Annotated in this window: 100 protein-coding genes (1 of these 100 running past the window's edge); 57 read left to right on the top strand and 43 right to left on the bottom strand. The window is 39.5% G+C overall.

Annotation, left to right across the window (positions count from 1 at the left end):
• The 3 genes from BLS33_RS20945 to BLS33_RS20935 all read left to right on the top strand — a co-directional run.
• A protein-coding gene (locus BLS33_RS20945; protein WP_089894568.1) for an ABC1 kinase family protein crosses the window boundary here: on the top strand, positions 1 to 531 show its end. It extends 780 nt beyond the left edge of the window; the window shows 531 of its 1,311 coding nt (coding positions 781–1,311); the start codon falls outside the window, past its left edge; its stop codon occupies positions 529 to 531.
• A gap of 152 nt (positions 532 to 683) precedes the next feature.
• Positions 684 to 1,691, top strand: a complete 1,008-nt coding sequence (locus BLS33_RS20940) for a 3-oxoacyl-ACP synthase III family protein (protein WP_089894566.1) — start codon at positions 684 to 686, stop codon at positions 1,689 to 1,691.
• A 213-nt stretch (positions 1,692 to 1,904) separates the two neighbouring features.
• Positions 1,905 to 2,264, top strand: coding sequence for a CoA-binding protein (locus tag BLS33_RS20935; RefSeq protein ID WP_089894563.1), 360 nt, complete (start codon positions 1,905 to 1,907; stop codon positions 2,262 to 2,264).
• A gap of 90 nt (positions 2,265 to 2,354) precedes the next feature.
• Here the strand turns inward: BLS33_RS20935 and BLS33_RS20930 are convergent, their stop codons facing one another.
• On the bottom strand, positions 2,355 to 3,821 hold the full coding sequence (locus BLS33_RS20930) for a sodium:solute symporter (protein WP_089894560.1): 1,467 nt from the start codon (positions 3,819 to 3,821) through the stop codon (positions 2,355 to 2,357).
• A 163-nt stretch (positions 3,822 to 3,984) separates the two neighbouring features.
• On the opposite strand from BLS33_RS20930, the gene BLS33_RS20925 reads away from it, so the two are divergent.
• From BLS33_RS20925 to BLS33_RS20850, 16 genes are all read left to right on the top strand, one after another.
• Entirely contained in the window at positions 3,985 to 7,128 is a 3,144-nt protein-coding gene (locus BLS33_RS20925) for a SusC/RagA family TonB-linked outer membrane protein (RefSeq protein ID WP_089894557.1), read from the top strand.
• A gap of 25 nt (positions 7,129 to 7,153) precedes the next feature.
• Complete coding sequence (locus BLS33_RS20920; RefSeq protein ID WP_089894554.1) at positions 7,154 to 8,692, top strand: RagB/SusD family nutrient uptake outer membrane protein; 1,539 nt, start codon at positions 7,154 to 7,156, stop codon at positions 8,690 to 8,692.
• A 251-nt stretch (positions 8,693 to 8,943) separates the two neighbouring features.
• Positions 8,944 to 9,564, top strand: a complete 621-nt coding sequence (gene recR, locus BLS33_RS20915; protein WP_089894552.1) for a recombination mediator RecR — start codon at positions 8,944 to 8,946, stop codon at positions 9,562 to 9,564.
• A gap of 89 nt (positions 9,565 to 9,653) precedes the next feature.
• Complete coding sequence (locus BLS33_RS20910) at positions 9,654 to 11,018, top strand: dihydrolipoamide acetyltransferase family protein (protein WP_089894550.1); 1,365 nt, start codon at positions 9,654 to 9,656, stop codon at positions 11,016 to 11,018.
• 214 nt (positions 11,019 to 11,232) lie between these two features.
• Positions 11,233 to 12,486 carry a DUF481 domain-containing protein gene (locus tag BLS33_RS20905; RefSeq protein ID WP_089894547.1) on the top strand — a complete coding sequence of 418 codons (1,254 nt, stop codon included), beginning with the start codon at positions 11,233 to 11,235 and terminating at the stop codon, positions 12,484 to 12,486.
• Between the two features lie 60 nt (positions 12,487 to 12,546).
• The gene (locus BLS33_RS20900) at positions 12,547 to 13,323 is read left to right on the top strand and encodes a 3'-5' exonuclease (protein WP_089894543.1); all 777 of its coding nucleotides are present in this window, start codon (positions 12,547 to 12,549) and stop codon (positions 13,321 to 13,323) included.
• Positions 13,324 to 13,557: 234 nt separating this feature from the next.
• On the top strand, positions 13,558 to 14,958 hold the full coding sequence (locus tag BLS33_RS20895) for a BNR repeat-containing protein (RefSeq protein ID WP_245731581.1): 1,401 nt from the start codon (positions 13,558 to 13,560) through the stop codon (positions 14,956 to 14,958).
• Between the two features lie 104 nt (positions 14,959 to 15,062).
• Positions 15,063 to 15,674: a fumarylacetoacetate hydrolase family protein gene (locus BLS33_RS20890; protein ID WP_089894619.1), complete on the top strand. Its 612-nt coding sequence runs from the start codon at positions 15,063 to 15,065 to the stop codon at positions 15,672 to 15,674.
• The gene (locus BLS33_RS20885) at positions 15,674 to 16,012 is read left to right on the top strand and encodes an Hpt domain-containing protein (RefSeq protein ID WP_089894540.1); all 339 of its coding nucleotides are present in this window, start codon (positions 15,674 to 15,676) and stop codon (positions 16,010 to 16,012) included. The genes BLS33_RS20890 and BLS33_RS20885 overlap by 1 nt, the downstream gene beginning before the upstream one ends.
• A complete protein-coding gene (locus tag BLS33_RS20880) occupies positions 16,012 to 17,259 on the top strand; it encodes a competence/damage-inducible protein A (protein WP_089894538.1) in 1,248 nt (415 codons plus the stop codon). Before BLS33_RS20885 ends, BLS33_RS20880 begins: the two co-directional genes overlap by 1 nt.
• 68 nt (positions 17,260 to 17,327) lie before the next feature.
• A complete protein-coding gene (gene rpmB / locus BLS33_RS20875; RefSeq protein ID WP_089894535.1) occupies positions 17,328 to 17,564 on the top strand; it encodes a 50S ribosomal protein L28 in 237 nt (78 codons plus the stop codon).
• A 20-nt stretch (positions 17,565 to 17,584) separates the two neighbouring features.
• Positions 17,585 to 17,767 carry a 50S ribosomal protein L33 gene (gene rpmG / locus BLS33_RS20870; RefSeq protein WP_089894532.1) on the top strand — a complete coding sequence of 61 codons (183 nt, stop codon included), beginning with the start codon at positions 17,585 to 17,587 and terminating at the stop codon, positions 17,765 to 17,767.
• 40 nt (positions 17,768 to 17,807) lie between these two features.
• Positions 17,808 to 17,960, top strand: a complete 153-nt coding sequence (locus tag BLS33_RS20865; protein ID WP_089894530.1) for a DUF4295 domain-containing protein — start codon at positions 17,808 to 17,810, stop codon at positions 17,958 to 17,960.
• 91 nt (positions 17,961 to 18,051) lie between these two features.
• Positions 18,052 to 19,014, top strand: coding sequence for a signal recognition particle-docking protein FtsY (ftsY, locus tag BLS33_RS20860; RefSeq protein ID WP_089894526.1), 963 nt, complete (start codon positions 18,052 to 18,054; stop codon positions 19,012 to 19,014).
• A 75-nt stretch (positions 19,015 to 19,089) separates the two neighbouring features.
• Positions 19,090 to 19,491 (top strand): hypothetical protein, encoded by a 402-nt coding sequence (locus tag BLS33_RS20855; protein ID WP_143017663.1) that lies wholly within the window; start codon positions 19,090 to 19,092, stop codon positions 19,489 to 19,491.
• On the top strand, positions 19,481 to 20,350 hold the full coding sequence (locus BLS33_RS20850; RefSeq protein ID WP_089894520.1) for a hypothetical protein: 870 nt from the start codon (positions 19,481 to 19,483) through the stop codon (positions 20,348 to 20,350). The genes BLS33_RS20855 and BLS33_RS20850 overlap by 11 nt, the downstream gene beginning before the upstream one ends.
• Positions 20,351 to 20,356: 6 nt before the next feature.
• Here BLS33_RS20850 and BLS33_RS20845 read toward each other — a convergent pair whose 3' ends face one another.
• A complete protein-coding gene (locus BLS33_RS20845; protein WP_245731580.1) occupies positions 20,357 to 21,466 on the bottom strand; it encodes a serine hydrolase domain-containing protein in 1,110 nt (369 codons plus the stop codon).
• Positions 21,467 to 21,584: 118 nt separating this feature from the next.
• On the opposite strand from BLS33_RS20845, the gene rimO reads away from it, so the two are divergent.
• Entirely contained in the window at positions 21,585 to 22,889 is a 1,305-nt protein-coding gene (gene rimO / locus BLS33_RS20840) for a 30S ribosomal protein S12 methylthiotransferase RimO (protein WP_089894515.1), read from the top strand.
• 140 nt (positions 22,890 to 23,029) lie between these two features.
• On the opposite strand, the gene BLS33_RS20835 is transcribed toward rimO, so the two are convergent.
• Complete coding sequence (locus BLS33_RS20835) at positions 23,030 to 23,827, bottom strand: collagen-like protein (protein WP_089894511.1); 798 nt, start codon at positions 23,825 to 23,827, stop codon at positions 23,030 to 23,032.
• Positions 23,828 to 24,272: 445 nt separating this feature from the next.
• On the opposite strand from BLS33_RS20835, the gene BLS33_RS20830 reads away from it, so the two are divergent.
• Positions 24,273 to 25,595 (top strand): GntP family permease, encoded by a 1,323-nt coding sequence (locus BLS33_RS20830; protein ID WP_089894509.1) that lies wholly within the window; start codon positions 24,273 to 24,275, stop codon positions 25,593 to 25,595.
• Between the two features lie 53 nt (positions 25,596 to 25,648).
• Entirely contained in the window at positions 25,649 to 26,644 is a 996-nt protein-coding gene (locus tag BLS33_RS20825; RefSeq protein ID WP_176801475.1) for an SMP-30/gluconolactonase/LRE family protein, read from the top strand.
• A 106-nt stretch (positions 26,645 to 26,750) separates the two neighbouring features.
• On the opposite strand, the gene BLS33_RS20820 is transcribed toward BLS33_RS20825, so the two are convergent.
• Positions 26,751 to 29,216, bottom strand: coding sequence for a M14 family metallopeptidase (locus tag BLS33_RS20820; RefSeq protein ID WP_089894504.1), 2,466 nt, complete (start codon positions 29,214 to 29,216; stop codon positions 26,751 to 26,753).
• 170 nt (positions 29,217 to 29,386) lie between these two features.
• Here BLS33_RS20820 and bshC point away from each other — a divergent pair, with 170 nt between their 5' ends.
• Together bshC and BLS33_RS20810 are read left to right on the top strand one after the other, a co-directional pair.
• A complete protein-coding gene (gene bshC, locus BLS33_RS20815; protein ID WP_089894501.1) occupies positions 29,387 to 30,997 on the top strand; it encodes a bacillithiol biosynthesis cysteine-adding enzyme BshC in 1,611 nt (536 codons plus the stop codon).
• Between the two features lie 75 nt (positions 30,998 to 31,072).
• Entirely contained in the window at positions 31,073 to 32,443 is a 1,371-nt protein-coding gene (locus BLS33_RS20810) for a pyridoxal phosphate-dependent decarboxylase family protein (RefSeq protein ID WP_089894499.1), read from the top strand.
• 25 nt (positions 32,444 to 32,468) lie between these two features.
• Here the strand turns inward: BLS33_RS20810 and BLS33_RS20805 are convergent, their stop codons facing one another.
• On the bottom strand, positions 32,469 to 33,014 hold the full coding sequence (locus tag BLS33_RS20805) for a pyridoxamine 5'-phosphate oxidase family protein (protein WP_089894495.1): 546 nt from the start codon (positions 33,012 to 33,014) through the stop codon (positions 32,469 to 32,471).
• A gap of 812 nt (positions 33,015 to 33,826) precedes the next feature.
• Between BLS33_RS20805 and guaA the strand changes: the two genes are divergently transcribed.
• Genes guaA through BLS33_RS20785 form a run of 4 tightly spaced genes read left to right on the top strand, consistent with a single transcriptional unit; the run spans position 33,827 to position 38,490 of the window.
• Complete coding sequence (guaA, locus tag BLS33_RS20800) at positions 33,827 to 35,359, top strand: glutamine-hydrolyzing GMP synthase (RefSeq protein WP_089894492.1); 1,533 nt, start codon at positions 33,827 to 33,829, stop codon at positions 35,357 to 35,359.
• 1 nt (position 35,360) lies between these two features.
• Positions 35,361 to 37,559 (top strand): LysM peptidoglycan-binding domain-containing protein, encoded by a 2,199-nt coding sequence (locus tag BLS33_RS20795; protein ID WP_089894489.1) that lies wholly within the window; start codon positions 35,361 to 35,363, stop codon positions 37,557 to 37,559.
• A gap of 2 nt (positions 37,560 to 37,561) precedes the next feature.
• Positions 37,562 to 37,966, top strand: a complete 405-nt coding sequence (locus BLS33_RS20790) for an OsmC family protein (protein ID WP_089894487.1) — start codon at positions 37,562 to 37,564, stop codon at positions 37,964 to 37,966.
• On the top strand, positions 37,954 to 38,490 hold the full coding sequence (locus BLS33_RS20785; RefSeq protein ID WP_089894484.1) for a DUF922 domain-containing protein: 537 nt from the start codon (positions 37,954 to 37,956) through the stop codon (positions 38,488 to 38,490). The genes BLS33_RS20790 and BLS33_RS20785 overlap by 13 nt, the downstream gene beginning before the upstream one ends.
• 20 nt (positions 38,491 to 38,510) lie before the next feature.
• Here the strand turns inward: BLS33_RS20785 and BLS33_RS20780 are convergent, their stop codons facing one another.
• From BLS33_RS20780 to BLS33_RS20760, 5 genes are read right to left on the bottom strand one after another with little or no spacing between them, the layout of a single operon-like run.
• Positions 38,511 to 39,056 carry a hypothetical protein gene (locus tag BLS33_RS20780; RefSeq protein ID WP_089894481.1) on the bottom strand — a complete coding sequence of 182 codons (546 nt, stop codon included), beginning with the start codon at positions 39,054 to 39,056 and terminating at the stop codon, positions 38,511 to 38,513.
• A gap of 21 nt (positions 39,057 to 39,077) precedes the next feature.
• Positions 39,078 to 39,614, bottom strand: a complete 537-nt coding sequence (locus BLS33_RS20775; RefSeq protein WP_089894478.1) for a hypothetical protein — start codon at positions 39,612 to 39,614, stop codon at positions 39,078 to 39,080.
• Between the two features lie 57 nt (positions 39,615 to 39,671).
• Positions 39,672 to 39,923: a hypothetical protein gene (locus BLS33_RS20770; RefSeq protein WP_089894475.1), complete on the bottom strand. Its 252-nt coding sequence runs from the start codon at positions 39,921 to 39,923 to the stop codon at positions 39,672 to 39,674.
• Between the two features lie 41 nt (positions 39,924 to 39,964).
• Positions 39,965 to 40,621, bottom strand: a complete 657-nt coding sequence (locus BLS33_RS20765) for a hypothetical protein (protein ID WP_089894472.1) — start codon at positions 40,619 to 40,621, stop codon at positions 39,965 to 39,967.
• A 36-nt stretch (positions 40,622 to 40,657) separates the two neighbouring features.
• Complete coding sequence (locus tag BLS33_RS20760) at positions 40,658 to 41,206, bottom strand: hypothetical protein (RefSeq protein ID WP_089894468.1); 549 nt, start codon at positions 41,204 to 41,206, stop codon at positions 40,658 to 40,660.
• A 143-nt stretch (positions 41,207 to 41,349) separates the two neighbouring features.
• Here BLS33_RS20760 and BLS33_RS20755 point away from each other — a divergent pair, with 143 nt between their 5' ends.
• A complete protein-coding gene (locus BLS33_RS20755) occupies positions 41,350 to 43,353 on the top strand; it encodes a tetratricopeptide repeat-containing sensor histidine kinase (RefSeq protein WP_089894464.1) in 2,004 nt (667 codons plus the stop codon).
• Positions 43,354 to 43,362: 9 nt separating this feature from the next.
• Positions 43,363 to 44,007 carry a LuxR C-terminal-related transcriptional regulator gene (locus BLS33_RS20750; RefSeq protein ID WP_089894460.1) on the top strand — a complete coding sequence of 215 codons (645 nt, stop codon included), beginning with the start codon at positions 43,363 to 43,365 and terminating at the stop codon, positions 44,005 to 44,007.
• Between the two features lie 110 nt (positions 44,008 to 44,117).
• Here BLS33_RS20750 and BLS33_RS24960 read toward each other — a convergent pair whose 3' ends face one another.
• Positions 44,118 to 44,282 carry a hypothetical protein gene (locus BLS33_RS24960; RefSeq protein ID WP_176801474.1) on the bottom strand — a complete coding sequence of 55 codons (165 nt, stop codon included), beginning with the start codon at positions 44,280 to 44,282 and terminating at the stop codon, positions 44,118 to 44,120.
• A 197-nt stretch (positions 44,283 to 44,479) separates the two neighbouring features.
• Between BLS33_RS24960 and BLS33_RS20745 the strand changes: the two genes are divergently transcribed.
• Positions 44,480 to 45,268: a hypothetical protein gene (locus tag BLS33_RS20745; RefSeq protein WP_089894458.1), complete on the top strand. Its 789-nt coding sequence runs from the start codon at positions 44,480 to 44,482 to the stop codon at positions 45,266 to 45,268.
• 69 nt (positions 45,269 to 45,337) lie between these two features.
• Here BLS33_RS20745 and BLS33_RS20740 read toward each other — a convergent pair whose 3' ends face one another.
• A complete protein-coding gene (locus BLS33_RS20740) occupies positions 45,338 to 48,667 on the bottom strand; it encodes a CHAT domain-containing protein (protein WP_089894455.1) in 3,330 nt (1,109 codons plus the stop codon).
• A 170-nt stretch (positions 48,668 to 48,837) separates the two neighbouring features.
• Between BLS33_RS20740 and BLS33_RS20735 the strand changes: the two genes are divergently transcribed.
• Positions 48,838 to 49,590: a hypothetical protein gene (locus BLS33_RS20735; RefSeq protein WP_143017662.1), complete on the top strand. Its 753-nt coding sequence runs from the start codon at positions 48,838 to 48,840 to the stop codon at positions 49,588 to 49,590.
• A gap of 5 nt (positions 49,591 to 49,595) precedes the next feature.
• A complete protein-coding gene (locus BLS33_RS20730) occupies positions 49,596 to 50,807 on the top strand; it encodes a CHASE2 domain-containing protein (RefSeq protein ID WP_089894449.1) in 1,212 nt (403 codons plus the stop codon).
• A 136-nt stretch (positions 50,808 to 50,943) separates the two neighbouring features.
• On the opposite strand, the gene BLS33_RS20725 is transcribed toward BLS33_RS20730, so the two are convergent.
• Complete coding sequence (locus BLS33_RS20725) at positions 50,944 to 51,813, bottom strand: hydroxypyruvate isomerase family protein (RefSeq protein ID WP_089894446.1); 870 nt, start codon at positions 51,811 to 51,813, stop codon at positions 50,944 to 50,946.
• 46 nt (positions 51,814 to 51,859) lie between these two features.
• On the opposite strand from BLS33_RS20725, the gene BLS33_RS20720 reads away from it, so the two are divergent.
• From BLS33_RS20720 to yidC, 3 genes are all read left to right on the top strand, one after another.
• On the top strand, positions 51,860 to 52,102 hold the full coding sequence (locus tag BLS33_RS20720) for a DUF3820 family protein (RefSeq protein ID WP_089894443.1): 243 nt from the start codon (positions 51,860 to 51,862) through the stop codon (positions 52,100 to 52,102).
• Between the two features lie 48 nt (positions 52,103 to 52,150).
• Entirely contained in the window at positions 52,151 to 53,788 is a 1,638-nt protein-coding gene (locus BLS33_RS20715; RefSeq protein ID WP_089894440.1) for a CTP synthase, read from the top strand.
• A 139-nt stretch (positions 53,789 to 53,927) separates the two neighbouring features.
• Positions 53,928 to 55,778, top strand: a complete 1,851-nt coding sequence (yidC, locus tag BLS33_RS20710; protein WP_089894438.1) for a membrane protein insertase YidC — start codon at positions 53,928 to 53,930, stop codon at positions 55,776 to 55,778.
• A 1,066-nt stretch (positions 55,779 to 56,844) separates the two neighbouring features.
• Here the strand turns inward: yidC and BLS33_RS20705 are convergent.
• Entirely contained in the window at positions 56,845 to 58,362 is a 1,518-nt protein-coding gene (locus BLS33_RS20705) for a fasciclin domain-containing protein (protein WP_089894435.1), read from the bottom strand.
• 296 nt (positions 58,363 to 58,658) lie between these two features.
• On the opposite strand from BLS33_RS20705, the gene mnmA reads away from it, so the two are divergent.
• The 3 genes from mnmA (at position 58,659) to BLS33_RS20690 (ending at position 61,957) form a co-directional block, all read left to right on the top strand.
• Positions 58,659 to 59,849 (top strand): tRNA 2-thiouridine(34) synthase MnmA, encoded by a 1,191-nt coding sequence (gene mnmA, locus BLS33_RS20700; protein ID WP_089894432.1) that lies wholly within the window; start codon positions 58,659 to 58,661, stop codon positions 59,847 to 59,849.
• A gap of 56 nt (positions 59,850 to 59,905) precedes the next feature.
• Positions 59,906 to 60,847 carry an NAD(P)H-dependent flavin oxidoreductase gene (locus tag BLS33_RS20695; RefSeq protein WP_089894429.1) on the top strand — a complete coding sequence of 314 codons (942 nt, stop codon included), beginning with the start codon at positions 59,906 to 59,908 and terminating at the stop codon, positions 60,845 to 60,847.
• Between the two features lie 165 nt (positions 60,848 to 61,012).
• Positions 61,013 to 61,957 (top strand): 3-keto-disaccharide hydrolase, encoded by a 945-nt coding sequence (locus BLS33_RS20690; RefSeq protein ID WP_089894425.1) that lies wholly within the window; start codon positions 61,013 to 61,015, stop codon positions 61,955 to 61,957.
• A gap of 100 nt (positions 61,958 to 62,057) precedes the next feature.
• Here the strand turns inward: BLS33_RS20690 and BLS33_RS20685 are convergent, their stop codons facing one another.
• The 14 genes from BLS33_RS20685 to BLS33_RS20620 form a co-directional block, all read right to left on the bottom strand.
• Positions 62,058 to 63,269, bottom strand: a complete 1,212-nt coding sequence (locus tag BLS33_RS20685; protein WP_089894422.1) for a sensor histidine kinase — start codon at positions 63,267 to 63,269, stop codon at positions 62,058 to 62,060.
• Between the two features lie 379 nt (positions 63,270 to 63,648).
• Complete coding sequence (locus tag BLS33_RS20680) at positions 63,649 to 64,401, bottom strand: DUF5995 family protein (RefSeq protein ID WP_089894419.1); 753 nt, start codon at positions 64,399 to 64,401, stop codon at positions 63,649 to 63,651.
• A gap of 107 nt (positions 64,402 to 64,508) precedes the next feature.
• Entirely contained in the window at positions 64,509 to 65,720 is a 1,212-nt protein-coding gene (locus BLS33_RS20675; protein ID WP_089894416.1) for a sensor histidine kinase, read from the bottom strand.
• Positions 65,721 to 66,007: 287 nt separating this feature from the next.
• Positions 66,008 to 66,538, bottom strand: coding sequence for a DinB family protein (locus BLS33_RS20670; RefSeq protein WP_089894413.1), 531 nt, complete (start codon positions 66,536 to 66,538; stop codon positions 66,008 to 66,010).
• 77 nt (positions 66,539 to 66,615) lie between these two features.
• Positions 66,616 to 67,404 (bottom strand): hypothetical protein, encoded by a 789-nt coding sequence (locus BLS33_RS20665; RefSeq protein ID WP_089894410.1) that lies wholly within the window; start codon positions 67,402 to 67,404, stop codon positions 66,616 to 66,618.
• A 387-nt stretch (positions 67,405 to 67,791) separates the two neighbouring features.
• Positions 67,792 to 68,088: a putative quinol monooxygenase gene (locus BLS33_RS20660; protein WP_089894407.1), complete on the bottom strand. Its 297-nt coding sequence runs from the start codon at positions 68,086 to 68,088 to the stop codon at positions 67,792 to 67,794.
• A 392-nt stretch (positions 68,089 to 68,480) separates the two neighbouring features.
• Positions 68,481 to 70,208: a tetratricopeptide repeat protein gene (locus tag BLS33_RS20655; RefSeq protein WP_089894617.1), complete on the bottom strand. Its 1,728-nt coding sequence runs from the start codon at positions 70,206 to 70,208 to the stop codon at positions 68,481 to 68,483.
• A 387-nt stretch (positions 70,209 to 70,595) separates the two neighbouring features.
• Positions 70,596 to 71,603: a 3-keto-disaccharide hydrolase gene (locus BLS33_RS20650; RefSeq protein ID WP_089894403.1), complete on the bottom strand. Its 1,008-nt coding sequence runs from the start codon at positions 71,601 to 71,603 to the stop codon at positions 70,596 to 70,598.
• A 204-nt stretch (positions 71,604 to 71,807) separates the two neighbouring features.
• Complete coding sequence (locus tag BLS33_RS20645; RefSeq protein WP_089894400.1) at positions 71,808 to 73,139, bottom strand: DUF58 domain-containing protein; 1,332 nt, start codon at positions 73,137 to 73,139, stop codon at positions 71,808 to 71,810.
• A gap of 3 nt (positions 73,140 to 73,142) precedes the next feature.
• On the bottom strand, positions 73,143 to 74,141 hold the full coding sequence (locus BLS33_RS20640) for an AAA family ATPase (protein ID WP_089894397.1): 999 nt from the start codon (positions 74,139 to 74,141) through the stop codon (positions 73,143 to 73,145).
• Positions 74,131 to 75,348, bottom strand: a complete 1,218-nt coding sequence (locus BLS33_RS20635; RefSeq protein ID WP_089894393.1) for a DUF4350 domain-containing protein — start codon at positions 75,346 to 75,348, stop codon at positions 74,131 to 74,133. The genes BLS33_RS20640 and BLS33_RS20635 overlap by 11 nt, the downstream gene beginning before the upstream one ends.
• On the bottom strand, positions 75,341 to 76,081 hold the full coding sequence (locus BLS33_RS20630) for a DUF4129 domain-containing protein (RefSeq protein WP_089894388.1): 741 nt from the start codon (positions 76,079 to 76,081) through the stop codon (positions 75,341 to 75,343). Before BLS33_RS20630 ends, BLS33_RS20635 begins: the two co-directional genes overlap by 8 nt.
• Positions 76,082 to 76,086: 5 nt before the next feature.
• Positions 76,087 to 76,965 (bottom strand): hypothetical protein, encoded by an 879-nt coding sequence (locus BLS33_RS20625; RefSeq protein ID WP_089894385.1) that lies wholly within the window; start codon positions 76,963 to 76,965, stop codon positions 76,087 to 76,089.
• Positions 76,955 to 77,920: a stage II sporulation protein M gene (locus BLS33_RS20620; RefSeq protein WP_089894379.1), complete on the bottom strand. Its 966-nt coding sequence runs from the start codon at positions 77,918 to 77,920 to the stop codon at positions 76,955 to 76,957. Before BLS33_RS20620 ends, BLS33_RS20625 begins: the two co-directional genes overlap by 11 nt.
• 36 nt (positions 77,921 to 77,956) lie before the next feature.
• Between BLS33_RS20620 and BLS33_RS20615 the strand changes: the two genes are divergently transcribed.
• Positions 77,957 to 78,673 (top strand): RDD family protein, encoded by a 717-nt coding sequence (locus BLS33_RS20615; protein ID WP_089894376.1) that lies wholly within the window; start codon positions 77,957 to 77,959, stop codon positions 78,671 to 78,673.
• Between the two features lie 132 nt (positions 78,674 to 78,805).
• Positions 78,806 to 79,420 (top strand): trimeric intracellular cation channel family protein, encoded by a 615-nt coding sequence (locus BLS33_RS20610; protein WP_089894372.1) that lies wholly within the window; start codon positions 78,806 to 78,808, stop codon positions 79,418 to 79,420.
• Positions 79,421 to 79,500: 80 nt separating this feature from the next.
• On the opposite strand, the gene BLS33_RS20605 is transcribed toward BLS33_RS20610, so the two are convergent.
• The gene (locus tag BLS33_RS20605; protein WP_089894368.1) at positions 79,501 to 80,217 is read right to left on the bottom strand and encodes a peptidylprolyl isomerase; all 717 of its coding nucleotides are present in this window, start codon (positions 80,215 to 80,217) and stop codon (positions 79,501 to 79,503) included.
• Here BLS33_RS20605 and BLS33_RS20600 point away from each other — a divergent pair.
• Positions 80,216 to 80,857 (top strand): NUDIX hydrolase, encoded by a 642-nt coding sequence (locus tag BLS33_RS20600; RefSeq protein ID WP_089894365.1) that lies wholly within the window; start codon positions 80,216 to 80,218, stop codon positions 80,855 to 80,857. The genes BLS33_RS20605 and BLS33_RS20600 overlap by 2 nt on opposite strands.
• 26 nt (positions 80,858 to 80,883) lie before the next feature.
• On the top strand, positions 80,884 to 81,699 hold the full coding sequence (locus BLS33_RS20595; RefSeq protein WP_089894362.1) for a lysophospholipid acyltransferase family protein: 816 nt from the start codon (positions 80,884 to 80,886) through the stop codon (positions 81,697 to 81,699).
• Between the two features lie 58 nt (positions 81,700 to 81,757).
• Here the strand turns inward: BLS33_RS20595 and BLS33_RS20590 are convergent, their stop codons facing one another.
• Both BLS33_RS20590 and BLS33_RS20585 read right to left on the bottom strand, forming a co-directional pair.
• The gene (locus tag BLS33_RS20590) at positions 81,758 to 82,402 is read right to left on the bottom strand and encodes a hypothetical protein (protein WP_089894359.1); all 645 of its coding nucleotides are present in this window, start codon (positions 82,400 to 82,402) and stop codon (positions 81,758 to 81,760) included.
• A 4-nt stretch (positions 82,403 to 82,406) separates the two neighbouring features.
• On the bottom strand, positions 82,407 to 82,901 hold the full coding sequence (locus BLS33_RS20585) for an RNA polymerase sigma factor (RefSeq protein ID WP_089894356.1): 495 nt from the start codon (positions 82,899 to 82,901) through the stop codon (positions 82,407 to 82,409).
• Between the two features lie 194 nt (positions 82,902 to 83,095).
• On the opposite strand from BLS33_RS20585, the gene BLS33_RS20580 reads away from it, so the two are divergent.
• A complete protein-coding gene (locus BLS33_RS20580; protein WP_089894353.1) occupies positions 83,096 to 84,397 on the top strand; it encodes an NAD(P)/FAD-dependent oxidoreductase in 1,302 nt (433 codons plus the stop codon).
• A 103-nt stretch (positions 84,398 to 84,500) separates the two neighbouring features.
• Entirely contained in the window at positions 84,501 to 85,001 is a 501-nt protein-coding gene (locus tag BLS33_RS20575; RefSeq protein ID WP_089894349.1) for a hypothetical protein, read from the top strand.
• Positions 85,002 to 85,004: 3 nt separating this feature from the next.
• Here the strand turns inward: BLS33_RS20575 and xerD are convergent, their stop codons facing one another.
• The gene (xerD, locus tag BLS33_RS20570; protein WP_089894345.1) at positions 85,005 to 85,901 is read right to left on the bottom strand and encodes a site-specific tyrosine recombinase XerD; all 897 of its coding nucleotides are present in this window, start codon (positions 85,899 to 85,901) and stop codon (positions 85,005 to 85,007) included.
• Positions 85,902 to 86,270: 369 nt separating this feature from the next.
• On the opposite strand from xerD, the gene BLS33_RS20565 reads away from it, so the two are divergent.
• From BLS33_RS20565 to BLS33_RS20550, 4 genes are all read left to right on the top strand, one after another.
• Positions 86,271 to 86,873, top strand: a complete 603-nt coding sequence (locus BLS33_RS20565; protein ID WP_143017661.1) for a porin family protein — start codon at positions 86,271 to 86,273, stop codon at positions 86,871 to 86,873.
• Positions 86,874 to 87,077: 204 nt separating this feature from the next.
• Entirely contained in the window at positions 87,078 to 87,593 is a 516-nt protein-coding gene (locus BLS33_RS20560; RefSeq protein WP_089894339.1) for an outer membrane beta-barrel protein, read from the top strand.
• 231 nt (positions 87,594 to 87,824) lie between these two features.
• Positions 87,825 to 88,250 carry a type II 3-dehydroquinate dehydratase gene (gene aroQ, locus BLS33_RS20555; RefSeq protein ID WP_089894335.1) on the top strand — a complete coding sequence of 142 codons (426 nt, stop codon included), beginning with the start codon at positions 87,825 to 87,827 and terminating at the stop codon, positions 88,248 to 88,250.
• A gap of 210 nt (positions 88,251 to 88,460) precedes the next feature.
• Positions 88,461 to 89,267, top strand: a complete 807-nt coding sequence (locus tag BLS33_RS20550; RefSeq protein ID WP_245731579.1) for a hypothetical protein — start codon at positions 88,461 to 88,463, stop codon at positions 89,265 to 89,267.
• A 90-nt stretch (positions 89,268 to 89,357) separates the two neighbouring features.
• Here BLS33_RS20550 and BLS33_RS20545 read toward each other — a convergent pair whose 3' ends face one another.
• From BLS33_RS20545 to lpdA, 5 genes are all read right to left on the bottom strand, one after another.
• Entirely contained in the window at positions 89,358 to 90,488 is a 1,131-nt protein-coding gene (locus BLS33_RS20545) for a sialidase family protein (RefSeq protein ID WP_089894329.1), read from the bottom strand.
• A gap of 708 nt (positions 90,489 to 91,196) precedes the next feature.
• On the bottom strand, positions 91,197 to 92,015 hold the full coding sequence (locus BLS33_RS20540) for a glycoside hydrolase family 16 protein (RefSeq protein ID WP_089894326.1): 819 nt from the start codon (positions 92,013 to 92,015) through the stop codon (positions 91,197 to 91,199).
• A gap of 20 nt (positions 92,016 to 92,035) precedes the next feature.
• Positions 92,036 to 93,010, bottom strand: a complete 975-nt coding sequence (locus BLS33_RS20535) for a glycoside hydrolase family protein (RefSeq protein ID WP_089894323.1) — start codon at positions 93,008 to 93,010, stop codon at positions 92,036 to 92,038.
• 152 nt (positions 93,011 to 93,162) lie between these two features.
• Complete coding sequence (locus tag BLS33_RS20530; protein WP_089894320.1) at positions 93,163 to 93,444, bottom strand: DUF3817 domain-containing protein; 282 nt, start codon at positions 93,442 to 93,444, stop codon at positions 93,163 to 93,165.
• Between the two features lie 79 nt (positions 93,445 to 93,523).
• On the bottom strand, positions 93,524 to 94,915 hold the full coding sequence (gene lpdA / locus BLS33_RS20525) for a dihydrolipoyl dehydrogenase (protein WP_089894317.1): 1,392 nt from the start codon (positions 94,913 to 94,915) through the stop codon (positions 93,524 to 93,526).
• Positions 94,916 to 95,090: 175 nt separating this feature from the next.
• On the opposite strand from lpdA, the gene BLS33_RS20520 reads away from it, so the two are divergent.
• Entirely contained in the window at positions 95,091 to 95,312 is a 222-nt protein-coding gene (locus tag BLS33_RS20520; protein WP_089894314.1) for a putative signal transducing protein, read from the top strand.
• Positions 95,313 to 95,393: 81 nt separating this feature from the next.
• Here the strand turns inward: BLS33_RS20520 and msrB are convergent, their stop codons facing one another.
• Together msrB and BLS33_RS20510 are read right to left on the bottom strand one after the other, a co-directional pair.
• Positions 95,394 to 95,882, bottom strand: coding sequence for a peptide-methionine (R)-S-oxide reductase MsrB (gene msrB, locus BLS33_RS20515; protein WP_089894311.1), 489 nt, complete (start codon positions 95,880 to 95,882; stop codon positions 95,394 to 95,396).
• 157 nt (positions 95,883 to 96,039) lie between these two features.
• Entirely contained in the window at positions 96,040 to 96,603 is a 564-nt protein-coding gene (locus BLS33_RS20510; protein ID WP_089894308.1) for a collagen-like triple helix repeat-containing protein, read from the bottom strand.
• Between the two features lie 188 nt (positions 96,604 to 96,791).
• On the opposite strand from BLS33_RS20510, the gene BLS33_RS20505 reads away from it, so the two are divergent.
• From BLS33_RS20505 to BLS33_RS20480, 6 genes are all read left to right on the top strand, one after another.
• Positions 96,792 to 98,726: an alpha-1,4-glucan--maltose-1-phosphate maltosyltransferase gene (locus tag BLS33_RS20505; RefSeq protein ID WP_245731578.1), complete on the top strand. Its 1,935-nt coding sequence runs from the start codon at positions 96,792 to 96,794 to the stop codon at positions 98,724 to 98,726.
• Between the two features lie 3 nt (positions 98,727 to 98,729).
• Positions 98,730 to 100,364 (top strand): maltokinase N-terminal cap-like domain-containing protein, encoded by a 1,635-nt coding sequence (locus BLS33_RS20500; protein ID WP_089894302.1) that lies wholly within the window; start codon positions 98,730 to 98,732, stop codon positions 100,362 to 100,364.
• A 166-nt stretch (positions 100,365 to 100,530) separates the two neighbouring features.
• Positions 100,531 to 102,426, top strand: a complete 1,896-nt coding sequence (glgB, locus tag BLS33_RS20495; protein WP_089894299.1) for a 1,4-alpha-glucan branching protein GlgB — start codon at positions 100,531 to 100,533, stop codon at positions 102,424 to 102,426.
• Between the two features lie 382 nt (positions 102,427 to 102,808).
• Positions 102,809 to 105,208 carry a glycoside hydrolase family 31 protein gene (locus BLS33_RS20490; protein ID WP_089894296.1) on the top strand — a complete coding sequence of 800 codons (2,400 nt, stop codon included), beginning with the start codon at positions 102,809 to 102,811 and terminating at the stop codon, positions 105,206 to 105,208.
• 37 nt (positions 105,209 to 105,245) lie between these two features.
• The gene (locus BLS33_RS20485; protein WP_089894293.1) at positions 105,246 to 106,058 is read left to right on the top strand and encodes a M48 family metallopeptidase; all 813 of its coding nucleotides are present in this window, start codon (positions 105,246 to 105,248) and stop codon (positions 106,056 to 106,058) included.
• 65 nt (positions 106,059 to 106,123) lie between these two features.
• Positions 106,124 to 107,482, top strand: a complete 1,359-nt coding sequence (locus BLS33_RS20480) for an MFS transporter (protein ID WP_089894291.1) — start codon at positions 106,124 to 106,126, stop codon at positions 107,480 to 107,482.
• 22 nt (positions 107,483 to 107,504) lie between these two features.
• On the opposite strand, the gene BLS33_RS20475 is transcribed toward BLS33_RS20480, so the two are convergent.
• From BLS33_RS20475 to BLS33_RS20460, 4 genes are read right to left on the bottom strand one after another with little or no spacing between them, the layout of a single operon-like run.
• Positions 107,505 to 108,230, bottom strand: coding sequence for a head GIN domain-containing protein (locus BLS33_RS20475; protein ID WP_089894288.1), 726 nt, complete (start codon positions 108,228 to 108,230; stop codon positions 107,505 to 107,507).
• Positions 108,231 to 108,279: 49 nt separating this feature from the next.
• Positions 108,280 to 109,368 (bottom strand): DUF4097 family beta strand repeat-containing protein, encoded by a 1,089-nt coding sequence (locus BLS33_RS20470; RefSeq protein WP_089894285.1) that lies wholly within the window; start codon positions 109,366 to 109,368, stop codon positions 108,280 to 108,282.
• Positions 109,352 to 109,915 (bottom strand): hypothetical protein, encoded by a 564-nt coding sequence (locus BLS33_RS20465; protein WP_089894282.1) that lies wholly within the window; start codon positions 109,913 to 109,915, stop codon positions 109,352 to 109,354. Before BLS33_RS20465 ends, BLS33_RS20470 begins: the two co-directional genes overlap by 17 nt.
• Positions 109,912 to 110,466 (bottom strand): RNA polymerase sigma factor, encoded by a 555-nt coding sequence (locus BLS33_RS20460; protein WP_089894279.1) that lies wholly within the window; start codon positions 110,464 to 110,466, stop codon positions 109,912 to 109,914. The genes BLS33_RS20465 and BLS33_RS20460 overlap by 4 nt, the downstream gene beginning before the upstream one ends.
• A 222-nt stretch (positions 110,467 to 110,688) precedes the next feature.
• Here BLS33_RS20460 and BLS33_RS20455 point away from each other — a divergent pair.
• Positions 110,689 to 115,343, top strand: a 4,655-nt coding sequence (locus BLS33_RS20455; protein WP_089894276.1) for a galactose oxidase-like domain-containing protein, incomplete at its 3' end; no start/stop codon positions are given.

Below are 115,343 nucleotides of genomic sequence, written 5' to 3'. Positions count from 1 at the left end.
ACGCTTTGGGATTTCTACATGTTTCAAATTCATGTTTTAAGAAAGGTTCATGCCGATCCACACCCCGGTAATTTTTTGGTCAGCAAGGAACAAAGTCTTATTGCTATCGATTTTGGTTGTATAAAAGAAATTCCCGATGAATTTTACATACCCTATTTCGAGTTGGCCAAAAAGGTAGTTATTCAGAGCAAAGAACTTTTTACGGCTAAAATGTATGACCTGGAAATTTTAACACCAACGGATTCTCCTAAGGAATTAGAATTTTTCACGGCCATGTTCAAAGAAATGTTGACGCTTTTCACCGAGCCGCTAAACGCAGAAGTTTTTGATTTTGGCGCCGATGATTTTTGGAATAAAATAGCCAATCTAAGCGATCGGTTTGCGAAAGATACCGAGATTAGAAAAATGAACGGTAATCGGGGTTCAAAACATTTCTTATATATGAATCGAACTTTCTTCGGTCTATTTAACCTGCTCCATGATTTGAAAGCACAAGTGCACATCAATAATTTTAAGAAATACCGAGAATAATTTCCGTCCTTCTTCCTATTTTTAATCAATTATCGAAAAAAGGTAGCACTAATTTTCAAGAGGCTTTTGTTTTGGCTATATTGATTAAAAATTAGCATTTACTACCTTGTATTGGAAACAATCAGACGGCTTCATAAACTAAATAGCTAGACATGTATAATTCAAAAATAATAGGATTAGGGTACTATGTGCCTGAAAAAGTGGTCACTAATGATGATCTGTCTAAAATAATGGACACCAACGATGCTTGGATTCAGGAGCGTACCGGAATCAAAGAGCGCCGTTACGTTGTGAAAGGCGAAGATACCACTACGACTATGGGAGTCAAGGCGGCAAAAATTGCTATTGAGCGTTCCGGTATCGATAAAGATGACATTGATTTCATCGTTTTTGCGACCTTGAGCCCTGATTACTATTTCCCTGGTCCGGGAGTTTTGGTACAACGAGATTTGGGAATAAAGACTGTAGGAGCGCTAGATGTTAGAAACCAATGTTCGGGTTTCGTTTATGCTCTATCCGTTGCTGATCAATATATTAAGACCGGCATGTATAAGAATATCTTGGTCATTGGCTCTGAAGTGCATTCCCATGGTTTGGATATGACCACTAGGGGTAGAGGAGTTTCCGTAATCTTCGGTGATGGTGCTGGAGCTGCAGTTTTGAGTAGGGAAGAAGATACTAGTAAAGGAATTTTATCAACGCATCTGCATTCTGAGGGACAACATGCCGAAGAACTTGCACTAATCGCCCCAGGTATGGGTAAGCGGTGGGTGAATGATATTATTGCTGATAATAATCCGAATGATGAATCGTATTTGCCCCATATGAACGGACAGTTTGTCTTTAAAAATGCGGTCGTGCGTTTCAGTGAAGTGATTATGGAAGGTTTAACGAAAAATAATTTGACTCCTTCCGATATCGATATGTTGATACCGCATCAGGCTAACCTCAGAATATCCCAGTTTATTCAAAAGAAGTTCAGGTTGGGGGATAATCAGGTTTTCAACAATATTATGAAATACGGTAATACTACGGCGGCTTCTATACCCATTGCACTTACGGAGGCGTGGGAAGCTGGCATGGTCAACGACGGTGACTTAGTAGTTTTAGCAGCCTTTGGAAGTGGCTTTACCTGGGCAAGCGCTATTATTAGATGGTAATTTTGAATATTGGAAAAGTTATAAAAACACAAAACCCTGACGTTTCCGCCAGGGTTTCTGTCATTGATGCCGCTATACTAAACACTAACCATTAACTATAAACATACAACTTTATCAATGACCATATTATTAAATGAGTGCCCATATATAATAGACGTAATTTGTTTGAAATAATAACAGTCTTCACTAAACTTTAACACAATTTCTCCCCTTATGCGAAAAACTCTGGTCTTCGGAGCTTCACTAAAATCGAACCGCTATAGTAACTTGGCTGTAAAACGCCTATTGAACCATAACATTGAGACAAAAGCATTTGGTTTAAAAACTGGTGAAATTGACGGAGTTCAAATAAAGACAAATTTAAGCGGTTTTCAAAATATACATACCATTACTTTATATATTAATTCGGCTCGGCAACCCGATTATTACGATGATATTGTAAAATTGAGACCAAAACGCGTTATTTTCAACCCTGGAACTGAAAATGAAGAATTTTATAAAATACTTAAAAACAATGGAATAGCCGTGGAGGTGGCTTGTACACTGGTTTTATTGGCTACAAACCAGTACTGATTTTTAGTGTATTTCCTGAGGAAAATTCCCATAGCCATTTAACCCTGATTGAAAAACTTTTGGGCCTCAAGCTGAGGCTTTTGTACCTCATTAAATCGTTTTTCTCTGTCTGATTAACCATAATCCGAAAAAAGTGAGTAGTCCGTTAATAGGTAAAAGCTCGTATCCTACCTGATACCCTCCAAAAGTTTCAACAGGAATGTTGGCCATTAGCACAATGCTTGCGACCGATATTAGAGCGACAATCCAAACATATTTATCGCGAACTTGGTATTTTGTCAATATTCCAAAGGCAAAAAGTCCGAGTAATGGTCCATACGTATATGTGGCAACGGTAAGTAGACCATCAATAACGTTTCTGTCGAGAATATACTTAAAAGCGATGACTACAATAATCAAAAGCAAACTCATGCCAATATGTGTGCGTTTGCGTATTTTCTTCTGAATGTTCTGGGGTTTCTTTTCAATTCCTAAAAAATCAACACAGAAAGAAGTGGTCAATGAAGTAAGTGCGCTGTCGGCACTGCTGTAAGCGGCGGCAATAAGCCCCAACATAAATGTTATGGCTACAATCATATCAAGTCCGCTGTTCAAAGCTATTTCAGGGAAAAGTAAATCAGATTTAGGTGTGCCGTCCATTAGGGGCATTGCCACATCGAATTTATTTGAATAGATAAAGAGCAAAGCTCCCAGAAGTAGAAAGGCAAAATTGACGACTACAAGCACCAGACTGAATGATACCATATTCTTTTGTGCATCTTTTAGCGATCTGCAAGTGAGGTTCTTTTGCATCATATCTTGATCAAGGCCCGTCATACATATGGTGATGAACATACCACCCAAAAAAGATTTGATAAAATAGTTCTTATCGAAGAAATCATCGGTGAATAAGATTTTATTGTATTCTGCCAATTCATCGGATGCCAAGAACTCAGAGAGACTCCAATCTAGTTTTTGATTGATGAAATAAATAGAAAATCCAACCGATAAAAGCATAAAAAGGGTTTGTAGCGTGTCAGTCCAGACAATGGTTTTTATCCCCCCTCTAAAGGTATAGACCCAAATGAGTAGTATAGAAAGTGTGACCGTGACTTCAAAACGAATGCCCAGATCATCGAATACGAATTGTTGAAGTACGATAGCTACGAGAAATAATCTAAATGATGCGCCCAAGACCCGTGATATAAAAAAGGAGATTGCGCCTACCTTATAACTGACAACCCCGAAGCGTTGTGCCAAGTATTCATAGATCGAGGTTACGTTGAAACGGTAGTAGATGGGCATCAAGATATAAGCGATAACAAAATACCCGACCAGATACCCGAAGACGACCTGCATGTAACTGAACTGCGAATCGGCAACCCACCCGGGAACAGAAATGAAGGTTACCCCGGAAAGTGAAGCCCCGATCATTCCAAAGGCGACCAAATACCACGGTGATTGATTTCCGGCTTTGAAGAAATCTTCATTTGAATCGTTTTTGCCCGTGAAATAGGAAATTAAAATCAGCAGTAGAAAGTAGCCTCCAATGAGCAAAAGTATATTGGTCGATGTCATAAAAAGTCGGTTTGAAACCGCAAAGTACAAAAACTTTTCACACAAATATGAGTAGGCGGCAACACTGTTATTTCTTACAATATTAACAATTCTTTAACGGAAATTTCATGAGGTGCTAAAGGTAAAATACTACATTTATCGGTCAACTAACAACACATATATTATGAAGAACACTCTATTGAAAAGCTGTTTGCTTATGGGCGCATTTCTATGCTTCTCACAGGTAAAAGCACAAACAGTATCCGGAAACGTTTCTGACGGAATGGGACCACTATCAGGTGCAAACGTATTGGTTAAGGGAACTACAAACGGTACGCAAACTGATTTTGACGGTAATTACACATTGGATAATGTGAACAACAGTGCTACCTTGGTCTTTAGTTATTTGGGCTACAAAACCTTGCAAGTAGCGGTAAATGGTAATTCGACCGTGAACGTAACCATGGAAGAAGATGCAAGCCAACTTGAAGAAGTGGTTTTGATCGGTTATGGTAGCCAGAAAAAATCGGATCTTACAGGGGCCGTCGGCCAAGTAGATGCGGATCAACTCCAAGAACGACCTGCTACTTCGTTGAACCAAGCCCTATCGGGTAAAATTGCCGGGGTTCAGGTAAATACCAACTCGGGACGCCCGGGTGGTAAATCGAATATCAGGGTTAGGGGTTTTAGTTCAATAAACTCTTCGAACAACCCGCTATATGTCATAGATGGGGTGCAGTTGCCTCAAGGTAATCAAGCTAACTTTAGTTCAGCGATAGATTACTTAAACCCGAACGATGTAGTTTCGATCGAGGTACTTAAAGATGCATCTTCCACCGCAATTTATGGTGCAAGAGGTGCGAACGGGGTTATTTTGGTTACCACCAAAAGAGGCCGGGCCGGACAAGGTAGAATTACCTATGATGTAGAATATAGTGTCAATCAATTTGGCCCCAACAAGGCGAAAGTTCTGAATTCAGAGCAATATGCCATGATTGAGCAACTTTCTTGGGAAAATACTGAGAAATTCGACCCTGAAGGTTGGGCGGCCGGTGAATATGCCCAGTACGAGCCTAGGCTTAAAAGAGCTAACCCTAATGTGGCATATCTTTTTGATAGCGATGGTAGGGCCATCTACGATACCGATTGGTCAAAGGAAGTTACACAACACAGATTGTCTCAAAACCATCAGTTAGGTTTTTCAGGGGGTAATGAAAGAACCACCTATGCGATTTCACTTGGAATTAGAGACGATCAGGGTCTTTTGAAAAATACCTACTTGAAGCGCTATTCCGGACGATTTTCAATCGATGATCAAATCAAACCGTGGTTAAAAATTGGTGGATCTTTAAGTTATAACAATCAAACTGAGAATTTGGCCGATACTAATGACCAAGTACCGCGTAGAATGGTGGAAGATTATCCGTTCTATCCTGTTAAACACACAGGGGGTCCGTTGGAAGGTCTGTATGCCAATAACCGGGATTACCCTTTTGCGGAAGGTACCCGAAACTCGGTCAACTGGCTGGAGAATAACGAGTACATTCTGAATACACAGACTACTGCAGGTAGTTTTTATTCGAATATCACTTTTATGGAAGGATTGGAAATGCGAACGGTAATAGGTGCCAATGTGCTGACCCAAGAGAATAATGAATTTCGTAATAGCGTACTTGATAACAATGCGGTAGCCAGAGCACAATCAAGTAATGAGAAGCAGACATTTTGGTCGATTGAGAACTACTTGACCTATAATAAGGAAATCAATGAAAACAATTCGTTCACTGCCTTATTGGGTTTATCTTGGCAACAGTCTAATCAGTTCTTTGTCAACGCAGATTCGCGAAACTTTCCTACCGATTTCTTTAAATTCAACAACCTCGGTGCTGGATCTGATAATATTGCGGTACAATCATTCGCCGACAGGGAAGCGTTGAATTCTTATTTCGGAAGGTTGAATTATAACCTTTATGGTAAATATTTGTTCACGGTTACGGGTAGGGCCGATGGTTCTTCCAAATTTGGTGACAACAATAAGTTTTCCTTTTTTCCTTCCGCAGCGGTTGCATGGAGAATTTCCGATGAGGACTTTCTTGTAGATAACAGTTTAATTTCCAACTTAAAACTACGAACCAGTTATGGGGTTACGGGGAACTCTGAAATTCCTCCCTATTCCTCTCTATCGCTTTTAAGTTCAAATTATGCTACTATTTGGGGTGATAACCGTGTAGGAGGTACAGGCTTGAATCGTCTGGCAAATCCGAATTTGAAATGGGAGAAGACAGCACAGTATGACGTTGGATTGGAATTGGGACTTTTCGATAATAGAATAAGCTTGGAAGCTGATTATTATTACAGAAAGACTACAGATATGTTATTGGATGCACCCGTACCACAGTCGAGTGGTTATGCGACCATACGAAGAAACGTGGGGTCAATGGAAAATAAGGGTTTTGAATTTGGACTTTCTACGAAGAATATAGCCACGGCCAACGTCACTTGGAATTCAACATTCAATATTTCAATGAACCGAAACAAAGTGCTTTCTTTGGCCACGCCCTCTGATATATTCGGTGTAGGTGGGCCAGGTATCACCAATGAAACCAGTATTATTAGAATCGGTGAGCCCGTAGGTGCCTTTTGGGGGCTTACTCGTTTAGGAACTTGGGGTACTGATGAAGCGGCGGAAGCTGCTAGTTTTGTAAGTTATCGAAACGGTCTTACTATTCTTCCGGGCGATATCAAGTACAAGGATTTTAACGGAGACAAAATTATAAATGATGAAGATCGATCTATCATCGGTAACGGCTATCCAACGGCTTGGGGAACTTTTACCAACTATGTGTCCTATAAAAACGTGGATCTTACATTGGAGCTACAATACTCTTGGGGCAATGATGTGATGGATATGAACCTTCATTCGAGTGAAGACCGTCAGGCACTTGCCAATAGCTATGCCACTGTTTTGAATGCATGGACACCTGACAACCAAAATACAATGATTGCCCAAGTACGTGATACAAGGGCGGGTTACGTTACCAATGTTGATTCACATTGGGTTAAGGATGGTTCTTTTGTTCGTGGTAGAAACCTTATGCTTGGGTATACCTTTGAGCAAAGTTTGTTGGATAATTTGCACTTGAACAAATTGCGATTGTACGCTTCTGCCCAGAACTTCTTTTTATTGGTCGACGATGAATTGATCGGAGACCCAGAAGTTACGCCTATTCGTGGTGGTGAGGGTAATAATGTTTTCTCACAGGGAATGAAGTGGCACGAATATCCAAAATCAACAACGTTTGTAATTGGTCTACAAGTCGGCCTGTAATTAGTCAAATTTTAAATAAAACATTATGAAAATTCATATAATAAAACATATAGGCAAATTTTATCTCTGTTCGCTGGTATTGCTCGCGGCAGTGGGTTGCTCTGATTTCTTAGACGAATCTGACCCCTCGAATTTAACGCCCGACAGTTTCTATACGACGGCGAAACATGCTGAATCAGCAGTTGCGGCTGTTTATGCCGATGCACGGTTTGTAGGTGATGGTGCGGGTATTTTTTCATCAAACTGGCAGCTTTTAGAGGCGGTAACGGGAACATCAACTACCCAGACGGCACAAAATTCAGATTTGAACAACTTGTATTCCTTGTCTTATGATGCCAATACACTTCACATAAGAAATTGGTGGAGAGGTGTTTATAGGGTCGTAGCAAATGCAAATTTGGTACTTGATAACGTTCCGGATATCGAAATGGATGAAACGGAAAAAGCCAAGGTTTTGGGTGAAGCACGATTTTTTCGGGCTTGGGCCTATTTTTATGCCGTACGATTATGGGGTGATGTGCCTTTGATAACAATGTCTCAAAGTGCCACTTCAGAAGATTTTTCTCCTGTACGTACACCGCAAAAAGAAGTTTACGATTTAATCGTTGCCGATTTGTTGGAAGCTGAAAGTGCCGGTTTGGCATGGACGGATGATAGTGGAAGAGTTTCCCAATCAGCAGTAAAATCATTGTTGGCCAAAGTTTATTTGACTATGGCCGGTAACCCTCTTAATGAAACGGCACGGTATGCCGATGCAGCTAGCAAAGCCAAAGAAGTTATCGACAATGCCGGACCTATCGATTTATTCGATACTTATGGCGAAGTACATGATGAAAACTTGGGGAATACCGTTGAGCACATTTTTAGTTTGCAATACAATGATGAAGTGGCCGGAAATCCAATGGGGAATATGTTTCCCAATTTTCAGCCTGTAACCTACAGAGGGCCTTCAGGAACAGGGAGTACAGTACCTGAAATCGAATTTTACAATTCGTACGAAGATGGAGACCTAAGGGCAGTCGATCGTGAAGGTTGGTTCTATAGCAGTTATTACCTTAATGGTTCCGGAGAACTTTTCGATTTGGGTGCTCCGTACATTTTCAAACATTTTAATGTCACTGCAAACGGTACTTTGGGTGTGCCTGGTACGGCTAAAGATAATCTCAACATGCCTATCATACGTTTTGCGGAAGTTTTATTGATTTATGCCGAGGCTCAGAATGAGGCCGGTGGCCCTAATCAAGCAGCTGTCGATGCCTTGACTAGAATTCGTGACAGGGCTCAATTGACAACTCCTGCATTAGGCGCTTTTGACACTGCTTCTTTCCGTGATGCCGTTTTGCAAGAACGATGGCACGAATTGGCATACGAGCAGATTACATGGTTCGATATGGTTAGGCTTAAAAAAGTTTATAATAGTGAAACGGGAGGTTTTGATGATTTTGTTGGTCATGTAAATCTAAGTTCCGATCAGGCGCTACAAGAGAAACATTTATTGTTTCCTTTGCCTGAGCAAGAAATGATCAACAACCCTAACTTAACACCACAGAACCCCGGCTACTAGGGTTATAAATAGTGTTGTTAAAACTGACCTGAAAAATGAAGTTTGACAACATTTGAATTAAAAGAAATAGGAATAAGAACCTATTTGTTACTTGGTTAATTTTGAGAAGCTGCCATTGCTCTAATGGCAGCTTCTTAGTTTTTATAGGGACCCCATTTTATTTTGCCTTTTATGCGAATTTTAAAATGCACTCTCAGAAATGATATTTCGAATCATGTGCATTGCAGCTATAAAATTGTAATTTTGTACTCATGGATTTTTCTTCGAAACTACTGGAAAATGCGGTATATGAGATGTCTCAGTTGCCTGGGATAGGAAAACGCACGGCTTTACGCCTGGTGTTACATTTATTGAAACAACCGAAAGGTCGAACTGATAAATTGGCCTTGGCATTGCAAGACCTTCGAAACACGGTGAAGTTCTGCAACAATTGTCATAATATTTCAGATACAGAACTTTGTGAAATCTGCATTAATCCCAAAAGGGATGCAACACTTGTCTGTGTGGTTGAAGATATAAGAGACGTAATGGCCATTGAGAATACAGGACAATATAGAGGCTTGTATCATGTGCTTGGGGGGAAAATATCCCCTATGGAAGGTGTTGGGCCACAAGACTTGACCATAACATCATTAGTGCATAAAGCGAAAAACGGAGAAGTAAAAGAACTTATTTTTGCTTTGAGCTCAACCATGGAAGGTGATACCACCAATTTCTATATTTATAAACAATTGGAGGGCTTGGGTGTAAGTACTACTACCATTGCGCGGGGTATCGCTGTTGGCGATGAATTGGAGTATGCTGACGAGGTTACCTTGGGAAGAAGTATATTAAACCGTATTCCATTCGAAGCGTCGTTAAAAGCGAATTAAGACTGGGCTGATAATTATAATGTTGATACAAGGTCGTTTTTTCTTTATTTTTGTAAGATAGCCGTCCTAAAAATAGATAGACTAAAATTATGTCAAAGTTTGAACTAAAATTACCGAGAATGGGGGAAAGTGTAGCAGAAGCGACATTGACCACATGGCTTAAAGATGTTGGTGACACTATAGAGATGGATGAAGCGGTTTTTGAGATTGCTACCGACAAGGTCGATTCAGAGGTGCCTAGTGAGGTAGAAGGTGTTTTGGTAGAAAAGCTTTTTGACGTTGATGATATTGTAAAGGTGGGAGACATTGTGGCCATTATCGAACTTAACGGGTCGAACTCACCGAGTGAGAACGGAGTGGCCACTATTGCGAAGGGGCATGAAGAAATAGGAAACCATCAAGAAATCGTTTCAGAATTGGAAGATAGCGTTGCTATCGCTAAAGAAACTGTAAGTAAACCCCAAGGAAGCCCTAGTTCAGAAACTTCTGATCGGTTCTATTCTCCGTTGGTCAAGAATATTGCCAAAGAAGAAGGTATAACAATAAAAGAGTTGGATGCCATTTCGGGCACTGGTAATGAGGGACGCGTTACAAAGAATGATATTTTAGCTTATTTGGAAAATAGAAAGTCGGCCAAAATAGTTCAAACAGGTACTTCCGATACAAAGGAGAGTAAGGTGATACAAAAAGTAGCTTTGGCTACGGGTCAAGAAAAGGAACCGGTTTCAAGGGTTCAAGTTTCTGGTGGAGATGAGGTAATTGAAATGACCCGTATGGGCAAGTTGATTGCCAAGCACATGGTAGATAGTGTTTCTACCTCCGCTCACGTACAGAGCTTTATTGAGGTCGATGTCACCAATATCGTGAATTGGCGAAATAAAATGAAAAACTCCTTCGAACAACAAGAAGGGGAGAAGTTGACCTTCACACCCATTTTTATGGAAGCAGTGGCGAAGGCATTAAAGAAATACCCTCTGATGAATATTTCGGTCGACGGAGACCGGGTCATAAAGAAAAAGAACATTAATATAGGAATGGCGGCGGCCTTGTCCGACGGTAACCTTATTGTTCCTGTTATCAAAAATGCCGATCAGTTGAATCTTGTGGGTATGGCCAAAGTTGTTAATGACCTTGCCAATCGAGCACGCAACAATCAATTAAAACCTGACGAGGTGCAAGATGGTACCTATACAGTTACCAACGTAGGTACGTTTGGTAGTGTTTTCGGAACGCCAATTATCAATCAGCCTCAAGTTGGTATCTTGGCTTTGGGGGCCATTCGCAAAATGCCGTCCGTGATAGAGACCGAAGATGGTGATTTCATTGGGATCCGTAGTAAAATGTACCTGTCGCATAGCTATGATCATCGTGTGGTGAATGGTGCATTGGGCAGTATGTTTGTGAAAGCGGTTGCCGATTATTTAGAATCATGGGATCTCAATCGCGAAGTATAGCCGATTAAACTTTTTTAACTCCAAGTTTAACAATCTCATATTTTGTAGTAATGGGTTGATGATTTTTCTTTGAAGGGTTGGTGACTTTTCCGATAGCGCGCTAATAATCCGTATTTTATGATCTATATTTTCGCAAAAGAATAGTTTTTCCTTAGTTCAACCCCTATATTTGGATCTTCGTAATTCAAATGCCAATCACCAAACACTATTCTTAATGAAAAACATCCTTGAAACCACAAGGTCATTTCTTCTTTATATCTTTTTTTTATTCGTTAGTATTGGTTTCTCTCAAGAAGATGTTGAACAAAAAGAATCTATAAAGCTTTTTGTAGATTGTAATTGTGAACGGAGCTATATCCGTCAGGAAATAAATTTTGCCTCCCATGTTCGGGATCAGGCCCTAGCGAATGTAAAGCTGTTTATATACGATATTGCTAATGGTAGCGGAGGGCGAACCTATAAATTGGATTACATCGGTACAGATAGTTTTGCAGATATTGTTAATGAGCAGTCGTACGATACCAACTCGAACATGACCGCTGATGATATCCGTAAGGGATTGGTGAAGACCATAAAATCAGGATTGTTGAAATACGTGGCGGCATCGGATTTGGCCGACAAAGTTGTCTATAGAATTACAGATGAAGGTCTCGCAAAACGCCAAGATATTGATTTTGAAGATCCTTGGAACAACTGGTTGTTCGAGGTGCGGGGCGAGGCACGAATGAATAAAGAGTCGAGCAGAAACTCATTTCGATACGAAGCGGGTTTTGTAAGTGACCGAGTAACTGAAAAGTGGCGTATCAGGGCAGATATTGAAATCAGTCAGGCGAACAGTAAGTTTGTACAGGATGATGAAGAATTTATAAGCAAACGAAAACGATATTTTGGTAACGGAAGTATTGTTCGGAGCCTTACGGATCATTGGTCGGTAGGTATTTTTGGAAGTGCACGATATGATACGTATACCAATCTTGATTTGGCACTTCGAATGACGCCGGCCCTGGAATATAATATTTTCCCATATCGTGAGGTTTTGCGACGTGAGATTACATTGGCCTATAAAATCGGGCTTGTTCATAATGATTACATTGAGACCACTATATTCGGTGAAGACACCGAAACCTTGTTTAGCCATTCATTGGATGTTCAGGCACGGTTTCGGCAACCATGGGGCAATATGTATTCGCGATTGATAGCATCTACTTTTTTAAGTGATTTTTCAAAGAATAGGGTACAGTTCGACTGCTCAGTTTCACTTCGGGTGCTCAAAGGATTAGCCGTTCGGTTTTCCGGTAATATGAAATTGATCCAAGATCAAATAAACCTGCCGGCAGGTGATGCGTCTCTAGAAGATGTGTTGTTACAACAGAAGCAAATTGCTACAAGTTTTGTAACCGGTCTAAGTGTAGGTTTGAGCTATACATTCGGTTCTGCGTTCAATAATATTATCAATACCAGATTGTAGACAAAGGGTGTCAAGGGATATTTTATTTAGGCCTATATTTGTAAAAACAAGCCCAAAATCATGGAATTAAAACTCACAAGACCCATTTGTTTTTTTGATTTGGAAACGACAGGAACCAATGTCGCCAAAGACAGAATTGTCGAGATTTCGATTCTGAAAATTTTCCCAAATGGTAATAAGGAAAGTAAGACGTGGTTGGTGAACCCTGAAATGCCGATTCCTGATGATGTGGTGGCCGTGCACGGAATATCCAATGAGCAAGTAGCCAATGAACCTACTTTTTCAGAGCTTGCCAAAGAAGTTCATGCCATGATTAAAGATAGTGATTTGGGAGGTTTCAATTCCGATCGCTTCGATATTCCCCTTCTAGCTGAAGAAATGTTACGGGCGAATATTGATTTTGATATGAAGAATACGGTTGCGGTCGATGTTCAGACCATTTTTCACAAAATGGAGAAACGTACTTTGGGAGCAGCTTATAAGTTTTATTGCGATAAAGATTTGACCGATGCCCATAGTGCAGCGGCAGATACGAAAGCGACATACGAAGTCTTGCTTTCGCAGCTCGATCGCTATCCTGAACTTGAAAACAACGTGAAAAAATTAGCTGAATTTTCTACGCACCGACGCTTTGCCGATTTCGCTGGGTTTTTGGGTTATGATGAAGATGACGAAGAAATATTTGCCTTCGGAAAACATAAGGGTAAAAAAGTACTCGATGTATTGGATAACGAACCTGGGTATTTTGGGTGGATTCTCAATGCCGACTTTCCGCTGTACACCAAAAAAGTGTTAACGCAGATAAAACTTAGCAGACTAAATAATAAGTTGAATTAAAGAAAGGGTGCCTTGCCTTTGCTGCTTTTAAATGAGTAGGTCGGTGGAACGAACCTATAGGGTAAGATTCTTCCATTCAATTACTTCCTCATTCTTCATTAAAAAGGAGTGCTTTGTCAAGCATCATAAACTTTTGAATTGAGATGCTTGTGTTCTTGATATTTTTATATGACTTTTAAGGGTGTGTCCATGAGGCTATTGCCGTGAGCCATGATTAATCTTAAATACATCCTTTTGAAACCACAAACGTACCTTCTTTTAATTGTATTTGCCTCGCTCTTTGTATCTCCTTTAAAAATTTTGGGGCAAGAGATTGTTATCGATGAAACCAAGAATACGGAGTCCGTACACCAGATTATTGCTATCGATAGCGTGTGGGCGGGTCACCCTGTCGGTTTCTGTTTATATACTCATGATAATAGACAATATATTGCCTACTACAATGCCAATCGTAATATGGTGGTTGGCCAGCGCAATCTTGATGATGATAAATTCCAGTTGCACGTGTTACCCGCAACTTCTCGTAAAACTAAAGGTGGTACTAGCACCGTTTTAGGTTGGGATAGTCACAATTCGGTCACATTGGGAATCGACAAAGAAGGCTACATTCACCTTTCCGGCAACATGCATGTCAATCCGATTACGTATTTCAAAAGCACAAAACCGAATGATATCTCCACACTGGTTCAACAAATGACATTGGTGGGTAGTAACGAAAAGCGATGCACTTATCCCCATTTTATGAATACGAAAGAGGGCGAATTACTTTTTCACTATCGCGATGGTGGAAGTGGCAACGGAAATGAGATTTATAATATTTATTCCTGTGAAAACAAAGATTGGTCTAGAATGCTCGACGTTCCTTTGACCGATGGGCAGGGATTGATGAACGCCTATCAAACGCAACCTACGATTATGAAAGACGGGTGGTATCATGTTTATTGGGTGTGGCGCGACACTCCCGATTGTTCGACCAATCATGACCTTTCTTATATGAAGAGTCCCGATTTAAAAAATTGGTTCAATGCTTTTGGTGAAAAAATTGAATTGCCGGCTACTTTAGATCAAAAACAATTGATTGTCGATCCCATTCCGGTAAAGGGAGGTATAATTAATTTAGCGGCAAAACTTTGTTTAGATGATAAAAATAGGCCTGTATTTGCCTATCATAAGTATGATGCGGAGGGTAATCTTCAGTTTTATACGGCACGATTGAACGCTCACAAATGGATGTATACTCAGGTAACCGATTGGGATTATCGCTGGTATTTTTCAGGAAACGGCAGTATCAATACTGAGGTTCGTATAAAAGATTTTACCAAACGTGATGATGGAAACTACCAAATCGATTACTGGCATATAAAATATGGGAACGGTACGATTTTACTGAACGATGATTTTGAGCGTATCGGTAAAGTGCTAAAACCACAACCTTTTGGTTCAGATTTGAAAATTGAAGGCAGTTTTCCCGGCTTGCAGGTGCAGACCACCAGTGATATTGGCGATGATAACGAAAGGGAAGTGAGGTATATGTTAAAATGGGAAACCTTGAATCGTAACTTTGATCGACCTAGATCTAAACCATGGCCTGAACCAAGCCAGTTGTACTTGTATTCATTGAAAAAGACAGAATAGGTGATTTCACTTTGATTGGTCGAAAAATTCTAAACTAAAGACTAATTTTGCCGTTACGAATGGTTGTAGAATTTTTTCGGAATTCAAAACCAAAAAAATCTTTTATGAAAATAATTTGCATTGGGCGCAATTATACGGACCATATTAAAGAATTGGCCAATGAGCGGCCGAGCGATCCGGTAGTTTTTATTAAACCTGATTCGGCAGTGCTTCCAAAAGAGCAAGATTTTTACATTCCCGAATTTTCAAATGATGTGCATTACGAGGTAGAGGTATTGTTGAAAATAAAAAAAGTGGGAAAACATATAGAAGAACGTTTTGCCCATAAATACTATGATGAAGTTGGTTTGGGTATCGATTTCACCGCACGTGACCTACAGTCTAAATTGAAGGAAAAAGGACTACCCTGGGAAAAGGCTAAGGGTTTTGATGGCGCTGCGGTAATCGGAAAATGGTTGCCTAAATCTGATTTTAAAGATCTCAATGACCTTGATTTTTCGTTGTTCAAAAATGGAATAGAGGTTCAAAAGGGAAATACGGGCCTGATGCTTTGGAAGATGGATGAGCTGATTTCCTACGTGTCACGGTATTTTATGCTCAAGAAAGGTGATATTATTTTTACAGGAACTCCTGCGGGTGTTGGTAAAATTAGTGTAAATGACTATCTTTCGGGGGTATTAGAAGGAAAAGAACTTTTTTCCTTAAAAATAAAGTAATGATATATAATCTTGATAAGATAAATGAGATGGCGGAGGGGGATGAAGATTTCATTACTTCGGTCATTTCGGTGTTTTTAGAAGAGGTTCCCACAGACCTAGAAGCTTTAGAAGTTGCCCTAGAAAATAAAAACCTCGAACAGGTCTACCAGTTGGCCCATAAAATAAAGCCCAATGTTGATTTGTTGGGTATGGAACAGACGCGGGCCATTGCCCTTGAAATTGAAACTTTAGGGAAGAATTCTGCCAATGTCTCAGAGATTGAGTCTGTATTTCCAATTCTTAAAAAAGATATCAATCAAGTGGTATCTGAGCTAAAGAAAGACTTCGATTTATAATGCTTGCTGAGATTATTACTATTGGTGATGAGATTCTCATCGGCCAAATCATTGATACAAATTCATCTTATATTGCCAAGGAATTAAACAAGATTGGGGTTTCCGTGTATCAAATGACCTCAGTTCAAGATAACCGCGAACATATTCTTGAAGCGCTTCATGATGCCCAAAAACGGGTGAAGGTGGTCATTATTACTGGTGGGCTGGGGCCGACCAAAGATGACATTACCAAACATACCCTGTGTTCGTTCTTCGATGATATACTTGTAGAAGACTTAATTGTGTTGGCACATGTAGAGACCTTATTTGCCAAATATATCGGGACGCCTATTTCCGATATGAATCGGCAACAAGCGTTGGTGCTTTCCAAAGCATCGGTAATTCACAACCCCTTTGGTACTGCACCGGGTATGTGGATAGAGCGTGATGGTGTGGTTTACGTATCGCTTCCCGGTGTTCCCTTTGAGATGAAGAATTTAATAACTAATGAAGTTATTCCTCGAATAGTAGCGCGGTTCGAAAGACCGTTTATCATCCATAGAACCTTACTTACTTACGGAATTGGGGAGAGTTCCCTGGCCGAACGTATAGCGATTTGGGAAAATGAATTGCCGTTGTATATAAAACTGGCCTATTTGCCTAATTTGGGAAAAGTACGTCTTCGGTTAACCGCAAAAGGTGTGGATCGTGACAAAATTGTGGCTAGGGTCGAAGAGGAAATCAAAAAATTATATCCCTTGATCGGAGAGTTTATCTTTGGAATAGAGAATGAGGAAACACTCGAGGAGGTTGTTGCCAAGTTACTAACTTCGAAAAAAATGACTTTGGCGACGGCAGAAAGTTGTACCGGTGGAAAGATTGCTGAACAACTTACGGCAATTGCAGGAGCTTCAGCTTATTTTAAGGGGAGTGTGGTAAGCTACGCTACCCAAACAAAGATCGAAGTGCTTCGCGTTCCCGAAAGTCTGATAGAAAAGCACTCCGTGGTGAGTGCGGAAGTGGCAAAAGCCATGGCAGAAAATGTAAAGCGCCTTTTGAAATCAGATTTCGCCATTGCTACAACGGGAAACGCAGGGCCGACAAAAGGAGACTCAGATGCTGAAATAGGTACGGTTTTCATCGCGATTGCATCTCCGAACGGCGTATTTGCCGAAGAATTCAATATGGGCAACCATCGGGAGAAGATCATTCAGAAGGCTGTAAACAAGGCCTTGGAATTACTTCAAAAAGAAATTACAAAAATCTGAAGTAATTTTTGTCCGTCCCGTAAAAATGATATAAATTTGCAGCCTGTTTAAAAGAAAAAGACAACGCGATGTCAAAAGTGTGTGAAATTACTGGAAAGAGAGCTATGTTCGGAAACAATGTTTCTTTCTCAATCAATAAGACTAGAAGAAGATTTAATGTAAATCTTTCTAAAAAACGTTTTTACATTCCGGAAGAAGATCGATGGGTTACCCTTAAGATTTCTACTAGAGCGTTGAAAACAATCAACAAAAAGGGAATTTCAGCTGTGCTGAAAGAAGCAAAAGCGCAAGGGTTTTTAAAATAATCCTTAAAATTTAGTTAGCAATGGCAAAGAAAGGCAATAGAGTTCAGGTAATTTTAGAATGCACCGAACATAAAGAATCGGGGCAACCGGGAACTTCAAGGTATATTACCACAAAGAATAAGAAGAATACTCCAGAACGGATTGAGATTAAAAAATACAATCCCATCTTAAGGAGAATGACAGTTCATAAAGAAATCAAATAGATTTTCGCTTTCGCGAAAATGACATAAAATTTAATTAGTCATGGCAAAAAAGACCGTAGCGAGTTTACAGACAAGCTCAAAAAGATTGACAAAGGCCATTAAAATGGTAAAATCACCTAAAACAGGGGCTTACACTTTTCAAGAATCTGTTATGACGCCTGAAGTCGTGAACGAGTGGTTATCTAAGAAATAACAAACTTGTTAGAAAATTTTATTGAGCCGCTTTCCATTGGAAAGCGGCTTTTTTATTTTTATATCTTTGGGTAAATATTTCAGTAGAACTTATGAGCTTATTCAAGAATATTTTTTCTTCGAAGAAAAAAGAAACGTTGGACAAGGGTTTAGAAAAAACCAAGACCAGTTTTTTTTCAAAATTAGGAAAAGCCGTTGCAGGCAAATCAAAAGTTGACGATGATGTGCTCGATAATTTGGAAGAAGTATTGGTTTCTTCCGATGTGGGGGTCGACACGACGCTAAAGATTATTGAGCGTATTGAAGCAAGGGTATCCCGTGATAAATACATGGGTACCGATGAACTGAACAATATTCTCCGCGAAGAAATTTCAGGACTTCTTTCTGAAACCAATATTGGTGATGCAACTGAATTCAGTATTCCTAGGGACAAGAAACCCTATGTGATTATGGTAGTAGGTGTGAACGGTGTTGGCAAAACTACCACTATCGGCAAATTGGCATACCAATTCAAGGCTCAGGGGTTAAAAGTGGTTCTCGGTGCCGCCGATACTTTTCGTGCTGCGGCTATTGACCAACTGCAGGTTTGGGCCGATCGAGTAGGTGTACCCATTGTAAAACAAAAAATGGGTAGTGATCCCGCCTCGGTGGCTTTTGATACCTTAACCTCTGCAGTAACACAAAATGCCGATGTGGTGATAATCGATACCGCCGGCCGGTTGCACAACAAGGTCAATTTGATGAACGAGTTAAGTAAGGTGAAAAGAGTGATGCAAAAGGTGGTCGCTGATACACCACACGACGTGTTATTGGTGCTTGATGGTTCTACAGGTCAAAATGCTTTTGAGCAGGCTAAGCAGTTCACCAAAGCTACTGAAGTCACCTCACTGGCCGTTACCAAGCTTGACGGTACGGCGAAAGGTGGTGTGGTCATCGGAATTTCGGATCAGTTTCAGATTCCTGTGAGATACATTGGAGTAGGTGAGGATATAGAGGATCTTCAGGTTTTCAATAAACATGAGTTTGTTGATTCTTTCTTTAGTACCAAAAATTGAAGTTCATATAAAAACAAGATGTTTGAATATGATGTAAGGGTGCTTAAATAAAAATGAATCCAAATATTCTTCCACTTGAAGATCGCAGTATTTACAAAAAAATATGGGGTGCCTCTTATCGTATTGATTTGGGCTCTTTTTCAAATGGGTTTCACAAAGTTCGGTGATTTAAATCCATGGAAACTAGGTGGCTACGGTATGTATTCTGACTACCATCCTGATAGCTATTTCGTCTGGTTTCAAATAGATGATAACAAGGTTTTAGCACGAAAAACCAAACTTTTCAGTACGAACGCAAAATTTAGGCAATTAGTTCTGAAATGTCGAAGCTATCCTAGTACCAATAATCTTAAAAAGTTACACGCCTATTTCAAGCATACAAATAAAGGGCACTTCAAAGTTGAGGCTTGGCGGTTAAATTTTACGTCAGAGTCATTAAAATTGAACCAAGTTTTAGTAAATAGTTATGAAGAGTGAATTCAGAAAGACCTTGGTACTAGGGTATTTAATGCTCTTGATTGTAAACGTGGTCGAATTTCGCTCTGGAATAGCTTTAGCGCTTACCCAATTGGTATTAGGTCTATTCTTATCCTTACCAGAGGTTATAGACATATCTCTTTTAAATAAAATTTCTGTCTACCGAACACCACTTTTAAAGGTGATTTATTTATTGAGTATTTTCGGAGGAATTTACTTTAAATGGTATAATGCGCCCAATCATTTATTTTTGTTCTTTTTTCTTTCTCTTTTGGTGTTATATATGGAGGAAGAACGTCTTTTCAAAGACAACCTACGATGGATTTTTGTAATTGTTATGGGCATGGCGACAGTTCACAAGTTGTTAAACCCTAATTTTTTGAATGGAGATTTTGTTGCGCTTCGTTTACTCTCTGGAGACTTTTTTCAACCAATATTGATAAGTGGTGCTATGCCTGATATAAATGAAACCTTGACTCAGAATGGAGCAAAAATTTCAGATTTTTTACTGAAAGAGCCTTCAGCTGTCGATGGAATAATTTTAGATCCAGGTATATTGCCTTTTTTGGCACTGAAGCAGCTTTTCGTCTATTCTATAATTGGTATGGAATTTTTACTGACGTTTTTGTTCGCTTTTTTTTCAAAACAAAAGTTTACCCTAGTTTTTCTGCTTGTTTTTGTCGGTTCAATTGGTTTGGTCGTATCAGAATTCGAATTTGCCGCAACACTGTTGTTTATGGGGCTATTAATGTGTCCCGATAATTTTACGGTAATCAAGCGCTTTTTTAAAGTCACTTTTTTGCTTTACGCCATTTTGGCTATAGGGAATAATGTTCTTTGGGTTTTAGGGTTCCTATAGCTGCCCTTAATTAATTATAGCATTGATTTTCTCCCAAAGTGCGTTGTCGAACGATGTGGGGCCTAATGCTGCTGAATTCGCAGCACCTCCCATACGAACAATGACCAAATCAATACTTGGGACAACGTATAGTTTTTGATCCGCTGCCCCAAGACCGGCAATAAGGTCATCGGGCGCGGCAGGTATCAGTTTTCCTTGAAGCTGTGCTTCCGACTCGGGCAGTCTGAAATTGTCTTGCCCATTTAGCCACCATAGGTAGCCATACGACTTATTTAATTCTTGAGAGGTCGATGTCATTGCGGTAAAATAGTCCATATCTGATAATAGGGTTTCCTCTTCCCATTTTCCCTTGTTGAGATTAAGCAAGCCAAATCGGGCCATGCTTCTTGCCGTGCTGAAGTAAAGATTGTTATAACCGACCTTGATCCAAGATCCCTGCATACCGATTTTATCACGCATTTTACTGTTGAAATAAGCTTCGAAGTCTTGTGCTACGGCACCCGATATAATCTTGTCCAATAAGGTATACGTGGCATTGTGGTAGTACCAGAAGCTGTCCGGTTCATTTTTATAAATAAGGCACTCTTTGTCTGTACAAAAGTTGTTGGTAACGGTATAGTCTAAGCCCGTGGTCATCGTTAAGTGATTTCTAACTGTAATTTTAAGTTCATTCTCAGAAGTTAATGATGACCAACCGGATCCCATGTAATCGGATGATGGGTTATCGACAGATAGAAACCCCTCTTCTTGGGCGATACCTACTGTTAGTGAGGTCAAAGTTTTTGCGGCGGAATTCCAGGTGTGATTTTTATTTTTATCAAAATCGCCAAAATACTTTTCCTCCGCTATGCGTCCATTTTTAAGTATAAGAAACGCATCGGTACTGTTTTCTTCCAAAAAAGTGAAAAGTGATGGTGTCGCTGCCTCGTTCCATCCTAAGCTTTCATAGGAAATGGTTTCCCAATCATCGGAATTTAAAGGTGGAAAATATAATTCCTCGCCTTCAGTCATAAGGCCATCATCGACCGAATCTTTGTCCATTGAATCGGTGGAACATCCTATCAATATAAAAAACAATAATGAGGTTAAAGCTATAATTTGGGGTCTTGTCATCATATTTTTTCTGTGTTGGACATCAACGTGTTGCAAAGGTTTAACGGTATAATGGAAGAATTCGTCTTAAAAGAGGATAGTTCTTTCATCAAGTTGTATTTTTGCATCCCATTAAAAAGATATGCGTACAAAATCCATAAAAAAGAACAAGATTAATGTTGTCACTCTCGGCTGCTCGAAGAATGTTTATGATTCGGAAGTGTTGATGGGGCAGTTGCGTGCAAACAATAAAGAGGTGGTGCATCAAGAGGAAGGAAACATCGTTGTTATCAACACCTGCGGATTCATTGCCAATGCCAAGGAGGAGAGTGTGAACACGATTCTGGAATATGTACAACAAAAAGAAGTGGGGCAGGTCGACAAGGTTTTTGTAACCGGATGTTTGAGCGAACGCTATAAACCTGATTTACAAAAGGAAATTCCTAATGTAGACGAATATTTTGGCACTAGTGAACTTCCAAATCTGTTAAAAGCATTGGGAGCCGATTATAAGCATGAACTTATTGGTGAGCGCTTGACGACTACACCTAAAAATTATGCGTATCTAAAGATTGCAGAAGGTTGTGACCGACCCTGTTCTTTCTGTGCTATACCGATAATGCGCGGCAAGCATCGGAGCAAACCAATTGATGAATTGGTTGCCGAATCAGAGAAACTGGCCGCCAAAGGGGTCAAAGAATTGATATTGATTGCACAAGATCTAACGTATTATGGGTTAGATTTATACAAGAAGAGAAATCTGGCCGAACTGCTTAAAGCGTTGGTAAAGGTAGAGGGAATTGAATGGATTCGATTGCATTACGCATTCCCCACGGGTTTTCCAATGGATGTACTGGACGTTATGAAACAGGAATCTAAAATTTGTAATTATTTAGATATTCCCTTGCAACATATCGCAGACCCTATTCTCAAAAGTATGCGTCGCGGTACTACGGAAGCAAAAACGACCAAATTACTACACGATTTTAGGGCGGCGGTTCCTGAAATGGCCATTCGTACCACATTGATAGTTGGGTATCCTGGCGAAACGGAGGCAGATTTTCAAACCCTGAAAAATTGGGTCGAGAAGATGCGATTTGAACGTCTAGGATGTTTTACCTATAGTCACGAAGAGAATACGCACGCCTATTCTTTGGAAGATGATGTGCCCGAAGAAGTCAAACAGGAGCGTGCCAACGAAATTATGGAGATTCAATCTCAAATTTCTTGGGAACTGAATCAGCAAAAAATCGGGAAGACATTTCGATGCATTGTCGACCGAAAAGAGGGCAATTACTTTGTAGCTCGTACCGAGTTTGATTCGCCTGACGTTGATAATGAAGTATTGATTGATGCTGCCCAACATTACCTGAAACAGGGGGAATTTGTCGACATCAAAATAAATGAGGCCGCCGACTTCGACCTTTACGGTTCACCAGTGCTTTAGAATTTTAAACCTAGTCCATTTTGTGCAATGCCTGCCGTGCATAAAAAATCTGTGACACAAATTTAGTCAACAGGTTTTTAGTTGTTAGTTCTTTGCATTACCGTGAGATTGTTCTTTATGCCGGACCCCCATTGGTACGATTAACAGCCCCATGGGTCGGGAATGTCTAGTCCCTTTAAAACGATTACATCTACTTCACCAGAAACTGAAAGATTATTGGTGGTCACATTGTTTGCACCGTCTACATCAAAAGCGAATGAAAATGTAAGGTGGTTTGTTGTTTCATTAAAACTGTATTCCGAAATGACAAAATTTGTTATACCAATTCCATCTTCCGAGAAGTTCTGATTTACTGAAAAGAATTTGTTGTCATCTGAAATAACCGCATATTGATTTATACCCAAATCAAATTCAAAGGCTTGTGTTTCTTCCCCGGCATCGATTACCGTAAGCCCTAAATTTAAAAGGCTTGATTGAAAAACATCATCAGGGGCACTTATAAAGCGCAATAAAGTGAATTCTAGTTCAGAGAGATCTGTACTTACCAAAGAAGAGGTATGGTAGTTATTAACCGGTGTGAATTTAAATACTGCTGTATCGGTAAAAGCTACATCATCTAACCTTGTACCGTCCAAAGTCATAGTAATACTACCATATTTTGTCAATTCATCAAAACCTAGACCATTTTCGCCATCAATCCCATTAACGCCATCTTCGCCGTCAACACCATCAGCACCATTCTCTCCATCAATTCCGTTAGCCCCATTTTCGTTGTCAGCACCGTCGGATCCATTTTCTCCATCTGTTCCATCAACCCCTGCTATCACATCAGTACCATTTATTCCGTTGATTCCATCAATGCCATCTTCAGGGGTGCAGTTTGTTAAAAATAATGCTAAGGCAAAAAGTAAAATTGTTCTCAAGTATATATTTTTCATTGACTTGCTTTTAAGTATTAAAGAAGTTCTTACCTATAAAGGTCTACTGGGAATTCCAGTCCGTAATCTTGAGTGATTAAGGACCAGTTCAAAGAAATATTTTAGTTTTTGTTATGAATTAGAGTTTTATAAAAAAAATATAGAAAAGTAAGTTTTAAAAGAGAGCTACAGCTGATTGAATCGTAAAATTTAGACGTAGTTACTACCTCATAATTTGTATGAAATTATCAGTGGTACAGGTTCTCATTTTAAAATTTGTATGATGTATGATAAATTATATATTTGTGATTATGGATTTCATGTCTATTTTTATAAATAATTAAACATACATTGATCAAGCGTATATGAAAACTAGGTTTTACTAATGAACTTAGATAGAGCGACTAGATTTTATAATGGACTTTATTTCAAATAGCGATATCTTTAAACAAATAACAACCAAACTATGATTTACGTAATTGCATTAGTATTAGCCCTGGCATTCATTATTGTGGGTATTGTCAAATGGAAAATTCATCCATTTTTTGTTTTGCTTTTGGCCGCCATAGCATATGGTTTTATAACGGGAATGGAGGTTAACCAGATTATCGCTTCGGTCAACGACGGCTTCGGAAGTATCATGGGAAAAATAGGTCTGATAATTTTCTTTGGTGTAGCCATAGGCACTGTATTGGAAAAATCTGGGGGAGCAATGGTTATTGCTACACGTATGTTGCAACTCATCGGTGAGAAATCTATTCATTTGGCCATGATGCTTACCGGTTATTTATTGTCGATTCCGGTATTTGCCGATAGCGCTTTTATCATTATGAATTCATTGAACAAGGCTTTGTCTCAAAAGGCAAAAGTTTCTTACGCGGGTACCACCGCAGCACTGGCTTTAGGCCTTACGGCCACACACGTCATGGTTCCACCGACTCCGGGACCGATAGCCGCTGCCGGTATATTGGGAGCGGAGCTTGGGAGTGTTATCATGTGGGGGTTGATCGTAAGTATATTATCATTGGTGACTTGTTACTTTTTTGCAACAAAGATTGCGGCTCGCATAGATCTTCCTATTCACTTGGAGGTCGAACGAAATGAGCTTCATAAACCAAAATTATGGTTGTCGCTTTTAGCCATTGTGGTACCCATAATTCTTATCGTAACGAAATCTATTTTTGATTATCCCGAATTGAATATGCAATCATCGGCGTTGTATCCAGTAATCTCCTTTTTTGGAACTCCTGTTATTGCACTTCTCGTTGGTATTGCACTATCATTATTATTACCGAAAAAGTTAGATGAAAAAGTTTATTCGGCTACGGGATGGTTGGGTGATTCCGTTCGCATTGCGGCACCGATTATCTTGATTACGGGTGCAGGAGGTATTTTTGGGGCAATGCTTCAGAATTCTGGAATTGCCGACTTGATCACGGCAAGTTTTTCCGAGATGTCGATAGGTTTGTTTTTTCCTTTCTTGTTGGCGGCCTGTCTCAAGACCACTCAGGGGTCTTCAACCGTTGCCCTTATTACGACGGCATCAATTGTTGCTCCCATGATGCCTGCTTTAGGGCTTGATGCCGATTTCTCTAAAACTCTTACGGTCTTGGCAATAGGTGCTGGCTCTACGGTTGTATCCCACGCCAATGATAGTTTCTTTTGGGTGTTGACACAGTTGACCGGTATGGATGTAAAGCAAGGAAATCAAGTTCAGACGGTTGGTACCTTGATTTTTGGTGTTACGGCCATAACCGTTATATTTTGTATTTCCCAGATTTTAGGATAGCGATGATGTTTTGAGATTTCATCAACAATTGAAGCATGACTAAATATAAGATTATGAATAAAATATTTCTAAGCTTTTTAATCGCCGTTTTGCATTTGACGGCATCATGCCAAGAAGAGCATCAATTTTCCGTTGAAATTTTAGATAATGAGGCTTTGCAAATTATAGACGAAGATGCGGAAATAGTGACTGTCGGAAGTGGATTTGCATGGACGGAAGGCCCCTTGTGGGTAGCCGAAGGCAATTATTTGTTGTTTTCCGATATACCCAATAATAAAGTTTTTAAACTAGATGTTCAGGGAAAGATTACAGAATACCTGAGCCCTTCAGGTTATATGGGCGAGAATTTTACGGGGGAAGAGCCTGGTTCGAATGGGTTGCTTTTGAACAAGAAAGGTGAATTGATACTGCTGCAGCATGGAGAGCGAAGAATTGCTAAGATGGATGCGCCATTGAATGCACCCAAACCTAATTATGAAGTTTTGGTTTCGCATTATAAAAATAAAAGATTCAATAGTCCTAATGACGGAGTCTTTGACTTAAAGGGTAATTTGTACTTTACAGACCCTCCCTATGGGCTTCCAAAACGGATGGATGATCCTAAAAAAGAGCTCGATTTTCAAGGAGTTTATTGTTTGTTGACTTCCGGAGAACTTGTTTTGGTCGATACCTTGACCCGGCCGAACGGCATTTGTTTTTCGCCGGATAACACAGAATTATACGTCGCCGTTTCGGATCCCGAACATGCGGTGTGGTATCAGTATAATGTAGTATCACCCGGTAAAATAAGTGATAAAAAACTTTTTTATGACGTAACGGACCTAGTAGGTCAAGAAGGTCAACAAGGCCTTCCCGATGGAATGAAAATGCACAGTAAGGGCTATTTGTTTGCAACGGGGCCGGGTGGTCTCTGGATTTTTAATAAAACGGGCGAGCCGATTGCAAGAATACATACGGGCCAGGCCACGGCGAATTGTGCTTTTACGTCCGATGAGAAAACGTTGTATTTGACCGCAGACGATTATCTTCTTAAAGTCGCCTTGAAGTAGGTGGTTTTATTAGTGGCTTTTTACAAAGCCAAATGGGGCTATACTAATATTTCTTGTAACTCGGCCCCAAAAACCATTAAGGGGTGAAGAATGCGGCCGTACATTTCTAGTCGACCAAGAATAATGCATTTGCAAAGAAGAGCTTGCCATTTTCCCAAAACCCTCGAAATAAGGGATTATCCACCATATAAACTATCTGTCCATTACCATGGCGCTCAACGCCAAAGACAAGTGTTTCCCCTATTTTTTCCATTGCAGTACTACCGGCAAATCCGGCCACGGGATTTCTATCTTTTTTTTCTAAATAGACAACACTTCCATTTTCAAGATATTGATAAGCATCATTGCCCATTTTAAGGGTGAAGTACGTTTTATCATATCCAAAAGCTAGGGGATGGGTTTTATCTACAGCCGTTTTAAATATTGCACCCGTAATCAGATTCTTAATACCTTCCCTTTGACTAATATCGAACGATGTCATATTGATAATACTATCACTTTTAACTATTTTTTTTTTTAGGGAAAATGCTTTTTGATCTGATAACCCTTTTAGAGCACCCCCCATGGCTACAAGTTTACCCCCATTTTTAATCCAATTGGTAAGATTTTCGAGTTCATCCTTGTCTAAAAATTCTTTATAGCCGTCACCTCCTGGGAAAATCAAAACATCATATTTCGTAAGGTCTGTCTGTAGTAAGTTGTCACTATCGAGTACCGTTATCGGATAATTCAGTTGTTGTTCAAAAAAGTGCCAAATTTCTCCAAAATGCAGTGAACTTGTTGGTTTTTCTGAGAGTACCGCAATTTTTACAGGTTTTATGGCTTTTACATTCTTAGACCCAAAATCCTTTCCTTTATCAACAAAACCAGTACGTGTAGGGGTCAGAACAATTCTATGCTTATTGCTAATGTCGTTCAAACGCTTTACAAAGTCTGATTTATTCACGTTGTCGGCCCGAGTTATGATCAGGCTTCCACGGTCATAGGTTTGGTTGTCCAATACAAAAGGTTCTTTAGTGTAACGTACGCGAATATCTTCCTTTAACAATTCAGCAAGAAACTGTGCATCTTTAATACTTTTCCATTTTGCTAAAAAGGCATAAGTATCATTAGATAGATTTGATTTTTTTTCTTGGACAACCGTGCGATTATAAAAAGGCCTAGAGGCTATATTGGTTTCTGAAGCTATGGCATTTAATCCGTAAGCATAAGGTAAAGACCATGCTGTAATATCATAGGTAAGCGAGTCGCTTAATTTGGCGTTAGGTTCGAACAGGACTTTTACCAAAGTGCCTTTGGGTTGGTTCGTCGATATGACTACATGCGTTGTGTCAATCTTGAAATTTCCCGATTTTCCTGAGTCATAATCGAACCCTTTGATGTTTGTTTGAGTGGCTTTGCCATACTCAATTTGATGTTGCTCTAACAGACGGCGTAAGGCATCTGTATTGTCGTTATTTCCTTTTAGCACATAACTTTTGTACTTATAATTTTTGTCTTGGTGGAATTTAACGAACTCCTCGTTCAATGTCTTAGTGTTCTTGGCAACCACCTCTAATGTTGAAAGGCCTGTGATGCGATGGTGCTCTATCCTATCGTTTAAAGTCAAAGTATCGCCTAGTCCGTTAATAATACCTAAACCGGCACGACCCCCACCACCTTGTTCATAAGTCATGCCAATGCTGCCATTATAGGTGGGGTACGTATCACCGTAACTCGGGTAGAGCAAGTCGTAAACTTCTTTGGTGAAGTAGAACCAACCATTGGCATCAAAATATTTTGCATGGTTTTTACCTATGGTAACTTGAAAATTACGTTGAAAATCTGTAATCACTTCGTGAAAAGGTTCTGCGGCAGGGGCGAAGTAATACGGACTGTCTACTCCTTGCTCATGAAAATCAACATGTACATGGGGCAACCATTGGTTATAAATGTTTAGGCGTTGTTGGCTCTCCAATTGTGTTAACCAGGCCCAATCTCGATTAAGGTCGAACATATAGTGGTTGCTACGGCCATTCCACCAACCTTCCTGATGCTCTTTGCTCTCAGGGTCGATATTATTAGGTGTATTCTTATATTGGTTATACCAGTTCACATACCTATCCCGACCATCAGGGTTGCTGCAAGGATCCATGACGACAACGGTGTTTTTAAGATATTCCGATTTGTTGGTCAATAGTTCGAATATGGTTTGCATCGAAGCTTCAGTACTTGAAGCTTCATTACCATGTACATTATAACTTAACCAAACAATGGCTTTTTCAGAGTTGTTCTCACCTCTGATACTTTTAAGGTGTGTTTGCCTAATTTTTTCTATATTTTTAATATTGTCGGCACTAGAGAAATAAACGATAAACAGTGGTCTTCGTTCGTAGGTCTTCCCATATTCGATAAACACAACTTGGTCGGGTCGTGCTTCAGATAGCTGTTTAAAATAGTCTACTACTTCATGATGACGCGTAAATTGGGTTCCGAGTTCATATCCCAGAAATTCGGAAGGAGACTGTAGTGCTTGCTGGGCAGTGCTAGTCAGTGAAATAAGCAACATCATTGGGAGCAGTATCCACTTCATGAAAGAGAGTTTCGGTTGATAACGTTCAAATCTATGGATTATTGAACGAACTTTGAATCAAAAAGTAAGCTTTTGGTGGCCCTTCAATAGCTAAGGGCAAGGTAATTAACGTATTTTTAGGAATTGAGAAAATCAAGAGTTTTATATTTACTCCGATTTTTATAACTTATATGGATATTGACTGTCTCCCCATTGCGAAAACCGGCTACTTTTCAAAGCTGATCAGTGACTATATCGATGAAAAAGCATCGATTCTTTCTTTTTATAATAGGTTCTCTTCTTTAGAGAATTTTAGTGGACAGATTGAAGAAAAAGCATTGGACTTTCCTCAAGCACATCGTGAAGTTCTTTACGATGCCTTGCAAAAACAATACGAAGGCATAAAGGTAAGTGAGCCAACGGGGAGTAATATTAAGCGACTAAAGGAGCCGATTACTTTTACGGTAACCACCGGGCACCAATTGAACTTGTTTACTGGGCCGTTATACTTTTTATATAAGATTGTATCTACGATCAATCTTACCAAACAGTTAAAAAGGGAATATCCCAAATATGATTTTGTGCCAGTGTACTGGATGGCTACCGAAGATCATGATTTCGAAGAAATCAACTATTTTAATTTTAAGACAAAAAAATTACAATGGAATAGGGAGTCTTCAGGGGCCGTAGGTCGACTTGACACTCAAGGTCTTCAGGAAGTTTATACCGCTTTCGCCAATGAAATCGGAAGTAATGGGAATGCCGAAACCTTAAAGAAATGGTTTTCCGATGCCTATTTGAAACATGATAATTTGACCGATGCAACCCGATATTTAGTCAATGAACTTTTTAGCTCTTACGGCTTGGTAATATTAGATGGTGATGATAAGGGGCTTAAAGAATTGCTGAAACCATATGCTAAAAAAGATATATTCGAGCAGGTTTCGTTTGAAAAGGTCACTGAAACTATTTCAGATTTAGAAAGTCTTGATGCGAAATACGGTATTCAAGTTAATCCGAGGGAAATCAATTATTTCTATTTGGCAGCGGGTGTCAGAGAACGAATTGTTGAAAGTAATGGCAAGTTTCATGTAACTCCTGAAAAAGGGGAGGGCATTGTTTTTTCCAAAGAAGACTTGCTGAAAGAAGTTGATGCACATCCTGAAAGGTTTTCACCCAACGTAATCGCAAGACCTTTGTACCAAGAAGTTATACTGCCTAATCTCTGTTATATCGGTGGCGGTGGCGAAATCGCTTATTGGCTTGAGCTAAAGTCGACCTTTGAGGCAATGGGGGTTCCTTTTCCCATTCTTCTGCTTCGCAACTCTGTTTTGGTCATTACTACTAAGCAAGATAAAAAATTGAAAAAGATGAATCTTTCGTCCAAAGATCTCTTTCTTGATCAAAATAGCTTCATCAATAAAAAAATAAGGGAAATTTCTAACATCGATATCGATTTTTCTCCACAGAAAGCATTGTTAGACCAACAATTTAAGACGCTCTACGAATTAGCAGAGCTGACCGATAAATCGTTTTTAGGTGCCGTAAAGGCCCAAGAAATCAAGCAAAAAAAGGGATTGGACCACCTAGAAAAACGATTGTTAAAAGCCCAAAAGCGGAAGTTGGAAGATCAGGTGAGTCGAATGACCGAAATTCAGAACGAACTTTTTCCGAATAAAAATTTACAAGAACGTATTCTTAATTTTTCCGAATTGTTTCTGGAATATGGGGAGGATCTTATCCCTATGTTGATCCAAGCGCTGCAGCCACTACAACTGGAATTTGTTGTTTTAAAGGACTAAACACTTACTTTTGAAGTATTTTACTTGGGTGTCTTGGCGGGTAGGTAAAGCTGAGTCCATTATAAACCGTATTATATGCATAATATAGATATCGAGTTGGTTGAAATGACTTTGGATGTCATGAAATATGCCATTGGAAGAATTACGGCTACTTCTCCTGAATTAGGTAGACCAAAAAAGGAGGAAGAGCTACGAAAATTGGTCGGTGAGACAGTTACCGATAAAGGTATTGGAGGTGAACGCGCGTTTGAATTGTTCAAAGATGTACTCGTCAAGGCCACGGTGCCAATAGATCACCCTAGGCACTTGGCTTTTGTACCCGCAGCTCCGACCCGTGCCGCAATTATGTTCGATTTGGTCACTTCGGCATCTAGTATTCACGGTGCTTATTGGATGGAAGGTGCAGGAGGTATTTTCTGTGAAAACGAGGCCATGAAGTGGTTGGTTTCCCTTACACAACTGCCTGAAGGAGCTTTTGGAGTCTTCACCAGCGGCGGCACTGCGGCGAACTTATCAGCGTTGGTCACTGCCAGGGAACAATGGCGGAAGCATTCTGAAAATTTGAACGAGAAGGGACTTATTATTACTTCGATAGGTGCTCATTCCTCCATCAAGACCATGGCTAAAGTAATCGATGTGGACTTACTTTTGGTAGAAACGGAAGACCTTATGTCAAAATCGGCACTTCAGGAGAAAATAGATGGACTGAACCCCCACCAACGGAAACGACTTTTTGCGGTCGTAGCCACGGGAGGTACTACTAATGCGGGTATTATTGATGACCTTTCGGGTATTGCCCAAATATGTGAAAAGGAAAAATTGTGGTTTCATGTAGATGCAGCTTATGGAGGCGGTGCCTTGGCAGCTGATTCCGTAAGGCATCTTTTTAATGGTATCGAAAGGGCCGACAGTATTACCATTGACCCCCATAAATGGTTATTCTCACCTTATGACTGTGGTGCGGTAATCTATAAGAACCCTGAGCAGGCGAAAGATGCTCATGCCCAAGAAGGTTCTTATCTAGATATTTTTAAGGATGAAGGGGCTCAAGGCTTTAATCCGTCGGATTATCAAATACAGTTGACACGGCGCCTGCGCGGTATGCCTTTGTGGTTTTCCTTGGCAATGCATGGTACCGATAAATATAAATGGGCGGTCGAACAAGGTATTGATTTGGCAAATTTGGCAGGTCGAATCATCACGGAAAACTCTCTTGTAGAACTTGTGCGCAAGCCCAGTCTGTCATGTGTGCTGTTTAGGAGAATAGGCTGGTTTCCTGAAGATTATCGCAATTGGACGTACAAAAATCACCGTGAAGGTTTTGCCTTGGTGACCCCCACCAAATGGAAACAAGGCTCGAGTTATGAAACCGTGGCCCGATTTTGTTTCATTAATCCTGATACTACGGAGCAAGATATTCGCGCAATTCTGGAGTCTATGGAATAGATAACAGGTTCTCTGTAGACTGATGCTAAGGGACTAAAAACTCACTGTCCCAAGCGGCATTTTCTTTTGAAAATCGTACCCTCAAGTGGTGCGGTTGTTGCAATTTTAAGTATTCGATTTTAAAAGGTTCAACGGCTACCATGCAGAAATAATGGGAATCTTCAAGGTACTCTATCTGACTAGGGTCTGAAATGCCTGACCCTGGTGCCGTCTTCGTCTTATAATCCTTTCGGTTGGCACTACCGACATCCTTCCAATTTTTTTCTAGGATCATGCGGTCTTTTACAATGGTAGCCAAGCCCTCTATTCGTATTTGTATCAGTTTTTCGGGGTGATAAAAAAGTAAGCTTACTTTTTTGTTTTCTTTGATGTGTACTATTTTTTTCGAACGGGTATCGGTATAAAAAGTCAATTGCAGATTAGTGTCCACGTTACGAAGTACCACGGTACGCAGCCGTGCTATGTTCTCCAGACCAACGGTTCCTAAAGTGCAAAATCGAAAGGGATGTTTTTGCCCACTAATCGCCTCGTTTAACTCTTCTTTAATTTCCTTAAAAATTTCTTGGGTCATTTTCGAATGTATTGTCTAACTAAAGTTAAATGAAACTTGCGATAAAACATCAGACTAGTCTGGATTTAATTAATCTTGATTTCAGAAAGAAAACTTTTTTATAAACGTAAACATCATGAAATAAGTGGATTATGAATTAGTGATATAGAAATCAAAAAAAAGTTATTTTTCAGGGTAGGGTATTTTCCTCCAAGGTTGTTTTATAAACAAATTACTGTGAAATAAGAATTGTTACACTTCATCCTGATTCACCCCAATTCGTCAGGATGGAGTTTTTTAAACAAGATTTTAATTTGAGCTAGTTATAAAGATTCATGTGTTTAGGTTGGTTTTTTGATTTTGATTAAAAGCCCTGGTGTTCATACCAGGGCTTTTTTAATGGAATTTTTTCTCCATTCTTATTCCAAAAAATCATAACTTCAAACCATTTCCAATAGTTTTTTTGATAGCTCTGTGCAGCAGAAGTTATTTAATGACCGTTAAGGTGTTTTGAAATTCATGTAATGCGAAAATGATAGTAAAAGAGCGTTTTTAGGGCTTTACAATCCAATTTCTTTGATTTGTAGGAATAGATATATTCAAATGTTAACCAGTAGTTTAGGTTCTGTTATCTTACTTTTTTGTTTATATATATTGGTTTTTTCGAAATTAGCATGAAACCTCGTAAGATTTGAAAGAGAAACATGTATTTCACTGTTTTATTGAAGTGTTGATACTCTTTTATAAGTGCTTTTTTAACAACATGTTCATTTTATATTTTAATTATCCTCAAAAGAACCTTTTCCAAAATTTTCAAATTGCTATTTTTGCCCATGCAAAACAATGTCCTGATTTTAGATTTTGGTTCCCAGTATACCCAACTTATCGCAAGACGCGTTCGGGAACTCAATATTTTCTGTGAAATAAAACCTTATAACAAAGTGCCCAAAGACCTCTCGTCATTTGGCGCGGTAATCCTTTCAGGCTCACCTTTTTCGGTTAGAGCCGATGATGCACCACATCCAGATTTGTCGGGTATAAGGGGTAAAATGCCCTTATTGGCAGTTTGTTATGGGGCTCAATATCTTGCCCATTTCCACGGGGGTAACGTAGCGCCCTCCAATACTAGGGAATACGGAAGGGCGAACTTATCGTATATTAAGGGGGAGGAAGCTTTTTTTCATTCGATTTCCGAGGGTAGTCAAGTGTGGATGAGTCATAGTGATACGATACAGAAGCTTCCAGAAAATGCAGTAGTTCTTGCAAGTACGAATGATGTAGAAAATGCTGCTTATAAAATTAAAAATGAGAATACCTATGGTATTCAATTTCATCCAGAAGTTTATCATACTACTGATGGAAAGACATTGTTGGAGAATTTTCTGGTGAACATTGCCGGATTAAAACAAACGTGGACGCCTGATGCTTTTGTTGAAACGACAGTGGCAGAATTGAAGAAAAAGATTGGAACGGACAAGGTCATATTGGGCTTATCCGGTGGTGTTGATTCAACGGTGGCAGCGGTGCTGTTGCACAAAGCGATCGGTAAACATTTGCATTGTATTTTTGTGAACAACGGGTTGTTGCGAAAGAACGAGTTTGAAGATGTATTGAAGCAATACGAAGGTATGGGGCTTAATGTAAAAGGCGTTGATGCTTCGGCACGTTTTTTGGATGCATTGGCCGGAGAAAGCGATCCCGAGAAGAAACGTAAGATTATCGGCAGGGTATTTGTTGAGGTCTTCGATGACGAATCGCATTTGGTAGAAGATGCCAAATGGTTGGCACAGGGTACGATTTATCCTGATGTAATTGAATCGGTATCGGCTACAGGCGGGCCATCGGCAACTATAAAAAGTCATCACAATGTAGGCGGACTTCCGGATTTTATGAAATTAAAGGTGGTAGAACCATTGAAAATGTTGTTTAAAGATGAGGTACGTAGGGTTGGTGCTAGCATGGCTATTTCAGATGATAGGTTAGGCCGACACCCATTTCCGGGTCCTGGGCTGGCCATTCGTATCTTAGGTGATATAACAAGGGAAAAAGTGGCCATTTTGCAAGAAGTGGATGCCATTTTTATTGACGGACTGCGCGATTGGGGATTATATGATAGTGTTTGGCAGGCCGGAGCTATGCTTTTGCCCGTAAATAGTGTAGGAGTTATGGGGGATGAGCGTACCTATGAAAAATGTGTGGCCTTACGTGCGGTTGAGAGTACCGATGGAATGACTGCCGATTGGGTAAATTTGCCTTATGAATTTTTACAAAAAACGTCTAACGATATTATAAATAAAGTACCTGGGGTCAATAGAGTGGTGTACGACATTAGCTCTAAGCCTCCAGCAACCATAGAATGGGAATGATATGAAACAATTTTTAAAGATTACAGTTGTGGTATTGTTGTTGGTCTTCGCCGGCTGCAAGGCTACTGCACAGAAATTTTCTACCCATGCGGTAAAAAGTGGAGAAACATTAGAGGCTATCGCTAAACAATATAAGGTCACCCAAGCAGCTATTCTTACTTATAATAAAGAAATTAGGGAGGGACAAAGCCTAAAAGCGAATACGATTTTGGTCATTCCTAAGAGTTCAGGTGTTACAGAACAAAAAACCACGAACAGTACCGTCGTTAAGCAGAAGGAGACAGTTAGTGGGCAAACGGAGAATGGTGAAAAACCCTATGGTTTTACCTCTTATCGCGTAAAAAAGAGAGAAACGTTGTATGGAATTGCAAAGCGTTTTAATATTTCAGAAGACGATATTAAGAAATATAACCGGCAACTGTATTCCAGTCAATTGAAAAGGAAAATGCTTCTTAAAATACCGAAGTTTAAAAATGCTCATAATGCCGAAGGCTCTGTTAATGAGGATGATTTTACGATGTACAAAGTATTACCCAAAGAGACCCGTTGGAGTATAGCGAATAAACACGGGATTACCATTGACAGTCTGTTGTTATTGAATCCTGACCTTTCAAAATCATCCGATTATTTAAGGGAGGGCCAAGAACTAAAAATGCCCATAATTGCGGGGAGTACGGTTGAAAAGCAAGAAACGCAACTGTATATGTCGTATACGGTGCCACCGAAGATGAACTTTTATCAGTTAGAGAAGAAATTTGGCGTAAAATCTGATGAAATAGTTCGATTAAATCCTGAGATACAGCAGCGACAGGGGTTGAAAGAAGGTATGGTTATTCGTATTCCACAGCAAAAATTGGATGCGCAGGACATAAATACCGATAATTTTATCTTTTACGAGGTAAAACCAAAGCAAACCGAATTCTCGTTGACCCGTAAATTAGGGATTAGCTATAAGGATTTACTATTGTTGAATCCGGATCTCGAAGGCGGCTTAAAGGCAGGTATGGTATTAAAATTACCAAAAGACCAAACAGGTGACTTTGAGGTGAAAAATGCATTGGTACTCGATAAGATAAATCTGCTGGATAGCATTGATCGTACCAATACTCCAAAGCTTATGTTTCTGCTACCTTTTCGATTAGATAGAATCGATGTCGCCAACAAAGAGAATGCTCAAAAGTCTTTAGAGGCAAGGGTAGATGCAAAGCTCAGCTTAGGTCTCTACTCTGGTGCCCTGATAGCGCTTGATTCATTGGCATCGTTGGGTATTTCTGTAGAAGTGAAGACTTTCGACAACCAATTGAACTTGGCGAAGACCAAGGAAATATTGCGTCAACAAAATCTTTCGCAAATAAATGCCATTGTGGGGCCTCTAGACCTTCCTTCTTTGAAGGAAGTGGCTATTCAGGCTTCAAGATATCAGGTTCCGGTAATTGCCCCTATACCTGCTACGAGTGACTTAAGCCTCAACAACGTTTTCTTTTCTTATACATCAGATGACATTCTTCGTGAAGATATGTTGAATTATATGGATGGTGTAGTAGAAGATCAGAATATTATAATCATTGCAGATTCTGACCATGTTACTGAAAGAATGGCCATTTTGGAGAAATTTCCCCAAGCTAAAGTTGCTGTAGTTAAAGAAGAAGAGAAGAATATAGGCATTAACATCGAAAAATTGAAATCACTAGTATCCGAGGAAACCGATAATTGGGTCTTTGTAGAGACCGATAATTTCAAACTGGTGTCAAGTGTGACCTCTATTCTAAATTCATTTCAAAATGCTTTGTTAGACCCTACCGATACAAATGGGGTAAAGGTTAAAATGCGTATGTTCACGACCAACAAGAATAAGGCTTTTGACAATGATGTGATATCGAATTCGCACTTGTCAAATCTGCATTTCACTTACCCTTCAGTTTATAAAGAACCAGGCAATAACGGATTTGTCAAGCGGTATCGCCAACGGTTCGGAGATTATCCGGATCGGTACGCTGTACGTGGATTTGATATTACCTACGATTTATTATTGAAATTGGCCTACAAGAGTGACTTGATGCAGGTTTCACAAGAGATTGGCGAAACGGAATATGCGGGGAACAAGTTCTCTTATAAGAAAGATAATACCTCTGGTTATTTCAATCAGTCTACCTATATCATGTCTCTTGACGATATGCTCATCAAAGAGGTGAAAATGTAACAATGACTTCAAGAGTAACTTATACAGGGAATTTAAGAACTAGATGTGAACATTTGCGTTCAGGGAATACTTTTATTACCGATGCGCCAGTTGATAACAATGGTTTGGGCGAAGCCTTTTCGCCTACCGATACAGTGGCCACGGGCCTTGCTAGTTGTATGCTTACGGTTATGGGGATAAAGGCAAAGGGACTTAATATTGATTTGACCGATTCAACTGCGGAGGTAACCAAGTACATGGCGGAAGCACCTAGGCGAATTTCGAAGATTGAGGTAAAATTAAGTTTGCCCTCTGGTATTTCTGAAAAGAACCAGAAGATATTGGAGCACACGGCCAATACCTGCCCAGTGCATCAAAGTTTGCATCCCGATATTGAAAAAGTGATTTCCTTCAAATGGGAACTATAAGATACATTCTTTATTTTATTTGCACTTTTTCAGTTGGTCTTGTCTTTTCGCAGGAGGAAGAAATTATTCCTTGGAGTTCGGAAAGAAAATTGGCTTGGACCGATTTTAAGGGAAAGCCTTTTACCACAGCCTGGGCGGCGGCTACAACGGCTTCGGGAATATCTTATGAATTTTCGACCTCTGGAACTATAGCTGCTCCACAACTTACGATTAGCGTGGTGACCTATTTTTATCCTCAAAAATCATGGTACCGTCCAGAATTGTGTGATTCTATTATATTGGGCCACGAACAACTTCATTTTGATATCTCTGAACTTTATGCTCGAAAGCTGCAAGAAAGACTTGCCGAAACGAAGTTTACAGAAAATATAAAGTCAGAAATAAAAGCAATTGCTACGCAGATAAATAGGGAATTGGGACAGTTTCAAAACCGTTACGATCATGAGACCAATTTCTCTAGAGACTTGCAAAAACAACGTTTTTGGAACAAGATGATTGCCGAGGCCCTTGTCAATGGTTATTGATATTTAATTCAAAAGAGGTGTCACTCCCAAGTGACCGTTCCGTCTAAGGTTAACAAGGTGCCTGTTTCTGTATTTTTAACTGCGGTATCACTAAAAATCATCTTTTTTTCAGAAATATCGAAATCAAATGAATCGCAATTGGAAAATGTAGTTGTGCTCCCTTCTGAGATGCACCCATAACGATAAGGCGTTCCATCTACCAGAATTGCCATGGAAACGGCCCCAGCGCCCACAACAATGACGAAACCATTGTCTTTGTCATCAGTAATTATGGAACTGAGATTCTCAGGGTTGGCTGTTCCGCCGGTGGCACGTTCCTCCGAAATCTTGGCTCCTTTGTTCACAATAGCTATAGATTCCTTTATTCCCGTCAGGTCGTCCCTCCCGTAAACGACGTCTCCGACAATCAAGGTTTTACCCACAACCGTTGTATCGTCGCCGGATAATAGAATTGTACCTTCCCCTCTGGTTTTTGAAGGTGTTTCAACCTCGTTATCATGATGGTTACAGCTTACTGAAATTAAACAAAGCAATATAATAACTAGGTGATTTTGAAAATGTTTCATAGGTCTTTGTTCTGCAACGTATTAAAATCGAAATGAAACACCTAGCGAAAGAAAGGCGACTCCGTACCCGCCTTCAGCAAATACAGCAAAGTTTTCTCCGAAAAACCAGCGACCACCTACAAAAACGGTTCCACTAGGCCTGTTGTTTAAACCACCGCTATTTCCGTCATACGAAACGATATTAAAAGATAGCATGGCTCCCCCATAGACATCGAGGTTTTCTACTTCTAGACCATTGTAATGGTAAGCTCCCCGTACACCGATAATGGTGTAGGTCCACTTTTCATTCCCTCCGAAATAGTCATATTTATAGGTTTTGGTACCAAAATATCCGCCAAGACTGATAACACCTGGGCCTCCTATTTCCCATACACCACGTTCGTAGCTCACATTTAAGCCCAGACCTTGCGATGAGGTGCCAAAATTGCCGTAATTGAAATTACCACCGATGCCTATACCGGCATTGATAACATTGGTGCCTTTATTGAATTCTTGGGCCATCATGAATGAAGGGACCAGAAGAAGGATAAGCGTCGTGTAAAAAAATAATTTTTTCATAATAGTCGTTTCTAAATAATGTTTCTTTGGGTGTAATTGGTTTTAAAATGATGAATTTTAATCTTCACAGACTGATTTGGCCAGCGCAATGCTTTCTAGCGTTTCTTGGTCAAAAGCTCCGCAGTTTCGTTCCAGCTTTTCGAGTTCCGCAATGGTCTGGGAGCAGGTGAGGTCATCATTGTCATTAATTTCCTGAACTTTTCTTAAGCACTCTAAGCTGTTCAATGTATCCACGGCCTCTTTCGCTTTAGAGCAATCGGTAAAAACAAATAGGGACAAAACAGCCGCAATCAAAATAGATTTTCTCATAACTTATTGGTTAACAAATTTATATGGTTTATTTTTTTGGTTCAATTTTCGTATTTCATATCTTCAAACTTACCATCGGTGATGATATACTTTTTATTGGTGTCTTCGTCGATAGCCGTATAACTGAACTCACCTGAAATTAAATAGTTTACTTTGTCCAAAGCGGTTATTTTTATGCTGATCGATTCCACTATCTCTGTAGAAATTTCATCGTCTTCTACCTTAGTGTCGGGATCCTCGCTATAAATCGCAAAGGCACCACCATTTTCAGGAATTACAATATTGGTTACAGTGGTGAAAGAGGTGCCAGCTTTTAATGCATTGAAATCTTCACCATACATGAATAAATATATAGACCTTGGTTTGCGTATATCAAGTTTTACGTCTAGGGCGATTACCCCAATCCCGTAGAAATTTTCATTTACACTTACCGAGGCACCTGCAATGTATTGTTGAAGCACCGTTGTAGTCTTAAAATCGTTTCCGTTGACTTTGGCTGTTAGAGAGGAGTTGATTTCTTGCTCCCCCTTGTCGTCTTCATTTTCGCCATCATTTCCGTTATCCAATTGGTCATCCTTGACTTCATCTTTAACAAGGTTGTCGAATGGCGTATCGATACCGTTGGGGGTACAACCAATGTTTACCACCAGTATTAAAACAACCATAAATAGGTAGTGCTTCAATGTTTTATTTCTCATAGTGAGTTTTTAAATTGTTGTTTTTTGGATGAAACATTATTCTTCTTCAAAGGAAGTTCCGGCAAGTTGTACCGTTATGCTGCTTTCACCCATGGTTATCATCTTAAAAGCACTTCGTACCGGTTTAGGAACGCTTTGCCATAAGGCATCTGCGTTTTCTTTACTTGATAAATTTATTGTCGCGGTCTCTCCGCTGAAATTCTTTGATGCTTTTTTTACGTTTTTTGCTTTTGAGATTTTCTCATAGAGTGCATTGAGATTATCATCATCATAAGTGACGTTGTGAATGATGACTACCACATCTGGGGTATCTTTGTCTTTCTTTTCTTTGTTTCCACTACCGAAAAGCGAACCGATGGCCTTTGCTGTTTCCTTGGTGTTCTCTACAGTACTTTTGACTGCTTCTGATGTGTTTTCCGAGACTTCATTGATCTCTGCAGATGCTTTGTTTATTTGATCGACTTCCTTTATGGTCTTTTTCTCCTGTTCTTTATCTCCAGTTTCGCTCCTACCGGTATTTTGAGCAATAAGGAGACTGCAGCACAAGAATACGATAATGGGTAGTGTGTTTTTTAATGTTTTCATTTTGGCTCATTTAGGTTCAACATTCTATCGGTAAAATAAGGGCTTATCCTTTTTTGGGTCAATACGGGTATTCCCGTAATTTGGGGGGGCTTTATTTTTTGACACCAATATTTTTCTACCTTAGAAACCTCAAAAGCCTTTCAATGCGAAAATTGCAAATACATGTTTTTTTGATTTTTTTCCTATGTAACCTGAACATTAATGCACAAATAACCGATGGGTTATCGGAAATTGATGTACTAATGGAACAAGGAGACAGCTTGCTGAGGGACAATCATAAAGAGCAGGCCTTTGACAATTATCAACAAGCATTGGCTTTGGCAGCTGTTATTGACGATACAATGGCCCTAGCCGATTTACATAAGAAAATCGGAGTCTATCATTATCTTAAAAAGGAGTTTGAAAGAGCCGAAGAAAGTTACAGGAAAAGTCTGCAGCTTGATAGTACTACTAAAACAGCTGCCGATACCTACTATAATCTTTATCTATTAAAAAGAAAATTGCCGAAACAAGGCAATATATTGCCTTATTTGGAAAAGAGTATTGCCTTGTACCAAAACTTGGAATACGATGCCTCTACCTATAATGCTTACCTCAGTGCCGGTACGGTTTATAAGAACAACCAGCTTTATGATAAGGCCTTGGAATTATTGCTGTTGGCACATACAGGTTTTTCCGATTTGAACGACTCGCGACAGTTGGCCAAGGTTTCTAGTGCTATAGGAAACATCCATAACCACTTGAAAAACTATGATCAGGCCTTGGATTTCCACAAACAGGCTCTGGAATTGGGGAATTTAAACAATGGAGAAGATGAAAAATCAAGCTACTATAATAATCTGGCCATCGTTTATAAAAATTTGGGACAGCAAGACTCTGCCATCGTTTATTACACCCAGGCCCTCAATTTATTAGAGTCCGACAATGTAAACTATGGTAAAATTCTATATAATCTTGCCAACTTATACAAATCAAAGGGGCGGAACGATTTGGCTAGGGAAAATTTTGAATTATCAATTTATTACAAGAAAAAAAAGAATGACACGGCAGCCGTAATGTATAGTTACAATGGTATGGCCGATCTTAGGCTCATACAGGGTAATCTCAAATCGGCAAAGGTCTATTTAGATTCGGTTGCAAGTTTTCTTCCCCATATTTCCAATCAATTGGTTTTGTTGGATTATTATAAGAATCAAGTCACCTATCAGCGGAGAGTCGGAGCCTATAGATTGGCCTCCGATTATCAAAAAAGGTATTCTGAACTTTTTGAAAATGTTTACGATTTAGAACGCACGGAGATTATACAGACCATGCAATCTCGTTTTGCCTATGAAAAAAAGGTCAATGAAAACCTTCAACTTTCCCTTGCCAATCAAAATAATCTGTTGTTGTTGGAGCAACAAAGAGGGAATCTTCTTAATAAGAATTGGATGCTCGCCTTTTTAGGACTTGTGGTGCTGTTGCTGACTATAAGTTATTACGTTTATGCCCAGAAACAAAAAGCAAAGGAACAGGCGCTTAAAATAGAAAAATTGGAGGCTATATATCAAGGTCAGGAAACTATAAAAAAAAGAATAGCTAGGGACCTTCACGATATCGTAGCTGCAAATTTTAACGGGCTTCGATTAAAGGTGTTGGCCATGCCGCGGGCTTCAGATCAAAATGTTCTAGCCGAGAACATAGCTTCCGATATAGAAGTAGTCAATGACCAAGTAAGAAAGGTCTCCCATAGGTTGTTTCCTTTAGAAATGATGGCTAAGGGGCGTCCATTTACCGCCATTATAAAATCGCAGCTGGCAGAATTCCAATTGTATAGAAAGATTGAAGTGCAACTTGAGCAAGAGCTACCCCCAGTTTTGAACGATTTGGATTTTGAGGTTCAGAATCACATCTATAGCATATTGCTTGAAGTATTGCATAATGTAGCCAAACATGCCCAAGCTACACAACTAGATATCGATTGTGAGGTCATCGGCAATAAGATTTTGCAGTTTAGAATAAAAGATAACGGTATGGGGCTTGACGATAGCGCCAAAAATGGTATTGGATTATTGAACATAAAACAAAGAGCAGAGCTGTTGGGTGGGCATAGCAGTATTCAAAAAGTAAACGGAGGAACCGAGGTGAAATTTAGTTTCCCCATTTAGTATAAAACTATGGACAAACCTTTAAAAATTCTTATTGCCGAAGATTCGGTCATTTTCTCGCAAGGTCTACAGCAACTTCTGCTACAGTATCCAGAAAAGATATCGGCGGTTTTCGTAGCCCATGATTACCAAGAGACTTTAGTACGATTGTCTGAAACGGACATAGATATTTTGATATTGGACCTTAATTTTGAGTCTACCCATTTTGATGGATTTACCATCGCTAGAAAAGTTAAGGAAAATTACCCATTGGTAAAGATTATCGTACTTACACAGCAAGCTAAGATCGACAGTTACGAAATCTTGTTTTCAGAAATAGGGGTGCAAGGCTATCTTGATAAGAAGCTGGGCGTAGGTGAGACCTTGGAAGCTATCGAAACCGTGGCCGAAGGAAATACTTATGCTGACAAAAATATCAAGGCGATGCTCGAAATCGGGCGATGGATGGAAATTTCAAAAAGGGAAAAGGAAATTGTAGAGCTTTTGGCGCAGGGGCTTACCCAGAAAGAAATTGCGGACAAACTCTATATCAGTATCCGTACGGTAGAAACCCATATAAAAAATTGCACACAAAAATTGGATGCGAGAAATACGGTAAATTTAATCTCAATCTATGTGAGTTACAAAAATGCCAATAGGGAAGGTGCCTTATAGATTGAAATCTTAAAACAGATAGAAGAATTTCGATGTGATAGGCACAACATCTTAAAAAAAGAACTAAAAATAACCCTGAACGCTATTAGAACGTTCAGGGTTGTATGAAACTAGATGTTCGGTTCCATTTCTGTGTCCGCATCCTCGTCATGTGCCTTGGGTAAAAGTAGCTCCAACTCATCATAGATGACTGCTTCTTCAACCTTTTCACATGAAACGAAAATTACATTTAACAATACAACTGCGATTACTAATTTGATAAACTTGAGTCTCATCTTCTTAGGATTTAAGTGTTATTAATTCCGTTAAAAAATGAGAGGCCTCTCATGTATGATCCAATGTGATATTTGTTTCTGAATCATACCGCAAGTTGCATCGAAATGCACCGTTACATTTGACATGTCAAGTCATGTCAAGTCATGCCTTTTGTCTTTACAGGTTAAAAGCAGTATATTTTTACATATTTTTGGATATGTCAAAATGGAAATTTTCTAGAGCACATATTCCAGCATTTATTTACCTCATGGATCAGGTTCTAAAAGATGATGTCTATAAGGAGGATGATAATATCTATTTGAAAATTGCAACCGAAGGCACCCTCGATAGGGAAACCATCCATCAGCGCACTATTCAAAGAGCATTTGACTTAAGGGAACAATTAAAGCAACAAACACAATTGACCATTAAAGAAGTTCACAAGCCAACCCTTAAAACGCTCAACGTTATTACCAATTATTATTTTGAGGGGAAGCCCAGTACTTTCTTGAAATTTGAAAAGGAAAATAAGGTGGAAATAGTTGCTCACTATTCACTAGTTGAACAATCGGATAAGATACTTGATATTGTATTTGAACAAGTTCCATCAAAAATAGAATTGATTCAAGAACATATTTCGGCACTTGAGGGTTTGTTGGAAGAATTAAAGGAAGGTTCTTTGGAATCGTTCGTAAATACGGTCACGGAAAAACGGCTAGCTGGTATGGTCGAGAATCAGGGAGCGGAGGCAATGCGCACAGAACTTGAAGAATTTATCAGAGCGCGTATCAAGGCATCAGAAGAAAAAATGCGGCGTGCCTCACTGTTGTATCGTTTTTTAGGAGGGTTCGGATTGTTATTTGTGGCCGCTCCAAATTTTTTAGACTTCAAAGGGATGTTGATCGATGATTTTATGGATGATAATGACGATGTTCCGGACGATTTGGTGGAGGAAGATGACTTGGATGATATGGAAGATGATGACGATTTAGATCCCTTGTTTTAATTTTCGGGTTGTTGAATCGACTATATTCTAATTTTAAAGTAAGATAGTTCGACTATTCCCCTAATGTTGTTACTGAATCAAAACGAACGAGGCCCAAAAGTAGGGCTCAGGATGTGCTTTTTTAATATCTTCCCTTGTTTTTGCATATGCCTCCTGCATTGATAGTTTCTTTTGTAACAGATACGAGTAGAAGGCGGTCATATATTCCTTAGTGACCATATCGTCGACTTTCCAAAGGGAAAGCAGTAGATTTTCAGCACCTGCCATTTTAAGTCCGCGTTGTAGGCCAAAAACCCCTTCATTGGACGACGAACGTCCCAAAGCGGTTTCGCAAGCGGACAAGGTCACCAATTTTACATTTCTCAAGTTCAAGTTGGCCATTTCATTGGCGGTTACGATACCGTCTTCCAATTGATTAGAAACTTTGTTCCCAGATTTCCAAAACCGGTTTGCGCCTGCAAGGGCCAAACCGGAACGATTCATGGGGTCTTGGTTTTCTTTTATAATGCCATACCCAACATTTTCTGAAGCCGTAAACATATCCTCTTCAACGGATTTAACATAAAAAGCATGTGTGGCAACATGTAAAATATCGGGTCGTTCTTGTTCAATGATATGATAAAGTCGCTCTTCGGTAGCATTTTGCTCAGAATTGATGATGGCGGTGAGCCCTTGTGATTTAACCAAATCGTTCAACAGATTTATTTCTTCGGCTGTGCCGGCTAGTGCCGTAAATTCGCCCGAACGTTCTTTTCCACCACGTGTTGAGGTTTCTGAAGAAAGGTTGTAATCGTAGTCTATTCCACCTAATAGGGCCACCTTATTATAGGGTTGGTAAGAGGCCCTTGTTTTTGCAATATTTTTTGTGCTTCCGACTCTGATAAGCCGATACTGATCGGATAAGAAGCTACCATTACTGCTCGAAAGCGCATCGAAACACAACGAATGCAATATGCCGGTCGGTGCGTAGAACAGGGTCTTGATATTTTTTAGGTGTTGCTCAAGGGGCTTCCAAATAAGCTGGTATAATTGGGTGGCATTGGTTTTGTAGATGTATTCTGTTTGTGCCAACGTACTACCCATATTATCTGTGGGTTCCAAAAATGATTTTAGGTCGGTATCTTGAAATAAAGGTATGAATTCAGGATGGGTATCGTTTTGCATAAGTATAAAAACTCCATAGAATATAGCTTCTGAATTTTCAGAGAAGGCATAGGGGGAGTAGGAAACGAATTCCAAAGCAGCTTCCCTAACTTTAAGTTGGGACTTGACATGTGTAAAATTCAAGTCTGAAACGTCAAATAACTTAACTATTTGCTCTTTATTCTTTTGTTTCAAAATCTTTTCGTAAGCCCGATCGTAATCGGCCAATGAATCTTTTTGTCTGCTGCTACTATTCAAATCTTTCGATTTTTCTTTAACCTCGAGGTAGTCATAGAACAGCTTTTTTAATTCACGATCATTGGTGTCGAGGTAATTGTCTGCCATGGTCATGGCGCTGTTCAATTGAAATTCTTTGAACAGTAATGCAGTATTGTATCCAAGCCCTAAGACCTCTTCTGATTCTTTTTTCCGTTCACTTAAAAAATAGAAGATATTGTCTGAAATATATTTTTCCTCATTTTCCTCCGGGCGAACTAACGAATTCATGTTTCTTTCAAATACTTCATCTGTAACCGTATTGATGTATTGCGACATATATTTATCCGCTTTTTCACTTTGCCCCATTTTTTCACATGCAAGCGCCATCCCCGAAAGGGGAGAGAAATATAAGTCTAGCAATGAAGGTTCTCTCTTAGGGTTTATTTGCGTTTGTATTTCGAGTGATTCAAAACTGTTGAATGCCTCTTGGTACTTTTCAAGTGCCAAGAGTGACTGTGCTCTTACGGTTTTTGCTTGTTGTATATCGGTGCTATTGTTTTTTGTGCCTTGCGCCTTTAGGTTTGTAATGGCTATTTCACTCCATTTTTGGGCGTTCTGAAATTCTTTCATTTGAAAATAGGTAAGGGCCACAGTGTACTCACTATTGGTATGGGCAATACCTTTATTGTTTTCTGTCAAATTAACGGCATAGGGTAATGCCTGTCTATACTTTTTTTGAGCAAAATAGAGGCTCCAGTATGAGATGTTGATGATACTCTCGTCATAGTCTCCCCTTTCGATTTCAGGTAGATTTTGGTAAATGGAAGCAAAATCGTCCAGATTTTTTTTGGCAAGACCGTATTCTTTCAAACGTAGGTTTGCACCGAACAAATTATGGGTTTCCATTAATCTTGATGTACCTGTTGTATTTGAATCGTTCATTTCTGACAGGTTCTTCTGGGATGTACGCTTTAATTTATCGTATAGTAATGAGTCGTTTGTTTTGAGGTTGTTCCATGCATATTTTATGCTATCCATCGAAATGTCGAGGTCAGATTCGGCTGCCATTTGTTGAATAGCCTCAAAATTCAAGTTCATATCGCCAATTGATAGATTATCGAGGTCGTTTAGGTCTTCTATACCCAAAAGGGTTGTTATTTTTTGTGCGATTTGGTTCATTTCCCCATTAAATTCATCCGCGCCATCGGGGTCGACTTGTTGTAGCTTTTCTAAAAGGGCCGCGTTATTGGTGAAGTCGGTTTTAGTGTCCATTTCTTCTTTTAAATCTGCCAGGGCCAACAATTTGGCAATATCGGCGTCTGTATCTTCGTCTTGGGAGTATTCGGCCATACGAAGTATATCTTCTTTTGAAAAGGTATTGGAATCTACCGCTTCTTGTAATGACAGTGTAGCTGCAAGGGCTTTATTTTCGGTACTGTTTTCGGTTCTAGTTGGTGAAGTCTTTTCAGTAGTGGCCGTATTGGCCTTTCTGTTTTCTTTTTCCTGTCTTTTTTTAATACTTGAATTAAGAGCTGCTATTTGATATTGATATAGGTCTTTTATAGGGCCTGTTAAAGTACCCTTTTCTTCAAAAAACTGATATATGGCGAGTACATCTTCGTATCGTTTTGCTCTTTCATAGCCCTGTAGCATCCCCGTAGCTTGGCTAAAAATAAGAATTGGGAAATTTTCGTTTTCGTAAGATGATTGTAAAAGTGTATTGAACGAAGATTTTAAAAAAGATATGCCTTTGTCGTATTCCTTTTGCTCCAAATAGATAGAATTTTCCAAGCTAATTGCCTGTAATGTCAACATCGTAAAAGTTTCTTGTGGCTTGGAATCTTGAATCTTTTTTCTAATCTGACCAAGCAAAGTCATTGCCTCATCGTATTTTTTGGCTTGAATAAGGGTTTGTGCCGTTCGAATTTCGGTCGAAGCGGTTATAAGAAGGTTTTCTTGGAAATCTTTGGAAGAATGGTCGATTGAAAATAATCCGAAATGTATGGAAGTGGTCAATAGAAAAAGAAATACTTTCATTGTTCTGGCCTGATGTTAAAGAATACTCACTAAACTTACAATAATTATCTTATTTTAGTTTTCCATTTTAGTTGAATTTCGAGGAAGGCTTACGATATGTAAATCCTAATTTTAAAATGAAGAAATCCCTTTCCTCAAAACAATTGAAAATAACTTGAATTTTATATTTGATGAAGATTGTCATTTGTTTGCTCTTACTTGTTATGCAGCCGCTTTTTTCACAAGCAGATGAATTTCAGGTGTTTCAGGTTAGAGGGCAAATTACCTATGGTCCTGATTCCATACCTGTTTCGCGGGGGAATATCTTAAAGGTTGTTACAAAAGATAGCTTTCAATTTTCCACCAAGAACGATATGGCCAGGTTATGGAATATTGATCAAGAAGAGTATATGTTCTTGTGCCATCCTTCACGATCTGTAGGAAAAAAGAGCATCCTATCGCAAAAAGAATACACGTCTACCCGTGGGGCAGATAATAACTTTTCATACCTATTTGTTGATAATAAAAAATTGCTGCGGCCCAAGAAAGTGAAGGTCTTTTTTGTTCCAAAAGATGCCGATTCCTATTATTTTTTTAAATATAAAAAAGATGCAGATATAGTGCGGAAAAAGCTCATATTAAATGAAGAGCGCATGCTTTTGATCGGCGATGACATCTTGGAAGCAGGGTGCGATGGCAGTGCAGATATGCTGTCTTATGGTACTATCGGTTTTTATGACGCTACCTCGGGTACCGACAAAATTATGAAGGGTGTGGCCTATGTTTTTACAGATTTTGAAAGTGTCAGAGATGAATTAACGCTTCTCAAAGGTCTTTTGGAAGCAACAGGAAAAACCGAATCGGAGATTGATGCTGAATTGATGGGGTATCTAAAAGAGAGCTATGGGTCTGATATTGAGTTGTCAGATTTCAGGAGGAATTAATTACAATGAACAGAAAACAAATCAAATTTTGCGCAATCAATACCTTGGGCGCTCTGCTGTTGTTTTTTGTGCTTCAAAAGAGTCATATTCTTCCGGGCGAAAACAGCAAACTTTTCTTTCTTGGGCCTTTGGTTAAGAATATATCAATATCTGGGACACCTGAAGGCTATAAAAAGGAATTTTTGATTATCAATACCAGCTATGATAGAATGTTGGTGCCACATTATGAAAACGTTTGGGGAGGTGCTGATTTCGAAGGTATACAAAGAGGTAATGTTGCTATTTTGGACAGGGAAAAACTGGCCCGATTCTTTGAACGTATTGAGCGTTTTCGCAATTATCGCTATATCGTTTGTAACGTGTTGTTCGATCAGCCTTCTGACTATGACAGAGATTTGCTTTCGTCGATGCAGAATGCTAAGAACATGGTTGTGGCGCAAGGAGAGGATATTAATAAAGTATTGTTAGACTTTAAAGGGCTTAATTTGGGTTTGGATGCCATTTATACGCCTGGGGGGTCGTTCAGCAAATATCGACTTTTTGAGAAATCGGGCGATACGGTTTTAAAATCTATGCCGCTTATAATGTACGAAGCTTTATATGACCAGAAGATAGATCCTGGGTTTTTCTTTAGCCGATTGAACGGCTCCCTAATATTCAACGATTTTACGCCTGAATACGAAGTAAAAAATGATGATATAGTCCGACCAATTGATCTCGGCGATATTTTATTGTTTGATGATGCCCATCTCGCCGAGCTCACAAAGGATAAAATTATCATTATCGGTGATTATTATAATAACCTCAAGAAAACAGTCTATGATGCAAAGACACCTTCACATTTGATATTATTGAATGCTTTTTTAGCCTTGGAGAAAGGGTACCCTAAAATTTCATTCTGGTTGGTGGTTAGTCTCTTGCTTATTTTTCTGTTTTTCTCCTTTTTGGTAATTACGAAGCAGAGTAAAGTGGAAAGCAAGGTATTTAAATATCCCCTGCTTGGTGGTCTTGTGGGCGGGGCAAGCTATGTTTTGGCCATGTCTTTTTTTTCGATATTAATCAATTCCATTTTCGACAGTAACTTTAATTTGGCCTACATGGGAATCTTCTTCTATTTGGAAAATATAGTCGTTAACCGCCATTTTCATTACCTGAGAATAAAAAGAAGACTAAATATAGGGCAGAATACGAGTAGAAGAAGAAAATCGACCAATTGAAAAAAGGCAGATAACAGAAAGGATTCGAGTTTGCCACAGACCATTGTACCAGAAGCAATTCCTTTGAATTACTTAGAAGATCTAAGCTTCCAATTCTATAGATTTTTTCTATAAAGAATCAAGATTGCTTACTAGTTTACACGTCACAAATAGTGACCCCTTGTTTTAAAGCTGCAATCTGGTCATCCCATGAAGGTACAAACTCTTGAGCAACATAACCTTTATAACCTGTTTTCAAGATAGCCTGCATGATTGCAGGGTAAAATAGCTCTTGCGTTTCATCTATTTCATGCCGCCCTGGGTTGCCTCCGGTATGGTAATGTCCAAAATATTGATTAAAGTCTTGAATATTGCGAATAATATCCCCTTCCATAATCTGCATATGGTAAATATCGTATAGAAGTTTAAAATTCTCAGATCCGATCTGTTTGCAAAGTTCAACGCCCCAGTCGCTCTTGTCACACATATAGTCGGGGTGGTTTACTTTAGAGTTCAGTAGTTCCATTTGAACCACAACGCCATGTTTTTCAGCAACTGGCATTATTTTTTTCAGTCCTTCGGCACAGTTTTTTAATCCTATTGCATCATCCATTCCATTACGGTTTCCGCTAAAGCATATCAGGTTGGTAAAACCGGCTTCCGCTACTTTCGGTATCATTTGGGTGTAATCGGCAATAAGTTCTTCATGCAAGCTAAGGTCGTTCCATCCTTTCTCAATCCCAAAACCGGCACCCCAACACATAGAGGAGTGGATACCATATTTTTTCATTAATGGCCAATCTTCAGGTCCGGTAAGATCCATGGCTTTAATGCCTAATTCATTTAGGTTCTTCAGAAAATCTTCCATTGGAATGTCTTTATAGCACCACCTGCAAACACTATGATTGATATTGTTTTTTAGCTTGTAGGTGTCGCTTTCGGCATTCGGCATTGCATTTCCATTTTTATAGGCTAGCACGCCAACTGAAGCTGCTGCCGATGTTCCAATAAATGTTCTTCTTTTCATGATATGATGAATAATCGGGATTAAAGATATATTTTTAAACCCACAAATGGAAATATCCCCGGACAAACGAAAGCTTCTTGAGTTGGCTTATTATAGAATGCCTTTTGGTAAATTTAAAGGCCGCTATTTGGTAGACCTTCCCGAACCCTATTTGATTTGGTTTAAGCAGAAAGGCTTTCCACAAGGTAAGTTGGGAAATTTATTAGAGGCGATGCTGGAGATAAAGATTAATGGTCTTGAGCCTTTGATATATAGAATTCAAAAAGATTTTCCGAAAGATTCCCTATAATTTCCTATTGCAATTTGTATCTTTGAGCCCCGTAACAAGGAAACTAAGATGCCAGATACAAAATACATTTTCGTTACGGGAGGAGTTACCTCATCTCTTGGGAAAGGAATCATTGCTGCCTCATTGGCCAAACTACTACAGGCTAGGGGTTATAAGACCACTATTCAAAAATTGGATCCCTATATCAACGTCGATCCGGGCACACTGAATCCGTACGAACACGGGGAATGTTATGTGACCAATGACGGAGCTGAAACCGATCTTGATTTAGGCCATTACGAGCGTTTCTTAAATGTAAGAACATCGCAGGCCAATAATGTTACTACCGGTAGAATTTATCAAAGCGTTATCGAAAAAGAACGCCGAGGTGAATTTTTGGGTAAAACAGTACAGGTTGTACCTCATATCACGAACGAGATAAAAGAACGCGTTCAGGTATTGGGTAAAAGTGGTGAGTATGATATCATCATTACTGAAATTGGTGGTACGGTCGGTGATATCGAGTCGTTACCCTATATTGAAGCGGTACGGCAGTTGCTTTGGGAATTGGGTGATAATAATGGTATTGTCATTCATCTTACCTTGGTCCCTTATCTTTCCGCGGCCGGGGAATTAAAAACAAAGCCTACTCAACATTCGGTGAAGACTTTGATGGAAAGTGGAATAAAGGCCGATATTTTGGTGTGCCGAACAGAACATGAGATATCAGATGAAATAAAGGATAAATTGGCCTTATTCTGTAATGTTAAGCGTGAAGCGGTCATACAGTCTATTGATGCTTCCACAATTTACGACGTTCCTATTTTGATGCAGCATGAAGGTTTGGATACGGTCACGCTTAAGAAATTGGCCTTGTCGGATGAAACCGCACCTGACCTGGAACAGTGGAAAGAGTTTCTAGAGCGACATAAGAATCCGAAACACGAAGTGACCATAGGCTTAGTGGGGAAATATGTGGAACTCCAAGATTCGTACAAATCGATATTGGAATCGTTTATTCATGCAGGTGCCGTAAATGAAGTTCGAGTCAATGTGAGATCCATACATTCCGAACATATATCCGACACGAATCTCACAACTAAAATGAAAGGTCTAGATGGTATTCTTGTAGCGCCGGGCTTTGGTGAGCGAGGTATCGAAGGTAAAGTCAAGGCTGTGCAATATGCCCGTGAAAACCGAATTCCGTTTTTGGGTATCTGTCTAGGGATGCAAATGGCAGTAATAGAATATGCCCGTAATGTGTTGAAATTGACCGATGCCAATTCTACCGAAATGGATGGAGGTACTACTGACCCGGTCATTAACCTTATGGAAGAACAAAAGAGTATTGTGAATAAAGGGGGCACCATGCGCTTAGGGGCCTGGGATTGTGAATTGTTGGAGGGTAGTTTGGTACAGGAAGTATATAACGGTGCTTCTGAAATCTCTGAAAGACACCGTCACCGTTACGAATATAACAATGCCTATAAAGAACAATTGGAAAGTGCGGGCCTTATTTCTTCCGGAATAAACTCAAAAACCGGACTTGTAGAAGTAGTGGAGGTTCCTGAACATCCATGGTTTATCGGTGTGCAATATCACCCTGAATATCGAAGTACGGTAGCCAATCCGCATCCCCTTTTTGTAGGATTTGTAAAAGCAGCTTTACAACATAAAAAACAACAAATGAATGCCAGTTTGGCATAATATTTAGAATTGGACATATATTTGCTTGGCTGAAGGTACAGAAACTCTAAAATGCCGATTGCCCGATGGTTATAATATGGAATGGGGAGCTAAATGAGCGGGAACCTGTGTTCAAACAAATGTAAATTGATTTAGATAGATGGAAGAAAAGAAGGTTGATATAAATTCGATAATTGGATTTGTTCTGATTTTTGGGATACTTATTTTTATGTTTTACCAAAATAGACCTACTCCTGAGGAGTTGGAGGCTCAAAAGGCAAAACAAGAACAAGTAGATGCCCAGACGAGTAATAATGATGAGGTAGATGCGACCATTACTGCGCCTGCGCAGATAAATCTACAAGATTCTACCGCTGTAGAGCAATATAGAAGTTCTATTGGAGCTTTTGGGTATACCGCACCGTCAAATGCAAGTACTTCTTTAGAAAATGACCTTGTTCATTTAACCATTAGTAATAAAGGGGGCTATATTACCGAAGCCCGAATGAAACAATTTCATACCTATGACTCCATACCGGTATATTTGGTAAAAGATGGTAATGCTTCTTTCGGCCTTCGTTTCTCCACGTCAGATAACCGAGTATTGAACACTAAAGACTTGTTCTTTGAACCCTCACTCTCAATAAGTGGCGAAAATCAAGTGCTTTCCTTAAAGGCCAAGGTGTCGGCAAGTGAGTTCCTCGAGTTTCGATATGAAATCAAGCCCTCCGATTACCTGATCGATTTTACTATTCGTTCCCAAGGACTTAGTAGGGTCATCAACGGCAACCAGCCCATAAATTTGGAATGGAATTTAAAAGGAATCCGACACAGTAAAAGTGTGGAGTATGAAAACCGTTATACAGAAATGATGTATAACTTCGAGGACGGTAAAATCGATTACCTATCTGCCGCTAGTGATGATAATGAGACAGAGGAAGATGTGAAATGGCTTTCCTTTAAGCAGCATTTTTTTACGTCTATTTTGGCAACCAAGAAAAACTTCAAGACGGCGGATTTAGAATCTAAAAACCTAGTTGAAGAAGAGAGTGAAGCGGTACGATTTACCAAAGATTTTGGAGTGTCGATTCCCTTGACTTTAGAAGGTGGTGAAATTACTGAGAATTTAAATTGGTACTACGGTCCTACCGATGTTGCTGTTTTAAGCAAATATGAAGAGTATGGCTTAGACGATACAATTTATTTCGGATGGGGTATTTTTGGTTGGATTAACCGTTACGTGTTTACACCATTCTATTCCTTTTTGAGTTCGTTTTTACCTTTCGGTATTGCAATTGTAGTGATGACTATTTTGGTACGATTGGCTATGTCGCCGGTTACCTATAAATCGTATCTCTCACAAGCGAAAATGAAAGTGCTTAAACCCGAAATTACAGAATTGGGCGAAAAGTATAAAGATAACGCCATGAAAAAGCAACAAGAGACCATGAAACTCTATGGTAAGGCTGGCGTAAGCCCTATGAGTGGGTGTGTTCCCGCTTTGTTGCAAATGCCCATTTTTTACGCATTGTTTATGTTTTTTCCGACATCTTTCGCACTTCGGCAAAAACCATTTTTGTGGGCCGATGACCTTTCATCTTACGATGCGATAGCCCAATTGCCTTTTAGTATTCCATTTTACGGAGACCATGTAAGTTTATTTCCTATTTTGGCTTCAATTGCTATTTTCTTCTATATGACGATGACGACAGGGCAAAACATGCCAACCCAACCTGGTATGCCCAACATGAAATTCATAATGTATTTGATGCCTTTTATGATGTTGTTTTTCTTTAACAACTATGCGAGTGGTTTGAGTTTGTATTATTTTGTTTCTAACTTGATTACCATTGGTATCATGCTTGTCATAAAGAACTTTATTCTCGACAACGATAAAATTCATGCTCAAATTCAGGAAAACAAGAAAAAACCCAAAAAGGAAAATAAGTTTCAGAAGAAGATGCGTGAAATGATGGAACAAGCGGAACAACAGAAAAAAACAGGGAAGTAATTCTAGAATGTAGTAGTTTTCTTTTTGAGGGAGAACAAGTACCGAAGCTTTTTGACCTATTTTTTCAAATGATATTATTAAAAATTAAAGCCCCGACATTTATGTTGGGGCTTTTAGCATTATTAGGTTTAATTTGGTAAGATTTGGGACTGCAAATATGAGGGATAATCGATACTTTGAAAAAACTTAGTTGTCAATGGTCGATTTTTGTATGTTAATTCTTGATTAAGCGCTCGTTTTGATTTAATTCTGAAGGCACTATTTTTATTTCTTGGAATAGATAACAAAAAAGCCTCCATTTTATAGGAGGCTTCGAGCACTGTTAGGTTTAATTTGGTAAGATTTGGGACTGCAAATATGGGGGATAATCCATCCTTTGAAAAAACTTAGTTGTCAAGTGTCCATATTTGTATGGCAAACCCTAGTATTATGATAAAACTTAAAAAGTGCTGCTGTGTATGACGGGAAAGATGAGAATAAAAAAAAGCCCCAACATATTTGTTGGGACTTTCTGCCTTGTATGAATTAGTTTGGTAAGATTTGGGACTACAAATATGAGTGATAATCCATCCTTTAAAAAAACTTAGTTGTCAAGTGTCCATATTTGTATGGCAAACCATAGTATTATGATAAAACTTAAAAAGTGTTGCTGTGTATGACGGGAAAGGTGAGAATAAAAAAAGCCCCAACATATTTGTTGGGACTTTCAGCATTGTTAGTGTTAGTTTGGTAAGATTTGGGACTACGAAGATGGGGCAGATTTCATCCTTTAAAAAAACTTAGTTGTAAAGTATCTTTTTTTGTATGCTAAGCTGTGCTATTTTGATGTAAGGGTATTGATGACAGAATTCTAGTAGCTTTTTTAGTGTCTTTAGGAACCGCTCATTTCATTTGGCGCACAATCTAAAACTTTTATAATATAATTTTGGTCTGGGAAATTCCCTGTGTTTTCTGAAATCAATGGAAAACCCATAAAAAAACTCCACCTTGCGCTTCCAGTGCACGAAAGCTTGGCAAGATGGAGTATCAACAACCCATTTGTAAAGTCATGTGGTGTTACAAACTCTTAGTGTCCCAGTAGGTCTAAAACCTCTTGTGGAAGCAAGACCTTGTCTATTACTTGGGCCACACCGTTTTTAGCGATTTGGTCAGCAAGTATGACTTCGGCATTTACATCAGTGGCATCATCTATAAATACACCACCATGCAAGTTGATAACTACATTTTCTCCCTGAACGGTTGCGATTTCCTGCCCGTCGCTTAGGTCGGTAGATAGCGCGGAGGCTCCAACTACATGATACGTTAGAATTTTGGCCAATAATTCTTTTTCCGCGTCGGTATCAAAATCGGCCAAGCTCGTGTATTCATCACCTAAGTCATCTAAAAGAGAGGCAAAGGCGGCATTGGTAGGAGCAAACACCGTGAATGGGCCATCTCCACTAAGCGTTGAAACTAAGTCGGCATCTGCCTGTATGAGTGCATCTACTAAAAGGCTAAGATCATCAACCGATTGTGCCAACTCGACTATGTTTGGTTTTAAGGCGTCCAATACTTCTTGAGGAAGCAAAACCTTATCAATAACATGCACAACGCCATTGCTGGCCATTTGATCGGCAAGGATAACTTGAGCATTATCATCACTGGCATCATTTATAAATACACCATTATCAAGGCTAATGACTATATTTTCGCCCTGAACCGTTGCAATCTCCTGACCTTCACTTAAGTCGGTAGAAAGCGCTGCGGCTCCCACAACGTGGTAGGTAAGAATTTTTGCTAAAAGCTCTTTTTCGTCTTCCGTATCGAAATCGGCCAAGCTATTATAATCATCACCTAAATCATCTAAAAGAGAGGCAAAGGCGGCATTGGTAGGAGCAAAAACGGTGAATGGACCATCTCCACTTAGAGTTGCTACTAAATCGGCATCTGCTTGCACCAAGGCATCGACCAACAAACTCAAGTCATCAGTGGCCGTTGCAAGTTGGGGAATATTCTGGGTATTTAACTCGGTTACAAAATCAATAGCTGACTGCGGAAGCAACACTTTATCAATAAGGTGTACAACTCCATTGGAAGCTGTAATATCAGCACCGGTTATGTTGGCATTAGCATCGGACGCGTCTCCCAAGACAAATGTGTTTCCTGAGGCTATAACTTCAATGCTGTTGGCATTTAATGCCGTAGCAACATTTCCTTCGGCTAAATCAGCGGCCATCACTTGAGTGGTAATTACATGGTATAGAAGAATATCCCGCAGAAGATTTTTCTCAGCTTCCTCATCAAAATCAGAAAGACTGTTGTAGTTGTCACCAAGGGCATCCAATAAATCGCCAAATGCATCATTTGAGGGCGCAAATACCGTAAACGGGCCATTCCCGCCTAAGGTTTCTACCAAGCCCGCATCTGCCTGTTGTAGTGCAGCTACTAAATTACTCAGTCCGCTTTCGCCCTGAGCCAGTACAACAATGTTCAAATTGGTTTCCTGTTCCATAACTGCATCATCATCATCGTTACTACATGATATGGTTAGCGAGAGCACGAGCGCTACAAATAAAATTTTAGTTGTTAAGTAAATCCTTTTCATAATAGTAGTTGTTAAATTAATAATGTTTAATGTTTTTCAATAATGTTTAAACAAACCTAATAGATAAAAATGGAAACAAAGAATATTTAACTTTTGTTTATATTTTTTAATAAAATATTAAACAAAAATTGTTCGCAATGAACTGCCTGTATCATAAATAGAATTTTTTACAGCTGTAATGAGCCTATTTTCGAATGGGTAGTTGGGCTCGTAGTGACTCTTAAATGAATCCTAAAAGAATTCTATTGATCTCAAATGAATTACATTTTCGTATTTTTGCACTTTAATATCAAGTGATGAAAAAAGTAGTTGTCGGGCTTTCGGGAGGTGTAGATTCTAGTGTTGCAGCATATTTGTTGCAAGAACAGGGGTACGAGGTTATCGGACTTTTTATGAAAAATTGGCATGACGATTCGGTAACTATTTCAGAAGAATGTCCTTGGTTGGAAGATAGTAATGATGCTCTGATTGTTGCAGAAAGATTGGGAATTCCATTTCAGACAATAGATTTGAGCGTTGAATACAAAGAACGTATCGTCGATTATATGTTCGATGAATACGAAAAAGGTCGTACGCCAAACCCTGATGTACTTTGTAACCGTGAAATCAAATTCGACGTTTTCCTGAAAATAGCTTTGCAGTTGGGAGCAGACTATGTAGCTACCGGTCATTATTGTCGTAAGGGAACGCTTCAAAATGTCAACGGTTCGGAAACTCATCGCTTATTGGCGGGAGAAGATGGAAATAAAGACCAGTCTTATTTTCTTTGCCAATTATCGCAAGAACAGTTATCGCGAACTTTATTTCCTATAGGCGAATTGACCAAACCTGAGGTGCGTCAGATAGCCGCTGACAAAGGTCTGATTACTGCCGGAAAAAAAGATTCACAAGGACTGTGCTTTATTGGTAAGGTAAGATTGCCCGATTTTTTACAACAAAAATTAAAACCAAAAAAAGGAGTCATCGTTGAAGTACCTTCCGATGTTTCGCAATACAATAGGTCACATCCGGCGTTTGCCACGCTACAGGAAGAATTAGCCTATAGATCGGAAAAACCGAAATACCATATCGAAGATGGCAAGGTGGTCGGTGAGCATCAAGGCGCACACTATTTTACCAAAGGCCAGCGCAAAGGTTTAGATGTAGGGGGTACCAAAGAACCGTTATTCGTTATCGAAACCGATGTAATCGAAAATGTAATTTATACCGGTCAAGGCAAGGGCCACCCGGGACTCTATAGGAATACCTTGTTCGTAAGCAATGAGGAATTACATTGGGTACGACCTGACTTGGCATTGCAGTTGGATGGAAAAATGGAGGTGATGGCCCGAATTCGCTATCGCCAACCGCTACAAAAAGCTACCTTATATAAGGTTGATGCTGGACTATATGTGGATTTTGAAGAAAAACAGTCGGCAATTACCGAGGGGCAGTTCGTCGCTTGGTACTTAGCGGATGAACTGATTGGATCTGGGGTTATTTCTTAAATGTACCTCTAAACTTTGTTGATAGGCTTTTACGATATATTTTCTAATATATTTTTGTGCAAAATAGAATTATAAAACTTTTTGGTATTGAATATCCCATTATTCAAGCGGGTATGGTCTGGGCCAGCGGTTGGCGTTTGGCTTCAGCTGTTTCCAATGCGGGTGGTCTTGGCTTGATAGGTGCTGGAAGTATGCACCCCGATATACTTCAAGAGCATATCATTAAATGTCAAAAATCCACAGATAAGCCTTTTGGGGTAAACGTACCTATGTTGTACCCTGAAATCGAAAAGATTATGTCGATTATTGTGGACTCCGGAGTAAAAATTGTATTTACTTCTGCGGGAAACCCGAAAACTTGGACATCTTATCTGAAAGAAAAGGGAATTACCGTTGTGCATGTGGTCAGTAGCGTGAAGTTTGCTTTAAAAGCGCAAGAAGCTGGGGTAGATGCCGTTGTAGCCGAAGGTTTTGAGGCTGGAGGGCATAATGGTAGGGATGAGACGACTACTTTGGTTTTGGTTCCGGCCGTAAGGGAAAAAATAAATATTCCGTTAATAGCTGCAGGCGGTATCGCCACTGGCCGGACCATGCTGGCCGTTATGGTGTTGGGTGCTGATGGAGTGCAGGTAGGCAGTCGGTTTGTAGCAAGTGAAGAGGCTTCTTCTCACCAATCTTTCAAGCAAAAAGTGGTAGCATCTGATGAAGGCGATACCCAATTAACATTAAAGGAATTAACCCCCGTTCGTTTGTTGAAGAATGCATTTTATAAGGAAGTTCAACAGGCCTATAGTAAAGGTGCGACGGTAGAGGAACTCAAAACATTACTAGGTAAAGGCAGAGCTAAACGGGGCATGTTCGAGGGGGATCTTGAAACAGGTGAATTAGAAATTGGCCAAGTAGCCGCCCTGATCCATGAAATTAAACCGGCAGCACAAATTGTAGCTGAATTGATGGGGGAGTTTGAACGCGCTAAAAACGAAATAGCTACATGGTAAACTGATTATGATAAAGTGAGTTTTTATCACTAAAAATTAAAGTTTTGCGAAAATCTATCCGAATTAAGAAATCGCTCCTTAAATCCATTTGAAAATCTAGAAAATGCCTTAGAGGTTACTTATATTTACCCCGATTTAAAATAATAAAAAAATAAAGAAATTAAAATGAAGAGAGGAACGATTAAATTTTTAGGAATGCTGGGCCTTTTGCTCGCAACAATAAATACATCACTTTATGCCTTGGAAGTTAACCCGTTGGAAGGGCAATGGGATATGGTAGTAATGAAAGATGGTAAAGAACTTCCTTCATGGTTAGAAATTCGTCATTCGGGTACGAGTACACTTGTAGGCCGATTTGTTTATGCTATGGGTAGTGCGCGACCCATTGCCGAAATAAAGGCGACCGATGGAAAATTTAGTTTTGCAATACCTCCACAATGGGAATCAGGAGATGGCAATATGATATTCGAAGGAGAATTGGTGGGCGATGGTTTAGAAGGAACAATGGTCTATACCGATGGAAAATCATACCAATGGAAAGCAACGAGAGCACCAAAACTCAGCTACGTTGAGAATCCGGTATGGGGCAAACCGATAAAGCTTTTCAATGGTAAAAACCTTGAAGGATGGAAAGCCATGGGTGCAGAAAACCAATGGGTAGTAGAATCAGGAGTTTTAAAAAGTGCTAAATCCGGTGCCAATCTTGTGTCAGAGAAACAATTTACCGATTTCAAACTGCATATAGAGTTCCGTATACCTAAAGGAAGTAACAGTGGCGTTTACCTTCGCGGACGGTATGAGGTGCAGGTAATCGACAGTAAGGGTGAAGAACCTTCCGATATTTTGTTCGGTGGGGTATACGGCTTTCTGACGCCTAATCAAATGGCTGCTAAAGCTGCAGGCGAATGGCAGTCATATGATATTACACTTATCGGTCGAAGGGTGACAATAGTCGCCAATGGCAAGACTATTATAAATGATCAAATAATTCCTGGGATTACAGGAGGAGCCTTAGACAGCAAAGAAGGTGAGCCGGGTCCTTTTTATATTCAGGGAGATCACGGTCCTGTTGAGTATCGCAATATCGTGGTTACCACTATGAGTAATTAAAAGAATTAATCTGTAAAACGATAAATATTCTTTGCAGGTTATTAATGGGTTGCTTGATGTTTCTCCTGAGTGGGGCAACTTTTTAAGCAACCCACTTTTATTATGATTTGGGAGTGATTTCTTGAAAATGGATGATGTAGTTGGTTCCCTCTTTTAAAGTATCTCGTACAATATTTCCACGAAGTTGACGCGTTAGTTTTTGAATCAAAGTTAGCCCTAATGATCTTCTTTTTGCTTTCATTTCGGTAATTGGGAATCCTATTCCGTTATCTCCGATTTCCATTAGAAAATTCTGATGGTTCAATTTTCTGAGACAAATTGTAATGGAGCCACTGTTATTTTTAAAGGCATATTTGAGTGAATTGGTGACGATCTCATTAATTATAAGACCTAATGGTATTGCAGTATCAATATTTAAATACACCTGCTTAATATTTAGGTGGATGTCGATTTCATTCTCCTGGTCTTTCATTGAGCAAATTAGCCCAGTAATAAGCTTGTGTATGTATGCCTCGTAATCTATACGTTCTAAATCATCTGTTTTGTACAACATTTCATGTGAAAGGGCCATTGAGTTGATCCTATTCTTGAGGTCTTTAAATAGATTTTGAATTTTTTGTTCTTTAATCCCAATGGATTGCAGTGCAAGCAGGCTTGTGACGACCTGTAAATTATTCTTTATCCTGTGGTGAATTTCTTTTAAAAGCGTCTCAATAGACATGCGATGTTGCTCAATATCTTCGATATGATTACGACTTTGCTGGGTAAATGTGGAGAACAAAACGAATATTATGGTGAACAACATAAGATTGTGGACGATTCGAGCCCAAAAAATAGCATCGGGAGCAATTTCAACTAGAGGGGGGCTATGAACGAAATGCCATTCAAGGTATATCCATATTAGCGCTGGGGTTGCGACTAAAATCCATTTCCAGATACCTATTTCTTTGTCAAACAATAGTAGTGGACCCGCCACTGTGCTAATTAGGAAAAACTGGATATGTAGTTCAGGTCCGAAGACTAGTACTTGGCTTAATAAGATTACATATGCCGAACATATTGAAAATACCCGGGAGGCAATGGTCATTTCGTACTTATTCAAAAGTGGGGAAATAATACTTGCAAAGGAAACCATTAAGAACAATACAATTGTTACTTTCGGAAAACTCAATAAGAGCGCTACAACCAGCTGTACTATGGAAAGCGCAAATAGAAAAATTGAAATTTGATTTACTATTCGAACTCTTTTTGAGGTATGCTCATCAAGTTGGGATGTAACCCCCAAATTAATGATATTGGTGAGTATTTTCATTGTTCTAAAATTTCAACCTTTTCAATAGGTGTATGCTATTATAAGCCTTAATGCACGACCTGTATGTTGATAAGGTTCTAAAATTCGATACTAATAGTGTTCTACGACTAGTTTGCTCTACGCCCCTCGGAGTCAATAAGCAAGTTATTAAATCTAAAGAACAAGATTAATGTAATATTTTTCTGTCTTATATCAAACTAAAATCTTAACTATAGCTTTTGGAGTATGCTGGACAAATTTCTAAAGTTTTTAGAAATTTGATTTAAGATTTACTTAATGTATTGTATAGTAGTTGTTTGTGAAATATTATACGGCTGATTTATCCCAGCATATTTTATAGAAATGAAATAAGGATGTAGGATGGATTTTATCAGGTGCGCTACTCTTCTTGAAGTCGTGAAATGATTTTTCCTACGTTTTTTTCCTCAAGGCGACCAATAGTTTTAAGTGCAAAACCAATAACTCTCGATTTGGGCGATTTTATATGTTCGGCAAGTTTTAGTACGAGTTTATCAATGCCCGAAATTGCATCCTTATGTTGATTTACCCCAAGACTCCACAACAAATTTGCGCTGTTCCATGACTGTTCACGGGCTTTGCGCATGCTAAAATCTATGATTTTTTCGTCAGTGTTTTTCCCCGCAACATCTAGCAGAAACATTAGGGGAGATACCCTACTCAGTCGGTCTTGCATTTCGTTGGTAATGTTGAATAGAATATCGTTCACTTTGGTAAAATCGTTTTCGATGTCGGTCAACTCTTGGTTTGTCATTGAAGTGCTAGTTGCGATGGCCAAATCGAGATTGATATGGGTATTGATACCCATCATAATATGCTGCAAAATAGTCAAGGGTTCATCTTTGGCCATAAAGGCATATTCCCAAGATTTACTGGCGGGCTTGCCACCATGGTAATTCCGGTAGGCCTCTAGATAAAGGTTGGCGAATTCAACATCCATTCGTTCCAAGCGCTCGTTGTCCTCAAAATTTTGGCGTTGAATTTCAGCCTGTATTTCGGCGGTGGTACGTCGATAGATATATGCGAAGAGACCGAGGCGGTTGTTGGTTACAATACAATGCTCAATAATTTCATCTAACTGATCAAGAACTTCCTGTATGGTTTTTGCTCGCATGCGTGGGTATGTTCGGTTGGTCTTCTCTTTATTAAAGTACTAAAATAGGGAAAGATAGGCTAAAATGGAGGAGGGGGCTATCTCAATTATTAAATCTCGGGTATCACTTACGATTTTGGCATGATTTCTTGAAAAGTGATACTATAATTGGTTCCTTTTTTCGAGGTGTCTTTTTTAAGGGTTCCTCTAAGTTGCATGGTCAATTTTTGAACCAAGGTCAATCCTAATGAACTCTTTTTTCCTTTCTTTGAAACATCGGTAAAACCAACACCGTTATCCCCGATTTCCATGAGGAAATTTTCATCGGTCAATTTTTTAATAGTAATGGTTATAATGCCCTTGTTGTCTTCGAAGGCATATTTAAGTGAATTGGTTACCAATTCGTTAATTATAAGTCCTAAAGGTATTGAGGTGTCAATATTCAAAAATATCTGGTTTATGTTCAATTGAACATCTATTTCATTTTCCTGTTCTTTCATTGAACTGATCAGTCCGTTAACAAGTTTTCGAATATAGGCTTCATAATCAATGCGCTCTAGATCATCTGTTTGATATAGCATTTCATGGGATAGGGCCATCGAGATTACCCTATTCTGAAGTCCTGAGAATAAATTCTTGATTTTTTCCTCTTTGATTCCCATAGATTGCAGTGCTAAGAGACTGGTAATAACCTGTAAATTATTCTTCACCCGATGGTGAATCTCTTTTAACAATATTTCTATAGCCAGGCGTTGCTCCTCAATATTTTTTATTTGCTTGTTACTTTGTTCGCTGAAGGTATAAAACATAAACAGTATTACGGCGACTAATAACAAATCATTCGTCATTCGGGGCCAGTATAGCGAATTTGGATCAATGGCTATCAAGGGGGCTTTATGGATGAAATGCCATTCAAGGTATAGCCAAAGGGGAAACATAAGAAAGACCAAAACCCATTTAAATACGCCTATTTCTCCATTAAACAAGAAAAGGGGCGCGCCAACACAGGCTATTAAAAAGTAATGAATGTGGAGTTCGGGGCCATATACAATGGACTGTACAAACAGTATTCCGTAGGTGCAACATAGTAGTACGATTCGTGAGGCAATCGTTTTTCCCATGTTATTGAGTACAAGGGGTAATAGAATAATCAAAGTAACCGGGATAAATAGTATTATGGCGATTCTCGGAAAGTCAGAAACTATAGCCGTTGCTAACATGAAAGTGGAAAGGGTAAGTATGAACAGAGAAATCTGATTGACTATTCTGACTTTTTTTATGGTATCTTCATTGACAAGCTTAGAGACTCCTAAATTGGTAAGTTTGGTGAATACGTTCATGCATGTTGCTATTTAAACCTTGTTTAGTATTCAGGCAGATATCGATTTTTAAAATCAATGAATTCAACTGGTGGCAGACAAGGTTTGGCTATTCCGCATTTAAGATACTTCACTTTTAAAATTTTTTGATACAAAAGGGTTGAAAATTAAATCAATAAACGTGCTGAGGGCCCAAATATTTGATTTAGGGCTTATTATCATTAAACTTTGACGTTCGTTACAGTGTTTTGAGAACATATTGATTTGGTTAAGGTGACCAGTCATAATGAGAACTAATTAACCTAAAGTTATTGATTATTCATGGCCATAACTGTGCTGATAGTCACCAAGAGTTGCCCCACATGACGCTGGCTATGTTCGGCAGCATGAAACAAGAGACCTATCAAGGTAGTCGGTAACTGTTTTCGTCCAACTGTACGTGCTTGGGTAAAATCAACATTGGCAAGAGTTTTGAAGTAGGTAAGGGCTTCGTTCACTTTATTTTCAAAAAGATCGATAAGTTCATCAATGGTCGTCTTTGTTTCTCCATTCCCTTCATTGCGTAATGTTTGTAATTGAATTTCCGAGAGATTCGAACCTTGGGCGTAGGTCAGTAATCTATCTAAAACACCAGTCAGGTGTTGTAGGTGAAAACCTACCGAGGCTCGGCCTGCTGGCCGTTCCCATAGTAATGTTTCAGGGAAGTTTTTGGTATATCGTTTTACCTCTTCTTGCGACTGTATTAAAGCATGTGCCGCAGGTTGTAACAATGCTGGAATATTATTTATCGGTCCGCGAAGCCATGCTTCCGGTCGATTGGCTTTTGTAATTGTAGTCATTATCTTTCTTTTTGCAAATTTCACGAAATTGATAGTCTAAAACAAATGGAGGCTCCATGTTTTACGGGAGTTGACTTTTAGAATACCGTTGACCTGAGTACCAAGTAAACGATAATAATAAGCCATGCAAAATAGCATGCCCCATAGATAATCGTAAGCCCGGTATCGTGTTGAATTTTAATCAACTTTAGTTTTGGAGGATAATAGTTATTTGGCGTTCGCCTGCCAATAAAAACGCCATTATCTATACCCCATTCTTCTTCGATTTTTCTTCCCCTGCTAATCAGTTGATCATGCAATTCGGTATTTCGCTTGTCGTAAATGCGTATGCCATAGGTAAAAATCAGCCCCAAAAAACAGACCATTAATTTACCATATAAATGCATGTCGGAAGTAATGGTATTTATAATAACAGCAATTGAAACGGTAGGAAGAAAGCCCAATAACTTAAAACGAACGCCAACCAGTTGACGCCAAGTATTGCACACTTCTTTATAAAGTATTTCGAGACGCTCATTATTTTCTTCCAAAGCCGTGCTTAAAGGTGTAGTTCTGTAATTATTGCCCTCTCTATAATCTTTTATTTTTAGCCATTTTTCATTTTTGTCACAATACTCAAGATACCAAGCATATATTTTTTTGTCTTTGGTACCGTGTAAAACCCAAGCACTTCTCCTCTTTTTTTCTAGTTTTTTATAGACGTTTTTCGATGAGTTTTCTTTAGATAGTTTTTCTAGGGAAGGCTTTTCCAAATTGTTGCTATTCTCCAGATTTGCCGCTTGTAGTTTAGCCAGTATTACTTCCGGATTTTCTCCCATATCTTCTTTTTGAAGTAAATCATTTAGAAGTTTGAGAGTTTTTTTCATAGCCTTCAATTATAGCGCATATTCCCTTTTAAAAAGTAAATACGATTGAAATTGATTCTTCACTAAGGGATAATAATAAATAATGGGGGAAAGGAAACTCTAGAGGGAGACTTCTACTAAGATAATGAATTTTCTAAAAAGGTGAATTAGGAAGTGCCGAAAATAAGAATTCATTATCAATTGCACGAGATCTTATCCTCATATCAAATGTGTATTTAGCACACTGGACTTTGTTGACCATTACCTGCTTTCGTACAAAAGGAAAATCGATGAATGCGCTTTACACTTATCCGTGGAGTGCGAAGAAAGCGCTATATTAAATAATTCGCTTTAGCAGATTTTCTAATTCCTTAATAATAATATCGTCTGGCCTTAAAGTATTATAATTTAACTGACCGGCGACAATTCACTGATGATAACCTCTATAATGGCACCTTCGGTATTTTTTCTATGGGCCGCGATATGGGCACTGGCATTATGGTTTAACCATAGCTCACGACTTTCCCAATTCTCGTAAAAGAAAAAGCGATCAAGGTTTTCGTTGTCTTGGTGCAGATCGTAATTAAGGCAACCTTCTTCTTGAAGTGTGGGTGGTATCAACTTAAGTAATGCTTGTTTAACAAACTCCCGTTTCTCGGTTTTGGCTAGAATACTTGCGGTAATGGTTAATTGCTGGTTGCTCATGGGTAATAGTTGTATTTATTTTTTGCTACGTAAAGATAGTAATCCTATTAATACTTTTTCTAAGCTATATGAGGTTGGGATGGGTCGGTTACTTTTAGTTTGATTTGTACCAATCCAAATACAAAAGCCCTCACCTGTTATCTATTACAAAATCTTACCATCATCCAAAGTCAGCCTTTCCTCTTCCATTAGAATGGTTTTTACGGATTTCTTACTTTCATTCCAGGAGACTGGTAGTACCAGTGAATAAATAATTCCGAAAAAATGACGCAGTTAGGTATGATTCAAATATTGAGATGATTTGATAAAGCTATGATAGCAGTTTTATATATAGCTTATACACTTCGGCCACCTATCTTCCGGAAATATACAATGGTTAATCACACTACCTATCACAACACCGATGTCGTTATCTCAATATCGGCGTGTTTCCAAGCGGTATCGAATTCTTTTTTAATGGCCCTGGCCTCCTCCATTTTTTGCTGTGCCATTAAGCTTTTATACAGACCCATTAAAGACCAGCCATTTTGGCGAAGTCGATCCAAATCTTCTTTAAATACTTTTTCGGCCTCCGCATATTTTTTAGCCTTTAATAGAACGGCTCCCAAAGTTTGTCTTGCGGGAATGTGCCAGGCAGCTGGTTCACTATAGATCAATTGGTCTTCAAAGGTAACCGCTTTCCGCAGCAGCTCGATGGAATTGTTCAGGTTACCCTCCGAGGCTGATAGCTCTCCTTCTAACACTGCATGGGCCACTTTGGCAATGCTCGAACTGGGGTTGGTATAGTTGGCAACCAGATTTTCGAGTTCCGGATCGTTTTTCATAGTATTGATAGCTTCCAATTCTTCCTTGGCTTCTTTTATATTATTTTTTCGCAGAAAAGCGATGCCCCGTGCGTAGTGTCGAATGAGCTTTAGGTGTTTATAGTCATCGCCTTGGTAGGGTATAGTCAAAATCTCGTTCCATTTTCCAAATCGCGTATAGGCCAGTAGGGGAGTCGAAGCAAAATCTTGTAAAAAAGGAAGAGTTTTTAATTCGCCAATAGGTACTTTCTCCGCTGTTTTTTTCGCGGCGTCGATGGCCGTTTGACTACTGCCCATCAAACTGGAGGCCGACCAAAGAAAATGTAGGTTGTGCGGGTAGTACCCCAATGGATACATACCCTGGGAATAACATTGTGAAATGTAGTCCTCATCGGCCAAAATAGCGGCTTCATTGGCCTTAACGGCATCTTGATACCGGCCAACCCGAATGTAGATATGAGAGGGCATATGTACGATATGGCCTGCGGCGGGCATCAGCGAACCCAATTTGTCGGCACTAGGTACGGCAAGGTCGGGTTTGGGGAGTTCTACCATATGAATATAATAATGATGTGCCCCAGGGTGATCGGGATTAATCTGCATGGCCTTCTCCAAAGCAGCCTTTCCCTTTAAGGTGTTTGGGGCCGGATTGCCCTCGTTGTCCCAGTAGTTCCATGGCATGGTATTCATTACCGATGCAGCAAAGAGCGTCTGCACATCGGCATCTTCTGGAAATTTTTGGAGTACAGTGGCCATGGCTTCCATGTAGGCGATGTTCAGCGAGGCGATATCGGTCGTCAAATCTTCATTGTATCGGGACTCTAAGGCGGTAATTAGTGCTTGCTCTTTTGGGGTCGCATTGGTGGCGGATTTTTTTGCTTTGACTAGGGCTTCGTTAGCCTTTTGCTTTCGTTCATCATCAGGCATAGGGTCATTGATATTGGGCCCAAGAGCATAGGCCTGCCCCCAAAAGGTCATGGCCGCATTGGGATCTAGGCGCGAAGCTTCCATAAAGGAACGGTGTGCCTCGGCATGGTTAAAGGCATAAGTGAGTTTCAACCCTTGGTTAAAAAATACCTGGGCTTTGTCCACGTCCGTGGTGATGGGGAAGTAGAGATTTCCTAAATTTTCGAATAAGGGAGAAATCTGTTGAGTCGTATCAATATTGCTCAACAAAAATTTGGCAATTGTGCACGACATCGAATTCATCCCGGCCTTTTGCACCGAAATCGAATCGGATTCCGTTTCACGGGAGGTAAAATAAACTATAGATAGCAGCACTAAAGCTACGACAACAAGGGTTGGTTTTGTTTTCATGATGATAACATTAAGTTGTTTTTTGTTAACAGGGTACAATATGCACTGCTGCGCATTGAAAATTTTAAATGATTAAGGGGGAATTTATGGGGGAAGTAAATAAAAGTCCTTTTCTATATATCTAAAAATACTGAATTTCAGTTAGATAGACAAAAAAGTAGGGGTAGGGATTCTTAGCGTTTTTGGAGTCGTCAAGTTGCTTTATTTCAGTTTTTCAAGGTGTTGAAGCTGAAAACCGTAGTCATATACTCATAAGAATGAGGTCATGGAGTGGACTAAGTTCCGCCCCATTCTTGCTTTTGCCAAGTGTATGCTTTGACTGCACTTCAATTGCCTTCCCGAATTCATCGTTCAGGCGGGTACATAGGGTGACAGAGGGAATGTGTATTATAGAACGGGAGTTAAAACAATATTTCTATAGGCAACATTACCATGATCACCCTGTAGATAAATAGGTCCTGGAGCAAAGACATCAGAGCTTATAGCACCACCGGTGGGTCCATCAACGGGTTGGTTATCAATAATTTTTTTACCATTAAAAATGACGGTAACATGACGGTCAACCAATGTAATATCTAGCGTCTGCCATTCACCGGCCGGTTTCTCGGCGGCTTCACTGGGGGTGATTCTGCTGTAAAGTGCGCCCATGTTATGTGAGTCTAACGGTTGTCCGTACGAATCGACAACTTGTATTTCGTAAAGTCCGCGAAGGTAGACCCCGCTGTTGTTTCCTTTGGGTACGTTAACTTCCAGTTTAAGGTTGAAATCTTTAAATTCTTGTTCCGTTCTTATATTTCCATAAGAGATATGATGTCCGTCTTTGGGTTGTACGGGATTATTGATCAATTGGCCATTTTCTACCTTAAAGCCATTTGCTTTTTTTGGGTCAATGGGGCGCCAACCGCTGAGGTCTTTGCCATTGAACAATTTTATTTTCTTACCGTATTTTACTTGTGATAGGTCTGGTGCAGCCCCAACCGGTGCGAGTCTTTTGCCTTTGATGGTGCTAACGTTTTCTCGGGTACCTTCCCGAGAAGGACCCGACATTGTACCTGTTATTTCATCTCCGTTCCTAGTGATTCGTAGCGTACTGGTGATGGTATGCTTACGGTCATCGTTTCTTTTGACCTCATTGGTACGCGTAACGACTAAAGTATTTTCATCGGCCAAATATACATGGCTTACAGGGGTAACGCTACCACCGATCCATAAGAGTTCGGCATCTAAATAATCTTTTTCTTGATGTACATTCAACCAACCGATACCACCTCCATCGATATCAAATGTCCACATACCCAAAAAACCATTGTCGATGTGCAATAATTTGGGATTGCCTGCAAATAGTAGAGGCGTGGTAAACAAAAATATTGCGATGAGTGAATTTAGATTTTTCATTGTTATATCGATTTTATAAACATTTTAGAAGGCGGGTAATGGCTTAAGCAAATTTCAATTTAGCTATTTATTTAATAGCGTGGCTTTAGTGATCAAATTTAGTTTTAATGTTGGAACGGGCAAGAAAAGAATGAAAATTGAACTATAAAAAAATGGGAACATTCTTTTTTTAGGTTTATACTAGGGTAATAAACTACACCTTTTTCAAATTAACCCCTTTGCCTTTATCTCTAAGTATTTATTAATCGTATTGATGGTAAGTTTTTCAGGTGAAGTCAAAATAGTCTGTATGCCATACCGCTGTAGTTCTTTTTGCATCAGTCGTTTCTCTAAAGAAAACTTTTCGGCAATAGTTTTGTGGTATATCGTTTGAAGGTCTTCGGCATCGGTCGAAATAAGGTTTTCCAATTCAGTGTTCTCAAAGAAAATAACTACCAGTACGTGTTTTTTTGCGATGGCCAAAAGAAATGGCAACTGTCGCTTTAGCGCTGAAATATGTTCAAAATTGGTATAAAGTAATAACAGGCTACGTTGGTTGACTTTACGTTTGATATGGGCATAGAGAAGTCCGAAATCGGAATCGGTGAACTCCGTATTGATATTGTAGAGCTTTTCCATGATGGTGTTGAGATGGGTCAGCTTTTGAACGGCGGGTATAAAACTTTCGATTTGCTTTGAAAAGGAAATCATTCCCGTTTTATCATTGCGCTTTAGTGATACATTGGAAAAAGCCAGCGTTGAATTGATGGCGTAATCAAGTAATTTCAAGTTATTGAAAGGCATTTTCATTACCCTTCCGGTATCGATGATGGAGTAGATGGGCTGTGATTTTTCATCCTGATATTGGTTGACCATCAATTGGTTCTGTTTGGCAGTAGCCTTCCAGTTAATCGTTCGAAAATCATCTCCTTGCACGTATCCCTTAATTTGTTCGAATTCTTGTGTATGCCCGATACGCCTTATTTTTTTGAGTCCGAATTCGGTCAACCGATTGCTGATGGCCAAAAAGTCATATTGCTGCATTTGAATAATGGATGGATACACGGGCACCATCTGGTCTTTTTGAAAGACAAAACGGCGCTTGATGATCTGTAGGGCAGAAGAGGCGTAAATGTTCAGGTTACCAAAAACGTATTCGCCACGGTCAACAGGTCGCACTGTATATTCAAACTGTTTTTTTTCGCCCTTGATCAAATGGCTACGATATTCGAAATCCCGTTTTTGGAACTGCACCGGAAGTTCATCTATCAATACGAGGTATGCCTTAAACGGATACATCGATTGAAATTCGATGGTAATAGGATTAAAATCACTGTTCGAAAGTTTCTGCGGCAGTCGTCGTTGAGCGGTTACAGGAGATGGCACTCGGTATAAGAGCGCGATATCGAACAAGGCTAATGCAAACAATAACAAGGTGAGAAGCCATGCTATAGGGTATAACATAGGTAGCCAATAGGAAAGTATAAAGCAGGCCGCCAACAGGGCGATATACCTAAAGAATGTATTATGAATGTAAAGTGATTTAAGAAATCGCACGGGTTATCTGGGTATTTCGACGGATTCTGTAATCATGTTCACCACACTTTCGGTGGTCATGCCTTCCATTTCACGTTCGGGCGTTAAAATCACTCGATGGTTCAGCACGGGCACCAAAGCTCTCTTTACGTCTTCGGGAATAACAAAATCCCGCCCAAGGATGGCCGCAAAAGCTTTGGCAGCATTTAAAGTAGCTATCGATGCACGAGGGGATCCCCCCAAATACAAATGCGGATGGTTGCGGGTCTTTGTAATAATATCGGCAATATATTTAATGATTTTTTCCTCCACCATAATGTCTTGTATTTTTGACTTATAGTCAAGTAACTGGTCTGGGGTAATTACCGGATTTACGAGCGTCTGTGGTTTAGAACCTTTACGGTCGTGATGGGTCTGTATGATTTTAATTTCTTCTTCCACTGACGGATAATCTACTTTTATCTTAAAGATAAAACGGTCTAATTGCGCTTCGGGCAGGGCATAAGTACCTTCTTGTTCAATAGGGTTTTGGGTAGCCAATACCATAAAGGGATCATCCATTTTATAAGTAGCCCCATCCATGGTTACTTGGCGTTCTTCCATGGTTTCGAACATGGCCGCTTGTGTTTTAGCTGGTGCCCGGTTGATTTCATCAATTAGGATGATGTTGGAGAATATGGGTCCCTTTTTATATTCGAATTCAGTCGTCTTTACGTTAAAAATTGAGGTGCCCAGAATATCGCTAGGCATTAGGTCTGGCGTAAATTGAATGCGACTGAAATTAGTCTTAAGTGTTTTTGCGAACAGCTTGGCCGTGATAGTCTTCGCTATACCTGGAACACCTTCGATAAGCACATGGCCATCGACCAATAGGGCAACGATCAGCAGTTCGATGAAATTCTCTTGGCCAATGATAATTTTGCTTAGTTCGGCTTTAATTTCTTCCACCGTCTTCTGTAGGTTTTCCAACGGTACGCGATTATTGAAATTAAGTTCGGTCGATTGTGGTTCATTATTTTCCATTGGCTCTAGCTTTGAATTTTTCTATTAAGGAATTTAATTTTTTAAGTGATTCATCCGTCGGTTCTATGGAGGTGCTCAGTTGCTCCATATAAGAGAACAGTATTTTTACTTCTTCTTTGGTGTGATTACTGCGCATAGCCAGATGCTGATAAAAGACATCATTTTGTTTTAGGGTGCTCAGATAAAAATGGGTACGTATATATTCAAGAAAATAGGCGATTTTATGTTCGATAATCGATTTTTGTTCTCCTTTTTCGAAGTACATATCGGCGATGGTTCTCGTAAAAGCCAAAGTTTGATTTTGCAACGGTGCTACTATGGGTATCGCACGTTGTTTACGTTTGCCTTCGAAAACTACATAAATGAGAGCGCCAAACAAGGCAAGGTAATAGGCCCATTTGAATTCTTTGGTATTCAAAAAGATATACATTGGGGAGGTGTAGAACGATTTTCCCGATTTGTAATGATTGTCGATATAGATGTTCTGTGATGAATCTACATAAGATAGAAGGCCTGCCGTATAATTTTTATTGTTATCCTTTAAAATAAAGTAATTGGTAAATGCTTTGGGAAAAGTAGAGAGTATAATTTGACCTTTTCCAAAAGGCTGTTTTATCACATTGTACTGTTCTTTAGATAGACTATCATTTTTTGAAATTGTGGAAACTAGGCCTACAATTTTTGTGTTGATTGTATCTATACTTTTAAAAAATAGGCTGTAATTATCTTTGTCAAAAATATAACCGTCTTCTGTCTTTAATTGCGGATTCGTCAGGCGATGCCGTTGCTTTTGTTCATCCCCAAAGTCGGCATAAAGACTTGAAGTTTTTAAATGTAAGGTGTCGGTAAGTTGTTCTTCGAACCCAGCGGAAGCAATAAACAAGGTATTTCCTTTAGATGTCCAATCCAACAAGGTGTTCAATTCAGCTTCTCCAAATTCAACTTTATCGTTCACAAAAAAATAAGTGCCAGAGGCCTCCACTTCTTGATTTAAGAATTCAAAAGGGGGAACGTTGACCTGCTGCGCTTTGTCTTGAAAAATTTTTCCCATGACATCTTTGAGTACATAGGTGCCGAAGGGAATTTTGTGTTGGGAGACAAATGTAGGAAACCAATTGATTTCTTTAGGTTTGTTGTACTGTAATAGCATGAGTACAATTAAGGTTACTACAGAGATAACAATATAAATGTTCGCCTTTTTACCCATGCCTCACCAATTTTTGAAGGGATGAAAAAACGGTTTCTGCTCTTTTATAACCTGCTTCGTCAATATCGAAATTACCATACCAGATATAAGTGTAAAGCCGCGTGATTTTTCCAAAGGGTAACTTTAATTCTTGTACTTCAATTTCTTTTAGGTAGTCGTCATTGGTTTTTTGAGGCTCCCAAGAGATGAACTCTTCTTCACTCATAAGCTGCAAAATGTAGAGGTAGTAATACCGTATGGCAAGGCGATAATTCTGATTTTGCAAAGCCTTTTGAATCAATTGTTGAATATCTTCATTTTTGATGATATGCTCTTCCTCGGAAAGAGAAACCAACCCTTGATTGTTCTTGGTACGTTGCATAGCAGTTGCATTGATATTCAAGAAGAATTTGATGAGGATAAAAATGAGAATTCCTAACAGAATGTAGGGAATCCATCTAAAGAAGGAAGCCAAAAAACCTACTGCTTTTTCGACACCAAAAAGCCACTCAAAAAACTGTAACATCAGGTTGCCCGACCAAGTCTTGAAATCGCTCCACCAAGTGGCGTCCGTTTTTAAAACTTCATAGTCAAAATCAGGATCATTCCGATACGCATCTAAATCATTTGCCTCTATTTTTTTAATTGTCAGTGAAGAATCGTCATACTGAATTTCAGCAGAACTATCGACTTGTCCCTGAATTGGAAGGACATACAATATGTAAAGTAGCAATGTAAAAATGCATTTGTGCATACTTGTTATGACGGTGTTTCCCCAAGGTTTTGGATGCGTTCGTAAGTACCGGTAAAGTTCTTTTTTTCATTTAAATTGAAATAGATAAAAACGCCGGCAACAATAGATATAATATTAAGTAAAAATTGGGCCAAGGTACCTATCATATTCAGAAGAATATAGATGGGATCTTGAAAAACGTCCATCATACTTTCGGCATCCATTTCACCAGAAAAGATTCCCATTTTCATCCAATTATAAATCATGCTTGGTACTGCAAAGGCATAACTGGCTATGGCGACGATGATAACTATTACCAATAAGGTGGCGAATGTAATCCACCAATAATCGCGTACCAAAGTAAAACTATAACTGAAAGATTCGGACGCTCCCATGCCGTTATAGACCATAATACTAAAAGACAACGATAGGGGAACCCAAAGATAAATACCTGGAATCAGACAGATCATAAGTCCGAAACCTACAGAGAGTGCTACTAAAAATCCTAGTCCGATGAAGCGCCAGAAGGTCTCATATACCCCAGATTTAATCGTTTCAATATCTATTTCCCCCTTACCATTGGCATATGACTTAATATAATGTAATACTGTTGATTGCGACATTACATAAACGGTTACCAATGAGGCCATATATAGCAGGCCAATGGGAATCATGAGTAATATATTAGGTATCTCGCTCGAGGTACCCACCATCATACTAAAGCTGTTTCCGATAAAGTAAAGATAGAGCCCTAAAGAAATCATCATAACCAATAAATAGGGACCGACTATTTTGAAGAAAACACCTATAAATGGCTTGAATTGGTCACGTAAAAAGGCAAAGGTGTCAGATAATATCTCACCCAACTCGCGTTCTCTTTTGAATTCGATGTAATTACTTTTCATAGGATATTTTCTTATTAAGTTGTTTTGGATATATAACGTAGTAAAAGAGAATTAGTGCCAACGAGCTTATAATAATGATAATGGCGAGCCAATCGGGCATTTCGGTATGTCGGGTTACAAACCCCTCTAGAAATCCGGCAATAATAAAGAAAGGTAGTGTGCTGACCATAATTTTGAGTCCGTTTTTTACACCTCGCTTAAATGATTCCAATCGGGTGTAGGTACCGGGGAAGAGCATACCATTGGCCAGAACTAAACCGGCACAACCTGCAATGATGATAACCGATATCTCGATAGTACCATGAATCCATATGGTGCGTACCGATTCCCAAAGTAATCCTTTTTCATAAAAAAAATACTGAAAGCTACCCAACATAATTCCGTTTTGTAGCATAATCATCAAGGTGCCGATTCCCAGAAAAATACCGTAGGCAAATGCCAGCAATGCTACCCTGATATTATTTATGGTAATACCCAAGAACATATTGAATTCGCCCATTTGCTTATAAACGGCCATCGGGTCACCTTTTTCTATATTATCCAGCGTCATGTTCACATAACCGTCACCAAGAATAGATCGCACAAAATCACCTTCATTAGCGGCGGAAAAAGCACCTACAATGGCGAAAAAGGCAAATACCAAAAATGCAATGAGCAATTCACGATGAAAATGGTAGAAAAGAGTAGGAAATTCAACTTTCCAAAAAGAGATAATCCGGTTTTTGGGCTCTCTTCTGGTTTTATAGATTTTTTGATGTGCCTGTGAGGCTAAAGCATTTAAATAAAATTCGGTATTGCTGCGAGGGTAAAAAGTCTTGGCATAACTGAGGTGGTCGGTTATTTCAATATAAAGATCGGACAATACATCGGGCGCAATGTTCGTTTTCTTTGACAGTGCGTTTTCAAAAGTAGCCCATTTGTCTTTATTTTGCTTTACAAAGGCAGCTTCACGCATTAACTTACAGGGTTTGTAGCCAAAGAAACGGAAACTATGGAACAATTTCAAATAGAAACAGCCCAAAATATAAGCATCAGCCAAAACACGGCCCATTTGGGTGATCGCATGCTGGCCTATATTATCGATAGTTTTGTGGTTACGGTATATATGATACTCGTGATTTGGCTATTGATAGCGATGGATATTGACTTCTCAGACATGTGGGCATTATATCTATTGTTGAGCCTTCCTGCATTTTTATATTATTTATTATTGGAAACTTTTATGGACGGAAAGACCATAGGTAAAAGTTTGATGCACATCAAGGTAGTGAAACTCGATGGTTCTAAACCAAATTTTGCCAGTTACTTTGTTCGCTGGATTTTGCGTATTATCGACGTGACCTTAACTTCTGGAGGCGTTGCAGTTTTAACCATTTTGATTAGAGGAAAGGGGCAACGTGTGGGCGATATTGCAGCAGGAACGACCGTTATTAGTGAGAAGCAGCGGATAAGCCTTAAAGATACCTTATTGCGTGAATTGCCCGAAGGGTATGTGCCGAGGTTTCCCCAAGTAACCGTTTTTAAGGATAGCGAAATGCAGACGATCAAGGAGCTTTTCGACGCAGCCAAGCGTAATGGGGACCATCAGATTATTCTTTCGCTTTGTGATCGTATTAAAGATGTTACCCAGATAAGTACAGAACTCAAACCTGTTGATTTTGTCGACATCGTCATCAAAGATTATAATTTCTATACCCAACAGCTTTAATGTAAATAGTTATTTGATTTCTGGAAATTTGCACTTTCTTTAACCATATTCATTTACTTATTGCATTGGTTGTTATTTCTTCATTCGGACTTTCATTTTGTAGTTTTGCCGCGATTAACTAACTAAAAAGGTATGTTCTACTTTATAATAGATATTTTAGGAACCATCGCTTTTGCTATTTCTGGGGTTTTGGTGGCCATGGATAAAAAATTAGACCTATTTGGGGTATTTATTATCGCTTTTGTTACCGCTACCGGAGGTGGTACATTACGCGATATGCTGATTGGTAGCACCCCTGTTTTATGGATGCAGGAACCCATATACATTTTGACGATATCGGTGACGGTAGTCTTTAGTATTATATTCGTAAAGCAACTTAAATATTTACGTAGAACACTGCTTCTTTTTGATACGATTGGTATCGGCCTGTTTACTATGGTGGGAATCGAGAAAGGGCTATCGGTCGATTTGTTACCCATTATCTGTATTGCCCTCGGTACAATTACCGCGTGCTTCGGAGGCGTTATTCGCGATATGCTGTGTAATGAAATACCCGTTATTTTTAAAAGAAAGGAGATTTATGCCACGGCATGCATCTTAGGGGGTCTTAGTTATTTCGTATTAATATTATTACCCTTTGACGGAGCCTATGCGTATATGGGAGCCATTTTGATTATTATTACCACACGTTTATTGGCCCTAAAATTCAACATAGCCTTACCCAATATATATCAATCTGAAAAGTAGCTGCAGATTTCACAATTACGCTAGAACAATGTGTTCATCTTGAGTTGAAGTATTGCATTTAGTATATTAACAGCCAATAACTAATCAATTACCTCTGCTTTCGTAATATACACATTCTGAAAGGGCCAATCGCCTTTGCCTACGCGAACGTTGTTGATTTTATCTACCACATCCATACCTTCGATAACCCTGCCGAATGGGGTGTAGTTACCATCTAAATGATAAGACCCGGGTTTGGTCACCACAATAAAGAATTCATAGGGCGAGGCCAACATATGTGGGTTATTGATTTCACTACTGGGCATCGATACCGTTCCGCGATGGTGTTTATGGCCTTTTCGGGTATCAGGGGGTAATAGGTATCGACCTATTTTTCCTCGTTTTTCAGCTGTTCTTTTGTCGTCGGAATTGCCTCCTTGAATGATGAATTTCTTTACGACCCGGTGAAATTGGGTGCTGTCAAAATAGCCTGCTTTGGTCAAGAATATAAAATTTGCCCGGTGATAGGGCACATTTTCAAAGAGCTCAATTACAAAACTTCCCATGGTCGTTGTTAAACGAACCTTATCTTCTTTGAGGTCTTTTTGGTAATCGAAGAAGAATTCGATGGCATTTTCCTCGGTCAGTTCAAATTCTTCCTTTTCGGTTTGCTGTAGTTGGGTACTATCTATTTGAACGGAATCTTTTTTTATTGTCTCTTTAACGTCAATGACTTCTTTTTTATCGGTTTCCCCTTTACAGGCAAGTAAAAAAAATAGTGGTAATATTGTGGCTTGGGCCAGCTTTTTAAACATCATGGATTTTTCTTTTTTTTCGCAACAGATACCAAAAATAAAAAATCTACCTCTTCCGGGCGAGGCATCGCATTATAAAATGGCTCCGCCTGTTCGTATTCAATTGATGAAGGAGGACAAACTCAAAAATAAACAGCCAAAAAAAGCGGGAGTTATGGCGCTGTTTTATGGTGATGCGGCTGATCATACTCGATTGTTGCTCATCCTAAGAAAAACTTATCAAGGTGTACATTCGAACCAAATAGGATTTCCTGGCGGGAAAGCCGAGAAAACCGATTTGAACCTTTTGGAGACTGCCCTAAGGGAAACACATGAAGAGGTTGGGGTTTCGCCCAATAAGGTTAAAATTATAAAATCATTGAGCGAAGTTTATATCCCTCCCAGTAATTTTGAGGTACAACCTTATATCGGACTATATGCAAAAACGGAACCCTTTCAAATTCAGGAAACTGAGGTGGAATCTTTGGTCGAGGTACCTTTCACCGATTTTATGGACGATAACAATAACTACATGCAAAATTTGACCACATCTTATGCCAAGAATATTGATGTACCTGCCTTTAAACTAAATGGTTATACCGTTTGGGGTGCGACTGCCATGATGTTGAGCGAAATCAAAGAGCTCTTAAAACAGGTATTTTAGTGCCGTAATTTTGTAGATTTGCGTCTATGAGCTTGTTTAAGGAAAATCCGTTCGGACATATACTATTTTTAAAGAAGTGGCTTATCCGTATTTTGGGTATTTTCACGCACCAACGTTATAAGGGTTTTAATACCTTGGAAATTGAGGGTTCTGAGATAATCAGGAATCTACCTGACAAAAATGTACTCTTCGTAAGTAACCATCAAACCTATTTCGCTGATGTTGTGGCCATGTTTCATGTTTTCAATGCAAGTCTAAGTGGAAGGGACAACAGTATCAAGAATATTGGGTACATATGGCATCCGAAATTGAATATGTATTACGTCGCCGCAGCCGAGACAATGAAAAAGAGTCTATTGACCAAGATTTTCGCATATGCAGGATCAATCAGCGTAGAACGCACTTGGCGCTCACAGGGGCAAGATGTGAACAGACAGGTGAAAATGAGTGATATTTCCAGCATTGGTAAGGCATTGAATGATGGGTGGGTCATTACGTTTCCGCAAGGAACAACTACGCCGTGGAAGCCGCTACGAAAAGGGACTTCGCATATCATCAAAAAGTATAAACCTATCGTAGTGCCCGTGGTCATTGATGGGTTTAGGCGGTCATTTGACAAAAAAGGACTTCGCATCAAGAAAAAAGGTATTCTTCAATCAATGGTTATAAAAGAGCCTTTGGAAATCGATTATGAGAACGAATCTTTTGATTCGATTATCGAAAAATTGGAATATGCCATTGAACAACACCCATCTTTTTTAAAGGTAATTTCTAAAGCGGATCTGTTGGCTTATGAGCAGGAGAACGAGCTGCGCAGATATCGTAACAGTAAGAAAATCTAATACTTTTGATCTAAATTAACTTTCTCCCTTGATACGTAACCCCTTGATAGTTGAGTGTTTAAATTTCGAGTTGTCTTAACTCCTCATAATTCTTTTTGAGTCTTTTCAGTAAGATGCCATAAAGCAGTTTGTAGAACAGCCATACCAGAAGTAGCAGTAAGACTACTATTACCAAAGTAGCTCCGATCGTCAAAATCCAGAAAATGGTTTGGTTACCGGCCTGCTCTGCGGCATCAAGAATTTTTTCACTGTCAGGCCCATAGCGTAGACTACCATAGAGACCCGTTATAAGCGATACGGTAAAAACTGCAATATTAAACCAGACATATTGGGTGACTGTTTTTTTTACGCTCAAGATGGTTTTCATCAGTTTTTTCGAAGAATCGGTAAAAGAAATTTTCCTGTAGTTCGAATAAAACTTGAAGATAAAGTAGAGCAGCACCGCATAATTGATCAAAGTAAGGGTCAAAGTAACTTCGTAAACGTGTAGTGTTTTGAAAAATTCCCACGATTCGGCATCGGTGAACACGAGGTTTATGGCCGCCCAAAATATGAATTCGATAATACTGATATAGAACATCCATTTAACGATGGAAGAAGATTTCTTCCATATCATCTTATAAATATCTTCATATGACAATTTAGGAAGGTGTTCTTCCTTTTTTTGCCAATCTTTCTTTAACAATTCCAACTCATCCATCATATCCTTAAGGATTCAAGATTGTTCGTAACTTATTTTTTATCCGGTTCATTTTTACACGGGCATTCACTTCGGTAATCCCCAAGGTTTCTGCTATTTCGGTATAGTTTTTATCTTCTAGGTATAGAAAAATCAATGCTTTTTCGATGTCTCCCAGTTGCTTGACAGCCCCGTACAATAGTTTTAACTGTTGCTCTTCCGTTTCGTCATAGGTATCAGCTTTAATTTTAAAAACTACCGATTCATAGTCCTGTGTTTGAATGGTACGTTTTGATTTACGATATAATGTAATTGCCGTATTTAGTGCCACACGGTACATCCACGTACTGAACTTCGATTCTCCCCTAAATTTTGGATACGCTTTCCATAGTTGTATCGTTATCTCTTGAAACAGATCGTTGTGTGAATCCCTATCATTGGTATACAAGGTGCACACCTTGTGAACAATGTTCTGATTGTTCTCCAGTTCTGTCACAAATTGATGTTCCAGTTTTTTGTTCACGTTGGTAGTTGTATAGTATTAGTAGGTATACTTCTTATTTGTTACAAGAAAAATAAATGTTTTTGATTCAGGTATCCTTTTTAATAGCGGCGGTCGTATTTTTACTGTAAATATAAAGAAGAGTTTTGCAATTGAAATAGTATTGCCAATTACAGTGATGACCTATTGTTTACCTTTGCCACTTAATTTTAAGTATGAATATACCAAAGTCCAGTTATCCACGAATAGTGATTATAGGCGGTGGGTTCGCAGGTATTGCACTTGCAAAAAAACTCAGTAATAAAGAAGTACAGGTTGTGCTTTTAGATAAGCACAATTATCATACTTTTCAACCACTTTTATATCAGGTTTCTACTGGTGGACTTGAGCCCGATTCTATTGCATACCCCATTCGCAAAATTTTAAAAGATTACCCCAATTTTTTCTTTCGTTTGGCAGAAGTACAGCAGGTCGTTTATGCCGATAAGACGCTTATAACCAATATTGGAACCTTGCATTTTGATTATTTGGTGCTTGCCACAGGTTCGGAAACCAATTTTTTTGGAAATACCGAGCTTCAAAAAAACAGTATGGCAATGAAGACCATACCCCAATCATTGAATCTTCGAAGTCTCATATTGGAGAACTTTGAACAGGCACTGTTGACCGATGAATACCATGAACGTGACGCACTCATGAATTTTGTCATTGTGGGAGGAGGGCCTACTGGAGTAGAATTGGCGGGTGCCTTGGCGGAGATTAAAAAAGGTATACTGCCTAAAGATTATCCGGATCTTGACACCCGCAGGGTGCAGATCAACCTTATACAGTCTGGCGACCGTATTCTGAAAGAAATGAGCGAAAAAGCTTCTCAAAAGGCCGAAGATTTTTTGGAAAGTCTTGGGGTACAAATTTGGAAAAATGTTCGAGTGACCCATTATGATGGTAAAACGGTAAGTACCAAATCTGATGTTACCTTTGAATCGGCAACCCTGGTATGGGCGGCGGGAGTCAAGGCGGCATCGATCAAGGGCTTAGATGCTGAAGATTTATTAACTGCTGGCAATCGAATGAAGGTTAATGAGTTTAACCAAGTTGAAGGTCTCGAAGGTGTTTTTGCGATTGGAGATGTTGCATGTATGCAAACTGAAGATAGCCCAAGGGGCCACGCCATGATGGCTCAGCCCGCCATGCAGCAGGGCAGGCATTTGGGTGATAATTTGCTACGATTTTTAGAGAATAAGCCAATGCGCCCTTTTGCTTACAAAGACAAGGGGAGTATGGCTACCGTTGGACGGAATAAAGCGGTTGTAGATATGAAGAATATGCATTTTCAAGGGATCTTTGCTTGGTTTGTTTGGATGTTTGTTCATCTCTTCTTTCTTATCGGATTTCGAAACCGTATGGTAGTTTTTGTGAATTGGGTTTACAATTATATCCGTTTTGATCGTGAGGCGCGTTTGATAATTCGTCCTTACCAAAGAGATTATTCGCAGTTTAAGGAAGAAGATAAATAGCGCCGCTACTCAAGTGCATGTTAAAATTCTGATAATCCGCACGATATTTACTGCTGCTCTATTTTGATTTCATAATTTCCGTCTTCTTTGGTTTCGAATTGTTATGCTAAAAACTTGTACTATACTTGCCTTTTTTATATGTAATGCTATCCTTTACGGTCAGCAGCCACAAGTTGTACCAGATAGCAAAGGGAACCCTCAAAAGCCCTTGAATGTCGATAGCTTTTCTTACCCAAATTTCTTAAATGGAGAAAGGCATGCTTCATTTTTAGTTGATTATGACATCTCCAGGGCACTTCGGGTTGAACTTCAAGGTTTTTATGATACATATTTATTGGGCGATGTTTTCAAAGTCTCGATAGCACCAAAATGGTATGTTACCAAAAGAATGTATTTCTTTTCAGGTGTAGAAATGGAAAAGGACTTGGAAAAATATGGAAATGAACCGGCAGCACCCCGTTTAGATTTGATGAACGGTGTTGGTTATGATGTGGATGATAATTTCACAATCGAGGCTAGACACGATTTACAGTTCAACAAAACGGGCTACGGTGAGTTTACTACCCCGGTTATGTTTTCGGTAGGTGGAAAATACAAGTTTTAAGATTTATTTCCTCGGATGGTATTTGTTCATTACCTCGGCCAAATGGGTTCGGTCGACATGTACGTATACCTCAGTCGTAGTAATGCTCTCATGGCCCAACATTTGCTGAATCGCACGTAAGTCGGCCCCGTTTTGTAATAAATGGGTTGCAAAGGAATGTCGAAATGTATGCGGACTAATACTTTTGCCCAACTCTATTTTTTCAGCAAGTTGTTTGATAATCGTAAATATCATGGCACGTGTCAATTGTCTGCCACGTCGATTTAAAAAAAGAATATCTTCAAAACCTTTTTGAATTTTTTGGTGTACTCGAACCTCGTTGCGATAGATAGAGATATATTTCTTGTTAATTGGGCTTATCGGTACAAAACGTTGTTTATCTCCTTTACCGGTTACTTTGATAAAATCTTCATCGAAATATAGATCCGATATGCGCAGACCAATAAGTTCAGAAACCCGCAAACCACAACCGTAAAGGGTTTCCAGCATGGCACGATTGCGTTCCCCTTCGGTTTTTGATAAATCAATGCTACCGATAAGCTCATTGATTTCGGCTTCCGATAAAGTGTCTGGTAATTTTCGACCGATTTTGGGCGATTCTATTAAATCCATCGGATTGTCTTTTCTGTAATCCTCAAAAATCAGATAATTAAAAAAGCTTTTAAGTCCTGAAATTATACGGGCTTGTGACCGTGGGTTTACGATTTGGGCAATTTCATAAATGAATTGTTGAACAGTTTCCTTTTGTATTTGTATGGGGTCATCGGTAATATTATGGTGATTTATGAAGAATACAAGTTTTTCGACATCTTGTCGATAATTAATAATAGAATTTTCGGCAAGCCCCCTTTCTATTTTTAGATAGTGACCAAAATCTTGTAATGCCTGTTCCCATTTCATAAAGGTAAAGATACTTAGTATTGTTTTTCTAATATTGTACTTGGGCACACAACTTACGAAAGTCCGGAAATTTTTTAGAAACCACTATGTGCCTACTTCAAAACTTAAGTTTGAGGGCGACCAGCGACTGAATGATTATATTTGCTTCTAGTTTCGTTTTAATCACTTAAGTATAAAAGTCCTATATCCTCTTAAATTGTATAATGATCTATTTCATACGTGGAAAATAGATTATTTCTAACGTTTTTTTATTAATTTTCACCCAAATTTCCGAGAGTGTATAATACTTTTGGTACCAGATGTGCAAGTACCTTTTTAGGCGTGTATAGTATTAATTTATTATTAACAGATTATCTAAATTTTAAACGTGTGAAAAAGCAAAATTTTTGTTTCGTTATTGCCATTGTTTTCTTCGGAATGCAACAAATGATATCCCAGACCATAGTTCAAGGAACTTCTACGATGAGCAGAAGTGATTTGGCATTTGCCGCAAAAGCGGGTTTTAACCTCTCTTCCTTAGGAGGGGATAGCAGGTATGATTATGCGGCGAAACCTGGTTTTCATATTGGCGGATTAGTTGAAATTCCCTTTTCTGATGAAATTTTATTACAACCGGAAGCATTGTTATCCTTTCAGGGTAACGGAGCGTATTTTGATGATGACATTAACCTACTTTATTTGTCAATACCTTTGATTGCCAAGTATAATGTGTGGGATGCCCTTTATATAGAAGCAGGTCCGCAATTAGGGCTTTTATTGTCCCATAATATCGATCGAGAAACGTACGGTAATTCTTATATTAATGATCCCGATGTAAATTCTTTGGATGTAGGTCTGGCCATTGGAGCAGGCTATCGTTTAGATGAGAATTTTTACTTCCAGATTCGTTTCAACCCAGGGTTTGTTAATGTTATTGAAGACTTCAAGTCAAAGAACCGCGTGATGCAGCTATCGGCTTGCTACTTTTTCTAATAAGCTGATTTTTAAAATACGTGAAAAAGCCGCTTTAAGCGGCTTTTTTTATGGTCTTGTCTAAGTACACGCGTTGTGTGCAGTACACGTAGTAGTTCGAAATTGGCCTTTCTACAACTATTTTAAGCTTTTTGGCAACAAAAATTGTGGGAAATTTAAACAAGAGGCTAGTTTTATCATAACCAAACTTTAAGACCTATACCCATGAAGCAATTGATTTTTGCATTTATTTTTACATTTTTGGGCACTACCCTGAGTGCACAAGAAGGATTTAAGATTGGCGCACAAGCCGGACTCCCCCTTGGTGATTATAATGATTTAGTTGGTGTTGTAATCGGTGCCGATATAGGTTACATGTGGGCGCCAAACAAAATATTTGACTTAGGAATAAAAGCTGGAATAATTCATGGATTTGCAGAAAGGTTCACATCGGAGACTGTAACGGTAAAATTACCCAGCATTCAGTTTGCACCTCTGGCGGCTTCAGTACGAATTTGGCCATCACGTTCTTTCTCCATCGGAGGAGATATAGGTCAAGCTTTCGGACTCAATGAGGGCAACGATGGCGGATTGTATTATCGTCCGCAAATAGGGTTTCAAACCGGCGCACAGTCTGAATTGAACATATCTTATACGGCTATCCAGAACGGTGACGATACTTGGTCGACTGTAACCGTAGGCTTTGTTTATACCTTTTTGTCTGCACGGCATTTTAGATAGTTCATTTTCAATTTACATTTTTAACCCTCGGTCCCGACAAAAGAGTCGGGATACCTCCCTTTACTAAAGGGAGAAGCCACCACTTGTGTTGAACTTTTCAACTATTCAATTTTACCAGAATTGAGCTCCCCTCTTTTTTAAAGAGGGGTGGGCTCGCCAAAAGGCAAGGTTGCGGAGTTCTCTGTTCAAGTTTTCATCTTTAGTATAAGAAGTATTTGCTATTTTTATGGCATGAAGATTATAATAATTAATGGCCCCAATTTGAACCTGTTGGGAAAGCGAGAACCCGAGGTTTACGGCAAACAGACGTTTGAAGACTATTTTTCGCAACTCCAGTTCAAATTTAAAGACGTACAACTCGAATATTTTCAATCGAATATCGAGGGTGAAATTATCGGAAAGATACAGGAAACCGGTTTTTCTTATGATGGAATTGTTTTAAATGCCGCAGCCTACACCCACACTTCTGTAGGAATCGGCGATGCCGTAAAGGCAGTAGAAACACCTGTTGTCGAAGTACATATCTCCAATACCTTTAACCGCGAAGAGTTTCGGCATACTTCCTATATTTCGCCGGGTGCAAAGGGCGTTATTTTAGGTTTCGGACTCCAAAGCTATGATTTGGCGATTCAAAGTTTTTTAGAAGGAGCAGAGTAGTTTATATCAGTATGGTGTTCGGAAAGGACTGCTACATATGAGGGCATAAATATTGACTGATTGCAGCTGATTTTGTTTAAAGCCATTGAAGTGTTTTGACATGCTATGAAAAATAGAACGCTAGTAAAAAGTTTAAAAATATTAAAATACCTCTGTATTTACTATCTATCTGCAAAGATGATCTGTTTTGCAATACCGAAGTTTCTTTTTATGCAATTCAGAATTTTACATTGGCAATCTTATGCCCCATTGGTAGAGATCTCAAAGCACCAACACATGTGGTCGTTTTTTGGTAGGTCGTATCATTACAATTTATTCATTGGCCTTACAGAATTCCTTATTGGTATACTGATTGTTTTTAGAAGAACAAGGTTGATTGCGTTGTTACTATCACTTGGTGTTTGTGTTAATATCTTAGTTCTAAATATTGAATTTGACGTTGATTTTGCTATCAATCATGTATTGTTGGATTTGACAATTACCACACTGCTGTTATTCAATTACCGTAAGGATTTATATAAATATTTTATACAAATAGGAGGGAAATTCGATAATTCGCTGGCCTCATTGGAAAGTAAGTTCATGACGCGACTTCCTTACTTATTTATTGTTGTTCTTTCGGTCTCGTACTTCATATTTGCTTTTGGTATCAAAAAAAAGTATTCTGTAAATGAGAATATTGTGGGTGCGTATAAAATACACAATATAAAAATTAATGATTCAATAGTGGGCCTTGGTCAAGGATGGCAGACTAAAGATCCCATGCTGTTCGTCGAGTACAACAATCAATTTGTATTGTCCATTACAGATACTTTATTTATGGGCAGATACATTCAGAAAAATGATAGTATTACAATTTATATGGATTATCCCAACAAGTTCGATATAAAATCAATAAATGGTTTGATGAAAAACAGTAATTCCATCATCGGAACAACGAGTGAGAATCGGACTTTTCAAATGATATATAAAAAAGTAGATGGCCAGAATAATTATTTAAATAATCTCTATAAATAGATTCTAGTAGCCAGCATATACTTTCCTTGAGGTTGAACTGAAACTTGAACTGTAAATTTATTGACCAACTATATTTTAGAATGGCGCCATTTAAGGATTCAATGTTTCACTATAAATCCAATCCAAACTTAATCTGGTGATTTGGGTAGTAGCGAGCCCATTGCTTGTTTCTCGATTTCCGGCGCAGTGGCCCAAAAGCACATGGTCATCAACAAATGTGATAGCCGTATAACAATACCAACCGTTGGGGTCGTTGTCAATGGTTTTAATGTTTTCCCAGCTTTTCCCTTCATTTTTAGAAATGGCCAAATTAAATGGGGTCCGTTTTCCTCCGTTGCGGCCTCCCTCATAATTATTATTCCAAACCGCTAGCAAATCACCGGTTTGAGGAATGCGCTTGATGGAGGCGGGCGAAAGTGGTGATTTTAGATTTCCTGGAACTATTGGTGACCAGGTTTTTCCCCAATCCTCCGAATACGAGAAATATTGAACACCGGCATCCGTTCTGCAAAAGAGCATCAACTTGCCATTCGCTAATGCCACCACCCCGGGTTCTTGTAAAACAACGCCATCAACATTGGGTACCTGTGCCGATTTGGTCCAACTTTTTCCGAGGTCATCGGAATAATAACTGAAAATTGCCGCTTTTGCGTTCAAACGCGAATTCTCAAAACCATGAAGTGCCGCGGGATATAGAATACGGCCGCTGGGCAATTGCACAAATCGGTCATTATTGACCACATGGTAGCCTTCGTCTTGCAAGCATCGAATCGGGTCGCTCCACGACAAAGCTTCGTCGGTGGAGATGCGCATATAAGGGATACAGTCGGTTTCTGAATTTTTCTTTAAGTAAAAAAGGGCCAGATTTCCATCGCTCAGCCGCAAAAGAGAAACGGACATCACATTCATGCCACCCTCGTTAGGAAGAATGGTGGTATCTTTTTGGCTCCAGGTTTTACCACCGTCACTAGAGTATCTTCCTGCCAAATAGGCTTTGGCGTGATCGCCATCACCGCTGGTAAAATGAGTGTAGACAAATAATATGCGGCCGTCTTTAAGGGTTATGAAGTCACCTTCGCTGTTTCTTGGGTTTTCCGCAGAAGGAGGTAATTGTAAGGTGATTTCCTTGCCCGGGCCTTTCTCCGGGGTGCTTTTGCAGCCCATGAAAATGGCGGATATTAATAAAAGAAAGAAGAATGGTTTATAGGTAAGGTTTTGCATGGATTCAAATTTTGACGGAATCTGTCTTATTTTGGTTTAGGGTAAAAATAGATAAACCCTCCGTCCCGACAAAGGGGTCGAGACACCTCCCTTTATAAAAGGGAGGAGCTACTACTTTTTTAACTCTTGTCAGCTATCTGTTTTATCAGAATCTACTTCCCCTCTTATTTTTCAAAAAAGTATGTGCTTGCCAGATTATAGGTCGGGACACCTCGTTTTATTAAAGGGAGGCGCTACTACTTTTTTAACTCTTATCAGCTATCTGTTTTATCAGAATCTACTTCCCATCTTATTTTTCAAAAAAGTATGTGCTTGCCAGATTATAGGTCGGGACATCACCTTTTTCTTAAGGAGGAGCCTTCAGCTTTAAGGCTTTGTCAGCTATTCATTTTTTGTCAGTATTTAGCTCCCCTCTTTTCTAAAGAGGGGTGGGCTGGCCACATGGCGAGGTCGGGACACCTCGTTTTCTTAAAGAGAGGAGCCTTCAGCTTTAAGGCTTGTCAGCTGTTCATTATTTATCAGTATTTAGCTCCCCTCTTTTCTAAAGAGGGGTGGGCTTGCCACATGGCGAGGTCGGGACACCTCGTTTTATTAAAGGGAAGAGCCTTCAGCTTTAGGGCTATGTTAGCTATTCATTTTTGTCAGGATTTAGCTCTCCTATTTTCTAAAGAGGGGTGGGCTTGCCCAAGGGCAAGGTCGGGGAGTTCCTTATTTCTGATATACTTTTACATAATCTATTTCGAAGACATCGGGAAACCTTGTTTTCTCGATTTCCTCTAGTTTACCAAGATATTCCATACTGAGAATTAGGTATTGTTCAATATTGGAAATGCCTTGGGTAACCTCATAAAATTTATAACCATCGATATAAAAAATATATTTATCAGGCATCCATTCCAAACTAAAAGTGTGAAAACCCTCGCTCACTCCTTTGAGATAACTTTGCATGCCGTGGGTAGTTTTTTGATTGGGACCATAGGCCCAATGCGCGTTATGTGATACAATGTCTTCTCCGAGCTTTTTAAAAAACTCCATAACGTCGATTTCTGCACCGTAAATCGCAGGGTCTTCCCCTTGTGATATCGATGTGGATTGTAACCAGAATGCCGCCCAAACACCTTGGGACTTTTGAAGTTTAGCCCTGCATTCATAATATCCATATTTGGGCATATAGCGGTCTTGGGTTCCTACCGCACTTCCTAACAATTTATCACCTTCTTCTAGGGCAAAAAGCTTTAAGTATCCATCTTCAACTTTTACGGCATCTTCGGAAACATAGGCAATGGCCCTTGGCCCCACACCACGGACTTTCCATTTTGTAGTATCAAGTTCAGTACCACTGAAATTGTCTTCCCAAACCAATTTGTAACCCAGCTTTACAGGTGTATATTGCTCTGAGGAAATTGGACCTTGAGCCGGTCTTTGAGCCATGGCTAGAGTAGTTAGAAAAAACAGCGTGAGTACTAAGCCATATTCCTTTAATTCCAATCTAATTGTCAGGTAATCGATTGTGAAATTTCTTGTCATAGGTATGATGTTGCTCCCTATTAATTCGGAAACCAACCCAGAAGAAATTCCTCTAAAGTACCATCATAACTTGCTTCGGCTAAAAATTCCGTGCCTCTTTGATTGCCCCAAGAATAGTTGATTATTAATTTTCCCGTGAATTCACAAAAATCTATGTCAGAATTATTCCTGTTCTCTGCGTCCCTTATTTTTTCCTGAAATGCCTTTTTTAGTTCTGTATTAGCAATCTGTTTGTCTTCCGGCGAAGCTTTCAGTACAGGATTAAGGGGGCTTGCTTCCCAATGGATCAAGTCTTTTGAACGAACTACCCGCATTTCGTAACCGTTATGTGACTCTAGGTAAAAATTATAATAAAACCCATCAAGATAGCGTAGACAGTGTGGGGCTGTATATCTGTCTTTGGCATAATTGTGATCGGCAGATAACATTTCCCATGTTTTTAAATTTTTTGACACGGCGAAATTGGCGGTGAATCGCTCTCCCGATCTTTCTTCGGGTTTTCCGATTTCAAACATCAACACAAATTTATTCTTGGCCCAAGTAAGTGAAGTATTGAATATTCCATATCCCGGTAGCTCCAATGCCTTCCAGTGTTCCCAATTTTCTAAATCATTCGAGGCAAAAATATGGATTTGATCACCATCCCAAATGTTGACAGCTGTCACATAAACGGTCCCTTTATGTTCGAATGCACTCCCCAGATGAAACCCCTTGGCGAACGATGAAGTGGGTTTTCCCGTTTTTCGGTTTATAAACCGGAAATATGAATCGCCTGTATGATTGTCCCAGTATTTTTCCCTAACATATTCAAACCGATATACTTCATTGTTAAAGACAATAGGGGTGGTTTCCACCAGATCAACATCTATGGTACCTGATTTAACAATCAAGGGACGTTCATGAGTATTTGTAGAATGTTGCGCCGTCTTACAGGATACTAAAAAAAGAAGACTTAGTAATAGGGCCGTGGTAGGAATAGCGTTCGGAATTTTCAAGGTATATTTTAATTTTTAGGAGACTTCTCTTTTTTCTGAGAAATATCGGTGGAGTTGTCTGAATGAAAACAAATATACTAACACTCAGTGTACCTATGAAAATTTTAAAATACGCCCTTTAGCGATGCCCCTAAAACTGCAGTTGCCGATTTTTAGCGCAAAGGATGTAAATATTTTTTATCCACATAAAAAGTGGCAAAGGGAAGTAGTGATGCTACAATTAGTACGAAAAGCCTTTTAATGCTCCATTTTTTTTCCATCCAAAAGACAATGGCCAGAATCACATAGCTAATAAAAAGAAAACCGTGTGCATAGCCTACCCATTTGTTAGGTTGTGGCATTTCGGCCCAATACTTTAGGGGCATGGTTATGGCAAAAAGAGCGAGATAGGAAATACCTTCGAGTATGGCTGTTATTCTGAACGTTGTAAGCATATTTTTGGGAGGATGAATTGTCGGTCTGAGCGCAGTTGAAGACCATAATGTTTTCAACTGCGCTCGACCAACAGTATTTCTATAAGTGGATTACTTCGCCATAAGCGTCGGCAACAGCTTCCATCACCGCTTCGCTCATGGTAGGGTGGGGGTGAACCGCTTTTAAAACCTCATGCCCTGTAGTTTCCAGTTTTCTGGCGACTACAGCTTCCGCGATCATATCGGTAACGCCTACACCAATCATATGGCAACCCAACCATTCGCCATATTTGGCGTCAAAGATTACCTTCACGAAACCATCTGAAGCTCCAGAAGCCTTTGCTTTACCGCTGGCGGAGAATGGAAACTTTCCTACTTTAATATCGTGGCCTGCTTCTCTAGCTTGTTTTTCGGTAAGTCCGACAGAGGCTATTTCCGGCATACAATAGGTACAACCGGGAATGTTCCCGTAATCGAGCGCTTCAACATGCATTCCTGCAATTTTTTCCACACAAAGAATACCTTCGGCCGAAGCAACGTGGGCCAATGCCTGCCCTGGTGTAATATCACCAATAGCATAGTACCCGGGAATGTTCGTTTGGTAGTAATCGTTTACCAAGACTTTGTCGCGGTCGGTAGCAATACCTACAGCTTCGAGTCCGATGTTTTCAATATTTGATTTAATGCCAACTGCTGAAAGTACAATATCGGCTTCTAAAACCTCTTCTCCTTTTGCGGTTTTAACGTACGCTTTAACGCCTTCTCCTGAAGTATCGACTTTGGTCACTTCGGAAGAGGTCATTATCTTAACACCAGCCTTTTTGAAGCTTCGTTCCAATTGTTTCGAAACATCTATGTCTTCGACAGGAACTATATTTGGTAAAAACTCTACAACGGTAACTTCGGTACCCATGGCATTATAGAAATAGGCAAACTCGATACCAATGGCGCCACTACCTACAACAATCATTTTTTTAGGCTGTTTGTCCAATGACATCGCTTCGCGATAACCGATAATTTTTTTGCCGTCTTGTTTTAAGCTAGGAAGCTCACGGCTGCGAGCCCCGGTTGCAATAATTATGTGATTGCCACTGTATTCAGATTCTTTGCCTTCGGCATCTTTTACAGTTACTTTTTTACCTGCTTTTAATGTGCCGTAGCCTTTGATGACTTCAATTTTATTTTTTTTCATCAAAAACTGCACGCCTTTGCTCATGCCATCGGCTACGCCTCGACTTCTTTTTACCACGGCATCAAAATCTTTATCGACGCCATCTGCTTTTAAGCCATAATCTTCCGCATGTTTCAGATATTCAAATACTTGAGCCGATTTCAATAAGGCCTTGGTAGGAATACATCCCCAGTTTAGACACACCCCTCCGAGACTCTCTTTCTCGATTATAGCCGTTTTAAAACCCAGCTGTGAGGCTCTTATGGCGGTTACATACCCACCGGGACCACTGCCCAAAACTATAACATCGAAATTGCTCATATTTTTGATTTTATGTTATTTATAAGAAAGCGCAAAAGTACAAAATCAAATGGAAAGATCGCATCAAAAATTAAATTCGAAATAGAATACACCAACGCCAGACTATCTTGTTTAAAACGTTTAAGTTTGAAAACATAGAACTATTTTATCGTATCTTATAGGAAGAAAAAAGAATATGGATCAGCATTATAAAAGAATATTCACGGGTAATTCTATAATGGCCCAGCGTATAGTTGAAAAACTACAGGAAATCGGAATAACCCCCGTTGTTAAAGATGAATCTAAATCAGCCCTACTTGCAGGATTTGCCTCCGCTATGCAGGGAGACCAAGAGTTGTATGTGAATGGTGATGAAGCCGAAGAGGCCCTAAAAATTGTGGCATCGGTCTTGGATTAACGACGATGAATCACAGTCAACTTCAAAGGTCTTTTTCGGGCATTATTATTAAAAGGCGTACTGGCTGAATTCTTTATTGTCTTATTTTGTATCAGGAACAAAATTTAACGCGGCTCCGTTAATACAATGTCTCAATCCCGTGGGTTTTGGCCCGTCATCGAATACATGACCAAGGTGGCCTCCACAGTTGGCGCAGTGTTCTTCCGTTCTTTTATAACCAATTTTGTAATCGACATCATAAGCAACATTTCCTTTTATTTCTTCGTAAAAGCTTGGCCATCCGGTACCTGATTTGAACTTAGTTTCACTCTTAAATAGTTCGGTGCCACATCCGGCACATACATAGGTCCCTTTCTCCTTGTTTTCTAACAACTCACTAGTAAAAGGATTTTCAGTTGCCTCTTTTCGCAACACATAAAATTCCATGTCGGAGAGTTCCTTGCGCCATTCGGCTTCCGTTTTAGTAATCGGAAAAGCTTTATCTTTTTTTGAGGAAGTTTCCTTTTTTTGGGAAATACCAATGCAGCTCGAAAAAAGCATACAAAGTATAACAAATGTTTTAGCGTACATTTTATAAATTTAGTTATTTGGACGTAACCTGCGGCAACTCCTTTCAATATAGTTACAATATTTAGGGTGCAACAGTTTTTATAAATTTTTATAAAAACCACAAAAAAGGCCGAATTTCAATGGAAACGGGCCTTTTTTGTGAATTCATAATGTTGTATTAATTTAATTTTATTTTTTGAACATCGTTTTCTTCCAATCCCAAACTGTTCATAACCGCGCTAATATTCGACTTATCCATTTTAGAAGATAGGCCCAAGTTTGCTGGTACTACGAATACTCTAAATACTTGATCCAATACCAAGTCGGTAGATACAAGGCCAGAATCGAAATCGGGTTCAACATATATTTTATAGTCATCTAGCGTGAAATCGAAGTTGTAATACAAAAGTCCGTCGTCAGTAAAAAAAGGTTGAGGAAGTTGTCGCCAAACGTCAACACCATTGTCTACTTCCTCCAATCGATATACTAAAATGGCATCATCAGGAAAAAGTTCAATACTATGTGCTGAAAAGGGTTCTCCGAATTCATAGGTGTTATTTCCTGAATTCGCGGTCAGGTCGATCTCTACCTCAAAAGCAATAGCTTCAAATTCGGAACCATCGGCTCCTGCAGGACCTTGAGCTCCATCAAAACCATCTAAACCAGGAGGTCCGGCCGGACCTTCGCAGGCAACAAAAAATAAGGTTAAAAATGCGCCTAGTACTAAAGTTATTTTTTTCATGATGTCATTTTTAGAATGTTTGTAAATATAAGAAGTGATTATTTCTTTCTCACACTTTTAACCAAGCTTTCAAAAAGCGTTCCAAAAATGTTTTTCCCATTAGCAACACCCTTTTCAAATTTCTTGGGTTGTCTATATTGTTTTAACTATTAATTCCTATTTTTAGCAAAATCAATCAAACCAAAATTATGCTACAACAGCGTGTAGTTATTGAGAATATTAATCCGCAATTGCAATGCGGAGCTTTTTTTATTAAGCGAATAACGGGGGAACAAGTAACCGTATATGCCGATGTTTTTCCCGACGGGCACGATATCGTGCAAGCCGAAGTATTGTTTAAGCATGAAAGCGAAAAAGGCTTCAGCGAAGCCAGAATGAAACATCTGGCCGATGATGTGCACAAGATTTCTTTTACAGTTGACAAACAGGGTTTTTATGACTATAAGGTTCGTGGGTGGGTGGATCATGCCCTAAACTGGCAACATGGTATCAAAGCCAAATTGAAAGATGGGCAGTATGTAAAGAGTGAGCTTTTAGATGGGGTACAATACTTGGAATACATTGTAAAAAAGATTCCGGCAAAGGAAAAGACGGAATTGCAGGGATGGATCGATCAATTTAAAGATGATTCGCGGTATGAGAAGGCTACTTCCATAGCTACATCCAAAAAATTGCACCGCTTATTTTTGGAGTTTCCCCAGCGGAGTTTTGCGAAAATCAGTAAAACGCTTCAGGTGTATGTGGATCGGAAGAAGGCCAATTTTAGCACATGGTATGAATTTTTTCCACGATCAACATCGCCGCAATATGGTAAACATGGTACGTTCAAAGATTGTGAAAACCTCTTGCCCAGAATAGCCAATATGGGGTTTGATGTACTTTATTTTCCTCCGATACACCCTATAGGAGAGGTCAATCGCAAAGGAAAAAACAATGCCACTAATGCAAAAGAAGGAGATTCTGGTGTGCCATGGGCCATAGGATCAAAGCTCGGGGGCCATAAGGCAATACATAAAGAATTGGGAACGGAAAAAGATTTTAAGCACCTGATCAAAAAAGCTCAGGAAAGCGGGATTGAAATAGCCATGGACCTCGCTTTTCAGGCGGCGCCCGATCATCCTTATATTTCAGAACACCCAGAGTGGTTTAGAAAACGGCCCGATGGCACCATTCAATATGCTGAAAACCCTCCTAAAAAATATCAAGATATTGTCAATTTTTATTTCGAGACAACAGCTTATAAAGAACTGTGGAAAGAGCTTTTAAACGTTACCTTGCATTGGGTTACATGTGGCATTTCTATTTTTCGGGTCGATAATCCGCATACAAAACCTTATTATTTTTGGAACTGGTTAATTGCCGAGGTAAAAAAGAAACATCCTGATGTACTTTTTCTGGCGGAAGCCTTTTCACGCCCCAAGGTTATGCAACAATTGGCCAAACAAGGTTTCTCGCAATCGTACACTTATTTTACCTGGCGCGTAGAAAAGCACGAGCTGATAGAATATATGCTTGAGCTGACCCAATCTGAAATGAAGGAGTACTATCGCCCGAATTTTTGGCCCAATACGCCTGACATCAATCCGTATCATTTACAAGGTGCCAATGAGGCCATGCACCTAATACGCTATGCGCTGGCGGCGACCTTATGTGGCAATTTGGGAATATATGGCCCGGTCTTCGAATATATGGTATCGGACGCACTACCCGGGAAAGAGGAATATCTGAATTGCGAAAAATATGAAATCAGACATTGGGAGTGGACACATGAAAATAAATTGACTTACCTTATTACACGATTAAACGCGACGAGAAAGAACCATACCTCGTTTCAACAAACCAATAACATAATGTTCTGCGCTTTGGAAAATGATTACCTTATCGCTTTCTATAAATGGAACGATGATCGTACAAATGAAACTTTAACGGTCATAAATCTAGATTCCCACAATTCACAACAAGGTATGGTACAATTGCCATTAGAGGCGTTAGGAGTGTCAGCGGGACATCCTGTAATAATGAAAGACATGATAACCGATAACAGTTATACATGGAGCTCTGAATGGAACTATGTTGAACTGAGTTCCTCGTTACCCTTTCACGTATTCCACATAAATAAGTAATTTATGCCAAAGAAAAAGAAAGATTCCGTTTTGCAGCCGCCCTATAAGTTTGATACGGTATGGGAAGAACTCATTGATGATGAGAACTTTGTTCGGGTCTTTCTATCTGATGTGCTCGAGAATTATATTGTGCAGCAGCGGTGGTACGGTGGTAAGGCTAGCAAACTAAAGTATATAGAATTACAGGAATATTTTAGAATACAGCAGCGCGAAGAGGTTTATTATGGCCTGCTTTTGGAAGTGAATTTTGAGGAAGCTTTTTACCAACATTACTTTTTGCCTATTGCGTTTGTTTCCGATGAAACCTTTGCTGAAAAAGACAGGATTTTACCACTCACCATTAATGGACAGGAAGGGTTTATTATCGATGCCCTGAACTTAGAAGCTTTTCGAAAACTGGTTTTTGAAAGGATTATGACGGCAGTACCAAATGATACCACAAAAGTAAGGTATCATAAAAGTGTCAATTTTGATGGTACAGCGTATATTTCTTCCCGTTTTATGGGCTTGGAGCAGAGCAATACTTCAATAATCATTAATGATAAATATGTAATCAAGTTCTTTAGACGGATTTATTCGGATAAGAATCCCGATTATGAAATGAGCAGATTTTTATCAGAGAAAAAAGGATTTCGAAACACGCCATCTTATCAAGGGAGTATTAATGTAATCGATTCCGATGAGGTGAACATCACCATCGCCTTGATGCAAGAACTGGTGCCTAATCAAGGTGACGCTTGGGATTACATGCTGAAAGAACTTAAAAAAGTGTTTGCCAACCTTGAATATAAACGTATTCATATTGATGCGCTACCCGAAACCAAGATTTTTTCGAAGTTGGGCATCAACGATGTGCCGCCTGAAATTATCGATTGGGCAGGCCTTAATATCTTTTTGAAGTTACAGGTGCTGGCGAAAAGAACGGCCGAAATGCACATAGCTCTAGGGTCAGAGTTCAGTGATACGGCGTTTACACCTACTCACTTTAATGGCGATTATGAGGTTTGGTTGAAAAATAGGTTGTTGTACCAATTTCAGAACAGACTGAATATTGTAGAGAACAATATTCACCGCTTGGAAGGGCTTTCTTTAGAATTGGCCAAGGAATTTTTAGAGCGCAAGAACGAAATTCGAAAGCGTTTTGTGAACTTTGACTGGACCAAGCTTAAGGGAGAGCGCATTCGCATACATGGTGATTACCATTTGGGTCAGATTCTGATACAAGATGATGATTTTTATCTCCTTGATTTTGAGGGAGAACCAGAAAGTACCATTCGTGATAGAAAAGTCAAACAACCGCCGTTAAAAGATGTGGCCGGTATTTTTCGTTCGTTTCATTATGCGATATATGCCACTATCTTTGATGATGCAGGTGCCTATCCGCAATCTCAAAAACAACTGTTCAAGGCAGGAGAACTACTTTATCGCTATTTCATAGGCGTCTTTATGGGAAGTTATGTAGGGCTTATTCAAAAAAATAATCTGAATATAGGGTATATTCAAGAGCGCATATTTATTTTGGAATATTGTATGCTCGAAAAGGCAGTTTATGAATTGGGTTATGAAATGAATTCAAGACCTTTGTGGGCCGTAATACCCCTAGAGGGTATTATGAGTATTATAAACGAGAAGACTTAATGGTTTCTGCTCTAAGTTGATTGACTGAAACTGAATTAAATTTTTACATATAACAAGGCGAGTATTTAATATCATTGTACATGCGTGTTCTTGATTTTTTATAAGAAGACAGAATGAATTTGATGTTGATTATTTCGAACTATAAATAACAACTAATAACAAAAACATGGGCAAAGTAGTACCGCACAGTTTATTTTCCGAGTTTGATATTGATCTTTTCAAAGCAGGAAAACATTTCCGGCTTTACGAAAAATTAGGTTCCCACATCGTAGAGGTAGATGGAGTAAAAGGTACCTATTTTGCCGTTTGGGCACCGACAGCGAAATCAGTGTCCGTAATCGGAGATTTCAATTATTGGATAGAAGGGGACCATAAGCTTAATGTACGTTGGGATGCCAGTGGTATTTGGGAAGGTTTTATTCCTGGAATCGATAAGGGTACACTTTACAAATACAAAATACACTCTAATAATTGGGACGTTCAAACAGAAAAGAACGACCCCTTTGCCAAATATTGCGAACATCCGCCCAAGACAGCATCTATAGTCTGGGATGCTGAATATGATTGGAAAGATAAAGAATGGATGGGTTATCGGGCCGACAAGAATGGTTTAGATAAGCCTTACTCTGTATACGAAGTGCATTTGGGTTCTTGGAAACGAAAGGCTGACAATACTTTTCTTTCTTATATTGAATTAGCCGAGGATTTAGTGAAATATGTCAAGGAAATGGGTTTTACCCATGTTGAGTTCATGCCGATTATGGAGTATCCGTACGATCCATCTTGGGGGTATCAGCTTACGGGTTATTTTGCTCCAACATCCCGCTTCGGTAAACCGGAAGATTTTAAATTGCTCGTCGACAAGCTGCACCAGAACGATATCGGTGTAATTCTTGACTGGGTGCCTTCACATTTTCCTGAAGATGCTCACGGACTTGGCTTCTTTGATGGTTCGCATTTGTATGAACATCCTGATAGAAGAAGAGGGTACCACCCTGATTGGAAGAGTCTTATATTCAATTATGGGAGAAACGAAGTGCGAGCTTTCTTAATCAGCAATGCGATATTTTGGTTAGATAAGTATCATGTAGATGGTCTAAGGGTTGATGCAGTTGCCTCAATGTTATATCTAGATTATTCAAGGGAAGAAGGGGAGTGGGAACCGAACATTTATGGTAACAATGAGAATTTAGAGGCGATATCTTTTTTAAGGGAATTCAATGATACGGTATACAGCAATTTTCCTGGAGTACAGACCATTGCGGAAGAATCAACGGCATTTACCGGAGTCTCTCGACCCATAAAATATGGTGGTCTTGGTTTTGGTATGAAATGGATGATGGGATGGATGCATGACACCTTGGAGTATTTTCAGAAGGAACCCATTTACAGAAAACACCATCAGAACGATTTGACATTTAGTATGACATATGCCTTTACCGAGAACTTTATGCTGCCTTTTTCGCATGATGAAGTGGTTTACGGAAAGCAATCTTTGGTATACCGAATGCCTGGTGATGAATGGCAGCGTTTTGCCAATTTGAGATTACTTTTTGGATATATGTTTACCCATCCAGGTACGAATTTGATATTTATGGGCGGTGAGTTTGGGCAGACCTCCGAATGGAACTTCCAGCAGAGTCTCGAATGGCACCTCACACAATACGATTTTCATTCTGGCGTACAAGAATTGATAAAAGACTTAAATCATATCTATAAGGCATATCCTGCATTGTACGAAAAGCAATTTAGTCCAGAGGGCTTTGAATGGATCGACTATAGTGATCATGAGAACTCGGTAATAACCTATCTCCGTAAAGGTCATGATAAGAAGAACGATATTTTGATTGCCTGTAATTTTACCCCGGTACCTCGAGAAAATTATCGAATAGGTGTACCTAAATCAGGTCAGATAAAGGAAATTTTCAATAGCGATGCCAAAAAATATGGTGGTAGTGGTATTCAAAATAACGCGATAAAGTTATCGACCAAGGCGTGGAATGGGCAAAAAAAATCTATGGTGGTCACTATACCTCCCTTAAGTATTCTTATTTTTCAGTAAATCTTTTATGTCTAACGACACCTTAACTTCCAGTTAATGGGAGTTCTTGGTTTTATGCCAAGCATACATCTATGCGGTCGGTGAAATGCAAAAATTGACAATAGAATGGTCGAAATTTACGGGCACGGTAAAAGCAAAATAACCTCAAGGAATCGGGTGGTAATTCTTGATTTTTGGGCATTTTTGTAATGGTTCGACCTTAACGGTTTAAAAATTATTTACCTACTTTTTAGGTGTAAAGCAACTTTTTTTTTCATTTGTTGGATAATTTTAGGCGCTTAAAACTAACGAAATCGTAATAGTTAATAATTGCTAATAATATTATATTCAGAATCTCGGCTAAAGTCCGTAATTTGGGTTTTTTTTAAAATATAGCCAAACCATGATAACAAATACAGAGTTGGAATATAAGGGGAATCTCTACCCTAATAAAATAGTGGATTTTTTACAAGATGCAGATAAACTTTTCTTCACCACGGCCAACGGCGTAATACTCCAAATAACGATTTTACGAGATAGTGTACTTCGATTTAGGTATGCCACTGAAAATGTTTTTGAACCCGATTTTTCTTATGCAATTAATGATGATGCAGGTATAGGGTACAATCACCTCAATGTGGTGAAAACAGAAACTGAATATATAGTCGAGACATCTAAAATTAGGGTCCTTGTCGATATCGATACACTTCGTGTTCAGATTTCTGATTTAGACGGAAATATTATTAACGAAGATGAGCTTGGTTTCCATTGGGAAGAAAATTATGAGTACGGCGGAAATGTGGTTAAAATGAGCAAGATTACTCAAGGTGCCGAGAGTTTCTATGGCATGGGCGATAAGGCTACACATTCGAATTTGAAAGGAAAAAGGGTCGACAATTGGGCGATGGACCAATATGCTTTTGGTAAAGACCAAGAACCTTTGTACAAGGCTATTCCTTTTTATATTGGGCTTCATAATAATATATCCTACGGGTTATTCTTTGATAATACATTCAGGTCTTATTTTGATTTTGCCCATGAAAGAAGAAATGTCACTAGTTTTTGGGCAGATGGGGGTGAAATGAACTACTACTTTTTTTATGGCCCCAAAATGCCTGATGTGGTTAAATCATATACCGATTTGACTGGCACTCCTGAGTTACCGCCACTTTGGGTTCTAGGGTTTCATCAATCTAAATGGAGCTATTATCCTGAAAAAAGGGTCAAAGAGGTTGCCAAAAAATTTAGGGATTTGAAAATTCCCTGTGATGCTATTTATTTGGATATTGATTATATGGAGGGTTTTAGGTGTTTCACTTGGAACAACAACTATTTTCCAGATCCAAAGAAAATGGTACAAGAGCTTAGTGATGATGGGTTCAAAACCGTTGCAATAATAGATCCGGGAATTAAGGTAGATAAAGATTATTGGGTTTATCAACAGGCGAAAGACAATGATTTCTTCTGTAAGAGGGGAGATGGTCCCTACATGCGGGGTAAAGTATGGCCTGGGGAATGTAATTTTCCCGATTTCACCAATCCCGATGTACGGGAATGGTGGGCAACTCTTTATAAAGAATTAATTGGCGACATCGGTGTCAAGGCAGTTTGGAACGATATGAACGAGCCGGCTGTGATGGAAGTGCCTACCAAGACTTTCCCCCTTGATGTTCGGCACGATTACGATGGTCATCCGTGTAGCCATAGAAAGGCCCATAATATTTATGGTACCCAAATGGCGCGGGCTACTTACGAAGGGGTTAAGAAATATGTGTATCCGAAGCGACCTTTTGTAATTACGCGTTCGGCCTATTCAGGAGCCCAAAGATTTACGTCGACCTGGACAGGTGATAACGTGGCTACCTGGGAACATTTGTGGATCGCAAACGTGCAAGTGCAACGTATGTGCATGAGCGGTTTCTCCTTTGTAGGATCAGATATTGGAGGATTTGCCGAACAACCCAATGGTGAGTTGTTCGCGAGATGGATTCAATTAGGTGTTTTCCACCCTTTCTGTAGAGTGCATTCAAGTGGTGACCATGGAGATCAAGAACCGTGGTCGTTTGGTTCCGAAGTGACGAATATTGTACGAAAGTTCATTGAGCTGAGGTATCAGTTGCTTCCATATTTGTATACCATGTTCTGGAACTATATTCAAGATGGTACGCCCATGTTGCAACCGTTGGTTCATTATGATCAAGAAGATACCCAAACACATTTCCGAACAGATGAGTTTATTTTCGGAAAGCAAATTTTGGTATGCCCCGTTCAAGAACCCAATGCCAAAGGAAGAAGAATGTATGTGCCTCGCGGAAAATGGTATAATTATTGGACAGAAGAAACCATAGTAGGAGGTAAAGAGAGATGGGTGATCGCCGATATAGATAAGATACCCCTATTTATCAAAGAAGGAGCCATTATTCCTAAATATCCCGTACAGCAGTATGTTGGGGAGATTGAAATAACTGAGCTTGTTTTGGATGTTTATTTTAAAATAGGAGCCGAAAGTTCAACTGTTTATGAAGATGGGCAAGATGGTTTTGATTACAAAAAGGGACGTTATAGTTTACGAAAATTTAGGTTGCGAGGAAAAGAAAACGAACTGATTATACAACAATTTAAAGATGGTTCTTTTATCACCCCTTATAAGAACTTTACTTTTAAATTTCATGGCCTTCCATTTAAAATAGCTAATGTAGAGGTCGATAACGAAAAGGTAGCTTTAAAAGATTTAAAATTGAATGGTAATAATACCATAGAGATAAGTAAAGATTTTACTGAATTGCATATTACGGGGAATTAGTTTTTTTGTATTTTAAGAAAAATAAATACTGAAGAAGATGAAAAAAGTACTTTTAATAATTTTGATTTTTATTGGCGTATCCGCTTGTAAGGTCAATCCCTTCACGGGAAAAAAAGTTTTGAATTTTTACCCGAATAGCCAAGTATTCCCTACGGCTTTTGCGCAATATGATCAATTTTTGACCGAAAACAAGGTGGTTACAGGCACTTCGGATGCCAAAATGATAACTAAGGTGGGGCAACGTATATCATCGGCGGCCGAGCGTTGGTTAACGGCAAATGGGTATGCCGGTTATCTTAAAGATTATAAATGGGAATATAACCTTGTAGACGATAAAACGGTTAATGCGTGGTGTATGCCAGGTGGCAAAATTGTTTTTTATACGGGTATACTCCCTATAACGCAAACGGAAGCAGGGGTGGCGGTTGTAATGGGTCATGAGGTGGCACATGCCCTCGCCGATCACGGAGCGCAACGAATGAGCGCGGGTACATTGCAACAATTGGGTGCGGTGGCCGGTAATATTGCCATTCAAGACCCCCAAAAATTAAGTATATTCAATCAAGCTTATGGTATTGGATCTCAGGTTGGTATAATGCTTCCTTTTAGCAGAAGCCATGAAACCGAGGCTGATCGAATTGGTTTACAGATTATGGCTATTGCAGGCTATGACCCTGGAGAAGCTGCCGAACTTTGGAAACGAATGAAGGCGAATAGCGGCGGAGAAGCGCCACCAGAATTTATGAGCACCCACCCTTCGAACGATACCCGTATCAGCAATTTGACCGAATGGGCACCCCTTGCACGTGAAGAGGCCAAGAAATTTGGTGTGACCTCGTTCCAGAAATGAGAATAAATATAAAGTAGAAATAGAGAAAAGACCGCTCCTTATATGGAACGGTCTTTCTTTTTGATATGGCAAAATCGACACCGATAAAAGGAAGTAGAAAACTGTTGAACGCATGGGCCTTTTATGATTGGGCCAATTCAACATACAGTCTGGTTATCAGTTCCGCGATTTTCCCCATATTTTATGGGGCGTTGTTTAGGGTGCGTGGAATTGAAAAAGTATCGGTATTTGGGAATGAAATTGCGCGTGCCCCATTAATCAGTTATGTGACCTCCGTAGCTTTCTTGTTCATAGCACTATGTATTCCTTTACTTTCGGGCATTGCCGATTATCTCGGCAATAAAAAGATGTTTCTTAGATTTTTTTGTTATCTGGGTGCATTCTCTTGTATAGGGCTTTACTGGTTCTCCCTAGATAATATTTATCTAGGTCTTACCTGTTATTTTTTCGGATTGGTGGGTTTCTGGGTCAGTATGGCTTTCAATAATTCATATTTACCTGATATTGCTTTTCCTGAGCAACAAGACCGAATTAGTGCCAAAGGATTCTCTTTGGGGTATATCGGTAGCGTAATATTGCTATTGTTCAATTTGGCAATGGTCATGCGGCCCGAATTATTCGGAATTATTGGCGATTCGGGTGAAGCCGCTGAAATAAAGGCCATGAAATATTCCTTTATATCCGTAGGAGTTTGGTGGATTATTTTTAGTCAGTATACCTTTTTTCATTTACCAAAAGGATACAAGCAGGAAGGTGTTCGTAAAAATATTGTTCTCAATGGCTTTAGGGAATTGAAAGCGGTTTGGAGGCAGTTGGGCGACGAAATCAAACTGAAGCGTTATCTAGGTGCTTTTTTTGTTTATAGTATGGCGGTTCAGACCGTTATGCTGATTGCTACCTTTTTTGGAGAGGAAGAAATTCATTGGGGTTCCGATTCAGAGCGCACCATGGGTTTGATAGTAAGTATCTTGGTTATTCAGATTGTGGCTGTTTTCGGGGCAACATTTACGGCTATGGCGTCCAAGACCTTTGGGAATATCAACACACTTATTGTGGTCAACATTTTATGGGTCTTCATTTGTGTGTACGCCTATTTTGTGGTGACACCCATGGATTTTTATATTGCCGCCGGATGTGTCGGGGTCATAATGGGAGGTATACAGGCGCTATCTAGATCTACCTACTCAAAATTTTTACCTGAAACCACCGATACTACTTCTTTCTTCGGATTTTATGATGTGGCTGAAAAAATTGGAATCGTAATCGGGACTTTTATGTACGGCTACGTAGCCCAAGTGACTGGTAATATGCGGAATGCGATTATTTTTTTGGGACTATTCTTTTTAATCGGAATGTTTCTATTGACTCGAGTGGAAAAGAAGAAGTACCCAAATAAAAAGCCTCTTTTGAAAAGAGGTCTTTAGACATAGTGTGTCCGTTTTTTAATTATCCTTTTGAAATATCACCAGATCCCGAGGTTTTGGTATCGACTTTTTCGGGGTTTCCTCGATATTCAATATCTCCGGACCCTGAAACGCGTGCCTTTAACATTTTATGAGCAGTAACGTTTATATCTGCTGACCCTGATACGGAGGCATCAACATTCTCCGCATTGAGTTCGAAAGCATCGATATCTCCTGAGCCGGATACACTTACTTCGAAATCGGAAGCTTCTCCACTTAACCTCATGTCTCCAGACCCAGACATCGCAGCTGAAAAACGACTTACTTCTACCTCTAAAGTTACATCTCCCGAGCCCGATATGGCCACCTGAAGGTCATCACTTTTAAGTTTCTTTTTTCCGACAATATCTCCTGAACCCGATAGGGCTAGAGAATTTATGCTTTCTACAGGAATGGTTATACGTATACCATCTTTCCAAGAAGAAGGTTTTAAATTGTATCCTTTTTCTACCCTAATCGATAACTTTCCATTTTTTACTTCGGTGATAATGTGTTTCAGAAGATTATCTTCCCCGGTAAGGGTGAGCTCCCCTTCACGGCCATCAACCAGTTCAACATCAAACCAGCCTGACACTCCGATATCTTCATAATCTTTAGTATTTCTTTCTATGGTAACTATGTTTCCATTACCCGCTACTTTTTTGCCCCATTGCGCAGTGCAAGACAAAATGCTTAGAGTTACTAAAGCTACTACAGTAAATTTTTTCATGATTTTACGTTTTTATAGCCTTGAACTTATTTCAAAGTCTGATTGATATTCAGTTTTTGTGGAACGATATTCCGCCGTAATCACTATCGATGGTTAAGTTATTGCCGCTATTGGCTTTTCCGTAAAAGCCCTTATAGTATTTTTCATTCGATTTCTCAGAACTGGTACTGATTTCAAAATCTTCATTACCGCTGACTCCAGCATAGGAAGTTCTGATTTCAAAATCAAAATGGTAGTTCGGGTGATACCCAATTTTAGCTCCGGTGTAATCTAATGAAATTGCTAAATTTCCGGCATCTTCCGCCATTTCCTCGATTTTAACATTTCCGTAGTCGGCCTTGATTTCGACATTGCCGTGAACTTTTCCGAGTTTTACGTTTATGTAGTCCCCTTTGCCTTGTATGTTATTGACCTCCTTTACCTCAATATTCCCGTAATCGCAGGTGTATTGAAGATTTTTCATTTCTAGCACGGTAGAACTGGTATAATCGGCATTAATTATAAGATTTTCCGCTTTGTCGATCGTAAAGCCTGAATAATCGGCCCTGATTTCACCGCTTTTGATATATCCGATATGAGATTCGGTGGTGTAATCGAAGTTCAAGCTATTATTTCTTCCGCGAAGTTCGCCTATTTCCAACCTGCCATAATCACAACTGATTTTGGCATGCCCATCGATACGATCTAGGTTAATACCGCCATAATCGTTGTTAAGGTTCACACTGTTCTTAATAGGTAGTTTGATCGTATAGTTTACTTGCATATTGACATTGTTGCTTCTGCCCCAATTCCAGCTCCAATCACTTTTATTGTTGTGAAAAAGGGTTTTGGCCGAAACCTCGCTCGTATTCGCTTCAAAGTCGATAGTGATCTCATCCAATTTTCTTTGGACCTTTTCCTCGTTGTTTCCATTCGTCTTTACATGCACTTCTATTAGCACTCTGTTTTCGTTCCACGAAGAGATATGGAGGTTTCCGTAGCTATTGCTCACTTTTAACAAGGCATCGGCATTCACATTGAATTCCTTTTTTATGGTTTTTTCTTTGGTGTATTTGCCTTTTAGCTTCCCTTCAGTTGCCGAAAGGGCTAGTGGGGCTATTAAAAAAAGGAAGGCTATAGATTTAAATAGTATTTTCATTACTGTTATTTTTTAATATTTTAATAGTTTCGATTTGGTTCAGAACAGCGTTCAATAGATTTATACGTGTTTGAAAATTGGTAATCATTGCACTTAGGATCAATTTGCTATTTCCCCCTTGTATAAGATTTCGCTCTAGTTCTTTGTAATCTTTCTCCAAATTTTTTAATTGTAATAAGGTGTCATCTATTATTTTAAGCGTTTCTGGCGACACTTCTTCCTTTAACTTTTTGACCTGTTCTTCGATTAGATTCGCAAAATAAAATTGTGTATTCGATGCTTCAGGTGATATTCTGGCAACTTGTTCTTCCATTGTAGGTTCGGCATTCCCAATATATGCGCCAAGGGCAATAATTAATGCCAAAGAAGCTGCAATTGAAAGCGATTTTATCCACCTTATTCTTCTGCCTCGCACATCAGAAATCGAGGTATTTTTAGCGTTTAATTTTTCAAAAAAACGCTCTTTATGTCCTGAATCCGGTTCGTGATAGTCAAGGGATTCCCGAATTTCGGCGAACAGATTTTCTAATTTTTCTTTTTCTATCATTGAGAGATTTGTAATTTTCTTCGCAGACTTTCCTTTGCTCTTGAAATAGTGGTTCTGCAATTAGCGTAGCTAATGTTCATAATTGAACTGATTTCTTCATAATCAAAACCCTCGATTAAATGTAAGGTCAAAGAAATTCTGTAGTTGTCCCTTAACTGTTCCATGGTTTCCATTACCTTTTGAGCCTTCAGTTCGGAAAACGCATGGTCAGAGGTAACTTCATCATAGTCTTTGACCTTGTGAATAATTGATTCTAGAGCCACCTCATTCTTTTTTTGTTGGGCTCTATAGCTTTTTATGCTGTTGTTGATGACGATTCTTTTTAACCATGCTCCAAAGGCAACCTCTCCCTTGAAAGTATGTAGTTTGGTAAATGCACTCAAGAATGATTCTTGCATAACATCTTCAGCTTCGTCATTCTTTTTTAGAATTCGAAAAGCTGTATTGTACATGGCTTTGAAATAGCGATTGTAAATCTCCATTTGTGCACATTGGTCATTTTTAAGACACAGTTCTAATAACGCATCTGTATTTTCATTTTTGAGGCTCAAAAGACGAATGGTTTGTATTATAGATTATCTGATTATCTAATTGTTACAGTTTAGCACAAAAAAAAGTTAAATTGCACTTTATCGATAATTTAAGCCAATAAATCGATTAAATCGGTAGGTTGGTCGAAAAAGCAATCTTTCCCATTAACTTTGGAGACCCGAGTGATTCCCCTGTAAATATAATACTTGAATCAAATTTTTAATCGCACTAATATTTTCTGAATGGGAAATCTTTACACTTATCGAACTTTAGTTCTACTTCTTTGTAATTTTTACTTTTTAGTTTCGACGGCCCAAAATCCTTCTGATGAAGGACAATGGAGTCCGCCGGTATCTTTCGGAATAGTTCCGGTGGCTGTGGCCAATCTTCCAGATGGTAAACTCTTGACTTGGTCTTCCCAGTTCAGAGGTACTTTTATAGCCGAAGGTGATGGGGCGACTTTTACCGAAATATTCGACCCTTTCTTGGGTCCGAATGGTCAAGCATTGGGTGAATTTACATCCAATACTGATCATGACATGTTTTGTCCAGGAATTAACAACCTTCCAGACGGACGTATTTTGTCTTCCGGGGGTACCACAAGTGAACGTACAAGTATATATGATCCGCTTACGGGGCTGTGGAGTGTGGCCGATGAAATGAATATCCCTCGCGGATATCAGGGTAATGTAACACTTTCAGACGGTTCGGTTTTTACACTTGGAGGATCATGGAGTGGAGGGGAAGGCAATAAAGATGCTGAACTTTGGTCTCCTTTAACGGGTTGGACGCTTTTGCCAGGTTTACAAAATGAATTGCTCTGGAACAGTAATGATCTATCACAAGAAGGTAGGGGTATATATCGGGTAGATAATCATGCTTGGTTATGGCCTGCACCAAATGGAAAAGTATTTCATGCTGGACCTGGCGAACGTATGCATTGGATTGATGTTGCAAATGGTGGTTCTTGGACGGATGCCGGTCAGCGGGGTAATGACACATACTCTATGAAAGGTACTACCGTTATGTTCGATATTGGAAAAATCTTAAAAGTTGGGGGGTCAAGGTCTTATGATAGTGATACGCCCGCAAAGGATAATTCTTATGTTATTGACATAAATGGATCCGGTGACATAAATGAATCTGCGCCTACAGTGACCGTGACCCCGACCAACAACAATCTCTCTTACTCGCGAACCATGCATAATAGTACGGTTCTGCCTAATGGAGAAGTTTTGGTTACTGGAGGTTTAGATATCGCCCATGTTTTTACTGATGTAGGCGCCCGTCTTACAGCTGAAATGTATAATCCCACAACGAATACTTGGCGTAATGTTGCAGGAATGACCATAGCAAGAACTTATCATAGTGTGGGTATTCTCATGCTCGACGGTAGGGTTTTTGTTGGAGGTGGGGGGCTATGCTCTGGTCCTAATCCTGACTGTGTAAACCATTTCGATGCAGAAATTTATAGTCCTCCTTATTTGTTTGATGCAGCAGGTAATCTAGCCACTAGACCTCAAATCGTTGGTGTAACAAATCCTAGCTCGCCAGCAACAGGGAGTTATGGGGAAACTATCGTAGATTATGGAGAAACCCTAAATGTAACAACCAATACCAGTGTTAGTGATTTCAGTTTAATAAGATTTTCTGCTGCAACCCATAGTACCAATAATGAGCAGCGGAGAATTCCTTTGACCACAACAGCGGGAACCTCACATTCTTTGACTATCCCAAACCGAAATTTATTACCACCTGGTTACTATATGCTTTTTGCATTGGACGCAAATGGGGTGCCTTCAATTGCGACAACTTTGAAGATTGGCAACGCTACGACTCAAGATTACAACCCTAATTTGGTACTTGATTTAAATTTTGACGAAGGAACAGGGGTGAATGTCACTGATAATTCTCAATATAATAATAATGCTGTCATAAAGGAACGTGATGATAACGGAAATGAGGTTACTCCAAATTCAAATTATTGGAATAACAATGGTGTTTTTGGCGGGGCCCTGGAAATGGATGGTCTCGAGTTTCAGAGCAATACTATAGTAGAAATACCGAGATCAACATCATTGACCTCTATTGTCGAAAATATAACAGTGATGGCATGGGTTAATAGAGACTCTGGAAGTGTGATACCCCAAACGGGTGTGGTTTCCAACGTCAATATTTTCGGGCATGATTATCCAAGTATTTTCTTTGGTTATCATAACTCGCTATATAAATGGTCCTTCAGAACTGAAAACGGCCTACTTGAATGTTATGCGGGATATGATCCTATGAATACATGGAATCATATTGCGGCGACCTATGATGGTGAAGTTGCAAGGCTTTATGTAAATGGTGTTGAAATTTGCACTAAGGATATGGCTGGTAGTATAACACTTATGAATAATGGAACTGAGTATGACACTTTTACCAGTTCTGGTTTCTATGACATACGACCAGGTCCTGTAAAGCCATACGGTAACGCCAGTGGCATCTCAGATGAACTGGATGGTCGTTTGGATGAGTTGAAAGTGTTTAATAAGGCATTGGGCTCTGAGGAGATAGTGAACTACTACAATTTGGGTAAACAGACTGGAAACCCGCAAATAGTAGACTGTCCTCCAAATGCGATTATTGCCGAGTACAAAATTGATGATGGTGAATGGCAAACCGGAAACTTCATAAATGTTACCGCGGGTCGTGAAGTATATATTAGGGCGCAAACAAGCGGAGAGTATTTTGTGACTACACCACAAGTAAATGGTCCGACTCTTAGCTCTGTGGATGATTTTCCAAATTTCGAAGATACAACCGCCTATAAAATCGACACGAATGTTGACCGTAACGGAAATCCAGATAGAAATAATGGTATAGTTGATGGTTCCAATAGGGGGCAATTTGTTCTTACCACGGCCAATGGGTGTGCTACAGTATTTGAATTAGATGTTTCTGGCGGATGTGATCCAGGTGATACTGTCGTATCTCCTGAATGGAGGTTGACCGATTCAGCACCGGCCTATGAAACAGGAAACCCTGGGCAAGACGTAACAATTTATCCGATAGAAGGTGATAACGTAAGACTTAGTCTTCAACCCAATGGTTTAAAATTCAATGTATCAAGACCTAACGGAACAGTCCAATACAATGTAGCGGGTGATTATACCATCAATGGTATCTCTCAATCCGATTCTGGTACTTACCGCCTTGAATCCGAACAGGGCTGTTCAGTGTTTATTACTATATCTTTTAACAATCCGATTTGTGATAACGGAGGTTTGATTCCTGAATACACCATCAATGGGGTTACTGGGAGCGGTAGTGGAGATGTGGTAGTCGATGAAGGCGAGGAAGTGATTTTGAGCATGTTACCCGATGGTGTTGATTTAACGATTACTTTGCCCGATGGCAGCACGGTGAGTGATAACCACAATTTAGGAAATGTCACTCCTGCTCAAAGTGGAATTTATACATTTACCTCCGGACAGAATTGCGTGGAGACAATAAATTTACAGGTAAATGATGCAGCCAGTTGCCCACCTGGAAGTATTGTTCCCGAGTATAGAATAGGAGGAACATGGTCTTCTGGAGCAGAAGACTTACATGTTGATGTAGGAACCGATCTTACTTTGAGTATGATACCGAACGGAATAGGTCTAACTATAACGTTACCTGATGGTAATACAGTTGGGGATAACCATTTACTCGGAAAAGTTAGTGAGTCCGATAGTGGTAAATATTTGTTGACCTCTGCAAATGGTTGCAAGACTACTTTAAACCTTACAGTTGGAGGGTGTCCCCCTGGTAGTTTTGTGCCCCAATATGTGGTAGAAGGAGTTTCGGGTAGTGGAAATACACTGACTGTTGATGAGGGACAAAACGTTATGCTTGGTTCGGCAGAGGATACGACTGGCCTTACCATTAGGCTTCCGAATGGAACTATTGTCAATGGTGGTTATAATTTAGGAAGTGCTTCTCCTTCGCAGTCGGGCAGTTATAATTTTATTTCGGCCGATGAGTGTATAGCAACTTTTTTTCTACAAGTAAACGCTTCGGCAAATTGTCCTTCTGGCAGTATTATTCCAGAATATATAGTCGATGGATTGACAGGTAGTGGAGGTACCCTTAATGTTAACCAAGGACAAGAAGTAATTTTAAGTATGTTGCCCGATGGGGTCGGTCTGACAATTACATTACCCGATGGGAGTACTGTGGGTGATAACCATAATTTAGGAAATGTCACTCCTGCACAAAGTGGTATGTACACCTTCACTTCGGCCGATGGATGTGTAGAAAAATTGGACTTTCAAGTACAACAGATTCTGAATTGTCCTCCAGGGGATATTCTTCCTGAATATAATGTAGATGGCCAATGGGCCTCAGGGGAAACTGAACTGCAAGTGGAAGAAGGTGCCCGGGTTACTTTAAGTATGATACCAAATGATATTGATCTCACGATCACGCTCCCCGACGGGAGTACAGTTGGTGATAATTACTATATTCCGAGCGCAGGTGTTTCACATAGCGGAGCATATCTGTTGACGTCGGCAGAGGGTTGTCAAATAACCCTTAATCTGACGGTAGGAGATTGCGTCCCCGGATCGGTCGTACCCGAGTATACTGTCGACGGTACTACGGGCAGCGGTACGGGCACGTTGGTGGTCGACGAGGGGGATCCGGTTGTCCTTGGTACGGTCTCCGGGTCCTCCGATGTGACGATCTCGCTCCCCGGCGGCGGAAGCGCCACTGGGTCCCACGACCTAGGCGGGGTTTCCCCTTCGGATGCGGGCACGTATACCTTTACCACGGCGGCGGGCTGTTCGGCCACGCTTGACCTGGAGGTCAGCCCTTCCGGCTGCGCTCCGGGCTCTGTGGTCCCCGAGTACACGGTCGACGGTACGACGGG

Source organism: Kriegella aquimaris (assembly GCF_900103215.1).
In the GTDB taxonomy this organism is placed as follows: Bacteria; Bacteroidota; Bacteroidia; order Flavobacteriales; family Flavobacteriaceae; genus Kriegella; species Kriegella aquimaris.
This window is presented reverse-complemented; position numbering and strand designations above follow the sequence as displayed.

Bases quoted from the DNA above. Each gene is read 5' to 3' on its own strand.
- BLS33_RS20675 (WP_089894416.1), bottom strand. From the start codon at position 65,720: ATGAACGTATTCACCAAACTTACCAATTTAGGAGTCTCTAAGCTTGTC.
- BLS33_RS20545 (WP_089894329.1), bottom strand. From the start codon at position 90,488: ATGCAAAACCTTACCTATAAACCATTCTTCTTTCTTTTATTAATATCC.
- BLS33_RS20550 (WP_245731579.1), top strand. From the start codon at position 88,461: ATGCAATTCAGAATTTTACATTGGCAATCTTATGCCCCATTGGTAGAG.
- BLS33_RS20850 (WP_089894520.1), top strand. From the start codon at position 19,481: ATGAAGAGTGAATTCAGAAAGACCTTGGTACTAGGGTATTTAATGCTC.
- guaA (WP_089894492.1), top strand. From the start codon at position 33,827: ATGCAAAACAATGTCCTGATTTTAGATTTTGGTTCCCAGTATACCCAA.
- recR (WP_089894552.1), top strand. From the start codon at position 8,944: ATGGATTTTTCTTCGAAACTACTGGAAAATGCGGTATATGAGATGTCT.
- BLS33_RS20615 (WP_089894376.1), top strand. From the start codon at position 77,957: ATGGAACAATTTCAAATAGAAACAGCCCAAAATATAAGCATCAGCCAA.
- BLS33_RS20925 (WP_089894557.1), top strand. From the start codon at position 3,985: ATGAAGAACACTCTATTGAAAAGCTGTTTGCTTATGGGCGCATTTCTA.
- BLS33_RS20510 (WP_089894308.1), bottom strand. From the start codon at position 96,603: ATGAAAAAAATAACTTTAGTACTAGGCGCATTTTTAACCTTATTTTTT.
- BLS33_RS20740 (WP_089894455.1), bottom strand. From the start codon at position 48,667: ATGAAAGTATTTCTTTTTCTATTGACCACTTCCATACATTTCGGATTA.
- BLS33_RS20890 (WP_089894619.1), top strand. From the start codon at position 15,063: ATGAAAATAATTTGCATTGGGCGCAATTATACGGACCATATTAAAGAA.
- BLS33_RS20745 (WP_089894458.1), top strand. From the start codon at position 44,480: ATGTCAAAATGGAAATTTTCTAGAGCACATATTCCAGCATTTATTTAC.
- BLS33_RS20835 (WP_089894511.1), bottom strand. From the start codon at position 23,827: ATGAAAAATATATACTTGAGAACAATTTTACTTTTTGCCTTAGCATTA.
- BLS33_RS20670 (WP_089894413.1), bottom strand. From the start codon at position 66,538: ATGACTACAATTACAAAAGCCAATCGACCGGAAGCATGGCTTCGCGGA.
- BLS33_RS20795 (WP_089894489.1), top strand. From the start codon at position 35,361: ATGAAACAATTTTTAAAGATTACAGTTGTGGTATTGTTGTTGGTCTTC.
- rimO (WP_089894515.1), top strand. From the start codon at position 21,585: ATGCGTACAAAATCCATAAAAAAGAACAAGATTAATGTTGTCACTCTC.
- BLS33_RS20485 (WP_089894293.1), top strand. From the start codon at position 105,246: ATGAAAAAAGTACTTTTAATAATTTTGATTTTTATTGGCGTATCCGCT.
- BLS33_RS20470 (WP_089894285.1), bottom strand. From the start codon at position 109,368: ATGAAAATACTATTTAAATCTATAGCCTTCCTTTTTTTAATAGCCCCA.
- BLS33_RS20730 (WP_089894449.1), top strand. From the start codon at position 49,596: ATGAACAGAAAACAAATCAAATTTTGCGCAATCAATACCTTGGGCGCT.
- rpmG (WP_089894532.1), top strand. From the start codon at position 17,585: ATGGCAAAGAAAGGCAATAGAGTTCAGGTAATTTTAGAATGCACCGAA.
- msrB (WP_089894311.1), bottom strand. From the start codon at position 95,882: ATGTACGCTAAAACATTTGTTATACTTTGTATGCTTTTTTCGAGCTGC.
- BLS33_RS20785 (WP_089894484.1), top strand. From the start codon at position 37,954: ATGGGAACTATAAGATACATTCTTTATTTTATTTGCACTTTTTCAGTT.
- BLS33_RS20625 (WP_089894385.1), bottom strand. From the start codon at position 76,965: ATGAAAAGTAATTACATCGAATTCAAAAGAGAACGCGAGTTGGGTGAG.
- aroQ (WP_089894335.1), top strand. From the start codon at position 87,825: ATGAAGATTATAATAATTAATGGCCCCAATTTGAACCTGTTGGGAAAG.
- BLS33_RS20765 (WP_089894472.1), bottom strand. From the start codon at position 40,621: ATGAGAAATAAAACATTGAAGCACTACCTATTTATGGTTGTTTTAATA.
- BLS33_RS20680 (WP_089894419.1), bottom strand. From the start codon at position 64,401: ATGCGAGCAAAAACCATACAGGAAGTTCTTGATCAGTTAGATGAAATT.
- BLS33_RS20635 (WP_089894393.1), bottom strand. From the start codon at position 75,348: ATGGGTAAAAAGGCGAACATTTATATTGTTATCTCTGTAGTAACCTTA.
- xerD (WP_089894345.1), bottom strand. From the start codon at position 85,901: ATGAAATGGGAACAGGCATTACAAGATTTTGGTCACTATCTAAAAATA.
- BLS33_RS20820 (WP_089894504.1), bottom strand. From the start codon at position 29,216: ATGAAGTGGATACTGCTCCCAATGATGTTGCTTATTTCACTGACTAGC.
- BLS33_RS20780 (WP_089894481.1), bottom strand. From the start codon at position 39,056: ATGAAACATTTTCAAAATCACCTAGTTATTATATTGCTTTGTTTAATT.
- BLS33_RS20900 (WP_089894543.1), top strand. From the start codon at position 12,547: ATGGAATTAAAACTCACAAGACCCATTTGTTTTTTTGATTTGGAAACG.
- ftsY (WP_089894526.1), top strand. From the start codon at position 18,052: ATGAGCTTATTCAAGAATATTTTTTCTTCGAAGAAAAAAGAAACGTTG.
- BLS33_RS20830 (WP_089894509.1), top strand. From the start codon at position 24,273: ATGATTTACGTAATTGCATTAGTATTAGCCCTGGCATTCATTATTGTG.
- BLS33_RS20885 (WP_089894540.1), top strand. From the start codon at position 15,674: ATGATATATAATCTTGATAAGATAAATGAGATGGCGGAGGGGGATGAA.
- BLS33_RS20880 (WP_089894538.1), top strand. From the start codon at position 16,012: ATGCTTGCTGAGATTATTACTATTGGTGATGAGATTCTCATCGGCCAA.
- BLS33_RS20590 (WP_089894359.1), bottom strand. From the start codon at position 82,402: ATGATGGATGAGTTGGAATTGTTAAAGAAAGATTGGCAAAAAAAGGAA.
- BLS33_RS20750 (WP_089894460.1), top strand. From the start codon at position 43,363: ATGGACAAACCTTTAAAAATTCTTATTGCCGAAGATTCGGTCATTTTC.
- BLS33_RS20500 (WP_089894302.1), top strand. From the start codon at position 98,730: ATGCCAAAGAAAAAGAAAGATTCCGTTTTGCAGCCGCCCTATAAGTTT.
- lpdA (WP_089894317.1), bottom strand. From the start codon at position 94,915: ATGAGCAATTTCGATGTTATAGTTTTGGGCAGTGGTCCCGGTGGGTAT.
- BLS33_RS20665 (WP_089894410.1), bottom strand. From the start codon at position 67,404: ATGAAAAAAACTCTCAAACTTCTAAATGATTTACTTCAAAAAGAAGAT.
- BLS33_RS20930 (WP_089894560.1), bottom strand. From the start codon at position 3,821: ATGACATCGACCAATATACTTTTGCTCATTGGAGGCTACTTTCTACTG.
- BLS33_RS20810 (WP_089894499.1), top strand. From the start codon at position 31,073: ATGCATAATATAGATATCGAGTTGGTTGAAATGACTTTGGATGTCATG.
- glgB (WP_089894299.1), top strand. From the start codon at position 100,531: ATGGGCAAAGTAGTACCGCACAGTTTATTTTCCGAGTTTGATATTGAT.
- BLS33_RS20790 (WP_089894487.1), top strand. From the start codon at position 37,562: ATGACTTCAAGAGTAACTTATACAGGGAATTTAAGAACTAGATGTGAA.
- BLS33_RS20685 (WP_089894422.1), bottom strand. From the start codon at position 63,269: ATGAAAATACTCACCAATATCATTAATTTGGGGGTTACATCCCAACTT.
- BLS33_RS20865 (WP_089894530.1), top strand. From the start codon at position 17,808: ATGGCAAAAAAGACCGTAGCGAGTTTACAGACAAGCTCAAAAAGATTG.
- BLS33_RS20530 (WP_089894320.1), bottom strand. From the start codon at position 93,444: ATGCTTACAACGTTCAGAATAACAGCCATACTCGAAGGTATTTCCTAT.
- yidC (WP_089894438.1), top strand. From the start codon at position 53,928: ATGGAAGAAAAGAAGGTTGATATAAATTCGATAATTGGATTTGTTCTG.
- BLS33_RS20715 (WP_089894440.1), top strand. From the start codon at position 52,151: ATGCCAGATACAAAATACATTTTCGTTACGGGAGGAGTTACCTCATCT.
- BLS33_RS20655 (WP_089894617.1), bottom strand. From the start codon at position 70,208: ATGAAAACAAAACCAACCCTTGTTGTCGTAGCTTTAGTGCTGCTATCT.
- BLS33_RS20580 (WP_089894353.1), top strand. From the start codon at position 83,096: ATGAATATACCAAAGTCCAGTTATCCACGAATAGTGATTATAGGCGGT.
- BLS33_RS20920 (WP_089894554.1), top strand. From the start codon at position 7,154: ATGAAAATTCATATAATAAAACATATAGGCAAATTTTATCTCTGTTCG.
- BLS33_RS20465 (WP_089894282.1), bottom strand. From the start codon at position 109,915: ATGATAGAAAAAGAAAAATTAGAAAATCTGTTCGCCGAAATTCGGGAA.
- BLS33_RS20520 (WP_089894314.1), top strand. From the start codon at position 95,091: ATGGATCAGCATTATAAAAGAATATTCACGGGTAATTCTATAATGGCC.
- BLS33_RS20705 (WP_089894435.1), bottom strand. From the start codon at position 58,362: ATGAAAAGGATTTACTTAACAACTAAAATTTTATTTGTAGCGCTCGTG.
- BLS33_RS20595 (WP_089894362.1), top strand. From the start codon at position 80,884: ATGAGCTTGTTTAAGGAAAATCCGTTCGGACATATACTATTTTTAAAG.
- BLS33_RS20845 (WP_245731580.1), bottom strand. From the start codon at position 21,466: ATGATGACAAGACCCCAAATTATAGCTTTAACCTCATTATTGTTTTTT.
- BLS33_RS20775 (WP_089894478.1), bottom strand. From the start codon at position 39,614: ATGAAAAAATTATTTTTTTACACGACGCTTATCCTTCTTCTGGTCCCT.
- BLS33_RS20600 (WP_089894365.1), top strand. From the start codon at position 80,216: ATGGATTTTTCTTTTTTTTCGCAACAGATACCAAAAATAAAAAATCTA.
- BLS33_RS20640 (WP_089894397.1), bottom strand. From the start codon at position 74,141: ATGGAAAATAATGAACCACAATCGACCGAACTTAATTTCAATAATCGC.
- bshC (WP_089894501.1), top strand. From the start codon at position 29,387: ATGGATATTGACTGTCTCCCCATTGCGAAAACCGGCTACTTTTCAAAG.
- BLS33_RS20575 (WP_089894349.1), top strand. From the start codon at position 84,501: ATGCTAAAAACTTGTACTATACTTGCCTTTTTTATATGTAATGCTATC.
- BLS33_RS20490 (WP_089894296.1), top strand. From the start codon at position 102,809: ATGATAACAAATACAGAGTTGGAATATAAGGGGAATCTCTACCCTAAT.
- mnmA (WP_089894432.1), top strand. From the start codon at position 58,659: ATGAAAAAAGTAGTTGTCGGGCTTTCGGGAGGTGTAGATTCTAGTGTT.
- rpmB (WP_089894535.1), top strand. From the start codon at position 17,328: ATGTCAAAAGTGTGTGAAATTACTGGAAAGAGAGCTATGTTCGGAAAC.
- BLS33_RS20480 (WP_089894291.1), top strand. From the start codon at position 106,124: ATGGCAAAATCGACACCGATAAAAGGAAGTAGAAAACTGTTGAACGCA.
- BLS33_RS20940 (WP_089894566.1), top strand. From the start codon at position 684: ATGTATAATTCAAAAATAATAGGATTAGGGTACTATGTGCCTGAAAAA.
- BLS33_RS20505 (WP_245731578.1), top strand. From the start codon at position 96,792: ATGCTACAACAGCGTGTAGTTATTGAGAATATTAATCCGCAATTGCAA.
- BLS33_RS20735 (WP_143017662.1), top strand. From the start codon at position 48,838: ATGAAGATTGTCATTTGTTTGCTCTTACTTGTTATGCAGCCGCTTTTT.
- BLS33_RS20605 (WP_089894368.1), bottom strand. From the start codon at position 80,217: ATGATGTTTAAAAAGCTGGCCCAAGCCACAATATTACCACTATTTTTT.
- BLS33_RS20610 (WP_089894372.1), top strand. From the start codon at position 78,806: ATGTTCTACTTTATAATAGATATTTTAGGAACCATCGCTTTTGCTATT.
- BLS33_RS20905 (WP_089894547.1), top strand. From the start codon at position 11,233: ATGAAAAACATCCTTGAAACCACAAGGTCATTTCTTCTTTATATCTTT.
- BLS33_RS20825 (WP_176801475.1), top strand. From the start codon at position 25,649: ATGAATAAAATATTTCTAAGCTTTTTAATCGCCGTTTTGCATTTGACG.
- BLS33_RS20475 (WP_089894288.1), bottom strand. From the start codon at position 108,230: ATGAAAAAATTTACTGTAGTAGCTTTAGTAACTCTAAGCATTTTGTCT.
- BLS33_RS20620 (WP_089894379.1), bottom strand. From the start codon at position 77,920: ATGCGTGAAGCTGCCTTTGTAAAGCAAAATAAAGACAAATGGGCTACT.
- BLS33_RS20660 (WP_089894407.1), bottom strand. From the start codon at position 68,088: ATGAGCAACCAGCAATTAACCATTACCGCAAGTATTCTAGCCAAAACC.
- BLS33_RS20630 (WP_089894388.1), bottom strand. From the start codon at position 76,081: ATGCACAAATGCATTTTTACATTGCTACTTTACATATTGTATGTCCTT.
- BLS33_RS24960 (WP_176801474.1), bottom strand. From the start codon at position 44,282: ATGAGACTCAAGTTTATCAAATTAGTAATCGCAGTTGTATTGTTAAAT.
- BLS33_RS20690 (WP_089894425.1), top strand. From the start codon at position 61,013: ATGAAGAGAGGAACGATTAAATTTTTAGGAATGCTGGGCCTTTTGCTC.
- BLS33_RS20560 (WP_089894339.1), top strand. From the start codon at position 87,078: ATGAAGCAATTGATTTTTGCATTTATTTTTACATTTTTGGGCACTACC.
- BLS33_RS20805 (WP_089894495.1), bottom strand. From the start codon at position 33,014: ATGACCCAAGAAATTTTTAAGGAAATTAAAGAAGAGTTAAACGAGGCG.
- BLS33_RS20760 (WP_089894468.1), bottom strand. From the start codon at position 41,206: ATGAAAACATTAAAAAACACACTACCCATTATCGTATTCTTGTGCTGC.
- BLS33_RS20770 (WP_089894475.1), bottom strand. From the start codon at position 39,923: ATGAGAAAATCTATTTTGATTGCGGCTGTTTTGTCCCTATTTGTTTTT.
- BLS33_RS20650 (WP_089894403.1), bottom strand. From the start codon at position 71,603: ATGAAAAATCTAAATTCACTCATCGCAATATTTTTGTTTACCACGCCT.
- BLS33_RS20540 (WP_089894326.1), bottom strand. From the start codon at position 92,015: ATGACAAGAAATTTCACAATCGATTACCTGACAATTAGATTGGAATTA.
- BLS33_RS20755 (WP_089894464.1), top strand. From the start codon at position 41,350: ATGCGAAAATTGCAAATACATGTTTTTTTGATTTTTTTCCTATGTAAC.
- BLS33_RS20720 (WP_089894443.1), top strand. From the start codon at position 51,860: ATGGAAATATCCCCGGACAAACGAAAGCTTCTTGAGTTGGCTTATTAT.
- BLS33_RS20910 (WP_089894550.1), top strand. From the start codon at position 9,654: ATGTCAAAGTTTGAACTAAAATTACCGAGAATGGGGGAAAGTGTAGCA.
- BLS33_RS20935 (WP_089894563.1), top strand. From the start codon at position 1,905: ATGCGAAAAACTCTGGTCTTCGGAGCTTCACTAAAATCGAACCGCTAT.
- BLS33_RS20725 (WP_089894446.1), bottom strand. From the start codon at position 51,813: ATGAAAAGAAGAACATTTATTGGAACATCGGCAGCAGCTTCAGTTGGC.